General features: G+C 38.7%; 103 protein-coding genes (1 of these 103 cut by a window edge). 50 read left to right on the plus strand and 53 right to left on the minus strand.

What is annotated here, in order from left to right:
* The 4 genes from ASE74_RS23775 to ASE74_RS23790 form a co-directional block, all read right to left on the minus strand.
* On the minus strand, window positions 1–132 hold the beginning of the coding sequence (locus tag ASE74_RS23775; protein ID WP_055915134.1) for an Ig-like domain-containing protein. Its footprint begins 2,034 nt before the window's first position; the window shows 132 of its 2,166 coding nt (coding positions 1–132); it begins with the start codon at window positions 130–132; its stop codon lies beyond the left edge, outside the window.
* Between the two features lie 432 nt (window positions 133–564).
* Window positions 565–2,001, minus strand: coding sequence for an ATP-binding protein (locus tag ASE74_RS23780; RefSeq protein ID WP_055915404.1), 1,437 nt, complete (start codon window positions 1,999–2,001; stop codon window positions 565–567).
* 176 nt (window positions 2,002–2,177) lie between these two features.
* A complete protein-coding gene (gene glgB, locus ASE74_RS23785; protein WP_055915137.1) occupies window positions 2,178–4,142 on the minus strand; it encodes a 1,4-alpha-glucan branching protein GlgB in 1,965 nt (654 codons plus the stop codon).
* Between the two features lie 56 nt (window positions 4,143–4,198).
* Window positions 4,199–6,661: a glycoside hydrolase family 31 protein gene (locus ASE74_RS23790; RefSeq protein ID WP_055915140.1), complete on the minus strand. Its 2,463-nt coding sequence runs from the start codon at window positions 6,659–6,661 to the stop codon at window positions 4,199–4,201.
* 251 nt (window positions 6,662–6,912) lie between these two features.
* On the opposite strand from ASE74_RS23790, the gene ASE74_RS23795 reads away from it, so the two are divergent.
* Window positions 6,913–7,551, plus strand: a complete 639-nt coding sequence (locus ASE74_RS23795; RefSeq protein ID WP_055915143.1) for a hypothetical protein — start codon at window positions 6,913–6,915, stop codon at window positions 7,549–7,551.
* A gap of 258 nt (window positions 7,552–7,809) precedes the next feature.
* On the opposite strand, the gene ASE74_RS23800 is transcribed toward ASE74_RS23795, so the two are convergent.
* The gene (locus ASE74_RS23800; protein ID WP_055915146.1) at window positions 7,810–10,734 is read right to left on the minus strand and encodes a TonB-dependent receptor; all 2,925 of its coding nucleotides are present in this window, start codon (window positions 10,732–10,734) and stop codon (window positions 7,810–7,812) included.
* Window positions 10,735–10,954: 220 nt separating this feature from the next.
* Here ASE74_RS23800 and ASE74_RS23805 point away from each other — a divergent pair, with 220 nt between their 5' ends.
* From ASE74_RS23805 to ASE74_RS23815, 3 genes are read left to right on the plus strand one after another with little or no spacing between them, the layout of a single operon-like run.
* A complete protein-coding gene (locus tag ASE74_RS23805) occupies window positions 10,955–13,387 on the plus strand; it encodes a penicillin acylase family protein (RefSeq protein ID WP_235526210.1) in 2,433 nt (810 codons plus the stop codon).
* Between the two features lie 6 nt (window positions 13,388–13,393).
* A complete protein-coding gene (locus tag ASE74_RS23810; protein WP_055915149.1) occupies window positions 13,394–13,753 on the plus strand; it encodes a hypothetical protein in 360 nt (119 codons plus the stop codon).
* A 19-nt stretch (window positions 13,754–13,772) separates the two neighbouring features.
* Window positions 13,773–14,756: an acyl transferase gene (locus tag ASE74_RS23815; RefSeq protein WP_200912351.1), complete on the plus strand. Its 984-nt coding sequence runs from the start codon at window positions 13,773–13,775 to the stop codon at window positions 14,754–14,756.
* Between the two features lie 4 nt (window positions 14,757–14,760).
* On the opposite strand, the gene ASE74_RS23820 is transcribed toward ASE74_RS23815, so the two are convergent.
* The 10 genes from ASE74_RS23820 to ASE74_RS23860 form a co-directional block, all read right to left on the minus strand.
* Window positions 14,761–15,198 carry a Fur family transcriptional regulator gene (locus tag ASE74_RS23820; protein ID WP_055915153.1) on the minus strand — a complete coding sequence of 146 codons (438 nt, stop codon included), beginning with the start codon at window positions 15,196–15,198 and terminating at the stop codon, window positions 14,761–14,763.
* A 20-nt stretch (window positions 15,199–15,218) separates the two neighbouring features.
* The gene (locus tag ASE74_RS23825) at window positions 15,219–15,668 is read right to left on the minus strand and encodes a hypothetical protein (RefSeq protein ID WP_235526211.1); all 450 of its coding nucleotides are present in this window, start codon (window positions 15,666–15,668) and stop codon (window positions 15,219–15,221) included.
* On the minus strand, window positions 15,665–16,099 hold the full coding sequence (locus ASE74_RS23830) for a hypothetical protein (RefSeq protein ID WP_055915157.1): 435 nt from the start codon (window positions 16,097–16,099) through the stop codon (window positions 15,665–15,667). Before ASE74_RS23830 ends, ASE74_RS23825 begins: the two co-directional genes overlap by 4 nt.
* A complete protein-coding gene (locus tag ASE74_RS23835) occupies window positions 16,099–16,536 on the minus strand; it encodes a hypothetical protein (RefSeq protein WP_055915160.1) in 438 nt (145 codons plus the stop codon). Before ASE74_RS23835 ends, ASE74_RS23830 begins: the two co-directional genes overlap by 1 nt.
* 4 nt (window positions 16,537–16,540) lie before the next feature.
* The gene (locus ASE74_RS23840) at window positions 16,541–17,755 is read right to left on the minus strand and encodes an FtsX-like permease family protein (protein WP_055915163.1); all 1,215 of its coding nucleotides are present in this window, start codon (window positions 17,753–17,755) and stop codon (window positions 16,541–16,543) included.
* The gene (locus ASE74_RS23845; protein ID WP_055915166.1) at window positions 17,755–18,381 is read right to left on the minus strand and encodes an ABC transporter ATP-binding protein; all 627 of its coding nucleotides are present in this window, start codon (window positions 18,379–18,381) and stop codon (window positions 17,755–17,757) included. Before ASE74_RS23845 ends, ASE74_RS23840 begins: the two co-directional genes overlap by 1 nt.
* Entirely contained in the window at window positions 18,374–18,538 is a 165-nt protein-coding gene (locus ASE74_RS24875) for a hypothetical protein (RefSeq protein ID WP_157255520.1), read from the minus strand. The genes ASE74_RS23845 and ASE74_RS24875 overlap by 8 nt, the downstream gene beginning before the upstream one ends.
* 19 nt (window positions 18,539–18,557) lie before the next feature.
* Entirely contained in the window at window positions 18,558–18,953 is a 396-nt protein-coding gene (locus ASE74_RS23850) for a MerC domain-containing protein (protein ID WP_055915168.1), read from the minus strand.
* Between the two features lie 799 nt (window positions 18,954–19,752).
* Window positions 19,753–21,039, minus strand: coding sequence for a tyrosine--tRNA ligase (gene tyrS, locus ASE74_RS23855; protein WP_055915171.1), 1,287 nt, complete (start codon window positions 21,037–21,039; stop codon window positions 19,753–19,755).
* A gap of 50 nt (window positions 21,040–21,089) precedes the next feature.
* Window positions 21,090–22,391 carry a patatin-like phospholipase family protein gene (locus ASE74_RS23860; protein WP_055915174.1) on the minus strand — a complete coding sequence of 434 codons (1,302 nt, stop codon included), beginning with the start codon at window positions 22,389–22,391 and terminating at the stop codon, window positions 21,090–21,092.
* A 119-nt stretch (window positions 22,392–22,510) separates the two neighbouring features.
* Between ASE74_RS23860 and ASE74_RS23865 the strand changes: the two genes are divergently transcribed.
* The 4 genes from ASE74_RS23865 to ASE74_RS23880 all read left to right on the plus strand — a co-directional run bounded on the left by ASE74_RS23865 (window position 22,511) and on the right by ASE74_RS23880 (window position 26,811).
* Window positions 22,511–23,185, plus strand: a complete 675-nt coding sequence (locus ASE74_RS23865) for an ACP phosphodiesterase (RefSeq protein ID WP_055915177.1) — start codon at window positions 22,511–22,513, stop codon at window positions 23,183–23,185.
* Window positions 23,186–23,336: 151 nt separating this feature from the next.
* Entirely contained in the window at window positions 23,337–25,349 is a 2,013-nt protein-coding gene (gene ligA, locus ASE74_RS23870; RefSeq protein ID WP_055915180.1) for an NAD-dependent DNA ligase LigA, read from the plus strand.
* A gap of 79 nt (window positions 25,350–25,428) precedes the next feature.
* Entirely contained in the window at window positions 25,429–26,316 is an 888-nt protein-coding gene (gene dapA, locus ASE74_RS23875) for a 4-hydroxy-tetrahydrodipicolinate synthase (protein WP_055915183.1), read from the plus strand.
* Window positions 26,317–26,538: 222 nt separating this feature from the next.
* Window positions 26,539–26,811, plus strand: a complete 273-nt coding sequence (locus ASE74_RS23880) for a hypothetical protein (protein WP_055915186.1) — start codon at window positions 26,539–26,541, stop codon at window positions 26,809–26,811.
* A 41-nt stretch (window positions 26,812–26,852) separates the two neighbouring features.
* On the opposite strand, the gene ASE74_RS23885 is transcribed toward ASE74_RS23880, so the two are convergent.
* The 17 genes from ASE74_RS23885 to mraZ form a co-directional block, all read right to left on the minus strand.
* Window positions 26,853–27,353 carry a GNAT family N-acetyltransferase gene (locus ASE74_RS23885; RefSeq protein WP_055915189.1) on the minus strand — a complete coding sequence of 167 codons (501 nt, stop codon included), beginning with the start codon at window positions 27,351–27,353 and terminating at the stop codon, window positions 26,853–26,855.
* Between the two features lie 157 nt (window positions 27,354–27,510).
* Window positions 27,511–28,500, minus strand: a complete 990-nt coding sequence (locus ASE74_RS23890) for a helix-turn-helix domain-containing protein (RefSeq protein WP_157255521.1) — start codon at window positions 28,498–28,500, stop codon at window positions 27,511–27,513.
* Window positions 28,501–28,728: 228 nt separating this feature from the next.
* Entirely contained in the window at window positions 28,729–28,905 is a 177-nt protein-coding gene (locus tag ASE74_RS23895; RefSeq protein WP_055915195.1) for a hypothetical protein, read from the minus strand.
* Between the two features lie 262 nt (window positions 28,906–29,167).
* Window positions 29,168–30,409, minus strand: coding sequence for an aminotransferase class I/II-fold pyridoxal phosphate-dependent enzyme (locus ASE74_RS23900; RefSeq protein ID WP_055915198.1), 1,242 nt, complete (start codon window positions 30,407–30,409; stop codon window positions 29,168–29,170).
* A gap of 165 nt (window positions 30,410–30,574) precedes the next feature.
* Window positions 30,575–32,206: a cell division protein FtsZ gene (gene ftsZ / locus ASE74_RS23905; RefSeq protein WP_055915201.1), complete on the minus strand. Its 1,632-nt coding sequence runs from the start codon at window positions 32,204–32,206 to the stop codon at window positions 30,575–30,577.
* A 130-nt stretch (window positions 32,207–32,336) separates the two neighbouring features.
* A complete protein-coding gene (ftsA, locus tag ASE74_RS23910) occupies window positions 32,337–33,695 on the minus strand; it encodes a cell division protein FtsA (RefSeq protein WP_055915204.1) in 1,359 nt (452 codons plus the stop codon).
* 5 nt (window positions 33,696–33,700) lie between these two features.
* On the minus strand, window positions 33,701–34,936 hold the full coding sequence (locus ASE74_RS23915; protein WP_055915207.1) for a hypothetical protein: 1,236 nt from the start codon (window positions 34,934–34,936) through the stop codon (window positions 33,701–33,703).
* Complete coding sequence (gene murC / locus ASE74_RS23920) at window positions 34,929–36,284, minus strand: UDP-N-acetylmuramate--L-alanine ligase (RefSeq protein ID WP_055915210.1); 1,356 nt, start codon at window positions 36,282–36,284, stop codon at window positions 34,929–34,931. Before murC ends, ASE74_RS23915 begins: the two co-directional genes overlap by 8 nt.
* 165 nt (window positions 36,285–36,449) lie before the next feature.
* Window positions 36,450–37,562 (minus strand): undecaprenyldiphospho-muramoylpentapeptide beta-N-acetylglucosaminyltransferase, encoded by a 1,113-nt coding sequence (gene murG / locus ASE74_RS23925; RefSeq protein WP_055915213.1) that lies wholly within the window; start codon window positions 37,560–37,562, stop codon window positions 36,450–36,452.
* A gap of 50 nt (window positions 37,563–37,612) precedes the next feature.
* Window positions 37,613–38,806 carry an FtsW/RodA/SpoVE family cell cycle protein gene (locus ASE74_RS23930; RefSeq protein WP_055915216.1) on the minus strand — a complete coding sequence of 398 codons (1,194 nt, stop codon included), beginning with the start codon at window positions 38,804–38,806 and terminating at the stop codon, window positions 37,613–37,615.
* A 15-nt stretch (window positions 38,807–38,821) separates the two neighbouring features.
* Window positions 38,822–40,210, minus strand: a complete 1,389-nt coding sequence (gene murD / locus ASE74_RS23935) for a UDP-N-acetylmuramoyl-L-alanine--D-glutamate ligase (RefSeq protein ID WP_082458914.1) — start codon at window positions 40,208–40,210, stop codon at window positions 38,822–38,824.
* A 34-nt stretch (window positions 40,211–40,244) separates the two neighbouring features.
* A complete protein-coding gene (gene mraY, locus ASE74_RS23940; RefSeq protein WP_055915223.1) occupies window positions 40,245–41,492 on the minus strand; it encodes a phospho-N-acetylmuramoyl-pentapeptide-transferase in 1,248 nt (415 codons plus the stop codon).
* On the minus strand, window positions 41,492–42,949 hold the full coding sequence (locus ASE74_RS23945) for a UDP-N-acetylmuramoyl-L-alanyl-D-glutamate--2,6-diaminopimelate ligase (RefSeq protein ID WP_055915227.1): 1,458 nt from the start codon (window positions 42,947–42,949) through the stop codon (window positions 41,492–41,494). Before ASE74_RS23945 ends, mraY begins: the two co-directional genes overlap by 1 nt.
* Before the next feature lie 68 nt (window positions 42,950–43,017).
* The gene (locus ASE74_RS23950; RefSeq protein WP_055915230.1) at window positions 43,018–45,120 is read right to left on the minus strand and encodes a penicillin-binding protein; all 2,103 of its coding nucleotides are present in this window, start codon (window positions 45,118–45,120) and stop codon (window positions 43,018–43,020) included.
* Window positions 45,110–45,532 (minus strand): FtsL-like putative cell division protein, encoded by a 423-nt coding sequence (locus tag ASE74_RS23955; RefSeq protein WP_025144488.1) that lies wholly within the window; start codon window positions 45,530–45,532, stop codon window positions 45,110–45,112. Before ASE74_RS23955 ends, ASE74_RS23950 begins: the two co-directional genes overlap by 11 nt.
* Window positions 45,529–46,434 carry a 16S rRNA (cytosine(1402)-N(4))-methyltransferase RsmH gene (gene rsmH / locus ASE74_RS23960; RefSeq protein WP_055915233.1) on the minus strand — a complete coding sequence of 302 codons (906 nt, stop codon included), beginning with the start codon at window positions 46,432–46,434 and terminating at the stop codon, window positions 45,529–45,531. The genes ASE74_RS23955 and rsmH overlap by 4 nt, the downstream gene beginning before the upstream one ends.
* Window positions 46,424–46,891: a division/cell wall cluster transcriptional repressor MraZ gene (gene mraZ, locus ASE74_RS23965; RefSeq protein WP_055915237.1), complete on the minus strand. Its 468-nt coding sequence runs from the start codon at window positions 46,889–46,891 to the stop codon at window positions 46,424–46,426. Before mraZ ends, rsmH begins: the two co-directional genes overlap by 11 nt.
* Window positions 46,892–47,545: 654 nt before the next feature.
* On the opposite strand from mraZ, the gene ASE74_RS23970 reads away from it, so the two are divergent.
* Complete coding sequence (locus ASE74_RS23970; RefSeq protein WP_055915239.1) at window positions 47,546–49,426, plus strand: mechanosensitive ion channel family protein; 1,881 nt, start codon at window positions 47,546–47,548, stop codon at window positions 49,424–49,426.
* A gap of 156 nt (window positions 49,427–49,582) precedes the next feature.
* Here ASE74_RS23970 and ASE74_RS23975 read toward each other — a convergent pair whose 3' ends face one another.
* From ASE74_RS23975 to ASE74_RS24005, 7 genes are all read right to left on the minus strand, one after another.
* A complete protein-coding gene (locus ASE74_RS23975) occupies window positions 49,583–50,551 on the minus strand; it encodes a DUF1080 domain-containing protein (RefSeq protein WP_055915242.1) in 969 nt (322 codons plus the stop codon).
* 188 nt (window positions 50,552–50,739) lie between these two features.
* A complete protein-coding gene (gene pgk, locus ASE74_RS23980) occupies window positions 50,740–51,933 on the minus strand; it encodes a phosphoglycerate kinase (RefSeq protein ID WP_055915244.1) in 1,194 nt (397 codons plus the stop codon).
* Window positions 51,934–51,937: 4 nt separating this feature from the next.
* Window positions 51,938–52,375, minus strand: a complete 438-nt coding sequence (locus tag ASE74_RS23985) for a GNAT family N-acetyltransferase (RefSeq protein ID WP_162235841.1) — start codon at window positions 52,373–52,375, stop codon at window positions 51,938–51,940.
* A 320-nt stretch (window positions 52,376–52,695) separates the two neighbouring features.
* A complete protein-coding gene (locus ASE74_RS23990) occupies window positions 52,696–54,033 on the minus strand; it encodes a paraquat-inducible protein A (RefSeq protein ID WP_055915250.1) in 1,338 nt (445 codons plus the stop codon).
* A gap of 33 nt (window positions 54,034–54,066) precedes the next feature.
* Entirely contained in the window at window positions 54,067–55,392 is a 1,326-nt protein-coding gene (locus ASE74_RS23995; protein WP_055915254.1) for a paraquat-inducible protein A, read from the minus strand.
* 272 nt (window positions 55,393–55,664) lie between these two features.
* Window positions 55,665–57,065 carry a sulfatase gene (locus ASE74_RS24000; protein WP_055915257.1) on the minus strand — a complete coding sequence of 467 codons (1,401 nt, stop codon included), beginning with the start codon at window positions 57,063–57,065 and terminating at the stop codon, window positions 55,665–55,667.
* Between the two features lie 118 nt (window positions 57,066–57,183).
* Window positions 57,184–58,386 carry an ATP-binding protein gene (locus ASE74_RS24005; protein WP_055915260.1) on the minus strand — a complete coding sequence of 401 codons (1,203 nt, stop codon included), beginning with the start codon at window positions 58,384–58,386 and terminating at the stop codon, window positions 57,184–57,186.
* A gap of 194 nt (window positions 58,387–58,580) precedes the next feature.
* Here ASE74_RS24005 and ASE74_RS24010 point away from each other — a divergent pair, with 194 nt between their 5' ends.
* On the plus strand, window positions 58,581–58,967 hold the full coding sequence (locus ASE74_RS24010) for a hypothetical protein (RefSeq protein ID WP_055915263.1): 387 nt from the start codon (window positions 58,581–58,583) through the stop codon (window positions 58,965–58,967).
* A gap of 158 nt (window positions 58,968–59,125) precedes the next feature.
* Here the strand turns inward: ASE74_RS24010 and gap are convergent, their stop codons facing one another.
* The 6 genes from gap to ASE74_RS24040 form a co-directional block, all read right to left on the minus strand.
* Complete coding sequence (gene gap, locus ASE74_RS24015) at window positions 59,126–60,154, minus strand: type I glyceraldehyde-3-phosphate dehydrogenase (protein WP_055915266.1); 1,029 nt, start codon at window positions 60,152–60,154, stop codon at window positions 59,126–59,128.
* Between the two features lie 138 nt (window positions 60,155–60,292).
* Entirely contained in the window at window positions 60,293–61,372 is a 1,080-nt protein-coding gene (locus tag ASE74_RS24020) for an MraY family glycosyltransferase (RefSeq protein WP_235526212.1), read from the minus strand.
* A 141-nt stretch (window positions 61,373–61,513) separates the two neighbouring features.
* On the minus strand, window positions 61,514–62,254 hold the full coding sequence (locus tag ASE74_RS24025; RefSeq protein WP_055915269.1) for a glycosyltransferase family 2 protein: 741 nt from the start codon (window positions 62,252–62,254) through the stop codon (window positions 61,514–61,516).
* A 94-nt stretch (window positions 62,255–62,348) separates the two neighbouring features.
* Window positions 62,349–62,765, minus strand: a complete 417-nt coding sequence (locus ASE74_RS24030) for a hypothetical protein (protein WP_157255522.1) — start codon at window positions 62,763–62,765, stop codon at window positions 62,349–62,351.
* 172 nt (window positions 62,766–62,937) lie between these two features.
* On the minus strand, window positions 62,938–63,507 hold the full coding sequence (locus ASE74_RS24035) for a hypothetical protein (protein WP_055915274.1): 570 nt from the start codon (window positions 63,505–63,507) through the stop codon (window positions 62,938–62,940).
* Window positions 63,508–64,561: 1,054 nt separating this feature from the next.
* Window positions 64,562–64,900 (minus strand): hypothetical protein, encoded by a 339-nt coding sequence (locus tag ASE74_RS24040; RefSeq protein ID WP_055915277.1) that lies wholly within the window; start codon window positions 64,898–64,900, stop codon window positions 64,562–64,564.
* Between the two features lie 312 nt (window positions 64,901–65,212).
* On the opposite strand from ASE74_RS24040, the gene ASE74_RS24045 reads away from it, so the two are divergent.
* From ASE74_RS24045 to ASE74_RS24225, 37 genes are all read left to right on the plus strand, one after another.
* Window positions 65,213–66,043 carry a polysaccharide biosynthesis/export family protein gene (locus ASE74_RS24045; RefSeq protein WP_055915280.1) on the plus strand — a complete coding sequence of 277 codons (831 nt, stop codon included), beginning with the start codon at window positions 65,213–65,215 and terminating at the stop codon, window positions 66,041–66,043.
* Window positions 66,043–68,442, plus strand: a complete 2,400-nt coding sequence (locus tag ASE74_RS24050) for a GumC family protein (protein WP_055915283.1) — start codon at window positions 66,043–66,045, stop codon at window positions 68,440–68,442. Before ASE74_RS24045 ends, ASE74_RS24050 begins: the two co-directional genes overlap by 1 nt.
* A 140-nt stretch (window positions 68,443–68,582) precedes the next feature.
* Window positions 68,583–69,086: a UpxY family transcription antiterminator gene (locus tag ASE74_RS24055; RefSeq protein ID WP_055915286.1), complete on the plus strand. Its 504-nt coding sequence runs from the start codon at window positions 68,583–68,585 to the stop codon at window positions 69,084–69,086.
* Window positions 69,087–69,285: 199 nt separating this feature from the next.
* The gene (gene asnB / locus ASE74_RS24060; RefSeq protein WP_055915289.1) at window positions 69,286–71,094 is read left to right on the plus strand and encodes an asparagine synthase (glutamine-hydrolyzing); all 1,809 of its coding nucleotides are present in this window, start codon (window positions 69,286–69,288) and stop codon (window positions 71,092–71,094) included.
* An 11-nt stretch (window positions 71,095–71,105) separates the two neighbouring features.
* A complete protein-coding gene (locus tag ASE74_RS24065) occupies window positions 71,106–72,245 on the plus strand; it encodes a glycosyltransferase family 4 protein (protein WP_055915292.1) in 1,140 nt (379 codons plus the stop codon).
* Entirely contained in the window at window positions 72,238–73,092 is an 855-nt protein-coding gene (locus tag ASE74_RS24070; protein ID WP_055915296.1) for an ABC transporter permease, read from the plus strand. The genes ASE74_RS24065 and ASE74_RS24070 overlap by 8 nt, the downstream gene beginning before the upstream one ends.
* A 10-nt stretch (window positions 73,093–73,102) precedes the next feature.
* Window positions 73,103–74,236, plus strand: coding sequence for an acyltransferase (locus ASE74_RS24075; RefSeq protein ID WP_055915298.1), 1,134 nt, complete (start codon window positions 73,103–73,105; stop codon window positions 74,234–74,236).
* Window positions 74,236–75,507 carry a polysaccharide ABC transporter ATP-binding protein gene (locus ASE74_RS24080; RefSeq protein ID WP_055915301.1) on the plus strand — a complete coding sequence of 424 codons (1,272 nt, stop codon included), beginning with the start codon at window positions 74,236–74,238 and terminating at the stop codon, window positions 75,505–75,507. Before ASE74_RS24075 ends, ASE74_RS24080 begins: the two co-directional genes overlap by 1 nt.
* The gene (locus ASE74_RS24085) at window positions 75,498–76,220 is read left to right on the plus strand and encodes an FkbM family methyltransferase (protein ID WP_082458916.1); all 723 of its coding nucleotides are present in this window, start codon (window positions 75,498–75,500) and stop codon (window positions 76,218–76,220) included. Before ASE74_RS24080 ends, ASE74_RS24085 begins: the two co-directional genes overlap by 10 nt.
* On the plus strand, window positions 76,159–77,139 hold the full coding sequence (locus tag ASE74_RS24090) for a glycosyltransferase (RefSeq protein WP_082458917.1): 981 nt from the start codon (window positions 76,159–76,161) through the stop codon (window positions 77,137–77,139). Before ASE74_RS24085 ends, ASE74_RS24090 begins: the two co-directional genes overlap by 62 nt.
* Window positions 77,139–77,954, plus strand: coding sequence for a glycosyltransferase family 2 protein (locus ASE74_RS24095; protein WP_055915307.1), 816 nt, complete (start codon window positions 77,139–77,141; stop codon window positions 77,952–77,954). The genes ASE74_RS24090 and ASE74_RS24095 overlap by 1 nt, the downstream gene beginning before the upstream one ends.
* Before the next feature lie 14 nt (window positions 77,955–77,968).
* A complete protein-coding gene (locus ASE74_RS24100; RefSeq protein ID WP_055915309.1) occupies window positions 77,969–78,868 on the plus strand; it encodes a hypothetical protein in 900 nt (299 codons plus the stop codon).
* Window positions 78,853–79,977: a glycoside hydrolase family 99-like domain-containing protein gene (locus ASE74_RS24105; RefSeq protein ID WP_200912352.1), complete on the plus strand. Its 1,125-nt coding sequence runs from the start codon at window positions 78,853–78,855 to the stop codon at window positions 79,975–79,977. The genes ASE74_RS24100 and ASE74_RS24105 overlap by 16 nt, the downstream gene beginning before the upstream one ends.
* Complete coding sequence (locus ASE74_RS24110; RefSeq protein WP_055915311.1) at window positions 79,970–81,058, plus strand: hypothetical protein; 1,089 nt, start codon at window positions 79,970–79,972, stop codon at window positions 81,056–81,058. The genes ASE74_RS24105 and ASE74_RS24110 overlap by 8 nt, the downstream gene beginning before the upstream one ends.
* The gene (locus tag ASE74_RS24115) at window positions 81,051–81,767 is read left to right on the plus strand and encodes a class I SAM-dependent methyltransferase (protein WP_055915314.1); all 717 of its coding nucleotides are present in this window, start codon (window positions 81,051–81,053) and stop codon (window positions 81,765–81,767) included. Before ASE74_RS24110 ends, ASE74_RS24115 begins: the two co-directional genes overlap by 8 nt.
* Window positions 81,768–81,771: 4 nt before the next feature.
* Complete coding sequence (locus ASE74_RS24120; RefSeq protein WP_055915317.1) at window positions 81,772–82,698, plus strand: glycosyltransferase family 2 protein; 927 nt, start codon at window positions 81,772–81,774, stop codon at window positions 82,696–82,698.
* Window positions 82,695–83,522: an alpha-1,2-fucosyltransferase gene (locus ASE74_RS24125; protein ID WP_055915320.1), complete on the plus strand. Its 828-nt coding sequence runs from the start codon at window positions 82,695–82,697 to the stop codon at window positions 83,520–83,522. Before ASE74_RS24120 ends, ASE74_RS24125 begins: the two co-directional genes overlap by 4 nt.
* On the plus strand, window positions 83,519–84,229 hold the full coding sequence (locus ASE74_RS24130; protein ID WP_200912353.1) for an FkbM family methyltransferase: 711 nt from the start codon (window positions 83,519–83,521) through the stop codon (window positions 84,227–84,229). The genes ASE74_RS24125 and ASE74_RS24130 overlap by 4 nt, the downstream gene beginning before the upstream one ends.
* 42 nt (window positions 84,230–84,271) lie before the next feature.
* On the plus strand, window positions 84,272–85,183 hold the full coding sequence (locus ASE74_RS24135) for a glycosyltransferase (protein WP_055915323.1): 912 nt from the start codon (window positions 84,272–84,274) through the stop codon (window positions 85,181–85,183).
* A 7-nt stretch (window positions 85,184–85,190) separates the two neighbouring features.
* On the plus strand, window positions 85,191–86,336 hold the full coding sequence (locus ASE74_RS24140) for a DUF563 domain-containing protein (protein WP_055915324.1): 1,146 nt from the start codon (window positions 85,191–85,193) through the stop codon (window positions 86,334–86,336).
* Window positions 86,321–86,866 (plus strand): DapH/DapD/GlmU-related protein, encoded by a 546-nt coding sequence (locus tag ASE74_RS25420; protein ID WP_055915328.1) that lies wholly within the window; start codon window positions 86,321–86,323, stop codon window positions 86,864–86,866. The genes ASE74_RS24140 and ASE74_RS25420 overlap by 16 nt, the downstream gene beginning before the upstream one ends.
* Window positions 86,859–87,755 carry a glycosyltransferase gene (locus ASE74_RS24150; protein ID WP_055915336.1) on the plus strand — a complete coding sequence of 299 codons (897 nt, stop codon included), beginning with the start codon at window positions 86,859–86,861 and terminating at the stop codon, window positions 87,753–87,755. Before ASE74_RS25420 ends, ASE74_RS24150 begins: the two co-directional genes overlap by 8 nt.
* A complete protein-coding gene (locus ASE74_RS24155; RefSeq protein ID WP_055915337.1) occupies window positions 87,752–88,603 on the plus strand; it encodes a glycosyltransferase in 852 nt (283 codons plus the stop codon). The genes ASE74_RS24150 and ASE74_RS24155 overlap by 4 nt, the downstream gene beginning before the upstream one ends.
* Window positions 88,604–88,609: 6 nt before the next feature.
* The gene (locus tag ASE74_RS24160) at window positions 88,610–89,533 is read left to right on the plus strand and encodes a hypothetical protein (protein WP_055915340.1); all 924 of its coding nucleotides are present in this window, start codon (window positions 88,610–88,612) and stop codon (window positions 89,531–89,533) included.
* On the plus strand, window positions 89,518–90,321 hold the full coding sequence (locus ASE74_RS24165) for a glycosyltransferase (RefSeq protein WP_055915342.1): 804 nt from the start codon (window positions 89,518–89,520) through the stop codon (window positions 90,319–90,321). The genes ASE74_RS24160 and ASE74_RS24165 overlap by 16 nt, the downstream gene beginning before the upstream one ends.
* 3 nt (window positions 90,322–90,324) lie before the next feature.
* A complete protein-coding gene (locus tag ASE74_RS24170) occupies window positions 90,325–91,266 on the plus strand; it encodes a glycosyltransferase family 2 protein (RefSeq protein WP_082458919.1) in 942 nt (313 codons plus the stop codon).
* Complete coding sequence (locus tag ASE74_RS24175; protein ID WP_055915348.1) at window positions 91,224–92,246, plus strand: glycosyltransferase family A protein; 1,023 nt, start codon at window positions 91,224–91,226, stop codon at window positions 92,244–92,246. The genes ASE74_RS24170 and ASE74_RS24175 overlap by 43 nt, the downstream gene beginning before the upstream one ends.
* 76 nt (window positions 92,247–92,322) lie before the next feature.
* Window positions 92,323–93,513 carry a hypothetical protein gene (locus ASE74_RS24180; protein ID WP_055915350.1) on the plus strand — a complete coding sequence of 397 codons (1,191 nt, stop codon included), beginning with the start codon at window positions 92,323–92,325 and terminating at the stop codon, window positions 93,511–93,513.
* Window positions 93,503–94,486, plus strand: a complete 984-nt coding sequence (locus tag ASE74_RS24185; protein ID WP_055915354.1) for a hypothetical protein — start codon at window positions 93,503–93,505, stop codon at window positions 94,484–94,486. The genes ASE74_RS24180 and ASE74_RS24185 overlap by 11 nt, the downstream gene beginning before the upstream one ends.
* A gap of 157 nt (window positions 94,487–94,643) precedes the next feature.
* On the plus strand, window positions 94,644–95,960 hold the full coding sequence (locus tag ASE74_RS24190) for a glycosyltransferase (protein ID WP_055915355.1): 1,317 nt from the start codon (window positions 94,644–94,646) through the stop codon (window positions 95,958–95,960).
* A gap of 32 nt (window positions 95,961–95,992) precedes the next feature.
* Window positions 95,993–97,177 (plus strand): glycosyltransferase family 4 protein, encoded by a 1,185-nt coding sequence (locus ASE74_RS24195; protein ID WP_235526214.1) that lies wholly within the window; start codon window positions 95,993–95,995, stop codon window positions 97,175–97,177.
* A gap of 189 nt (window positions 97,178–97,366) precedes the next feature.
* Entirely contained in the window at window positions 97,367–98,761 is a 1,395-nt protein-coding gene (locus ASE74_RS24200; RefSeq protein ID WP_055915358.1) for a hypothetical protein, read from the plus strand.
* A 1-nt stretch (window position 98,762) separates the two neighbouring features.
* Entirely contained in the window at window positions 98,763–100,022 is a 1,260-nt protein-coding gene (locus ASE74_RS24205) for an XrtY-associated glycosyltransferase XYAG1 (protein ID WP_055915360.1), read from the plus strand.
* The gene (locus tag ASE74_RS24210) at window positions 100,022–100,867 is read left to right on the plus strand and encodes a glycosyltransferase family 2 protein (RefSeq protein ID WP_055915363.1); all 846 of its coding nucleotides are present in this window, start codon (window positions 100,022–100,024) and stop codon (window positions 100,865–100,867) included. Before ASE74_RS24205 ends, ASE74_RS24210 begins: the two co-directional genes overlap by 1 nt.
* Before the next feature lie 69 nt (window positions 100,868–100,936).
* Window positions 100,937–101,557 carry an exosortase Y gene (xrtY, locus tag ASE74_RS24215; protein ID WP_055915367.1) on the plus strand — a complete coding sequence of 207 codons (621 nt, stop codon included), beginning with the start codon at window positions 100,937–100,939 and terminating at the stop codon, window positions 101,555–101,557.
* 6 nt (window positions 101,558–101,563) lie between these two features.
* Window positions 101,564–102,115: a WcaF family extracellular polysaccharide biosynthesis acetyltransferase gene (locus tag ASE74_RS24220; protein ID WP_055915370.1), complete on the plus strand. Its 552-nt coding sequence runs from the start codon at window positions 101,564–101,566 to the stop codon at window positions 102,113–102,115.
* Window positions 102,116–102,118: 3 nt separating this feature from the next.
* A complete protein-coding gene (locus tag ASE74_RS24225; RefSeq protein WP_055915373.1) occupies window positions 102,119–102,862 on the plus strand; it encodes a polysaccharide deacetylase family protein in 744 nt (247 codons plus the stop codon).
* Here the strand turns inward: ASE74_RS24225 and ASE74_RS24230 are convergent.
* On the minus strand, window positions 102,852–103,475 hold the full coding sequence (locus ASE74_RS24230) for a trans-aconitate 2-methyltransferase (RefSeq protein ID WP_055915376.1): 624 nt from the start codon (window positions 103,473–103,475) through the stop codon (window positions 102,852–102,854). The two genes, ASE74_RS24225 and ASE74_RS24230, sit on opposite strands and share 11 nt — an antisense overlap.
* Before the next feature lie 202 nt (window positions 103,476–103,677).
* Here ASE74_RS24230 and ASE74_RS24235 point away from each other — a divergent pair, with 202 nt between their 5' ends.
* From ASE74_RS24235 to pepE, 3 genes are all read left to right on the plus strand, one after another.
* On the plus strand, window positions 103,678–104,913 hold the full coding sequence (locus tag ASE74_RS24235) for an AraC family transcriptional regulator (RefSeq protein ID WP_055915378.1): 1,236 nt from the start codon (window positions 103,678–103,680) through the stop codon (window positions 104,911–104,913).
* Between the two features lie 158 nt (window positions 104,914–105,071).
* Complete coding sequence (locus ASE74_RS24240; protein ID WP_055915382.1) at window positions 105,072–105,692, plus strand: Crp/Fnr family transcriptional regulator; 621 nt, start codon at window positions 105,072–105,074, stop codon at window positions 105,690–105,692.
* Window positions 105,693–105,786: 94 nt separating this feature from the next.
* Window positions 105,787–106,482 carry a dipeptidase PepE gene (gene pepE / locus ASE74_RS24245; RefSeq protein WP_055915384.1) on the plus strand — a complete coding sequence of 232 codons (696 nt, stop codon included), beginning with the start codon at window positions 105,787–105,789 and terminating at the stop codon, window positions 106,480–106,482.
* Between the two features lie 84 nt (window positions 106,483–106,566).
* Here pepE and ASE74_RS24250 read toward each other — a convergent pair whose 3' ends face one another.
* The 7 genes from ASE74_RS24250 to ASE74_RS24275 are packed head-to-tail and all read right to left on the minus strand — an operon-like array spanning window position 106,567 to window position 111,890.
* Complete coding sequence (locus tag ASE74_RS24250) at window positions 106,567–107,418, minus strand: hypothetical protein (protein WP_055915387.1); 852 nt, start codon at window positions 107,416–107,418, stop codon at window positions 106,567–106,569.
* Between the two features lie 45 nt (window positions 107,419–107,463).
* Window positions 107,464–108,252, minus strand: coding sequence for a DUF4099 domain-containing protein (locus ASE74_RS24255; RefSeq protein WP_055915390.1), 789 nt, complete (start codon window positions 108,250–108,252; stop codon window positions 107,464–107,466).
* Between the two features lie 10 nt (window positions 108,253–108,262).
* On the minus strand, window positions 108,263–109,477 hold the full coding sequence (locus ASE74_RS24260) for an ArdC family protein (protein WP_055915393.1): 1,215 nt from the start codon (window positions 109,475–109,477) through the stop codon (window positions 108,263–108,265).
* Complete coding sequence (locus ASE74_RS24880) at window positions 109,470–109,628, minus strand: hypothetical protein (protein ID WP_157255524.1); 159 nt, start codon at window positions 109,626–109,628, stop codon at window positions 109,470–109,472. Before ASE74_RS24880 ends, ASE74_RS24260 begins: the two co-directional genes overlap by 8 nt.
* On the minus strand, window positions 109,625–110,110 hold the full coding sequence (locus ASE74_RS24265; protein ID WP_055915396.1) for a M23 family metallopeptidase: 486 nt from the start codon (window positions 110,108–110,110) through the stop codon (window positions 109,625–109,627). Before ASE74_RS24265 ends, ASE74_RS24880 begins: the two co-directional genes overlap by 4 nt.
* Window positions 110,107–110,517: a hypothetical protein gene (locus ASE74_RS24270; RefSeq protein WP_055915398.1), complete on the minus strand. Its 411-nt coding sequence runs from the start codon at window positions 110,515–110,517 to the stop codon at window positions 110,107–110,109. The genes ASE74_RS24265 and ASE74_RS24270 overlap by 4 nt, the downstream gene beginning before the upstream one ends.
* 50 nt (window positions 110,518–110,567) lie before the next feature.
* A complete protein-coding gene (locus ASE74_RS24275; protein ID WP_082458922.1) occupies window positions 110,568–111,890 on the minus strand; it encodes a type IV secretory system conjugative DNA transfer family protein in 1,323 nt (440 codons plus the stop codon).
* Window positions 111,891–111,924 lie beyond the last annotated feature (34 nt).

The following is a 111,924-nucleotide window of genomic DNA, read 5'->3' on the forward strand; positions in this document are numbered from 1 at the left end:
ATTAGATGGATCAGTAACCTTGCCATATAAGGAGCCAAGGATACCCAAATCCAATCCATCAAGGTATGATCCTTGAAAGTTTGCATAAGTCCGTGCTGTATTTTCGCACTGCGCATATAAATAAGCAGGCATAAAAAAAAGCGCAAACACCAGGAAGGATAGACAAGAGCGTCTTTTCAATTGTGGGTTCGGGATAATAGAAGTAAAAAATAGTTTGTTTGCTCGTTGATACAAAAGTACAGCGGGCAAACATCAGATTATCCGTTCACTTTATTCATTAAGGCCATTTGCAGCCTGTAAACCTCTGTTTTATTGATATTTATCAACAAACCCTCAATTTATATTTAAACATGAAAATGCCAGCGGTATTTTACCGCTCAAGGAAAGGATTTAAAATGATCTTATTTGTAAAGTATTATAGGAAAGAAGGGAAAAATATTTAGCAGATAATACTTGCAGGAGAAAAGACTTATTGTATCTTTGCACCCTCTCTGGAAGCTTCCACTCCAGAGTTTAAGAAAGCTTTCCAGCAATGGGAGGCTTTTCTTATTTTAACTGGCCGGGTTAATCGGAAAACAGCACATCCATTGTAATTTCTTTTTGTACTAAACCTGGGTAACGATCGCTATTTGCAACACCATAGGTGGTTATCATGGTCAGAAATAATGCTTTTCTTGTTTTGGTCTGGTATTGAAACACCTTTAATTTATTATTTAATTCTTTTTCATAAGATTTGGTGATTTCGAAAGGTGCTAGAGCGAATTTAACTTCACATATATTTATACAAGAGTCATTTCGATCAATAAGCAGATCAATCTGTGCGCCTTGCTCTGTTTTGGTTTTAGGTAAATAACGCCAGACAGCTATTTCCGCATAGACATTATCTATTCCTATTGCTTTTTTGATCTGTGGAATATGTTTCATGCAAATACTTTCAAAAGCAAAGCCGCTCCAGCTTCTCCATGAGGTACCTGAATAAAATTTTAACCACGTTCCGGCACCCATCGCTTTACTACCATTAATAAATTTGAGGTAAAATATCGAATATTCATCAGTCAACTTGTACAATGCATCCTTACTGCTTTTACCAAACGGAACATAAGGTGTAATAAAGCCAGATTCAGCAAGTTCTGCAAGTAACTGTGTAGCATAGCCCCCACTGCTTAGCTTGCAGGCATCAATAATTTCGGTTCGTGTTAACCCTTTGCCTTTTTTTGCCAGTGCCTGGACAATATCAATATGGTTCTCTGCCTTATCGAATAGCGAATGGTAGAGGTTTTTAAATTCTTCAAGGAGTAGCCCATCTTTTGTAAAAAATAACCTGTCGATGATTTGGACGACACTCTCGCCGGGTTCAATTTCTTTTAGGTACTGCGGGATCCCTCCCATTGCCATATATACCTGTAGGAGCTGGTATTTATCGAGTTTTATTTTTCTATGTTTAAGGTATGCTGCTGTTTCGCCTACCGTAAACGGAAGGAGTCTGATTCTTTTGGTTACCCGGTTGTGCAATCCTCCACGGTTGTTAATCACTTTATTGATCATCCAGGAAGCGGCTGAACCACAAATTACTATAATAAGTTTTTTCTCTTTGGACGCCCAACTGTTCCAAAAATTTTCGAAGGCAGGCATAAATCCCGACCGGGGCGTATTAATCCAAGGAAATTCATCTATAAAAACGACTGTTCGTTCTTTTTTCACCAGGGGAGTGAGGTATTGGATCAGCATTTCAAAAGCTGCAATCCAACTCTGCGGTTTAGCTAATGGGAAACCACCGGTTACTTTGGTAAGTGCCACACTGAAATTTTCCAGCTGCTGATCTAATGTTGCATGATGAATGCCTGAAAATTCAAATGCAATTTCTTTTGTAAATCCATTCCTGATTAAGTAGGTCTTCCCTACCCGCCTACGGCCATATACAGCAATGAGTTCACTTTCGCCGGATTTCTCAATCTTTTTAAGCAGCAATTTTTCTGCAGTTCTTCCTACAACCTGTTGCATAAACATTTAATTTACAGCAGCAAAGGTAGTAAAAAATTGATTTTTGGCGTAATATAAAAAGCTATATCACGCCAAAAGTATGTATTAAAGTATAGTTTTGGCGCAATATAAAAAGTTATATCGCGCCAAAACTATACATCTGGATGATGTTTTGGTGCAATATAAAGTACTCTACTTTATTTACTCTTAAATATTGTTACAGCCAAAGGCGGCAAATCGACAGTTATTGAGTACTCTTGCCCGTTATATTCTTTTAAATCGGGAGTAAGCTCTCCCCTGTTGTTAATACCGCCTCCATAATACACGATATCATCTGTATTAAATATTTCTGTCCATCTGGTTTTGAAAGGTACACCAATCTTATAATTCTCGCGTACCACCGGTGTAAGGTTTACCGCAACAACCAAGGTATCTTTTGCTTTTGGACCTTTGCGCATATAGGTAAACACCGATTCATTTGCATTATCTGCATCCAGCCATTGAAAGCCTTCATAACTAAAGTTGAAATGATATAGCGCAGGCTCTTTCCTATACAAAAAGTTTAAGGCTTTAACGGTTTCCTGCATGCCTTTATGAGGCGGGTATTGCAGTAAATGCCAATCCAGCGATTGAGTAAAATTCCACTCATTAGTTTCGCCGAACTCGTTTCCCATAAACAGCAGCTTCGCCCCTGGATGGGTAAACATATAGCCGTAAAGCGCCCTAAGGTTTGCAAATTTCTGCCAATCATCACCAGGCATTTTATATAGCATAGGAGATTTTCCATGAACAACCTCATCATGGGAAAACGGCAACATAAAGTTTTCGGTAAAGGCGTAGGTCATGCTAAAGCTCAACTGATGGTGGTGGTGCTTTCTACCGAGCGTTTCTACCTTAAAATATTTCAGGGTATCATTCATCCAGCCCATCATCCATTTCATCCCAAAGCCCAAACCACCCGCATGTACAGGATGGGTTACTCCGGGATAGGTGCTGCTTTCTTCGGCAATGGTTTGCACGCCATCGTAATTTCCATAAACGGCAACATTAAGATCCTGCAGAAACTTTATTGCACCAAAGTTCTCACTTCCACCGTATTCATTAGTGGCTGCATCACCGTCTTCTCTCGAAAAGTTAAAGTATAACATAGATGCCACTGCATCCACCCTCAAGCCATCTGCATGGTATTGGTCGATCCAAAACAAGGCATTGCTAATTAAAAAGGAGCGTACTTCGTTTCTGTCGTAATTGAAAATGTACGATTTCCAATCCGGGTGAAATCCTTTGCGCATATCCGCATGCTCGTATAAATGTGTGCCATCAAATTCATACAAACCATGCCTGTCGCCAGGGAAATGAGAAGGCACCCAATCTAAAATTACGGCAATGTTGGCTTTGTGGAGTTCATCAATGAGGTACATCAGATCCTGTGGAGAGCCATAACGTGAGCTTGCGCCAAAATAGCCCGTAATCTGATATCCCCAGCTTGGAAAATACGGGAACTCCATTACAGGCATCAGTTCTACGTGTGTAAAACCCATTTCTTTTACGTAAGGCACAAGCCTGCCTGCTACCTCTCTGCAGTTCAACACCCGCTCAGGATTACCCGGATCGCGCTCCCAGGAACCTAAATGTATTTCATAAACAGAGATTGGTTGATCCAATGCATTAATTTTGGCTCTTTTGTTAAGCCATGACTTATCTTTCCAGGAATAATCAGTATCCCAAACAATTGATGCCGTTTGTGGCGGATGTTCCCATCTTCTGGCATAAGGATCGCCTTTTAAATGTTCTGATTCATCAAATCCTTTGATAAAATATTTATAAACCTCCCCTTTTGATATGTTAGGGATAAATCCTTCCCAAACACCCGACTTATCCCACCGTTTGTTTAAGGGGTGCGCAGTATTGCTCCAGTCGTTAAAATCACCCACTACGTTGACGTGAATTGCATTGGGTGCCCACACTGAAAAATAAGTACCCGCCACGCCATCAACAGAAATTAAGTGGGAACCCATTTTTTCGTAAAGCCTAAAATGTTTTCCTACCAGGAAAAGATCAATGTCGTAATCGGTAAATAAACTGTGTACCCAAACGGATTTCTTTTTATCAATTTTCGGTAACGCTGCTTTTTTTGCAGGAACTTTTTTTGCTGCTGACATAGATATTGGCTAGATAGATGAAGCCCCAAACACTAAACAGTATTTGGGGCTAAATGTTACAGACTTAGAAGCTGTATATCGGTAAAGTTTTTATTGCATTTAAAATGCAGAATGTTGTTATCGTCGGTATAGAAGTCGGTAACTTCTTTATTATCAACAACAATCTTTTTCACCTGGAATTTTACACCGATTACATTACAAACATAAAATTCGTAGTTTGGTGTATATAATCCTTCGTTACGCTGATTTACTTTAATGGATTGTGTATCGCCTTTTACAGTAAATTTCTTTTCCAGATAAATATCCTGTTCATAAGCGAAGGTATCTCCATGATCTTCGTACATGTAGGAGTTTACCTCATAATCACTATGATAGATGTTTAAGGTAACTTCGGTGATCGATTTTTCATCAACATACTGCATTACCGGATATTCCGGCAATACGGTTCCTGCACGTACAAACATCGGCATGCTGTCTATCTTTGCATCTACGGTATATTCATTACCGCCCTCAAGAATTTCGTTGGTCCAGAAGTTATACCAGGTTCCTTTTGGAAGATAAACTTTTCTTGATATGGCACCTTGCTCCAAAACCGGGCAAATTAACAGTTTATCACCATAACAGAATTCATCCTGACGGAAGCTATTGCTGATATTTTCCTGCTCAAGCATTACCAAGGGCCTTAAAATTGGAAAACCATAACGGTGATGTTCCCAGAAAACCGAATACAGATAAGGCATTAAACGATACCTTAATTCGATAAATTTACGGTTAATGTCTTCAAAAAATTCGCCAAAGCTCCATGGTTCGCGTTCGGCGGTATCACCAGCGGAGTGCGCGCGCATAAAGGGTGAGAATGTACCCAATTGAATCCAACGGGTAAATAATTCACCATCCGGCTCGCCACTAAAACCACCTATATCTGTTCCACAAAAAGGAACTCCTGAAACGGATAGGCGCTGGCATTGGATATTTCCGATTTTTAAATGTTCCCAGGTGGCAATGTTATCACCTGTCCATACACTGGCATAACGTTGCATACCTGCATATCCTGCGCGCGTGATGGTAAACGGACGTTTATTGCGCATCAGTTTTTTAAGGCCTTCATAGGTAGAACGTACCATCTGCATACCATAAACATTATGTGCTTTACGGTGCGAGCCACGGTAACCGTCATAATTATGGCGTACATCATTAGGGAAAGTGCCTGAACCAAAAACTGCTGGTTCGTTCATATCATTCCAGAAGCCCGCAACGCCCATATCTACCAGTTCTTTGTAGAGATTGCCCCACCAGGTGCGTACTTTCGGGTTGGTAAAATCAGGGAATTGGCAGCGGCCAGGCCAAACATGCCCTTCCATATAATAATCGTCGCTGCGGCGACAGAAAAATCTTTTCTCTTTACCTTCTTTAAAAACCCAGTAATCATCATCAACTTTAATTCCCGGATCAATCATCACCACGGTTTTAAAACCATCATCAGAAAGTTCTTTGATCATTCTGCGGGGATCGGGAAAGTATTTTTTGTTCCAGGTAAAACAGCGGTAACCATCCATATAATCGATATCAAGATAAATGGCATCGCATGGAATTTTACGTTCGCGGAACTGTTTGGCTATTTCTTTAACCTTTGTTTCAGGATAATAACTCCAGCGGCATTGCTGATACCCTAAAGTCCATTTTGGAGGCATTGGGTGCGTACCTGTAAGGGTTGCATAACGCTTAACCACATCCATAATGTGCGGGCCATGGATATAATAGTATTGCAATTCGCCACCATCGGCCCAGAAACTTGTTTTATTTACATCTTCTGCACCAAAATCGAAATAAGATTTAAAGGTGTTATCAAAGAAAATGCCATAAGCAGCCTGGTTATGCAAGCCGATATAGAAAGGTATTGTACGGTAAAGCGGATCCTGGTTCCAGCCGAATGAATAGGCATCGGTGTTCCAGTTTTCGAACCGACGGCCACGGAGGTTAAAATTGCCCGACTTATCTCCCAGACCGAAAAAGTTCTCTTCGGGGTGACATTTTTTGGTTGCATAAATGTAATAGCCTCCAAAATCCACATTTTCTTCCCAGTGCATGGAGTTGGCTTCATCTACCATTACCACATTTGTAATGTTATCAGAAAAGGAGACATGAAAGTTTGCTTTTTCTATTTTACAGGTTACTGCGTGGGTAGAAATGGTATAGTGATCTTCATGCTCCTGCATTTTAAAAACAGAAACTTTTTGATCTACTTCTGGCACTGCATATGAAAAATCATCGAGGAAAACACCATGCGGTGCAAGGCGGACACGTATTATATCGTCGCTTACGACCCTTACCTCTACCCTGGCATCGCCATCGGAAAAATAAAAGCGGTTACCTTCTTTTTTTACTTTTTTAACTGCCCCAAGGTATTGTTTAACTATAGGTTTTACCGATATATCAACCGGGTTGTTTAAATGCTGTATTTCTTGTTCCTTTTCGATCAGATCACTGGTTTCGATAGGTTTGTCGTTTTGCGCTTCCATCCTTATTTATTCAAAATTTAAAATTCGTTACTCTTAAACTGGGATGTGCTTAAGAAAGTACTATAATACAAATATTTTATAAAAGGGCTGTAGCTTTTTTTGAAAAGATGCATTTAATAGTGTAAGTTTTACACTAACTATCATTTTAATGCTTTTTTTGATGAATGAAATTAGGCTGAAATCTGATGAAGTTGTAATTTTAAAACAGGATAAACGGCAAATAACCGTTTATCTTATTAAATTTTTACAATATGAATCTTCAATCAGTTCTAGTATCCCAATCCAAGCAGCCATTAACTCATCAACTTTTGGTGGCTTTGCTAAAGGGTTATAAAAGGCCTAATGATAAAATATTGTCGTTAAAAAATGAAGGGCTAATTGAACCTATAAAGAAAGGGCTGTACATTGTAGGCAAATCTATCGGAGCGGAGAGACCTGAAAACCCGCTATTGGCCAATCATATCCTTGGGCCAAGCTATCTTTCAATGGAAAGTGCACTTTCTCACTATGGATTAATCCCGGAAAAAGTTTTTGCGATTACATCAATGACCACAAAAGCTTCAAGAAAATTTGAAACCAACATTGGATTATTTACTTATACCAATCTCCCTTTACCTTACTATTCATTTGGCATAACAATGCTGAATTTATCTGAAAATCAGATTGCAATGGTCGCCAGCCCGGAAAAAGCTTTATGCGATAAAATCGTCACAACTGCTGGTATAAATCTGCGTAGCGTAGCGGCAGCAAGGGATTATACATTAAATAATCTTCGGATGGAAGAAAGTGACCTTGCAGCATTAGATGTACAGGCTATCAAAAACTGGGTTGAAAATGCACCTAAAAGAAATAGTTTAAAAATGCTAATCAAAATGATCGAAACGATATGATAAAAAATTGGTTGGATACTTATCATCCTACTGATGCACGTTATTGGCCGCCAAGATCGATATCCTCAAGCCGGACTTTGTTAAGGCAGACATATCACGCTTCATCAGAGATACGAAAGCTCTTGAGATCTGGTCGCCACGCTATTTTCATGATTTAACAGCAAATCTAAAATTGTAAAACAAACTGGCTAAAAAAATAAAAAGCCCTCTCTATCTGTTATGAAAGTAGAGAGGGCCTGTAGCAGTGTATAAAAACTGTTATGGATTAAAGGCAATTCCCAAATAATAAATAGCCCCCGCCATAGGGTTGCCGTACGAGGTGAGGTAATATTTATTCAACACATTGGAACCACCCAGTTTAATTACCGATTGAACGGAAGGAATTCTTAAACTTACCTGAGCATCTAAAGAAGAGTAGGCTGGTACCTGACCGGAGGTGAAAGAAGAATTCCAGTAAAATTGATCCTGCCAACGGTAGGAAATGTTGAAACCAAAATTTTTGATAATTTCCTTGTTTCCCAATCCCAAATTATAACGGATTTTTGGGGTGTTGAAATCGTTGATGTAATTTACCGGAAGATCGCCGATTTCGTTATAAGAAACGTTACCGCTAATGGTATACTTGCCCATGATATAATCTAAACCCAACGCTGCACCATAAGAGGTTACTTTACCCGCAGCATTAACCGGCACACCAAATTTAACAAAGCTACCACCCACATTCTGATATACATCCACGGCGGTGATGAAATCTTTATAAATGTTGTAATAACCATAGGCATCTACCAATAAATTAGGAAGAAGCAGGCCTTTATAACCTAACTCGTAGGATTGTACGCTTTCGGGACGGACACCCTTTGCATCAAAATTATACTGTTGCAACAACGCTGGATTCGGGGTACCTGTTGCAGCTGCCGAAGCTAAAAATGCCCGGTAACTTACATCAGTATAGGGTTTGTTGGTATCAAAATGGTATTTATCGAATATAATTTCAGGCAAACCTCCGATCAGCCTTTGTGAACCGCCACCAACAGATAAATCTATATATTGGTTTTGTGTGGTTGGATTACGGTAACCTGTTTGGTAAGAAACCCTGATATTGTTATTTTTAGCTACCGTAAAAACTCCGGTTATCCTTGGCGTAAACCTGCCTTCAAAATTCTGGCTTTTATCATAGCGGCCTGCAAATGTTAATTTAACCTTACCGTTAAAGAATTTTTTCCCGATCTGGCCGAATGCACCATATTCTTTAATATCAATGGAATTTGTTAAATCGTTAAAAATTGTTCCTGCTGAATTCAAATCATATAAACGGTAAGATGCGCCAACTTGAAATTCGACCACTTTATCAAATAAATTGGTAAAGTTGTACATGCCTTCGTAATGATAAAGATTTGATTTGTCGTCAAATTTAGCTCCATAAACACTTTTCGAGGGATCGGTAGAATTGATACTGGTTGCACTGATGGTTGTGTGCATTACTTTATCTTTTGCCACCTCAAATTGCGGACTTCCAGGCACAAAACGTCCCTGATCGGCAACACTTCTGGCAAATGCCTGTGCAGCAGCATCATTTTGTCCGGCTGCTCTAGCGCCCACATAATTTCCAATATATTGCGGAAACCAGGTTGTTGATGGCTTAGATATCTCATTGACATAACTACCCAGGATAGAAGAAATGTAAGAATCACCCGATCTTTCCTGTGTGGTATAGGCTTTCACAAAAAAATCCTCCCCTTTTACCTCAAGTTTATACTGGCCAATATTAAAATTCCGCAAAGAATAACGGTCAGACCCGGTATAAACAGAGGTTCCGGTGCCCCAGTTAGCCTGTGCTACGGCCTGCACGGTATTACTTATGTTATAATAAAGAGCACCCGATGCTTTCAATGATTTGGTATTGTAATCAACTAGGTTTTCTTCATTATAACCTGTTCTCGAAATATTCTGATCGGGAATAAGTCCGGCTTTTAAACCCACATAAAAAGGGAGGTAATTCTGCACTGCCGGACGTAATCCGGCTGGCAAACCTGCCAAAAATCCGGCCTGTTGGGCCGCATTGGGGATGGCGGCCCCAAAAGTACCGTCGAGTGTTGATTTGATATTCGGTATTAAACCGCCAGAACCTGTATTGATGCCTGCAATGGTTGCGTTTTGAACGCTTAAGGCCACGTTGCGCATATTCTGACTTACTTCATCTCCATAAACGTTAACCCCATCGTAATTTGGATCGCTGCTTCTATCGCCACCTTTCACGCTTCTCGATATGCGATCGAAATTTGAATAATTATTTCCGAACCAATCTTTGGCCTGCAAAAATGAAAACGCAGCTTTTACGCCAAATTTATTGTTCCATGATTTTGCCATACGCACATCTAACTGATTAAATGGCTCTACCGCACTATTATCATCATTAACATGATTTACACCGGTTTTATACTGAAAACTTGCCCCGGGATATTTGAAGGGATCTTTTGAAGTCATTAACAATGTACCATTGATACCACCTGCACCATAAAGTGCTGATGAAGCTCCAGGTAAAAGTTCAACATTATCTACATCAAGTTCGGTAATCCCAACAATATTGCCTACAGAGAAGTTTAATCCAGGAGCCTGGTTATCCATCCCATCGATATATTGATTAAAACGGGTATTGCCATTTGAATTAAAACCGCGGGTATTGATTGATTTAAAAGTTAAACTCTGCATGCTGCTTTCCACACCTTTCATATTGTTTAAGGCATCGTAAAAAGATGGTGCTGCGATTTCTCTGATTGAAGCTGCGCTCATCCGTTCGATAGAAACCGGTGATTCTAAAATACGCTCAGGCGTACGCGAAGCCGATACAACCACATCTCCACCCAATACAACTGCTGTTTCCAGCTCCAGGCTGATACCAGACGTACTTCCATTCACCTGCTGTTCTACAGAACCATAACCTACGTAAGAGGCCACCAAAGTGAAGGGCACCTTGGCCGTAGTTGTAAATGTGAAACTCCCATTTGCTGTAGAGGCGGTTCCGCCAGATTGGCCTTTGATCGTCAAACTTACGCCTGCTAATCCCTCTTTCGATTGCTTATCTTTCACGGTTCCGCTCACCGTAATGCTTTGTGCCTGCGCAGCAATATTAATTGTGCACATCAGCAACAACACAAAGAAGATCTGTGTTAAAATTCTGCTCATAAACGAATGTTAATTTTGGTTAGGGATGATTGGTTAATTCGGTTGTTTGTATTATTAGTTATATAAACTTAAATTCTTTTTTTGAATAATACAAATTATGTCAGCATAATAATTTTCTGTTCAAATTATAATTTTGGATTGATATACAGTTTGTTGTATTTTGCATCAAACATAAACCGTCATTTTGCCCTATCTTAGTAAACTGACTTGTTAGCTAACCATGATGAATAAAATTAAAGCCCTGTTCTGCGTCATTATTCCGATAGCATTAGCTTTTTTATTTAATACCAAATTAGGTAGTACGCCTCCACTGTTAAAATTCCTAAATCCTTTTATGGGTTTTTGGCAAAATGCAGAGAATAATCATTTTATGTTTAACCATAAAGCGAAAATAACCGGGGCCATAGATAAAATTGAAATCGTTTTCGATGACAGAATGATTCCGCATATTTTTGCACAGAATGATCACGATCTATACCTGGCGCAAGGTTATGTTACGGCCATGCACCGGCTTTGGCAGATGGATTTCCAGACCCGTTTTGCAGCAGGAAGAATTAGCGAGGTGGTTGGCGATAAGGCTATTGAGGTTGACCGTTACCAGCGCAGGATGGGCATGGTTTACGGCGCAGAAAACTCGTTGAAGGGTATGATGGCCGATCCAAAGGCAAAAGAAATGATACTGGCCTATACCGAAGGGATTAACGCCTATATTAAAACCCTATCGAAAGCCAACTATCCACTGGAATATAAAATACTCGATTTTAAGCCTGAAGATTGGACGCCGGTGAAATGCGCTTTGTTGCTTAAACAGATGTCGGCTGTATTGGCAATGGGCTCAGATGAATTTTACATGACCAATATCCTGAAGAAATTCGGCCCGGAAGTGACCAAAGATCTTTTTCCAGATTACCCCTTCCGTGAAGACCCTATTATCCCGGTAGGCACAAAATGGAATTTCTCGCCTTTGCCAATACCTAAAACACCGCAAAGTTTTACAGCGGCACAAACCGGCGAGGTAAAAACCAAAGAAAAAGTTGAAGGTATCGGGAGTAACAACTGGGCTTTATCAGGATCAAAAACTGCGTCTGGTTATCCGATTTTAGCAAACGACCCGCATTTGGATTTAACACTTCCTTCCATCTGGTACCAGATCCAGCTACATGCACCTGGCGTAAATACGTATGGCGTTTCCTTGCCCGGCGCACCTGGCGTAATTATTGGCTTTAACCAAAAAATAGCCTGGGGCGTAACCAACGTTGCTGCCGATGTATTAGATTTTTACCAAATTAAGTTCAAAGATTCTTCGCATAACCAATACTGGTACAATAACCAATGGAAAGCAACTACAAAACGGTTGGAAACCATTAAAATCCGCGGTGGAAAGGATGAGATAGATACGGTTTATTATACCCATCATGGTCCGGTGGTTTATTTCCAGAAACCAAAATATGGCAGGGCAGATAATGTTCCTGTTGGTGATGCCTTAAGGTGGATCGCTCATGAAGAATCAAACGAATTGATGACTTTCTACTACCTTAACCGTGGGAAAAATTACAACGATTACCGCAAGGCTTTAACTTTTTACACTGCACCTGCGCAGAACTTTGTTTTTGCAAGTGTAGACAATGATATCGCCATTACGCCAAATGGCAAGTTTCCGCTGAAATGGAAAGATCAGGGTAAATTTATTCTAGATGGCACAGATCCGGCATATGATTGGCATGGATGGATTCCGAATGCGCAGAACCCAACGGTCAAAAATCCACCTCGTGGTTTTGTCAGCTCAGCCAACCAATCGTCCACTGATACCACCTATCCTTATTACATTAATTGGGAGTTTTCTCCTTATGAACGTGGTAAGCGGATCAACGACCGCCTATCGGCCATGAACAAGGCTACCTTAGACAGTATCCGCCTGATGCAGACCGATAACTATAGCATCATGGCACAAAATCTTGTGCCTGCTTTAATACCGCTATTAAACAACGAGCAATTAAATGCCACCCAAAAGGAAGCTCTGGCTTACCTGAACAAGTGGAACAAACGTTACAATGCAAATGAAATTGCAGCCAGCGTGTTCGAGATATGGACCAAAAGGCTGACATATGACATTTGGGCTGATGAATTTGTGGTTAAGGGAATCCCGATGCGTTATCCATCCCGCGACCGTACCGTTGAAATGATTTTAAAAGAACCCAATGCATCCTGGTACGATAACATCAATACTCCTAAAAAAGAAACATTGACTGACCTGGTAAATGAAGCTTTTAAATATAGCTGCGACAGTTTGGAAAAGCGTTTTGGACCGATAAACAAAGATTGGGACTGGGCAAACGTAAAACAGAGCAATGTACCACACCTGGCTAAAATTCCCGGTTTTGGATCAAAAGTATTGCAAATTGGCGGTGCTAAATCCACTATAAATGCCTTAAGCGAAACCAATGGCCCATCATGGCGAATGGTAATCGAACTTGGTAAAACACCAAAGGGGCATGGCGTTTATCCTGGAGGCCAATCTGGTAATCCGGGAAGTAAATTTTATGACAATATGATCGATACCTGGGCCAATGGCAAACTTTACGACCTGTTTTACATGCAGAGTGCTGATGATAAATCGGGCACAATTATTTCTCGTTTAAAAATATCTAAATAAGCAAAAATGGTTTTCATTGTTATAGCAGTAATCTGTTTTCTCCTGCAAATGATCGCCCCCTGGTGGATCATCATTGTAATTTCCTTTGCTACCTGTGGCATCATTGGTAAAACAGGCAAAATAGCTTTCTGGCAATCATTTCTTGCAATTTTTTTGCTGTGGATCGGTTATGCCTTATTTAAAAGTTTACCTAACGATAATGTTTTAGCAGGCCGCGTAGCGGTAATGACGGGCATAAAAATATGGTGGTTGCTTTTACTGGTTACCGGGTTTTTAAGTGGTTTGGTTGCCGGAATAAGTGGCTATTGTGGTTACCATTTCCGTATGGCTATGCTGGCAAAAAAAACTGACGAAAAAATAGCATAATGCTTTGTACTTTTGCAGCGTGAATATAACAGCTGAAGAAATATTTTCGATAAATGACCAGGATGAGTTTAATACACTGGCTTTAAAAATTTTTAACTTACAGGCGCAAAACTGTAATGTATACCGCGAATATATTTTTCATCTGGGAATTGATGCTGAAGAAATAACCAAAGTTGAGCAAATTCCGTTTTTGCCAATAAGCTTTTTTAAAAGTCACCAGGTTTTAAGCAATACCAATCCAATTGAAGTCACTTTCAGCAGTTCGGGTACAACCGGCATGGTACAAAGCAGTCACCACGTTACCGATGTACGCTTGTATGAGCAAAGTTATTTGCAGGCATTTACTACGTTTTATGGGCCTGTAACCGAATATTGCTTTCTGGCACTGCTGCCATCCTACCAGCAACGTTCGGGCTCATCGTTGATTTACATGGTGAATGATCTCATCGAAAAGAGTAACCATCCACAAAGCGGTTATTTTTTGTATAACCATGATGATCTGCTGCAAACCCTGCTCAAACTCAAATCCCAAAACCAAAAAACAGTATTGATAGGAGTTACTTATGCTTTACTTGATTTTATAGCGCAATACGATATCGATTTCCCCGGGCTGATTGTAATGGAAACCGGAGGAATGAAGGGAAAACGTAAAGAAATGGTACGCGAAGAGTTGCATCAGCAATTGACTAATGGATTCGGCGTGAACGCCATTCACAGCGAATATGGGATGACTGAACTGCTTTCTCAAGCTTATTCTTTGGGTGAAGGAGTTTTCAACTGCCCATCGTGGATGAAAATTCTGATACGTGATACCAATGATCCTTTAAGCTTAATCAATCTAGGGAGAACCGGAGGAATCAACGTGATAGACCTTGCCAACGTTAATTCATGCTCTTTTATTGCTGCGCAGGATTTGGGGCGGATAAACCCTGATCAAAGCTTTGAAGTATTGGGCAGATTTGATAATGCCGATATCAGGGGATGCAACCTGTTGGTACAGTAAGTATTTAGTTTACCTTATCAGCGCAACTGGCGCAAATACCGGTAGCAATAAGGTTTAAATGTTCTACTTTAAAGCCCGAAGGAACTTTTAAAGCAGGGATTTTTACGGTATCGAGGCAATAAATTTTATGGCAGTTATCACAGTTAAAGTGAACATGTTCATCATGGTGCTCATGCGCACTGCAACCATCAGAGCAGATGGCATAATTGGCAGTTCCCTGCTGATCCAAAACTTTATGGATTATGCCCTTTTCTTCAAAAGCCTGTAAAACACGGTACAAAGTAACACGGTCTGCATCTTTGCCCATCACCTGCTCCAAATAAGGTTGAGAGGTTGCAGAGTCTCTTCCGCTCAAGATCTCCAGTACCTGTAAACGGGGAGTGGTTCTTTTGAGTCCGTTTTTAACCAAAAGTTTTTCGAAACGCTCTGTATTATTTTCCATAGCCATACAAAAATAAACAATTAATTAATGATTTTGGCATTTTTGATGCTTATCGGCGGGGCATAACCCGCATCTTTTTGTTCCAATTTCAAAATTCCTTTTACATGGATCGGTTTTTCGTTATAGGGTATAGCATTTTCCATCTCGATCATGATCATTACCGGAATGCCGTTCTGTCCACAAAAATAACATTGATTAACCGGCAAAGTGGCCAGCAGGAATTTCTGTTGTTTCTGTCCGCTCTTAATTGGAATGAGATAACCTGTGAGCTCAAATTCTCTGTTTTCAAAACGTTTAATGGATTCAGAAAATAAAGGCAAAAGTTCATTCCTGGCAGTAAGTTCAAACTTAACCGAACCGATTACATCCCAGTTCAAAGATCGCAACTGATCGCTGGGATTATGTTTTTGCATTTGTGACAGCACTACATTGCTCCATAGCATAAAGAAAATAACAAGCAAATTTTTCATTTTTTAGCAGCATCTAATAAAAAAAAGACCGATCGGCTATCTCCAGAATCGTTTATGATAAATTTCCCCTTTAGGATAACCGGATCTTCCGTCCAGGCAAGCGGCTTTAATGTTTTAACCTCTATCATGGAGGGAATATCGCCTGAACCACAGTATGGGCAGGAGGCAACGGGAACAATAGAAAACAGAAATTCGTTAAAACTACTGCCAACTTTAGTGGGAATGATGTATCCTGGAAGCTCAATGATTTTATTGTTGATCGCTTTTAGTGCAGGTGGGAAAACCGGTTGCCAAACCAGGGGTTTTACCTGTTTATCGTATTTTAATCCGATCAGGTTCCAGGTTGGTGTACGCATGTCGGTATGAACGTTTACCTGCGCAACTGCTTTATAAGAGGCTAAACAAAATAAAAATAAAATAATTTTTCTCATTATAACTGCTTCGCATCTAGCAAAAAAAATTCACTTCTGTCATCACCAGAATCATTAATCACAAACTTTCCTTTGAGCTTAACCGGTTTTTCGGTAATCGGAATTGCAGACAACATTTTTACCTGTACCATTGATGGTATGTCGCCTGCGCCGCAGTACGGGCAAGATGCAACAGGCACAATAGAAAACATAAACTCCTTAAACTTTGCGCCCACCTTTACAGGAATGATGTAGCCTGGCAGTTCAATCACTTTGTTGTTTAGCGCTTTTAATGCCGGCGGAAAAACACTTCCCCATTTCCCGGGTGAAATCTCTGCATCATACCGTAACCCGATTATATTCCAGGTAGGCGTGCGCATATCGGTATGCACCTTAACCTGCGCTGCCACTACGTTTACACTTAGATATAAAGCAGTTGATAAAGCTAATGTCTTCATTGTATTAACGGTCTTTTGTTAAAGTTTCGGCAATATCAACCTTATAAATTTGCATGGCGGGTATAAGCGATGCCACTGCACCGATAAGCAAACCGATCCAAATTAAATACCCTTCCTGCCGAATTATGGTAAGCCCGGTTAATTTTGCCTGTGATGATTCCTGGAATGTTCCGATTACCTCCAACGCCAAGTGTCCTGCCAGTAAGCCAAAACAAGCTCCAATAAAGGTTATTAAAATACCTTCGAACAGCACCAGGAAAAACAGCTTTACCTTTGATGCTCCCAAACAGCGCATGATTGCCAAATCGTATTTTCTTTCTTTCATTGCATTATATAAACTGATGAAAATACTCAATGCTGCAATGCCCATTATCAATATGGCGAACCATTTTAGGGTGTCAATTCCAACTCCGATAAGTGAAAATAACCTTGCACTTTCCATCGCCGGTGATGCTGCCTGCATATTGGTGCTTTGATTAACCATGCGGGGAAAGAGGACAACAGACATCGGGGATTTATACTGGATCAAAAGTGCCGTAATCTGTTTATCATTTATCTCTTTTTTATCCGGCAGGTTTGGATGAAGATCGATTTCACCATGTTTTTCTTCATGCATTTTATACACGCTGCCAATATTGGTCAGTATCAGGTTATCGGTTAAGTTTCCCTGCGGTTTCAATATGCCTTTTACCAGGTAAGCATGTTGTTTGTGGATATCGCCGTTGCCCGTTAAACCATGTGCGCCGAAAAAAGTATCTCCAATTTTTAAATTCGAAGTTGAAGCGACTGTACTTCCTATGGTTACCTCCAGATCTTTTTGCCAAAAAACTCCTTTTTGCACTGACAAACCGTAAAGATTGACAAAAGCGCTATCTGTGCCTACAATCCTAAACCCGTTAAAGTTATCACCCAAAGCCAACGGAACGGCCCGTTTAACCATCGGGTGATGTGCTAATCTGTAAGCATCTTTTGCCGGAATATTTCCTGTAGGATAATCGATATGGTAAATACTGCTCAGGATTAATTGTAAAGGACTGCCCTTTGCGCCTACAACAAGATCAATATCTTTGGCATTTTTTTCCAGTTTATTGCTGATCTGATCAGAAGCTAAAAAAAGAATGGAGAGAATGGCCACACCAAAGGCCACCAGAACAATGTTAAGTATGGTAGTCAGTTTATTCCTTGCGAGATTTTTGTAGCTGATTTTAAAAATATTCATTAGAGCAGATAGGTTTTAGTAAAGTGTTCACTAACCCTTTGATCGTGCGTGGCAATAATTAATGCAGCTCCGTTTTCTTTTGCCTGTGAGGTGAGCATCTGAATTACCTGAGCAGCATTTTCATCGTCCAAACTTGATGTTGGTTCGTCGGCAACCAACAGATCCGGTCTGTTTACCAATGCCCGGGCTACTGAAACCCTCTGTAATTGCCCCTGACTTAGTTGATCGGGATATTTTCTGGCCAGATCGGCGATACCAAGATCATTTAAAACTGCAAGATTACGTTCATGATCGATTTTTAAACCGGCCATCACTGCGGCAAGCTCAAGGTTATCGAGCACATCAAGAGATCGGATGAGGTGCGGCCGCTGAAAGACAATTCCAATATGCTTTCCCCTAAAACGGTCCATCCTTTTTGCAGATAACTCATATAATTCGGTATTGTTAATCAAAATTTGGCCTTCCGTAGGTTTCAACAGGCCAGAAATTATGTTCAATAAAGTACTTTTCCCACTGCCCGATGCACCAAGTAAAAGCCATTGCTCCATATCTGCAACCTCCCAATCAGGAAAATTTATCTTCCTCCCCTTTTCATATACATGCGTTAATGATTGGATATTAATCATGGTGTGCTGCTTTTTTAATTTTCTTACTAATGATGTTTTTAATCGCATAACGCCGATAAAGTTCAATCCCATCGTTGGTGCCGTGTTTACAAGCGGGATTTAACATTGTGATGAACAGCAGTGCAGGAATAAAAAAGATTTTATAATTCTTGATCATGTTGATGGTTAAGGATGATTTAAAATTGATGGTTTATCGGGCAGGATTTAAGCATCCGCAGATTGATGAAATGAGCGATTGCAATTGTAAAACCTCCAAGTGGGATCATTATTGGCTCGAGCAGTTCAACCCCTGATAAATGGCCGAAAGCAATACAGGCAAAACCTAAAACAAGTACTACAAGCGGCGCAATGCGGTGGTGCTGCTTTCGATATGCACCGCTCAAGCTCCATATGCCCAGGATTAACGAAACCGCAATCATAGTAACTTCTACAGCCTCGTTGGCCAAAAATCCTATGCCCCACATGGGCAAAACGGTGATTAAAAATGGTAATGCAGCGCAATGTATGGCGCAAAGTGTTGAGGCAGTGATGCCAATCCGATCCAGGTTGATCTTGTAACTCCGTAATTTCATTGAATAATTTTAGCAATCAAATATAAAAGCAATATAGTTGCATTTAAAATATTTAACGCTTTATTTGCAACATAATTGCATTAATATGATGAAGAATTTAATAGCAATCGTTTTGAGCGGATTTTCAGGCTTTGTAAAACCACCTTAATAACGCTATGCTAAATGAGATAATCAGCCTGGAGTTTCCACAAAATATATGCTCACTCTCAAGAAACAAGATGGAAATTACTTGTTGGCAGGGATCAGGATTTTAGTGCCTGCAAAAAGAGCTTGTTTTTGCAATAAGGGGAATGCTTAGAAAAAGTGCTCAAATTGCGTCTGTTAATTCTTACAGAATGAATAAATTATAAAAACGGCACGTTGCTTAAAACCCTTTTAAGAATATTTATAGTTAAAATCAGCAATTTTGGGGAAATTAGTAGATTAAATAAACAAAAAGGTAGTTTTTTGATAATAAACTTAGCTGTTATTTTATGTAAATTTGATTTCCCTACAAACTAAGGCTTAATATGACATCTCCTAAGGACTTAACAATGGCTAAAACCTGTCCACCCTGTCCAAAATGCAAAAATTTTGAGACTTATCGGGTGCCGAGAGGTTTTATCTTTAAAACACTTATGCCCTGGGTATCAATTAAACGATACAAATGCTACAAGTGTTTTAACAAGTTTTACCTATTCAAGTAGTGCCGTATTTATTAACTCCCTCATCTTAGCCACCTTAAAGTGGCTTTTTTATTTAAAGTAATTTTCAAGCCCGATAAACAGATATTAATCCTTAATTATCGGGTTTGAGAATTTTATTCAGCGATGAGAAGAAAATAGTTTTTCTTGCCTTTTTGTACCACTATGAATTTATCGTTAATGAGGTGATCTGCAGTAAAAACCTGTGCCATTTCAGCAACCTTTTCTTTATTTACAGAAACACCGCCACCCTGAATGGTTTTTTTCGCCTCTCCTTTTGATGGGAAAATAGCAGATTTTTCGGCAAGCAAGGTTGCGGCATCAATACCGGCACCAAGTTCTTCAATTAAAATTCTGTACTGTGGTATGCCATCAAAAATATCGAGTACTTCTTTATCAGGTAAGCCTGTTAAAAACTCCAGTGATCCGTTTCCGAACAAAAATTCAGAAGTTTTAATGGCAGTTACCAAAGCTTCTGCTGAGTGTGTTTTAACGGTAATATCTTCAGCCAAAGCTTTTTGAAGAATGCGCAGGTGCGGGGCCGCATCATGTTCTTTTTCCAAGGCCTCTATTTCTTGCTTATTTTTCAACGTAAAAATACGGATCCATTTTTTCACGTCGTCATCTGATGCGTTTAACCAAAACTGGTAAAATTTATAGGGAGATGTTTTCTCCGGATCTAACCAAACTGCGCCGCTTTCGGTTTTACCGAATTTGGTTCCATCGGCTTTTTTAATTAACTGTGTAGTAATGGCATAAGCGGTTCCTGCATCTTTTCTTCTGATCAATTCTGTTCCGGTAACAATGTTCCCCCATTGATCGGATCCACCCATTTGTACCAAACAGTTTTCATTTTTCCATAAATGATAAAAATCATACCCTTGAATTAACTGGTAGCAGAATTCGGTAAAGGAAAGTCCGGAATCGCCTTCCAAACGTCTTTTAACACTATCTTTCGCCATCATGTAATTAACGGTAATGTGTTTACCTACATCCCTGATAAAGGTAAAAAGATTCATATCCTTAAACCAATCGGCATTGTTCACCATTACCGCGCCATTACCACCTTCTTCAAATTTTAAGAATTTGGCCAGTTGCTTTTTCATCCCTTTCAGGTTATGCTCAATCATTTCCGGTGTTTGCAGATTACGCTCATCAGATTTTCCAGATGGATCGCCTACCATACCTGTAGCACCACCAACCAAAGCAAACGGTTTGTGCCCGGCATTTTGAAAATGAATCAGGGTCATGATCTGAGTTAAGTGCCCAACGTGCAACGAATCTGCTGTAGGGTCGAAACCGATATAACCAGAAGTCATACCTTCGTTTAACTTTTCTTCAGTATTCGGCATAATATCATGCAGCATGCCACGCCATCTTAACTCTTCAACAAAATTCGTCATTGTACAAACACTTTAATAATGTGCGTGCAAAGATAAAATTTTAGCTTAGTTTAAAGCAAATTTGTTGGTTTTGTAAACCAGTTCTTAAAATCCGTATTGGCTGTTTCAAAATCGGCATGCCCAATGAGGCAATTTAAGCTGGCATTACTCCTGATAGATTGATTCGGAACCCCGCCACCGTTTAACCAGTTATCACATAGTTTTTTGATCAGTGAAACTTCACCGTCTTCCACCGCATCCATATCCATCGAATTTAGTGTTACATAATCATCTTTGTCTATCCCTGCAGGAAGATCCCAGTATTTACCGCCGGCATCATCTTTTAAAATCGGTCGTAGCGCCGGGTTCATGCGGATAAAATCAACAGGTTTTGCCGGCATATCGGGATTAAGAATCATGTAAGCTACAAAAGCCGCGGTATCGGGTGGGTCGTTTAATATACTTGTTCCCATTTTCTGAATATCTTTAATCAAACCTGGCGCTTCGTGTTTGGCCTTAAGTTCTTCATATTTTACGGGGATTTCTTCGTCATATTGCAACTGTGAAACAGTTCCTGTACCGATGGAAAGCACCTGTACATTTTCGATTCCATATTGCACCCTGTTGCAGATTGCTTCGGTAACGGCAACAAGAACAGGATTATTATTACCGGTAACTCCCCCATCCCAATAATATTTGGGCTTATTGTTTACTAAAAAGGTAGCCGGCTCGTTAAAATAATTCACCGGGGCAGTGCTGGAAGCATGTATTGCATCAACCAGACTTACCAAACAATCTGACGGTGTTGAAGCCTTTGGCTCCAGGTTCTGAAGTTTTCTTTCAATCACGGATGTGGAAGCCATACTACTGCAATCAGACCTGAACAGCTCGGCCCTGTTGCGGTAATAATCATATCCGATGATCAGAAACTGGGTTTTCACCGCACCGTTTATAGCCACATGTGCCGGAATATCCATCATGTCTATTTGGGCAATTCCCGGCAAAATCTCCTTTAGGGCAGCATGTTTCCTTTTGGTGGCGTATTTTGCACCAATTTTAAAAATCCGCGCGACGCTCGCCAGTAAACTTTTTTCAAAAAAACTTAATCTTGAGAATACTTTGCTCCTTAGTTTTTCATCATCAAATATCTTTTCTATTTCAGAAAGCTTAAGGTTTTCGGCCATGGCGGCTGCAACCAGACTGCCACCACTGTTTGCCGATACCAGATCGAACTGCGCCAGCACTTCATGACCGGTTGGATCGGGATTGTTAAAAGTTTCGGCGAAGAGTTTACGCAGGCATTTTACCTGGATAAGTGCCCAGGAGCCTCCTCCATCGAGCGATAATATCCTGTAAGTTTTAGCATTAGGCATGATGCATCAGATTAGGTACAATTAAAGCTATACATTATTCGCCTGCAAAACAATATTGATTTATGTACAATATTTCCACTTCGGGTTTTACAACCTGACAGAAAACATTAACTTGCAGCATGAACTTTTTATCCCATTATTACTTCGACCGGGCAAACAGTAATGCCAATGTGGTAATGGGAACGGTTTTGCCTGATCTGATTAAAAATGCCGCGAAAGAGGCCAATCTGTATCCTCAAAAAAATGAATTTTTATTTAAGGGCAATCCAGATGAAGAGCATTTACTTCTTGGCTGGAAAAGGCACCTTGCAGTTGATCTTTTTTTCCATTCTTCTGATTTCTTCCTCGAAAAAACCTCAGTGCTTAAACAGCTCATTAAACCTATAGTGGAAAATACACCGGTACGTCCATCTTTTCTTGCACATATCGGTTTGGAACTTTTACTGGATCATTTACTTGTAGAACGCAACCTGATCCAGGTAAACGATTTTTATGAGAAGTTAAATGCGGTTAAAAAGGAATCGTTAAGTGATTTCCTCGAGCATTGCAATTTAAAAAACCCTGAGATTTTTTTCAATTTCCTCGAAAAGTTTATTGGCAGCAAATATCTTTTAAGCTATCAAAAGCTCGAAAACATCAGCTACGCTTTAAACCGGATCTGTATGCGTTTGTGGCCTGAAACGCTCAACGAAAAACAGCTCGAGGTACTCACTTTTGAACTTGCGATATTTAAAACAGCATTGGAAAAAGATTTTATGGACATTTTTAAAGATATTGAAGAAAAACTAAGATAATATTCTTGATCATTATCAGTTAAGTGTATTCAACCATTCTTTTATTAAATACAGCCTTTAACAGCTATAATGTTTAGTTAAATCAATTTATCCTCAGGATTTATTTCTCACCGTCATAAAAACCGATTCTTCATTTTTCTATATTTGTCTTATGTCGCTTACTGCAATAAAACAAGAAATGGATGCCCTGGTGGCCGAATTAAACCAGCACAATTATAACTATTATGTGCTGGCCATGCCTACCATCGGTGATTATGAATTTGATAAAAAATTAAAACACCTGGCCGAACTGGAGAAAGCAAACCCGGATTTTGCCGACCCGAATTCGCCTACCCAGCGCGTAGGGGGCGATATTACCAAAAACTTCATTACAGTAAACCATAAATACCCGATGTTATCGTTGGGGAATACCTACAACGAGCAAGATCTGCGCGATTTTGACGAACGCATCCGCAAAGCAATCGGTGATAATTTCCAGTATGTATGCGAACTTAAGTTTGATGGTCTATCCATCAGCCTTACTTACGAAAACGGCAAACTGTTAAGGGCAGTAACCCGTGGGGATGGCACAAAAGGGGATGATGTAACCAATAACGTTAAAACCATCCATACTATTCCCCATCAAATTAAATCTGATGTGGCACCCGATCATTTCGAAATCCGCGGCGAGATATTTATGCATAAAGCGGCCTTTTTACGTTTAAACGCTGCCCGCGAAGAACTGGGCGAAATTCAATACGCAAACCCGCGGAATTTTGCCTCCGGAACAATAAAAATGCAAGACAGTAAGGAAGTAGCCAAACGCCCGTTGGATGGATTTATTTATTTCCTGTATACCGATAAAAATGAATTTAAAACCCATTGGGAAAGCTTAAATGCCGTAAAAGAATGGGGTTTTCATGTATGTGAGCACAACAAACTGGTTTCAGACATTGATGCAGTTTTGGAGTTCATTCACCACTGGGAAGATGAGCGTTTTAAATTGAGTTACGACATTGATGGCATTGTAATTAAAGTTAACAGTTATGCCCAGCAACAGGAATTAGGCTTTACTTCCAAATCGCCACGCTGGGCAATCTCATATAAATACAAGGCTGCCGAGGTGGAAACGGTATTGGAAAAAGTAACATACCAGGTTGGCCGGACGGGTGCGGTAACACCGGTTGCCAATTTAAAACCGGTATTACTGGCTGGCACAACGGTTAAACGGGCCACCTTGCACAATGCCAATGAAATTGAACGTTTGGATCTGCACGAAGGGGATACAGTATATGTGGAGAAAGGTGGAGAAATTATTCCTAAAATTATCAAAGTAAATCTTGATAAACGTTTGCCCGGTGCAGCAAAAGTGCATTATTTACACAATTGCCCTGAATGTGGTACCGAACTGGTTAGAAAAGAAGGCGAAGCGGTACATTATTGCCTGAATGATGAAGGTTGTCCGCCGCAGATTGTGGGAAAAATACAACATTTTATTTCGCGCAAAGCTATGAATATTGATGGACTTGGCGACGAAACCATCGAAACTTTTTACAAGCATGGTTTAGTTAACCACATCAGCGATTTATATACTTTATATCAAAAATCGGATCAGTTAAAAACTCTCGATCGTTTCGGTGAACGTTCAATAGAAAACATGCTTGCAGGGATTGAAAAATCAAAGCAAATGCCTTTTGAAAAAGTCCTCTTCGGACTTGGAATACGTTATGTTGGCGAAACAGTTGCTAAAAAAACAGCTGCCGGAGTTAAAAATATTGATAATCTTGCTAAAGCAACTGTAGAGGAATTGATAGCTATTGATGAAATCGGGCAACGGATTGCAGAGAGCATTGTTGAATATTTTGGAAAACCGGAGCACTTACAGCAGGTAGAATTATTAAAATCAGCAGGATTACAGTTTGAAATTGAAGAAAAAGTAATTACGCTTGATAGTGATAGACTTATTGGAAAAACATTCGTAATTTCGGGCGTTTTTGAAAACTTTAGCCGCGATGAGCTGAAAGATATGATTGAAGCAAACGGTGGCAAGATGCTGAGCGGTATTTCGGGCAAGCTTGATTACCTGGTTGCGGGTGATAACATGGGGCCATCGAAATTGGAAAAAGCAAACAAATTGAATGTTCCGATTATTAGTGATGCTGAGCTTTTAGAAATGATAAAATAAAGTGAGAGAATGACTGAGTTGTTGAATGTTCCAGAATCCTATCATTCAATAATTCAGATTCAATAATTATAAATTAAAAATGAACAAATTTCAGGGTACTGGTGTAGCATTGGTTACGCCTTTCAACAAAGATGGATCAGTTGATTACAATGGCTTAAAAAACCTGATCAATCACATGGTAGACGGAGGGATAGATTACCTCGTTTCTTTAGGTACAACCGGCGAAACCGCCACAATGACCAAAGACGAGAAGAAGAAGGTGTGGGCCTATACTGCTGAAATTAACAATAACAGATTACCTTTGGTTGCCGGAATCGGTGGCAATAATACTTTGGCGGTTGCCGAAGATATCAAATCATTCGATGGAGCTGGTTACAGTGCCATTTTATCGGTTAGCCCTTATTATAATAAACCTACGCAGGAAGGAATTTATCAGCACTACAAATATCTGGCTGAAATTTCTCCTTTAGATTTGATTTTATATAACGTACCTGGCCGTACAGGCAGTAACATGAGTCCGGAGACCACGTGCAGGCTGGCACATGATTTCAAAAACATCATTGCTACAAAAGAAGCTTCGGGTAGTTTTGATCAGTTTAACCAGATTATGAGAGATAAGCCTCAGGATTTTCTTTTAATCTCTGGCGACGATCCGATTACTTTACCAATGGTTGCTTTAGGTGCATCAGGGCTGATATCGGTGATCGGTAACGCATTACCGAAACAACTGTCCGATATGGTTAAACAGTGTTTAGCCGGCGATTTCAAAAGTGCAGTTCCGGCGCATTTAAGTTTAATCGAGTTTACGCGTTTGGCCTTTGCAGAAGGTAACCCGGCCGGTATTAAAGCAGCATTAAAACATTTGGGAATTTGTGGAGACACAGTAAGATTGCCATTGGTTAAAGCTTCGTCATCATTGGAGAAATCGATTATCGCAGAAATGGAAAAACTGAGTGTAGTGGCTTAAATCACTTCATATATTTAAATTCTTCGAACAGATTGTTTGATTTTGCTGAAAAGCGAATGATGGCAATCTGTTTTTTTTGTGTAAATAAAAAATTACGGAAATAAAAATACTGATAATCAGTAGATTATAGATCACCTCTAAAATCCCTAATCTTTACAATTTTTAGGAATATTAAAGGCATCATTATTGAATTGGCATTCATACACACAAATAAACACACATATGAAAAAATTATTGTTAATCGGCCTGGCATTGGTTATGCTGAGCTGTAGGGCCTTTGTTGGCTTCGAACCTACTTTTACGATGGGGATGTCGGAATCTGATTTTAAAAAGAAAAACAAGCCCGAATTGGTGGCTGCTAATGAAGATGGAACCAGAATTTACAGCACTTATCATGCCTCTACTGATTTCAAATTTTTCTTCTTCCGCAATGAAAAACTTGTACGGTTCGAAAAAGGGAAAAATGCAGATGATTATCAGCTATTGAGATACTAGCAAAAAGGGGCTTCCAATACATTTCGAAGCCCTTTTTTTTATCATGCAATCAATTTATTTCTTCTTTCAACCAACAGGTTATCCTGCCATACGCCATTGGCCTTACCTATTTTCTCTCTATAGCCTACGACCCTAAAGCCAGCTTTCTCATAAATTTTCAATAGCGCAGAATTCTGCAGGAATATTCCTGCCTGGAGCATCCACATTCCGTTTTTTTCACTTTCATTCACTAATGCACCCAATAATAATGAACCGATCCCCCGGCCTTTGTAACCTTGCTTAACATATACCTCGATTTCTCCCACTCCATCCATATCATAATTGGCAGACACAGGCAAAAGTGCGCTCCAACCTACAATTTGCTCATCCTGATAAGCTACAAACCTGCATTTTTTAAGGTGCGATGAATCCCAGTCCTTCCACGAAATTTCCGGTATTCTAAAGCTTGCTGTTCCTGTATCGATTCCTTCCTGATAGATTGCCCTTACCGCTTCCCAATCTGCTGAACGCATCATTTTTATATCTTCAATCAATTCAACCATTTGAGCGCGTTTTAAATCACAGTTATGTTTAACATCTTAAATTAACTAAACATACCTTATATAAGATGGAATCAGAAAATAAATTTGTCCTGTATTATAAATCAATACAATTATACGATCTAAAACATCTTTCTGATGTTGTTTCGTAACAAAAACGTTAAGGTAACGTTTTAACAGACCGAAGCTTTTTCGCATATTCCAGCGGACTCATTCCGACAATTTTTTTAAAAGAATTATAAAAGGCACTACGGGAAGAAAAGCCTGCACTGTAGGCAAGAGCCTCAAGTGTAAAACTCTGTATAATGTCTTGATTCCGGAGACTATCTTTGATCCAATTCACACGCTGCTGATTGATGTAATCAATAAAACTTTGGTTAAAATAACAGTTTAAAACTGTGGAGAGTTTATGGCTGCTTAACCCCAGGTCTTCAGCGAGCGTATTCAGCCTGATCCCCTTATTTCTGAAAGATTGATTGTTGACCACATAGTTTTCGAACTGCTTACCGTATTTTTCAAGCTCAAGGCTCTGCTTTTTCGGGACAGCATAGTTCTTTTTTATGGCTGATAATGTCGAGGGTTTAATGTTAAGCAATGACGCTACTATTTCGGCAGGAAGCCGGTCTAGATAGTTTGGATTGGTTTGCGCGAAATATAAATACCTTTCTTTAGCATTCCCCACCCTGATAATGTGCGCCCGCTGCTGAGCATCTTTATAGTATTTCTCCAATACTACCCTGAAAATGTAATTAAGTTCGAAGTGATGTTTAAAAAGACGGTTGAGTTCGCCGTTGTGCATGGCCAATAGTTCGGAATCTTCCACAGCTACAGCATATTCCTGAGAGTGCGCCGATCCGTGCAGGCCGGATATGGAACTTACAAAATCATTTTCTACAGAGATATAAGTGGTAATTTTTTGCTTGTTATGGGTAGTGCAGCCCATCAATGCACCTTTTACAATGTAGTACATGTATTGGCATACCTCATTCTCTTTAAAAAGAATCTGATCTTTTTTGATTTTCAGCTTTAAAAGATGTTTTTTAAATTCTCCGGCCAATTCATTGTCAATCGGATGCACCGTATTCATAACATTGAGCACGTGCTCAATATCCTGGCTGTCTGCATTAATGTATTCCAGATTTTCCAACACGTTGCACCTTTTAATCTTGTAAACCTTAACTAATCTTTGATCAGTCGAAAAATGTCAACAGCAGATTTATCGTATAAATGCTGTAACAGTAGAAGCTAGCAAATTTACGTAATGAATGGTAATTTGTGCTATATATTTTACGTATTACAATTTGTGAAACAGTAATTATAACCGCAAAAAAAGCCCCAGAAATATCCTGAGGCTCCGTATTGTTAATATCTTTATTGTTTAAGCTTTGTTTTTAGTTTCCTGAACTTCTAAACGGATGGCCTGAGCTAAATTTTTCAAATCCTGCATACCTTTACGTATACGGGTTCCAGCTGCGCTGTTACCTTTGTTATAAAATTTGTCTGCATCAGCTTCCAAAGCTGTCACTAAACTTTTTACTTCTTCGAATTTTTTCATTTTTAATTACTCCTATGGTTCTTTAAGGTTTTAGTTTTTTAATTATCTACTCTAATTTAAAGTGTTTGAGGAAATAAAAAAATTTTTAAGGGAATAAAAAGCTACCTGCTAAATCGTTTTTTTCCACAATTGATGTACTTATAAACATACTTTAACTGAAAAAACATACATAACAGACTGAAATAAAGCATTATACCAAAAAAACGTAAATAAAAAAGCCCTTTAAACTGATTTAAAGGGCTTTGTAAAATTTTAATTGATCTTAAACGGTTGCGAAAAGATTCTCTTTATAATAGCCGTTTCCCAATTTTTCTGCTACTTCACTAAAAGCATCCAACGTACGTTGAACATCTTCCAAAGTATGGACAGCTGTAGGAATTAAACGCAATTCGATCATTCCTTTGGGAATTACAGGATAAACCACGATTGAACAGAAAATACTATAATTTTCACGCAGATCGTAAGTAATTGCTGTGGCATCAGAAAGTTCTCCTTTTAAGAAAACCGGTGTTACTACAGAATCTGTTACCCCTAAATCGAAACCACGTTCGCGAAGGCCTTTTTGCAAGGTCATCGCAATTTCCCAAAGTTTATCTTTTAACTCAGGTTGGCTTTTCAGCAGTTCCAAACGTTTTAATAAACCGATTACCATTGGCATAGGTAATGCTTTGGCGAAGGTTTGAGAACGCATGTTATACCTTAAGAAATTGGTAATTTGTTCGGTTGATGCTACAAATGCACCAATACCTGCCATAGATTTTGCAAAGGTTCCGAAATAAACATCAATTCCTTCAATGCAATCCTGAGCTTCGTGTGTACCTGCACCAGTTTTACCCATTGTACCGAAACCGTGGGCATCATCAACCAAAATACGGAAATTGAAATCTTTTTTAAGCTCAACAATCTCTTTTAGTTTACCTTGTGCACCGCTCATGCCGAAAACACCTTCGGTAATTAATAAAATGCCTCCGCCGGTTTCTTCTACCAGTTTGGTTGCACGCTCTAACTGTTTGCGGGCACTTTCTATATCGTTATGTTTGTAAACAAAGCGTTTACCCATATGCAAACGTAATCCATCCACAATACAGGCATGAGATTCTGCATCATAGACCACTACATCGTTTCTATCAACCAAAGTATCGATAATTGATACCATGCCCTGATAGCCATAGTTTAATAAAAATGCATCAGGTTTACCTACAAATTCTGCAAGTTCCTGTTCCAACTGCTCGTGATAATTGGAGTTACCGCTCATCATACGGGCACCCATTGGGTAGGCCATACCGAAACGTGCAGCAGCTTCTTCGTCTGCTTTTCTAACTTCCGGGTGATTGGCTAAACCTAAATAGTTGTTTAAACTCCAAACCAAATGCTCTTTTCCACGAAACTGCATGTGAGGTGCAATTTCTCCCTCTAATTTTGGAAATGAGAAATACCCATGAGACCATTTCTGGTGTTGCCCAAGTGGCCCCATGTGCTTTGCTATCTTATCAAATATATCCAATGTAATATGTGTTTTTTATAATAAAAATTTTGCGAATTTAAGCTTTATTCGTCTTAAAATCAACCTATTCGTCTACAGGTGTTAATTATGGCTTTTAACGTGCTAATTTTATGCCAAAAAAGCCCCGATTTGGTATCGGGGCTTTAAAATTATATTTGGTTTACTTTAGTCAACATTATCGTGCAGGAAAGAATTGTTCGGTCTGATTTCTGTACCGCCGTCCTGATCGTTGCTTAAAGTAAAGCGGCTAACCTGGGATTCAGAAGAATGCTGAACTTGTTGCAACTGCATTTGTTTACGTTTGTAAGCCGGCTCGTTCTCCAGTTCCTGTAAACCATTGGTAGTACGCAATTTCATGCTTAAATCCTTTAGACGCAAAATACGTTCTTTGGATTTTTTCAATTGCTCTTCCATTGATTCATCGCTTTTGTCATCATCCAAACCAGCAACCGGCATTTCGATTTCTGGCTCAGGCTCTGGCATTGGCGGCATTTGAGCGGCAGGTGTTTCGAAAACAAAATTCGTTTCAGCTAATTTCACTTCAAATTCAAATCCTGTTTCCGGTGCCTGTTCTACCTGAGGCTCTTCCTCCATCAAGGTATGGCGAACCACGTTGTTATCTGGCTCCTGAACTTTTTGCGGTTCAGATTTATTGAACATACCACCAAAAAGATCTGCCTGAGAAACTTCTTCTTTTGTTTTTAAAACAGGCTCGTAAGACGGTACTGCTTTAGGTTGAATAAAAGAGTTTACTGGTTCAACGGGACGAACTAGCGGCGCTTCCTCTGGTGTTAAAAGTGATATTTTCTTTTTATTTTTTTCTTCGTGTACGCGCTCTTCTGATGTTTGGAAACCTGTAGCGATAATGGTTACTGATAATTTATCGCTTAACGATTCATCTGTACAGTTACCCCAGATCAGATCAGCAGATAAACCTGCCTTTTCCTGAATGTAATCTGTAATGATTGATACTTCATCCATGGTTACTTCACGTAAACCCGAACTGATATTCAATAAAATATAACGTGCGCCTTCAATTTCGTTATCTTTCAATAACGGTGAAGCCAAAGCACCTTCTACGGCCTGCAATGCACGATCTTCGCCCTCAGCGGCAAAGCTACCCATTATTGCAACGCCGCTATCTTTCATTACGGTACGCACATCTTTAAAATCCACGTTGATATAACCTGGTACTGTTATGATCTCTGCAATACCTTTTGCAGCAGTAGTTAAAATATCATCTGCCTGACCGAATGCTGAACCAAGGGTTAGGTTTCCGAATATTTCACGCAGGCGATCATTGGAGATTACCAGGTAAGAATCTACATATTTTTTTAACTCCTCCATACCTTCGTCGGCCTGCAGCTTACGCCTCTTCCCTTCGAAAGAAAATGGGGTTGTAATAATGGCAACAGTTAAAATATCAAGCTCTTTAGCGGCTTTCGCAATGATGGGAGAAGCACCTGTTCCGGTTCCACCACCCATACCTGCTGTAATAAAGAGCATTTTGGTTGTGCTGCCTAACATTGCTTTAATATCATCTATATTTTCTATAGCTGAGTTTTTACCAACCTCAGGAATAGAACCTGCACCCATTCCTTCGGTTAAACTCGCACCCAATTGTACCTTGTTGGGTATCGGGCTAGATTCCAAAGCTTGGGCATCTGTATTACAAATAATAAAATCCACACCAGTAATACCAGAAAGGTACATATGGTTCACTGCGTTGCCGCCACCGCCTCCAACACCAATTACCTTGATGATTGAAGACTTATCTTTTAACATTTCGAACTGCATATCTTTATGAATCAGTTGTTTAATAATTCTTAAATTCTGTTCATTACTCAATGTAATATTAACACTTTTTCAACAGACGTTTTCCACAACTGTTGATAATGTGGAAAACTCTTCTTTTGTGGAAAAATAGTTAGCTTTTCAAGTAATCCTCATCACTTACATTCATATCATCCTGAATGAAAGTTCTTGTCTTTGCAAGTAATTTATCGAACAAACCTGGTCCGCGTTTTTCTTTTTCTTTAGCTGTTTTTGGTTTTTCTACAAAAACGCCTGGTTGTTTCATTTCTTCAATCAGCTCTTCAGCTTTTTGAATTCCTTTAATCAATAAGCCAACACTGGTTGCGTACATCGGACTTTTAAGATCATCGTAAATGGTTTTAGGCATATCTTCGTATTTAGATAAATGCTCATTGGGATAACCGATACGGCAATCTAAACCGGTTACATATTCTACCGCCTGAGATAAGTGTTTCAATAAAGCACCACCACCGGTAATTACAATACCACCGATCAGTTTTTTCTCATAGCCCGATGATTTGATTTCGTAATACACATGCTCAATAATTTCTTCCATACGGGCCTGGATTACATAGGCAAGGTTTTTAACTGAAATCTCTTTCGGTTCGCGGCCACGAAGACCTGGAACGCAAATGATTTCGTTTTCTTTATTCTCCTCAGCAAGTGCAGAACCGAAACGCGTTTTCAATAACTCTGCCTGGTTGCGCATCACTGAACAACCTTCTCTGATATCTTCGGTAACACTGTTGCCACCAAAAGGAATTACTGCTGTATGTCGGATAATGCCTTCGTGGAAAATGGCAATATCTGTAGTACCACCACCAATATCAACCAATGCAATACCAGCTTCTTTTTCTTCCTCGCTCAACACCGATTCGGAAGAAGCCAATGGCTCAAGTATTAAATCCTGAGTTTGTAAACCTGCATTGTTTACACATTTGATGATATTTTTTACTGCGGTAACCTGACCGGAGATGATATGAAAGTTGGCTTCAAGGCGTACTCCTGCCATACCAATCGGATCTTTGATTCCCGGCTCGTTATCGATGGTAAATTCCTGTGGCAATACATGGATGATTTCCTCACCCGGTGGCATTACCAGTTTAAACATATCATCAATCAACTTATCGATATCTTTTTTGCCGATTTCGTTGTTTAATTCTCTTCTTGTTAAAATTCCTCTGTGCTGTAAGCTTTTGATGTGCTGACCAGCAATACCCACATTTACCACCTGTATTTCTACATTGGATTGTCCGCTTGCTACTTCAACTGCTTGAGCAATACCCTGCACGGTTTTTTGAATGTTAGAAACCACTCCACGTGTTACCCCCGCTGATTCTGCCTTGCCTATTCCTAAGATTTCTATCTTACCGTGTTGTGTTCTACGACCAACGATAACACAAATTTTTGTAGTACCGATATCCAATCCTACTACAATGGGCGACTGACTGGTAAATTTTGCCTTGTCCATATTCGTTAATTTTGCTGAGTTTTATACTGTTTTTCCAGGGCTTTGATCTCTTTCTCTCTTGCTTCCTTCTCTTTTTTCAATTGAGCCTGGGATTTTGCCGTCTTTGGCTGTGTTGCTACCGTTTGCTTCGGTTTTTCTTTTTTATCCGCAGGCTTTGTTTCCTTTGGTTTGGTTGCTGGTGTTGTTGCAGGTTTTTTTATTTCTGTTTTAACTGCTACAGTTTTTTTAGGCTCTACCTTTTTAGGTTCGGCTTTTTTTGGTTCTACTTTTTTGACTTCTACTTTTTTTGGCGCAGCCTTTGGTGCCTCAACCTTTTTTGGTTCTTCTTTTACTGCCGGATCTGCTTCGGGCCTGTCGTCCATAGCAGCAACTATTGTGCTATTGATTAATGAATCGGCAACACTTCGCTGTATCCTCAAACTATCAGCGGCAGAAAATGTTTTTGCTTTTTTTGCTAAAGCTGAAGAATCTCTTTTTTCGCAGACAATCTGGTTGGTGTATTTAATATTTATGGTTTTATAAGTATCCCAACCTACCTGCGGCATTGCTTTTTTATAAAACAGCAACAGGTTTTTCATTTTCTTTTCGAGCGAATCGGCATTACCCAAAACAATACGTTGGTTACCCACTCTTGGAATGAGTTCTATATCGCTTTTCTGATCTACCACAATCTGTTCTATCTGTGCATCCCAAAGGGTATCTTTTTTAATGTATTGTGCCGTTTTATATAAATCCCTTGCAAGCTGAGTGTGTAGAGTATCTACTCTACTGCCAAAAACTTCGGCAATGTTTCCTGTTGCTACGAGCACATTCGCAGTGAAATTTGATGAAATGGGCATTTTTAATCCATCATTATCAATGTAAAAATCCTGTCCGTTATCATTTAGGATACGCAGAATGGGCTGCCTTTGCTTTACTTCAATATGCAGTACGCCATCCATATCGACATAAACTTTTGCGAAACCGATGTAAGGGTTTGACTGAAGTTTCTTCTCAATTTTATGAATATTGATATTTTCGAGATTCCGGCCTAAAAGTATCCCTTGATCTTCTTTTAAAATGGCATCTATTTCTTCGCGCTCTATAAAGTTATCGGCACCGGGAATTAAGATTTTAACATCAGTGCATTTAACGGTCTGCTTCTTAACGTTGATGAAACTTAAAAGCACCACCACTCCTGCCAGGCTGATCAGCCAGGCAAAGCCGGTAAAAATTGCGCTCCAGTTTATCCGTTTAAGCATTATTCAATATATTTTTAAGTGGCTCAATAATCGTATCGATATCTCCGGCACCAACAGTTAAAATTAATTCAGGTTTTGTCTCCTTAACATGCTGAACCACAAAATCTTTTCCACATATTTTTTTTTCCGAAAGGGTAATCTTATCCAACAAAAACTGCGAATTAATACCTTCCAGCGGCAATTCCCTGGCAGGATAAATCTCCAAAAGCATCAGTTCATCAGCTGTGCTTAAAACTTTTGCGAATTCATCGGCAAAATCCCTAGTCCGCGTAAAGAGGTGCGGCTGAAAAATGACAGTCAGTTTCTTACCAGGATATAAAGTTCTAACCGCGTTGAAACAGGCCTTTAATTCTTCAGGGTGATGTGCATAATCATCAATATAAATCTGATTACCATTGTTAACAACGTACTCAAATCGGCGTTTAACACCCTTAAAATTTGCTATAGCCTGCTTTATTTTATCAGCATCTATCCCCAGCTGCAAAGCAATGGCAATGGCAACTGTTGTGTTTTCTACATTGTGCTTACCTGGAAGCATTAAACTGATATCGTTTATCTGATGTGAGCCATCAGCATAATCAAAAACAAATTTAGATCCTTCCACTCTCAGGTTCTCAGACCTTGCTGTGGCCGTTGAACTTGCCGCGTAACTTATACTGTTTTCAAGTGGCAAGCCTTCGTGGGCATATAGCGTACCTTCTGCCTTAAGTTGACCTGCAAATAACCTGAACGATTCTTCGAGATGGCTTTTATCACCATAAATATCCAAATGATCGGCATCCATTGAGGTTACCACAGCTACATCAGGGTGAAGCGTCAGGAAGGATCGGTCGTACTCATCGGCTTCCACTACCACCAAATTATTATCTCCAAAAAGCACATTGCTGTTGTAGTTACTGGTGATGCCCCCAAGAAAAGCTGTGCAATCGTAGCCGGTATCCTTTAAAATATGGGCAACGATTGATGAGGTTGTTGTTTTGCCATGTGTACCCGCAATAGCAATACATAACATCCCTTTACTGATGATGCCCAGCACTTCTGAGCGTTTTTTAAGTGTGAAGGATTTATCTATAAAATGATTTAAAATTTTTGAATCTTTCGGAATGGCAGGAGTGTAAACAATCAGTGTTTCTTCATGATTATCCAGAAATGCAGCTGGCAGTGAATCGGTTTCATCAAGATAGGTAATCACAATACCCTCACCTTCCAAATTCTCAGTTAGCTTAGTCCTGGTTTTATCGTAACCACACACCACCTGACCTCGTTTAGCAAAATAACGGGCAATAGCACTCATGCCGATACCACCGATACCTACAAAGAAAACCCTATTTATTTTACTTAATTCCATTTTTTTTAAGCTAAAAGTAAAAAGACCAAAGCTTAAAGCTGCCTTTCTACCGTTTTAAGCTGAAAGTTGAAAGACTAAAGCTTAAAGCTTCCTTTCTATACTCCAGTTATGTTATTTATTTTTATTCTTTATCTATTTTTGCCTTCAGACTTTGGTCTTTTTACTTTAGTCTTTCCGCTTTATTAATTTCAACACTTCGCCGGCAATAATCTCGTCTGCTTTTGGAAGTGCCATTTTTCCTATATTTTCAACAAGCTTTGCGCTTTGTTCTTTATTATTTAACAATGATAATGCTTCTTTAACAAGCGTATCTTCTGCAGAACGGTCGTTAATTAAGATCGCAGCTCCATTTTTGACTAAGGCCATCGCGTTTTTGGTTTGATGATCTTCTGCCACATTTGGAGAAGGAACCAGAATTACCGGCTTTTTAATCAAGCAAAGTTCTGCTATCGTTCCTGCCCCTGCCCTGCTGATAATTACATCTGCAGCGGCATAAGCCAGGTCCATTTTATTTAAAAATTCAAGTATCCTCACATTGGGATGGTATTCCAGGCCCAATCTTTCAATTATTCCCTTATAGTAATATTTACCCGTCTGCCAGATGACCTGTACATCCTGCGCTAAAATTTCGGGCAGGTGTTTTTCTATTGCCTTGTTCAGTGTGCCAGCGCCCAAACTTCCTCCTGTAACCATAATGGTCTTTTTTAACGGATCGAGCTTTAAAAGTTCTGCGCCCTGGTAGTGTTTACCTTTAATATCAATTACTTCCTGACGGACTGGATTTCCTGTTTTTAAAATCCGGTCAGCTGGAAAAAACTGATCCATATGATCAAAAGCCACACATATTTTAGAAGCTTTTCTACCCAGCCATTTATTGGTAACCCCTGCGTAAGAATTCTGTTCCTGAATGAGGTATGGAATTCCTTTTAGAGAGGCAGCATACAATAATGGCCCTGACGCATAACCACCTACTCCCACAACTGCATCTGGTTTAAAGTCACTGATGATCTGCATGGCCCTGCGCACACTTCCGATCACCTTGAACGGTAGCGCTAGGTTTTTAACAATTGAACCACGCTGCATTCCACTGATATTCAAACCTATTATTTTATATCCGGCCGCCGGAACTTTTTCCATCTCCATACGGCCTGTAGCACCCACAAACAAAATTTCACAGGCCGGCACCAAGCGCTTAAGCGCATTGGCTATGGCTACGGCGGGAAAAATGTGCCCGCCGGTGCCACCACCTGATATGATAATTTTTGGGGAATTATTCATTTTAATCCTTTTATATCTTCCACCCGCTTTTAAGAAGGCTGAGTTTTTGTTTACGCTATTGCCGGGATTTCTCCGACGATAACTTTATTTTTTACTTTTTCTTTTTCTTCTTTTATTGATGCGCTTGCATTCTCTTCAACATCGCGGCTTACGCTTAAAATAATACCGAAGGCAACGCTGGTAAAAATCATTGATGTACCACCCATGCTTACCAATGGAAGCGGAACCCCTGTTACAGGCCCCAAACCAACTGCTACGGCCATATTGGCAAAAGCCTGTATCGTTAAACTAAAACTTAGTCCGGCAGCCAATAGCGCGCCGAAGGCCTTGGGCGCCCGGGTTACGATCTTGATACATCGGTATAAAAGCACCAGGTAAAGCACCATAATTACAATTCCTCCCAGGGTTCCCCATTCTTCAATAATAATGGCGAAAATAAAATCGGAATAAGGGTGTGGCAGGAAGTTGCGCTGCGTACTATTACCTGGTCCTTTACCAAAAACACCACCAGTGGCCAGGGCAATTTTTGCCTGGTCGGCCTGGAAAGTTTTATCTGAATGCTGCATCTCCGGATGCATAAAGGTATTGATACGTGACATGTAAGTTTTTCTCCGCGGTCCCAAAAAGAACACGAACAGCAACAGGACGAATCCACCTGCACAAACAATGGCAATCTGTTTAATACTGATCCTACCTATGATCAACAGCAATATACTCACACCAAAAAGCATTAAAGCTGTAGATAGGTTGGCGAGTGCAATTAAAACAAACACCACGCAAACCGAACCCATAATCGGTATAAATGACTCTTTAACATTTTTAATGTTTTCCTGCTTTTTAGTGAGCATACGTGCTAAAAAGGTAATCAATGCCAGTTTTGCCAAATCGGAAGTCTGGAAAGTAAGTCCGATCACCGGTATTTTTACCCACCTGGAAGCATCGTTCAAATTGGTACCGAATATTAGCGTGTAAAACAGCAGCGGAATAGTCACAATCATCAGCACTTTGGAAATTCCGGCATAATATCGGTAATCAAGTAAGTGTGCGATATAAATCATCCCGATACCCATCAGCACAAAAATCAAATGCTTGGTGAGCAAAAGTTTTTCTACCGCCTCACCTTTTTTATATGCCAAGGTACCTGTCGCACTGTACACTGCCATTACCGATATAAGCGAAAGCAGGATGATGATCAACCAGATCCATCTATCGCCTTTTGTTTTATTAAGTAGTGCTTGGAACATATATTCAGCCTCCTTTTATAATTCTCTAACTGCCGCCTTAAACTGATTGCCGCGGTCCTCGTAATTTTTAAACAGATCGAAACTTGCACATGCAGGAGAAAGCAGTACCGCATCTCCACGCTTGGCCAGATGGAAAGCAATCTGCGCGGCCTCATCTGCTGAAAAAGTGTTTACAATTACCTCAACATCATCTTCGAATGCATCATGGATGCGCTTATTGTCTTTACCTAGACAAACAATGGCTTTCACCTTACTTTTTACAAGGTCTTTAAGCATATTATAATCGTTCCCTTTATCTACACCGCCCATGATGAGTACCACATCGCTTGTCATGCTCTCCAAAGCATACCATGTGGAGTTTACGTTTGTGGCCTTGCTGTCGTTTATGAAATCAATGCCTGAAATTTTGGCCACATGCTCTAACCTATGCTCAATATTTTTGAAATTGCCCATGCTTTCGCGAATGGTCTCATTTCTCAACTCTAAAACTTTAGCTACAATGCCTGACGCCATAGAATTGTAAATGTTGTGCTTGCCTTGTAGGGCTAAATCTGAAATCGTCATGGTTAGTGGGTTATTAGGTTCTGTAAGGATATGGATAGTAGTTTCTTCTAAATACGCGCCCAGTTCAACTTTTTTTACAATTGAAAAAGGATAGGTTTTGGCCGATGGCCTGGCAATTGCCATGGCCTTCAGGCTCTCTTGGTCATCTGCGCAGTAAATAAAAATATCATCTGCGGTCTGGTTTTGAACAATGCGCATTTTTGATGCCGCATAATTCTCCAGCTTGTATTCGTACCGGTCTAAATGATCGGGTGTAATGTTTAATAAAACAGCGATATCTGCCTTAAATTCGAACATGTCATCAAGCATAAAGCTCGAAATCTCAAGTACATAATATTCATAATCTTCTGTAGCTACCTGAGCAGCAAAACTCTGGCCGATGTTACCGGCCAGGCCTACGTTTAAACCTGCATTTTTAAGAATGTGATAGGTTAATAAGCTGGTGGTCGATTTACCGTTTGAACCCGTAATGCAGATGGTTTTAGCAGCAGTATATCTTTTGGCAAATTCTATTTCGGATACAACAGGAATTCCTTTTGCAACCAGTTTTTTAATAATTGGCGCTGTAGGTGGAATGCCAGGACTTTTGATCACTTCATCAGCATTTAAAATCAGTGCTTCGGTATGCTGCTCAGATTCGAATGTGATAACAAGTTTTTCTAAAGCCGCTTTATATTTATCGGCAATGATTCCGAAATCGGACACAAAAACATCAAAACCTTTGGCCTGAGCCAGTTTTGCTGCACCAACCCCACTTTCGCCGGCCCCCAAAATTACCACACGGCGCTGCCCGGTCATCGCTGACTTAGTATTGCTTGATGTGATATTATTTGTGCTCATTATTTTTAATTTATTTTTTACGCTATATTTTCGGCTATCTTAGTTTCAATGTTACAATGGTCATAATTGCAAGCATAATCCCGATAATCCAGAACCGTGTTACAATTTTGGCCTCATGGTATCCTTTTTTCTGGTAATGGTGGTGTAATGGTGACATTAGAAAAATCCTTCGCCCTTCGCCAAACTTCTTTTTGGTATACTTAAAATACGATACCTGCATAATTACCGAAACGAGTTCTACCAGAAATATTCCGCATAAAATCGGGATTATCAATTCTTTGCGGATCATAATAGCAAATGAAGCGATGATCCCGCCAATGGCCAAACTTCCGGTATCGCCCATAAAAATCTGTGCAGGATATGAATTGTACCAGAGGAAACCAACACAAGACCCTACAAATGCACCTGCAAAAATCATCAGCTCTGCGGAGTTGGGTATGTACATGATGTTGAGGTAATCGGCCATAATGGTATTACCAGATACATAAGCCAAAATACCAAGCGTAATCCCGATCACCGCAGATGTACCTGTAGCCAAACCATCGATACCATCGGTGATATTTGCACCGTTTGATACGGCGGTAATAATAAATACCGTTACGATAAGAAAGATGAAAAAGGCATATTTTTGATAATCGCCACCCAAAAACTTAAGCACCTTTGCATAATCGAACTCATTGTTCTTATAAAAAGGCATGTTGGTTTTGGTTGATTTTACATCCTGCGTATAATAAAAAGTTTCACCCTTCTGCCGTAACACCATCGGTGCGGAGGAAGTATTTTTTACATCATCCTGCACGGTTTCTCTTACCACAATATTTGGGTGAAAATACATCGTACAGCCTACAATCAGGCCCAAACCTACCTGGCCAACCACTTTAAAACGGCCTGCTAAACCTTCTTTGTTCTTTTTGAAAACTTTAATGTAATCATCCAGGAAACCAACAGCACCCATCCATACTGTGGTGATGATCATTAAAATCACATATATATTGGAAATATTGGCAAATAGTAATGTTGGAATAAGGATGCCCAGCAGAATAATAATACCACCCATTGTAGGTGTGCCTTGCTTTTGCATTTGCCCCTCTAAACCTAAATTTCTTACAATTTCACCAACTTGTTTTTTATGCAGATAATCAATCAATCTACGGCCGTAAACAGTGGTAATTACCAATGATAAAATAATGGAAATAGATGCGCGGAAGGTGATGTACTGAAACAACCTTAAACCAGGTATATCGTAATGCTTATGCAGGTATTCGAATAATAAATATAACATTAGCTGATTGGTTTTAATTGTTCAAGTAAAATTTCCTTATCATCGAAATGGTTCCTTACCCCATTAATTTCCTGGTATTTCTCGTGTCCTTTGCCGGCAATTAAAATAATGTCACCTGGTTTTGCCAAATGGCAGGCCGTTTTTATTGCTTCTTTTCTATCTAAAATGGAGAGGGTTTTGCGTTTGTTCGTTGGTGAAACGCCTTCTTCCATTTCATTAATAATCGTTTGCGGATCTTCGGTACGTGGATTATCAGAGGTAAGAATTACTTTATCGCTCCAATCGCAAGCCACCTGAGCCATTATCGGGCGTTTGGTTTTATCCCTGTCTCCGCCACACCCAATTACCGTAATTACCTGTTCAGTGCCTTTTCGGATGTTGGCAATAGTGCTCAAAACATTCTGAACAGCATCAGGAGTATGCGCATAATCTACAATACCTATAATTTTATCTGCTGAGGTGATATAATCAAATCTTCCTTCGGCACCTGATAAACGGCTTAACAATGTCAATACCTTTAGCTTGTCCTGTTCCAGTAAAACTGCTGTTCCATAAACTGCCAAAAGGTTATAGGCGTTAAAAGAACCCACCAGTTTGAAGTATACGTCTTCGTTATCAATATCCAAATGCAATCCGCTGAACTGGTTTTCGATAATTTTCGCTTTAAAATCTGCCAGTTGTTTAAGTGCATAGGTTTTTTTATACGCTTTTGTGTTCTGCAACATCACCATACCATTTTTATCATCGATATTGGTGAGTGCGAAGGCAGATTTAGGCAAACCATCAAAAAATGCCTTTTTAGCTTTTAAATAGGCATCAAAGGTTTTATGGAAATCCAAATGATCATGCGTCAGATTCGAAAATACGCCGCCTGCAAAAGTCAGCCCTTCAATTCTGTGTTGAGAAACCGCATGCGAACTTACTTCCATAAAACAATAATCGCAGCCTGCATCAACCATTTCTCTTAAAAGCTGGTTTAAGGCAATTGGATTTGGTGTAGTATGTGTAGCGGCAACAACAGTATCATTGATGTAATTTTCTACCGTTGATAAAAGGCCTGTTTTATAACCTAAATCCTTAAACAGTTTGAAAAGAATTGTTGCAATAGTTGTTTTGCCATTTGTTCCGGTTATACCGATCAGCTTTAAATCAGCAGATGGATTTCCAAAATAATTTCCGGCCATGATACCCAAAGCCACCGCAGTATTTTCTACTTTAATATAGGTAATTGTAAAATCATGACCCTCTGGTAAATTTTCGCAAACAATCACTGCCGCGCCCTGTGCAATGGTCTGTTCGATGAACAGGTGCCCATCGACTGCAGTGCCTACTATCGCAAAAAAAACATCATCCTTACCTACTTTACGCGAATCGAAATTAAGCGCATTGATTTCCCTATCGGTTTTTCCAACCAATTCTTTAATCGTTATGCCGTAAAGTAAATCCTGTAATTGCATTTTTTATTCCTTTATTAGCTTGTAGTAATTATCGGGTACTAAACCTTTAAACTTTACTACCTTCTGCCTTAATTCAACTCTATTTGTACGCCCAAACCTTTACCCACCTTTGTTCCGGCAATTATGGATTGACTGATTACTTTTCCAGAACCCAGAACTTTGGTTTTTAATCCTGCATTGCCCAGAAGGTATAACGCATCTTTAAGTCCCATGCCGGCTACGTTTGGCATTACTCCTTTACGCTCGTTGTTCTCCTGAAAAATTGTACCTGCACTGGTATCTATAATATTGTAATACTCAGATTTCGAAGCAAAAAGCGGTTTAAAACCAAATGCCTTATACACTTTCTGAGTGGCTTTACTTTGCCCTGCTTTTGTAGGCGGATTACCTGTATTGCCTACCAAACGGGTTGGCATATCGTTATACATCTGCATATCGCTTGCGTAAATGCGGTCGGCAATTTCTCTAAAAACCGGACCGGACACCGTAGCACCATAATAAGCCCCTTTTGGATCGTTGATTACCACGATCAAAGAATATTTAGGCTTATTTGCAGGAAAATAGCCCACAAAAGATGCCTGATATTGTTTATTGGCTTTATATCCTTTGTTTGCATCAGCTACCTGCGCAGTTCCGGTTTTACCAGCAATTGGATATAAGGGATTGTAAACCACCTGCTTTCCACTTCCTTCAGTTACCACTCCTTCAAGCATTTTTTTGATTTTGCTTAAAGTAACATCTGAACAGATTTTATCATTGATCACCCTGGCTTTAAACTGTTCAATTGGGTTACCCAGTCTTCTGATCTCTTTTACAAAAATTGGCGCTACCATTTTTCCGTTATTTGCAACCGCGTTGTACATGGTAAGCATCTTTAATGGTGTTAACTGCATTTCATAACCATAAGCCATTTGCGGCAGGGTCATGTTTTTATTCCAGCTTCTGTTGGTTTTAGGATTTTTTACCACCGGCATTGCCTCTCCAGGAATCTGTAAATCCATTTTCTGGTTCAAATGCCAATCATACAGGTGATCGGTAAATTTTATCGGATCGTTGCCATAATGCATATTGATCAGCTTTGCAATTGCAGCATTTGAAGAAGTTTCAAAGGCTTTTTTCGCCGTAACGGTTTCAATTTTCGGGTGAGAATCTGTAATCAGCTTTCCAGGGATCTGGTAGTAACCCGTTCCGATCATCGTATTGGTATCGATAAGCTTATCTTCTAAAAGTGCCATGTAAGAGGCAAGTTTAAAAGTTGATCCAGGATCCTGGTTACCGGCAATAGCATAATTAAACTTCTCTTTATATACGCCTTCTTCCACTTTAGAGAAATTGGCTACCGCGCGGATCTCTCCGGTTGCCACTTCCATCAATATTACCGTGCCATGATCGGCCTGTGATTTGATCAGCTGTTTTTCCAATGCACTCTGTGCCAGATCCTGCATGTTCACATCAATGGTCGAAATAATATCTGCCCCATCTTTTGGTGCCACCTCGGCCTCTTCGTTCACCGGAATATAAACACCCCCGGCAATACGCTGCATTAATCTCTTTCCGGTTTCACCGTTAATGTATTCTTTATACGCACCTTCTAAACCTACACCGTTTTTAACATTTTCGTTTTTGTAACCGATGGTACGGGCGGCCAAAGCCTGAAAAGGAAGAATCCGTTTGTTCTGTTGAACCGCGATTAAACCACCACTGAACTTACCGATGTTATATAAAGGAAAACTCCTGATGGTTTTAAGATCAGCATAGCCCACTTTACGGTGGATCAATAAATAACGGGCACTATCCTGACGGCCTTTACGCAGATAACGGGCATATTCTTTAGCTGTTTTATCCTGGAATAGCTGCGAAAGTTTAAAACCCAGCGAGTCTACTTTTTCGTTGAATACTTTATCCTCAGCAATACCACCAGCAAACATATCCATACGAAGTTCATATTCCGGTATAGAGGTAGCCAATAAACTCCCGTCGTTAGAATAAATATTCCCACGGGTGGCCTCTACGTTCACATAGCGTGTAGAAAGGCTATCGGCCATTGCCTTCCATTTTTTTCCTTGCACAAACTGCACCTGACCGAGGCGTAAAAACACCGCGAAAGCAAAAAGCACAATTAAGCCAAATGCCAGATATACACGAAGCAAGATGTTTGCTCTAATATTCATCGCTTTTAACAATTATTTTTTTTGGTGGTTCAATCAGTTCTTTTATTCCAAGGGTATCTACCTTTTTGGCAACCTCTGTCAATTTGCTTTTAAACATCAGGTCGGCCTTTAGCGATTTATACTCCCATCTTAATTCTTTTACTTCTTTATTTAATTTATCAATACGGCGAACATTGTTTACCGCAAAGTGGCTGTTGGCAATGTAAACCATGCCTAATAGGGCCAAAAAACACAAATAAGGCAAAGCATCAGTTGCCGCCTCCTTACTTACCAATCCATCATTAAAAAGCTTGCTGATAAAGGAATTACTATCCATTTTTTCTTCAGCAGTTTTTGGCCTTTTGGGCGCCGCCTTTAGCTCCGGTTCAGGCCCTATCTCCTCTTCTTCTATCTCTTCCCTGAACCTGTTCATATCTTTTCGGCAATTCTTAGTTTCGCACTACGTGCCCTGTTGTTTTGGGCAATTTCCTCATCAGTGGCAATAATCGCTTTGCGTGTAATTACATTAAAGGGCTTTTGTTGATTTCCGAAGAAGTCTTTTTCTACCTCGCCCTGAAATTTGCCTTTTGCCATAAAGTTTTTTACCGGTCTATCTTCCAACGAGTGGTAAGACATCACCACCAAATGACCTCCGGGCTTTAAAACATCGGCAGCCTGCAGTAAAAAATCTTCAAGCACCTGAATTTCAGCATTCACTTCTATACGCAAGGCCTGAAAAACCTGCGCTAAATATTTATTTTCTTTTCCTTTTGGGATGTAACCGGCAATAGCAGTTTTTAAACTATTGATATCGGTAAATGGCTGCTCCAAACGTGCGGTAACAATGGCACGCGCTAAAGACTTTGCATTTTTCACCTCTCCATAAATTCCGAAAATTTTATGCAGCTTATCTTCAGTATAGGTATTTAGAATTTCGGCAGCGGTTAAATTGCGGTGCTGATCCATACGCATATCCAGATCGGCATTATGGCGGATGGAAAAACCACGCTGTGGCACATCAAACTGATGAGAGGAAACGCCAAGATCGGCAAGAATTCCATCAACTTGTTTGAAACCTTTTAAACGGAGGTTATTTTTAAGAAAACCAAAGTTCTGATCGATAAAAATGAAACGTTCATCAGCAGGGATATTCGCCTGTGCATCAGGATCCTGATCAAAAGCAATTAACCGGCCTTTCGGGCCTAAATGTTTCAAAATCTCTCTGGAGTGCCCGCCACCACCAAAGGTAACATCAACATACACGCCTTCAGGGTCAATATTTAAACCATCGATACAAGGCTGCAACATTACCGGCACGTGGTAATTATTCTCCATCTGCGCCTCCCTTCTTATCGCCCATTACTTTTTGGGCCAGGTTTGCAAAATTTGCAGGTACATCATCAAAAATATCTTCGTAAGATTTTTTGTCCCACACTTCTATACGGTCCAGCTGACAAGCCAAAACAAGATCACTTCCGATGCCTGCGTATTCTACCAATGATTTCGGCAAAAGCACACGACCGGCAGCATCAAGGGAAAGTTCGGTTGCGCCGCGGGTAAATGCCCTTACAAATGCACGGTTTTCCTGATCGTAGATATTAAGTTTGGCAAGATCGGCCACAACCGCATCCCAAACATTTTTAGGATAGATAACCAGGTTTTTCTCAAAACCACGGTTAATAATGAGCCCATCATTCTCAGCATTAGGCAATTGTTTCTTAAGCGCAGCAGGTACCATAAGGCGGCCCTTTGCGTCAAGTTTACAATCGAATTCTCCTAAAAGTTGGGTCATAGTGGTATCTACACTTTTTATCTAGTGTAAAAGTAAATAGTTCTACCACTTTTTACCACTTTTTACCACAAAAAAGTTTTCCACATCCTTTTTGTTACATTTTGGGTGAGGTAAGATAGATAGAATATCCCATTCAGCATACATAGAAACACATTAATCACTGATAATTAACGGATTAAAAATATTTCGGATTAAAGTGTCAGGCTGTCCCATTTTTCTTCGAAATTCTATATTTTAACTAAAAATTGCTGATTTACAGTGATTAATCGGTGAGAAATCTGCCCAGTTTTTATTCAGAAAACTGGTTGAAAATTAAAAATGAAGCAAGGGAAGAATTGTCCTTTCCGAAATCGAATTCAATTGGAATCCTTCATTTATATTGTCTTTTTTGTTAGCCACTATTGCTGCTTTTAGTTTTTAATACACAGAATTGCCTTATGCTGAATAACTTCAACAATACAAACGAAGCATATAGTGTGATGAATTAAAAACGGAGGAAGAAACTTTCATTAATCTTTATACCGGGATCGCGGGTGGTATAAGAATCCGCACCATTTCTTTTGTTCATGTGGTTACCGATCATAGGGATAAAAGTGTAAGCATTGGATTTTAATTATTGGTAAATTTTATTACTTTAGGTTAATCCCATAAATTATGTCCAGAATTTTCATCTTCCTTGTTTCGCTATTTTGCATCCAATCTTTTACTTCTTCCGCACAACAGGACAGCGCTCGAACAAAGCCTGACAGTTCAGCCATAAAAAGACTGGATAATGATTTGGATAGGGTGAGTCAATTATCTGCCGAACGCCTTTCTGATTCGTTAAAACGGTCTGAACTTGAAAGACGCGTGAATACTTTGGGTGCTTCTGAAAAATCTGAGCGGGCCGCATTGCTTTCGGAACTTTCTTTATTGAAGAAAAAGGATTCGGTACACCGTTCACGCCAGCAACATCAAATAGATTCGCTCCGGGCTATTATTAAAGGTGTTCCGGTTATTTTTCATTCAGATACGCTTTATTACGTTTATGCCAAACTTGGAAGTTTCAGTGCTCTCGACCGCGCGCGGGCTGTTGTGGAAAGGCTGGAACGTATTGGAGATGCCCCGGAGTTTTCGATGGATTCGCTCAGATTAAGTTCTGCCGAACAATCTACCGATTTACTTTATGGCCGCAACCTCTTATTATCCATTACCGAGCAGGATGCGTTATGGGCAAGAACCGATCTTACCATTTACGCGAACGGGATTAGAAAAAAAGTATCATCAGCAGTACAACAATATAGAAAAGACAATAGCTGGCGGGTTATTCTTGAAGAAATTTTACTCACCATATTGGTTATTGTTGTGGTGATTACACTCATTTACCTGATTAACAAACTCTTTAAAAAGCTGTCAAAAAAAATTCTTTCCATAGAAAGATTTTCAGGGAAAGGGATCAGGATTAAAAATTACGAGCTATTGGATGCTGCGCATCAGCAACATGTTATTACATTGATTTTAAAGATTGTCCGGTTTGCTGTCATCCTGATTGTCATTTATTTAGCTTTTCCTGTTTTGTTCGGTATTTTTCCCTTCACCCGCGATCTTTCCGTGAATCTACTGGGTTACATTCTCAGTCCGCTAAAGAAAATCGGAATTTCCGTATGGAATTATATCCCCGATCTGATGACGATACTGGTGCTGTTGGTGGTTTTTCGCTATGTGATCCGTTTTGTACACTTTATCAAAGTAGAAATTGAGCGTGGAAAACTCACTATTCCAGGCTTTTATAAGGATTGGGCAAATCCGACCTACCAGATCATCAGGGTGTTGATTTTAGCTTTTATGCTTATTGTTATTTTCCCGTATTTGCCAGGCTCTGATTCAGGTGTTTTCAAAGGAGTATCAGTATTTATGGGCGTACTTTTTACTTTTGGATCGGCAGGTGCACTGGGGAATGTGGTTGCGGGGCTTGTGCTCACTTATATGCGGGCATTCAAAATCGGCGATCGTGTAAAAATTGGTGATGTTACGGGTGATATTACTGAAAAAACATTATTGGTGACCCGTGTACGTACCATTCAGAACGAAATCGTATCAATACCGAACTCCACCGTAATGAGTAACCATACCGTAAATTTTAGCATAGAAGCTGCCGACAAGGGACTTATTGTAAATACTACAGTTACCATTGGTTATGATGTTCCCTGGAGACAGGTACATCAACTGCTAATAGATGCGGCGCTTGCCACTCCGCTTATTGAAGCTGAACCGTTGCCTTATGTACTCCAAACCAGCCTTGACGATTATTATGTTAGCTACCGTTTAAATGCCTATACAAAATCACCAAATAAACAGGCGGTAATTTATTCAGGGCTTCATGCCAATATTCAGGATAAATTTAATGAGGCCAGGGTGGAAATCATGTCGCCACATTATAAAGCACTCAGAGACGGAAATGCAACGACGATACCGCAGGATTATTTGCCTAACAATTATCAGGCTCCGCCCTTTCGCACTGAAACCAAAAAAGGTAAAGACGTTGATATTGAATGAGTTGATGGATAGTTTTTAATGTATGAAAGGGATATTCATCACATCAAAATCTCGCTTTATAGTCGAGCCTGTAGATGTGTTGTTTAATATCTGCAACACTTCCCCACAAGCTCGAAATAACAAATTAAGTTCTTCTTCGCTAATCAATACAACTAATTATTTTGCAGGCGTAATTACGATTTTACGGTATTCGATCGGGGTATGATCCCCCTGAAGATAAATAGGCCCGGCTTCTGCTTCATTGCTATCCAAGGCACCTCCAGTAATACCTGGGATTTCCTGATTACTGATGATTGTTTTGCCATTGGCAACTACGGTTACCAGGCGGCCAACAAGGGTAATATCGTAACTTTGCCATTGATCGGGACCGAGCGTGGCCATTTCGTTAGGGGCTAGAAATCCATAAACACCGCCGAACAATACGTTATTGGGATGGGCATCCTTCTTACTGTCTTCAATTTGTACCTCATACCGCCCCCTTAAATAGATGCCACTGTTTCCCCCCTCAGCGTACTTAAATTCGACATGAAGTTTAAAATCATTGTATTTCTGCTCTGTGATGAGATTTGATCCTGCTTTTGGACTGGTTAAAATACCATTTTTTATTACCCATTGGTTTGGTCCATTGGTTTTCCAACCAGATAGGTCTTTACCATTAAATAAGGTGATTGCTTTGCCCCATGCAGGCGGAGTCGTTCTTTTCAGGTACGGTGCTTTTACGCCTTTCCAGTTGTATTGTTTACCATTGCAATCGAGCATAATGCCTTCTATACCGTTATTGGTCAATGATCCATTGATGACAAGATTTGAGTTACCTCCCTCCCATTGTGGTGGGATTTCGAATTTAAACTTTCCATCCATAAATTTCACTTCAGCTACCGGGCGCGCACTTCCTGCTGTTGATACGAAATAACCTACCAATGTTTTCACACCGGAAAGTTTAACTTCTAACCAGGCCGGAGCCGGTTTTCCGTTGATGTCAACAGTAATATCCCAACGGCCGATCAGTTCTTTGGGTGCTGCAGGCAGATGAACGCGATCTGCTTTTATTGCAGCAAAGGTTTTTGTGGGGATGACTGCAACGAGCAGACAACCTAAACCAGCTAAAAATATTTTTTTTCTCATAGGTGAATCAGGATTGTAATGATTTAATTTTCATATTAGAAATAACTCAGCTTAAAATTAACGCCTTAAGTTAGAACTAATTTCCCTTAGCAACAAATCTGTAATCAAGAGATTAATTTGTAGATGGTATATAAAAATGGCCTTGCAGAGTTAATCTGCAAAGCCATTTAAATTTGAAATTTTATTTACTATCCATTAATGGCTTTTACGCCTGGCAACTCTTTACCTTCCATATATTCGAGTAAAGCACCACCGCCTGTTGATACATAACTTACCTCATCTTCCATGCCGAATTTTGCGATGGCCGCGGCAGAATCACCACCGCCAATTAATGAGAATGCACCATTGTTTTTAGTAGCGGCTACCACTGCTTCTGCAACTGCTTTGGTACCTACCTGAAAACTTTCCATTTCAAACACACCCATTGGGCCGTTCCATAATAATGTTTTTGAGTTTTTGATCACATCCTGGAACAGTTCAACTGATTTTGGACCGATATCCAATCCCATCCAATCTGCAGGGATCTGGCCTGAGGTTACATCTTTTTTATCAGCATCGTTTGCAAATTTATCTGCAATTACGGTATCAACTGGCAAAATAAGGTTAACGCCTTTTGCTCTTGCTTTTTCAATCAGTTCTAAAGAAAGTTCCTGCTTATCAGCTTCTAATAATGAGGTACCTATTTCGCCGCCCTGTGCTTTGGCAAAGGTATATGCCATACCGCCACCGATAATCAGGTTGTCTACCTTGTCCAATAATTTCTCAATCAAAAGAATTTTATCCGATACTTTGGCACCACCCATAATCGCTGTGAAAGGCCTTTCTGCGTGGTTCAGTATCTTTTCTGCATTTTCCACTTCTGAAGCCATTAGGTAACCGAAGTATTTGGCATCAGGGAAGAACCGAGCGATAATTGAAGTAGAAGCATGTGCACGGTGCGCAGTACCAAAGGCATCGTTTACATAAACATCGCCCAATTTTGATAATTTCTCTGCAAATGCAACATCGCCTTTTTCTTCTTCTTTATAAAAACGAAGATTTTCCAATAATAAAACTTCACCTGCTTTTAAATCTGCGGCTTGTTTTACTGCACTTTCACCTATACAATCGTCAGCAAATTTAACTTCAACACCAACAAGTGAGGATAAATCAGCCAAAATGTGTTTTAAAGAATATTTATCAGTTGGTCCATCTTTTGGGCGACCTAAGTGCGACATTAAAATCACTGCACCACCATCTTTTAAAATTTTAGAAATGGTAGGTAATGCCGCTCTGATCCTTTTATCATCTGTAATTTTAAATTCATTATCCAAAGGCACGTTGAAATCTACCCTGATTAATGCTTTTTTATCTTTAAAGTCAAACTGGTCAATAGTATTCATGTTATTATTTTTGATTTAAGTTTAATTTCATTTCATAGTGGAACCCGATTCCGGGGATATCGAATTCCGGGGATTCGGTGGTAAAACCGATTTTTTTATAAAAAGCTGCAGCTGTTGAGCGGGCATTGCACCATAAATAGTCGGTATTGTACTCTTTCAGGTATTCGATGGCAAAGGTTACCAATGCTGCTCCGTAGCCTTTTCCTCCCGCATCGGGATGTGTGGCCATTCCCCTAAGCTGATAGCCTTCTCCTTCTTCAGGAAAAAAATCGTTGCGCATAAAGGTGGCTATCGATTTTATTTCTCCATCTTTTAAAAAGCCAAGATGAAAGGTGTCATAGGCAGTATCTCCTTCAAAAACACATTCCTTAAAGGGTTTGCCATTGCGCAAAACCAGGCTTCTTAAAGGGAGTACTTCTTCCGGAAGAATAAATTTGACCATATTTTTAGTATCAATTGGCAAATGTATCAATGTAAGATACTGCAATAGCATGCACTGCAAACGTTTGCAAAGTTAATAAAGCAATTGAAACCCGATAATAATATCGCTCAAAAAGTGCTAACATTTTGGAGATAAATTGCCGATGATGAAAATTTAGAATGATATATGCGCTAGTGGGTTAAAACTGATTTTCACAGGTTTTGGTATGAAAAAGTGTGACCATAGTCAGAAAGATTCTACGCAATAAGTAAAATGCACTTTGCAAATAGCTTTGAGCCCCATTTATGCAAAAAATTTAATAACCGATGACCTCTTAAGTTTTACTCGCAAGGGCCATTCTGTTCATCAATCCGCTTTAATATAAAAGAAAGTATGGTTGCATACACTACATAAGCCACGAACACAAAAAAACCAAGCTGCAGTGCCGAATTATTTGCGGTTACCGTTTTTAGGGTATCATTTTCCATATTCAATCCGGATAACTGGCTCTTCAATATTCCGTTCAAACCTATATATGTCATGGCGATACCGACTACCATTACATCGGCCATGTCCCATTTACCAAGATCGAAAGCAAGAAACCGCAATACTTTTCTACTACCGAAGAGATGCCCGCATGATACATGCACGCCCCTGGCTATAATGCGGAGCAATGGCAGGATCACTACAAAAAGAAGCAGCAAGGCACCAACCAACACGGCATCGGGTTTGGGTTGTTCGATCAGCGTTCCGATAATGCCCAATATGCTTTTGCTCTGGAAAAACAGCACCTGGTTGGTAAAGGCTATTTTATCACCGAGCAGCGCAAACTCCAGTGTTTTGATCCGTGCATCTACCTCTATAATTGGTGAAGTAACACCCACAGTAAGCAAAATAATGGCAAATAGCAACGACATCACGAACAAGGGAACATGCAACTGCACGCGTTTTCTTAAAAACAACCACAGTACCAGCGCAATGGCAACACAGCCTAGCATACCTTCTGCGCACTCAAGGGTTTCTTTTTTGATTTCTGATAGTCTTGAATTAATCAATTTATCATATGCACTGGCACTGTTTACATGGTATTTACGATAAATATTACGCTCCACAGTAGTAATGGTGGTATCGGTGCTATCGTAAGTCTGCCCTTCCAATTCGTCTATTTTACTTGCGGCTACGCCTTTGAGCCTTTTTAAACTGGTAGGGCTGGTAATTTTAGCAACGATGGTTTTGGCAAAGGAAGGTACCTGGGCATGAAGCTCATCCACATCAACAAAACTGTTGAAAGCAAGTTTTTTCAATTTACCACCAAGGGTTTTCTGCGGTTTGGTAACTTCTGATACTGCTTTGTTTACCAAGCCGTGCAATTCTTTTTCTACCTCCTTGCGCATGTCTTTTTTCTGCCCGGCGGTTAAATTAAAGCCTTTAACCCTTCTGTCTACCACTGCAGAAATCTTATCACCCCATTTGTCAACCGAAAAAATTCCGAATGTGATATTATTGGATAAGCTGTAATCTTCTTTTATCCGTTTCTGCTCGTAAGATAATTGGTGAAATCGGTAACCAAAATAGCCTTCTCCTATCAAAAGGATACTTAAACCCACAATTAATGCAAGCGGGGCTAACCAGTTTTTTTTGGTATGGATATTTTGAGTGTTATTATTTGTAGTTTCCATAAATAATTTAATCAATCAGCTGTAATAAATGGGTTAATGGGCATCATGTGGGGTAATAAACTTCAATATCGTAGAGAGAATGAGGCCATATAGCACAAAACTGATGAAGATAATGTAACCGGGTTGCAGTGCGGTATTGTTGGTGGTGAGGATGGTTAACGAGTCGTTTTTGATATTGAGTGCCTGCAATTGCCCTTCCAACAGGCCATTTAAACCAATATAGGCCATTAAAATTGCAATAACAATTACATCGGCCATGCTCCACTTACCAGATTGAAACGCGAAATATTTAACGATTTTGTTTTCTGCAAGACGTTTGCTGCCCAAAAGATGCACTCCTGTAGAACTTAACTTTACAACGGGAAATAGAATGCTGAAAACCAATATCAATACGCCTACCAGAATCGAATCAATCCCGGGCTGACCGATGAGTACCCTCACTACATCCATAATACTTTTGCTTTGAAAAAACAGCACCTGATCTTTAAACCTAACATGCTCGCCCAGGAGCACAAAATCCAGCGAACGGATTCTGGCATCAACCTCGATCATTGATGCAGTTAGGCCTACCCCCAAAAGGATAAATGCAAACAGCAGCGACATTACAAAAAGCGTGGTATGGAGGTCTCTTCTTTTGCGCAAGCCCCACCAAAAACCTAGCACCAGCACCACACAAGCCAGCATGCCAAAAGAATAGCGGTATGTTTTGGTACGGATATCGGAAAGGATCTGAACCAGTTTTTCATTTAGTTCATCGGTTGTTGATACCTTATATTTACCATACATGGCCTTTACTGAAACTTCGTTTGCAACAAATGCGCTGTCGAGTTTTTCTTCCTTGGCCAGCTGATTAAATTCGCCCATCGCCATTTTGCTCAACTGCTTTTTGTTTTTGGGGTTATCTACTTCTGCAATGATTTTTTTGGCAAAACCTGGCACCTGTGCACGGATACTATCGGAGTTTACAAAATTACGGATTGCAAATTTCTGGATCTTTCCACTGATTGTTTTCTTGGGTTTATTTACCAGCGCCTCTGCCTTATCGATCAGGGCAAGCAATACCTGTTGCACCTCTGATTGCAATACCTTTTTTTGCTTTTTGGTCATTTTCAGATTCCCGACCTGATGGTGCACAATCCGGGAAACATTATCTTTCCACCGCTGTACAGAAAACAGTCCGTAAGTGATGTTATTGATATCGGAATAGTCTTCTTTGATGCGTTCCTGCTGGTCTGAAAGTTCATGCAACCTCCACCCGAAGTATCCTTCTGTACAAAGAAGCACAGCCAAGGAGAGAATTAATAGCAGTTTTGGAAGAAAAGACTTCCTTTGTTTGATTTGTGTTTCTTGTGTTTCCAAGCCAGTTCTGTTTACACGTTGAGTTCTTTTCTACTCCTGCCAGCAACTGAGAAAAACCTACAAAGAAAGGTTCAGCAATAGCAAAATCTGGTCAGGTATTGGCTGATAAAACCAACAAAACAGGAAAAGGTTTGGATCAGCAATCAAAATCTCCGGCTTGCCGGTTGATTTGCAATTTATTATTTGCTCGCCTACACCAAAAAAAGCATGCTTAGTAGAAACTTATTTTGCAATCATAGTGGTTTTGACGAGAAATTCATATCATTTTTTCTCTAGGGACCAGCGGGAGCTAGTTTTGGCAGGGATTCCCACCAGTTGAGCAACTTCTCTTTTAACTCCCTGGTAATCTTTGCCTGGCCCAAGGCAAGGTTAGTGGTTTCTTTTTTATCTTTAAGGATATTGTACAGTTGGATATCAGTTCCGTTGCTATTCATTAATAATTTCCATTCCTCAGACCGTATGGCAAGGTTCGGACTTTTATCTACCGGCTTTGGATATTTAAAGGCGATATCGTTGCGTCCATATTCCCAGAACATTTCTTTTCCTCTTGCTGAGGGTTTCCCTAAAAACACCCCGCTTCTGTCCACTCCATCTCCATTGTAACTTGCAGGTATGGAAACACTGGCCATTTTAGCGAGTGAAGGCAAAAGATCGAGTGAATTTACAGCCGAACTTTCATCTGTTTTACCTTTAGCGATATGACCGGGCCAACTGATGATGAATGGCATTCTGGTACCACCTTCATAAAGTGAGAGCTTTGATCCCCGCAGGCCTTCTGCCCTGCTGCCTTTAAAACTGGGTAACGGACCGTTATCACTGGTAAAAATCACGATGGTATTCTGATCTTCTCCCATCTGCTTTAGGCCATCTAACAGCCTGCCGATCTGCTTATCGTATTCTTTGAGCACCAACTTAAAGGCAGCCTCTTCCTGAGGGTTCATCGGATACTGACCTGTGTATTCGGTTTCTTTTCTCGGTACCCAGGGGGTATGCACATCATCGGGCCAAAGGTTGATGAAACAGGGCTGATCTTTATGCTTCAAAAGGAAATCGAGGGTTTTATCTACAAAATACCTGGTGCGGTCCCAGCGTTTGATACTGTCTTTTTCAGACCAGATCCAATCTGTTGCGGTAAGCACGGGATCAGGATCGGGGCTTTCGTAGGTACTGGCATGGGCATCAAAACCATATTGCTCAAAACCTGGTGCATTTTTAACATCTCTGCCGCCGCCCATGTGCCATTTGCCAAAGTGCCCTGTTGCGTAACCTGCATTTTTAAAAAATTTAGCTATTGTTGGGGCTTTAGGGTCGAGAAAATCGGCCTGTTCAGCCTCTCTGTTGTGTTTTTGGTTATCCAGATAGGTTGTAAAATTCCACCTCCCTGGATACATGCCTGTAATCATTCCAACTCTCGATGGCGAACAGATAGGTGCTGCGCTATAATATTGGGCTAGTTTGAGTCCGTTTTTTGCAATGCGGTCTATATTTGGTGTCGGAACAAATTTACCTCCGAATGCTCCCACATCACTAAAGCCCATGTCATCTGTAAGGATTACGATAACATTAGGCTTGCTCGATTTCTGTCCGTTCTTTTTTTGCTGACAAAAGCAAGAGAAGGCCGTTGTTAAAAGCATGATGGTTAATGCCGTTATAGGTATAATGAATTTCTTCATGGTCGATAATTGTTTTTCGGCAAATGTTATGGTGGCTAAATTTAATGAACAGGATATAGACCACAAAATCTATAGTATTTATGTTACTATAACTATGGCATTGAGAATAAAATCGGGATTATTTTTTAAGCGTTAGCAAAAATGCTGTGCCTTCGCCCGGGGTTGAAGTTAGCGAAATGTTTCCCTGTAATGCAGTGATGAGATCTTTTACAGTAGAAAGCCCTATACCTGTTCCTTTTTTCTCATACCGGTCGGCAAGCTCGAGGGTAAAATTGTTATCAAATATTTTGTGGTGGTACTCCCGGGCAATACCGATTCCATTGTCTTCTACGATAAGCTGATAACAATCCTGATGTTCACTGAGGATCACCTTTACCCAGCCATTTGCCTTATCGTTATAACGGACGGCATTACTGATCAGGTTTAAGAGTATTTGCTCCAGAGCAATGCTGGAATAGTGAATCTCCTCGAGTTGGGAATGAAACTCTATAGCAAAATTTTCCGGTGCGCTAAGTAATATATGTATTCTTTCGAAAAGTGCTTTAAGCCTGATTTTCTGTTTCTTTGCAATGAGCTGCGAGGGTGATCTGGAATAATCGAGCATTTCATCTACCAATGATAGCAGGGCATTTGCTGATGATATATTTACTTCGATTAATTTAAGTGAACGCTGATCTTCATTTTTTTCCATCCCTCTTTTTAACAGCTGCGAGGTGAGCAGCATATTGGTTAAAGGATTTTTAATGTCGTGCGCTGCCATCGATGCAAATTTTTGAATAAGCAAGTTGGAATTTGTTAATTCCTGGTTAGCTGCCTGAAGTTTGGTAATTGTCCGCTTAAGTTCGATTTTATCTACCACCTGCCGGCCGAGTGATTTTAAGGCTGCAATCTGTTCAGCTGTTAATTTATGCTGTTTTTGGTCGAGTACGCAAATTGTACCCAGGGCATAACCTTCTTCATTTATAAGTGGTACGCCTGCATAATATACCAGCTTTGTTGGCCCTGTAACCATTGGGTTTTCAGCAAAACGTTCATCAAGCCGGGCGTCTTCAACAATCATAATCTCCTCTCCCGAGCCTATGGCATGGGTGCAGAAAGAAAGTTCGCGGAGGTTTTCAGTAAAATCTGTTCCAATGTGGGATTTAAACCATTGCCGCTTTTCATCAATAAAAGTGATCAGCGAAATCGGGATGCCGCATATGGCTGAGGCAATTGTTGCAATTTCATCAAATTCTTTTTCCTCACCGCTATCCATAAGGTGGTATCCTGCAAGGGATGCCAGTCTTTCTTTCTCATTTTTGGGATAGGGATATTGGAGCATTATCAACAAAGGTAATATTTTATTGCAAAAAAAAATCAGTATCCCCCTACAGGTTTTAAGAAATTTGTATTAGGAGTGATACAAGGGAAGGTTCTATGTTATAGTAAAAAAAAATGAGCGCGAATAAGGGGATGTTCAAAACAGATCAACACTGTGATATGTTGAAGAGAGAAGATTATTATTAATTTTTAAGTATGAGAGAAGAAAATATAAAAACAGTTGCCAGACTTTTATTGGGTGCAGGTTTAATAACCGCCGGAATTGGGCATTTAACTTTTGCGCGTAAAGCTTTTCAGGCACAGGTACCGGATTGGGTTCCGTTAAAAAAAGATGATACCGTTGTTTATTCTGGTTTGGTAGAAATTGCATTGGGTACCGCACTTGTACTGGCACCGAAAAAACATGAACAAACCATCGGAAAAATTGCTGCAGGATTATTTGTTGGGGTATTTCCTGGTAATGTTTCACAATTTACCCATAAAAGAAGTGCTTTCGGGCTCAATACTAATAAAAAAAGGCTTATGCGCTTATTTTTTCAACCCGTTTTGGTGTATTGGGCATTAAAGTCGACAAACAATTAAATCTTTCTTTAATTGCTTAACTATACTATAACTACGCTTTATCTACGCTTGGGCTATGCTTCAAGTATACTAAATCAATACTTTTGATTAGGGTTAATATGGACAATGATAAAGCAAATGATAACCAGTTAGTATGATGGTATACGTTGGCTGATAGATTATAATCCAGAAAAATTTAACAATTTATCATTTTTTACTGCTGTAAGCTGCTCTATTTTTTTTACTACATCGATCAAGCGGCTACTGTACCCAAACTCATTGTCGTACCAGCCAACTACTTTAACCAGATCGCCAACAATTGAAGTTAACAAAGAATCGAAGATACATGAATGTGGATTATCAATGATATCTACAGAAACGATAGGATCTTCTGTGTACTCGATGAGATTTTTCAATTCGTTTTCTGCCGCATATTTAAAGGCGGCGTTAATTTCTTCGATGGTGGTTTTTTTCTTTAGCAAACAGGTAAAATCTGTTAATGATCCGTTCAATACCGGAACTCTGATACCTGCTCCACCTAAGCGCCCATCTAATTCGGGGAAAATATGTGTAATGGCCTTTGCTGCTCCTGTTGTGGTTGGAATAATGGATGAAGAGGCTGCCCTTGCCCTACGCAGGTCTTTATGGTTGGCATCGTGCAGGCTCTGATCGCCCGTCATCGAGTGGATTGTTGTGATATATCCTTCTTCCACTCCCCAATTATCGTTCAGGATTTTGATCATTGGTGCAATGTTGTTGGTGGTGCAACTGGCATTTGATAGTATCTGGCTTTTCAGATCAATCTGATCATCGTTAACGCCCAGTACCACCATAGGTATATCATCAGCTGCAGGGGCAGATATGAGGACTTGTTTTGCACCGGCGGTAATGTGTTTTTGTGCTGCTTCGCTGGTGAGGTTTTTGCCCGTACAATCAATTACCACATCAACCCTTAAGGCCGACCACGGCAATTCATCAGCTGCTTTGATTGAAAATACGGGGATGGAGAGTTCATCAATAACAAGCGAATCGGGTTTGGCAGAAACTTTTCCGGCAAAAACGCCATGCACCGTATCGTATTTAAATAAATGAGCCATCGTTTTTGCATCTGCCAGATCGTTAACCGCTACAACTTCGAATCCCTCAGCCAATGCCAAGCGTAAAAATGTTCTTCCTATTCTACCAAAACCATTTATTGCCAGCCTCATTACATATAAAATTTGAGCGCAAAATTAGTATTTATTTATGAAAGGGAAGAGATGAATCTATAAGATGGAAATGGGATGATTAAAATGAAAAAACCAGCATGATTTGCCAAACCAAAGGCTTATTTTGAAATGGGAAGTTTATCCTTTTTTCTTTTTTAGCAAAGATAGGGTTACTAAACTGTTAAAGAGGATGCAAATGCCGATAATCATCAGGATGAGCACAAAATTACCAAGTTTTTGCAATGTAAGTGTTGCCGCAACAATAAGGATGTTGAAACCGAACGTGGCGAGCACAATCCAGTTGGGTTTTATACCCAGATTTTCCAAACGGTGATGGATGTGGTTACGGTCGCCTTTAAACGGAGATCTGCCTCTGAGGATTCTGATGGTAAATACCCTTAATGAATCGAAGATGGGTACAATGAGTAGGGCTACTGCTATTGCGGGGGCTGAGTAGAAAGCTGGATCATTATTGCCTGTAAATTTATTAAGCTCGATAAACTTAATGGCCAATGCGGCAGAAATGAGGCCGATAATTAACGCTCCGGTATCGCCCATAAATATTTTAGCGGGAAACCAGTTGTATTTTAAAAATCCGCCAATTGCGCCTGCAAGTGCGAAACCGATAAATGCATAGGGTATCTGTCCCATCAGCAGGAATAAAATACCGAAAGCAAAGCTGGAAAAAATCCCTATTCCAGCCGCCAGACCATCTATGCCATCGATCAGGTTAAATGCATTATTAATGAAAATGATGAGCGCGATTGAAAACAGTCCGCCCCAAAGCGGCATCATATCCCAAATACCCAATACACCATATAGGCTGGTTAGCCTGAAAGCCCCAAAAACGACCAGTATAAAAGCGACTACAATCTGTAAAATAAATTTGGTGCTGGTATTGGTGCCATATACATCGTCTTTTAAGCCAAGCGCTGAAAGTATAATGCATGATGCAATAAGAAAATTGGCTTCTTTAAAATTAATAACAGCTGAAAAAAGTAAAATGCTTACGGTAAAGCTTCCTACAATGGCCAGTCCGCCCAAACGGGAAATGTTGCGTTTGTGGGTTTTACGGTAAAGATCGTTTTTATCAAAAAGGCGGTATTTAAGCGAGGTATAGATAATGCTTGGAACACTTATAACCACAATGGAAAAAGCCAATATAAAAATGGCAATACAGAAATAGCCGGAATAAGTATTCAGTATCGGTTCAAACAAAATATCGGGGACTTGCCAGCAAATATAACTATTGTAATGATAACAAAATAGGCCTAAAAATTCTTTACCATGATATAAATCAAATGGGGTACTTTTCTAAAATATTGAAATCAGGCGACAGGTGCAAAAGATGATTTTGTACTAAAGCTGACTCAGCTTACTGAACTTTTTTTTAAGCACAACTAATAATGGATTGGGTACTTTATTTCTTTTTAAGGCTTTATAATCATCGATAAATGCAGCTATCCTGTTTTGTATTGATCGATTGCTGAGTCCGCCGGTACGCATGGAAACCATTAAAAGCGGCAAATGTAGTGCTTTGATTTTATGTTGGTAAAAGTAGCGCAAAATGAGGTCGTAATCTGCTGTTGTACGAAGATCTAAGGCGTAATTACCATAATTTTTAAACAACTCTTTTTTTAAGTACAAGGTGGGGTGTGCGGGCATCCAGCCTTCTTTTATATGCTGTTGACTGGCTTGTTTCGATCTCCACTTTCTAATGATCTGATTGGTATGCGGATGAACATAGTTAAGGTCTCCATATATTCCATCAATCCCCGGATTTTCGATAAAAGCTTTGGCAACTGCGCTCAAGATTTCAGAGCTGGCCAATTTATCATCTGCATTTAAGATTCCAACGACATCTCCTGTTGCTTGTTCAATACCTTTATTAATGGCATCGTATAATCCTTTATCTTTCTCTGAAACAAAATAATTTATGTGTTTGCTGTTTTCTTGAATAATGTTTATCGTACTATCTGTAGATGCTCCATCTATCACCAAATATTCCAGATCGGGATAAGTTTGTGCTTTTACTGAATCAAAACAATCCTGCAAGAATGTTTCGCCATTATATACAACCGTGATGAGTGAAATTTTCATATTTACCAAAGGGACAATCTGACTTTATTGTGTAAAGCAAACCTGGGTAAATATAGCAATACAATTAGTAGGTGTAAAGTAAATTGGAAGGGTGCTAAAATTTATTTCTTCTCCTTATGATGAATATGCCAAAAATACCTGCGGCAGTGGCGAGTGGCCATGAGTAATCGTCGAGGTTGCAATTTACAAAGGTATAATCGACAAGGGTACCAGTTGGACAAGCTACACAAATCGCGATCTGGAGCCCCCCAAGGTTTGCACCCAAAGTTGGATTCCCATAAATACAAGAACCACCGCTACTATTAATATTTACCCAACCTGGGCAAGTGCCATACGCAGTTGAATATGGAGAAGTAATATAAAAAGTTTTTGTACCTAAAGAAAGGGGAATTAAATTAACAGTACTATAACCTGCAAAATTTGGGTAAACAGTATTTCCTACCAGACAGCCCTCTGCAGCAAAAGATGGCTTTGCGAAACAAATAAAGATGATAAGAAAGATTATCTGCAAGCATTTCATGGTCGAATCCGGGGTGGTTCAACACAAACTTACGCATACTGGATACCCTATTTATTGTTCGTTTTGTTCAAAAAAAGAAGTAAATGTATAATGCGATACCCAGTAACTATCTATAAAATCGTACACTTGCCAAAACTATAAGGAATATTTTTTAATTATGATGTTAATAAAGACTGCTTGCTCTTTTTCGAATAAACAAAAAACTACAGGCTCCTATTGGAAATAATAACAATGAAAGATAATCATCAATAGGTAGATTATTAAGCTGCGCTGAACATGGATAATTTGGATCCGCATCAGCATAATATGCGGGATCGTTGTACCTATAATCAATCTCAGTTCCTTCATTACCATTGCCGCTCGTAAAGTTTGCGGTATAAGAAGATGAAGTTGCGCACCTTGTATTGGAGGTTCCTGTAATTTCATTTGCTGCGTTATAGGAGACGTTGGAGTTTGTAGCAGATACATACCTGGTGCCTGCCGGATACACATTTATATAGCCGCATCTATAGCCGCTGTATCCGTTACCTGTAATTATGGGTACTAATGGACTAGATCTGTAAAGCCGAACACTTTGGGTAATGTCTCCATTGTAAGTGGCCGTGCCTAAAAATTGTGTTGCTACATTACTACCTAAATTACAGCCACGTCCGGTAACTTGACTAAATGATGGTGATATAAACGAGAAAAATAAAACTGCTGACGAGACAGTTAAAGAGAGATATTTCGACATTATTGTTTGGTACTAATGGGTGCACATACGTAACTCCCATGAATGGAGATGTTATGCGGCAATCTTTTTGTTTATGATAATAGACAACTAAATCCTGAAGCAGCGACAGTATAAAACCGAACACACACCCCAAATAATCGTAAGATTAATATTACAAAACTAAGCAAAAAAGAAAAAAATAATAAATGAACGAAATGAATATGAGGCAGATATGACATATCTACCAAATCATAAAAATTATAAAAAAATACGCTGAAATGCAATAAAACCCAGAAAAGCGGGTAAAGGCAATGAACATTGGCGAGCAAAACGCTTGACAATTGTCATCGAGAAAATCGAATTGATAATTTTAATATTTAAGTATTGGCGCTATTATTGGAAACAATATTTAGTTACTGCTTAATTTTTCTTTATAGATAATAGATAAAGCAACAGCCCCACTAGTAAGTAAAAGCAATAAAATATTTTCGTCTAGGGAACAGTATATCATTGTGAAAGTTCCTCTAATGCCCACCTGTGCACCATTGCAACTTGTAAAAACACAGTTATTACCAGAGGCATCACAAGTTTGCGTAATGCTAACAGTGCAAACTGTGCAAGTAGCAGGGCCAGAAGTTGGAGTCCAATAACAGTAACTCGGACTAAGGGAGACAGCGCCTGATACTGGCAGAAAATACGGCGGATATGGTTCTCTTGTATAAACCTTATTGGTGGAAGGTAAGTAGCAACCAGTATATGTGCCTTGAGCTTTAGTGATACTACTTAAAAACACGCAAAATAATATACATAATAAGCAATTAACTGTTTTCATAAGCGGGACCAAGGGATAAACTATTGTCGCACAAAGTTAGCACACACTTGTAAGAATACCAATAAATATGGTAAATCATACAAAAAATTTGATTTATGTACTTAACTATGAGTATAGTACAAACCTGATTAAATGTTTATTAAACAAATAATATTCAGAAAGTAAAGACATCGTTATTAACAGGAGTTGCCGACAAAGATATTTTTAAGCTAAAATTCAATGTATCTCATATAGTCTATCTATTTAGAGATGCTTGCGATTTCGCAGATTTAAAAATACTATAGTTCCCAAAATAATGTATAAGGGATTAACCAAGTCATCTAAAGGACATTCTGTAATAAACAGTTTTTCAGTGTACTCAAAGCCAAAGCAGCCGAATGGCGTTGGCACGCCAAAGCAGTTTTTTCTGCTGGTGCCAGTGTCTTTATATTTGCATTTAATATCTGTTTGACAACTGTTGGGCACCAGGTTTCCAAAAACATCATACAAGCAGTTTCCATCCGAACTTGCTGCCCATTGAGCAGAAGCAAACGATGAAAAAATAAGGAGAAAGAAAACAATGGCACAGAGCTGCTTTTTCATTAGATAGTAATAAAAACTAATACTCTGCGAATACCGTATTATAAATACGACAAAACAATTAATCTTGATAATTCGCAAGCGCATTATTTTTTTTAACAATACAAATCATACACCTGTTATCGATTTGATTATCAGATACATCTTAAGAAAAATACAGCAGCATTAATATTCTATTCATAATCAATGTATTATAGCGGGACAGGTCTCTTATGGTAATAAGATAACAGATTATGCTTTTTTTTTAGCCAATAGAAAACGTATTTTTGTAGCAGATATGTGGAAGTTTAATCGCATAAACGTATCTTTAAAATTATGTCCCAAAAGAAATACTTACCTCTGCTACTACTATGCGTTGTTATTTTAAGTTCAATCTTATCGAGTTGTTCTGTACGCAAGCAACATAGCTTATTCAATGCGCCAACAGATATTGTTACAGATACGATTAAGCAGGTTTATGTGGTAAATGATCAAGGGCTTAGTGATATTTATTATAAAATTAAAGTTAATGATCAACTGGCCATCCGGAATGTGCAGAATCCGGAATTTGGAGCAACAAATGGTAATAGCGCAGGAGTTTCAGGCTCAGCAAACTCCAACAGTAACCAAAGTGGCTCCGCTCAGAATGTATTGGCTTATGCGGTAGAGCCTGATGGTATGGTTAATTTACCAGCGGTAGGCAGAGTAGAAGTCATCGGCTTAACAAGAAGAGAAGCAGCCATCAAAATACAGAATATTTATAAAAGTAAATTGCTCAAAGATCCGATAATTGAATTAACTGTAGTGAATTTGAAGGTTACCTTACTGGGTGAATTTGGAAGACAAGGAAATTTTTACCTCGAAAAAGACAATACAGATCTCATTGAAATAATAGGAGAAGCTGGTGGGATTACCAAAACGGCAGACCCCAAAAGTTTAAAAATTATTAGGGGTGATCGCAGCCATCCCGAAATTATCTATGTTAATTTAAACGATATCAATAGCCTGGCTAGTAAGAAACTGGTACTTCAAAATAACGATATTATTGTTATCCAGCAAACCAAAGGGCAAGCCTTAAGCGAACGTTTACAAAGCTATAATAATATTGTACAGCCTCTATTGGTGGTGATTAACCTTGCAACATTAATTTTCGCGCTAACACGTTAATGGAAAAAGAACAGAATTTAGAAGCAAAGGCCGTTAGCCAGCAAATTGATTTTTATAAAATATTCCGTGTTTTTTGGAGTAGATGGTATTGGATTGCCGGCTGTATAGCTATTGCTTTGGTTATTGCTAAAATTAAGGTATTGTATACTATACCGGTATATCAAACCTATGCTTCATTGAAATTACAAGACAGCAACCCGAGCGTAAGCACCAATAACCAGATGCCTACGCAGGTTTATAACTATACGGATAAAATTCAGGCAGAAAGTTTTGTCATCAGGAGTAACGAAGTAATGTTAAATGCCATTGCTAATCTTGATTATAAAATCTCTTATTACCTTAAAGGAAGAATCAGGACAACAGAACTTTACCCAAATATTCCATTTCAGATCGAGATCATTAAACAGGATTCAGTCAATTTTAGTAAAGGATTATATGTTGTTGAGGCTTTAGATAAAAACACCTTCAAAATCGGTGACCCAAATAATCAAAAGGCTCAATTAGTTCCGCATAAATACGGAGAAGTAATAAACTTAGGGAATATGCAGTTCCGGATCCGATCGGAAATTCCAAACGGAAATTACAGCTTTAAATTTAATACCAAGGAGGATTTTGTTGGCAGGGCCATGAGTGTAAATGTGGCGGAAGCAGCTCGTTTTACCAATGTAATGAGCTTAAGTTTAACGGATGGCAACCCAGTATTTGCTGCAGATATGCTTAATGCTATTATGAAGGAATATGTTCGTTACGACTTGATTCAACGGCAGCGATCTGCAAAGCAAACGGTTGAATTTATCGACAGTCAGTTGGGTTTTATTAATACCGAAGCAGGAAAATCAGGAAGTACCCTTGCAAATTACAAAACGCAGAACAAGATTGTGGATTTGGGTACTTCAACTTCAATGACTGTAAGTAAACTTGCCGATTTCGAAAAACAAAAAACCGAACTTAACATTAAACTCCTTGGTATAAAACAACTGGAGGACCAGGTTAACAACAACCGAACTAAGGTTGAAATTGGCCTTGACTTAGAGGGAGAACTGAATTCGGGCCTGGGTTCATTGGTGATGCAGTTAAATACCCTTTTGACTAACCGTGAAATTAAGCTTAGCCAATTTACATCAGATTCGCAACCAGTTAAACAAATTGAACAACAGATTTCGAATATCAAATCAGGAATTAGAAATAATATCCGGCTGATGCGGGAAGGCAATGAGCAAACGCTTCGTTACATTGACAACCAAATTTCAGGAGTAAACCAAAGCATTAGTACTATACCTTTAAAAGAACAAAACTTTGTTAAATTGAGTACTAATTTTGAAGTGAATAACAAAGTCCGTTCCTATTTATCGGAGAAGAAATTAGAGGCAGAGATGAATGCGGCAGCCATTGTTGCAGGAGCTGCTATTGTTAATTTTGCCTACCCTTCTTATTTTTCTATTGCATCCGATTCAAATAAGGTATATACATTCGCTATATTACTAGGTACGGGGGTAGGAATGGGCTTAATTTTATTAGTGCGCTTCTTAAATCCCTACATCTATGATAAAGAGGCCGTTGAGGGCTTGACAAAAACGCCAATCATTGGTGTTATACGTAAATTTCCTGATTTTATAGATCAGGACAATCGGCAAGCATTGTCGATTGCCAAGCCCAAATCAGTTTTTGCCGAATCTGTCCGTTCTGTAAGAACTAACCTAAGCTTTTTGGCCAGTCATAAACAAAGTAAAATAATTTGCGTTACCTCAGAAATCTCAGGAGAAGGAAAATCATTTGTTACTCTGAACCTTGCCGGCACTTTAGCGCTAATCGATAAGAAAGTAATATTAATTGCTGCGGATTTACGTAAATCCAGACTACACAAGGCTTTCGATGTTGATAATAAAAAAGGCTTAAGTTCGGTACTCTCCGGGCAGCATCAACTTGAAGATGTGTTGATCCACGATGAAATTCACCGTATAGACTTTATTCCCTCAGGACCTGTTCCACCTAATCCGTCTGAACTATTGCACACAGTTTTTATGCAAAATTTACTTCGAAATTTAGAAAAAGAATATGATTACGTACTGGTTGATACTGCACCCGTTGGTTTGGTATCAGATGCTATTCCCCTCATCCGACAATCTGATGTGAATTTATTTGTGATCCGTTCAGGTGTGTCACAACAAAGGGCTGCAAGCATCCCTGAGAGGCTATCCAGGGAGTATGGCCTTAACAATCTAGCTATTGTACTTAATGCTTTTGGCGACGATGCGCTTTATTCGAATTATTATACTACTGATTACAGTCGTGGAGGTGGAAACAGCACTTACTATTATTCTGATTACTCTGGTTATTCTGGCTCTGGCTATTATGATGAGGAGAAACGAAAATGGTGGATGTTTTGGAAAAGGAAATAAGATCAATTGGTTAAACAATGCCATTCATTGATCAATAGTTCATGGTTAATTGGTGTGGAAAAGGTTAATTGATATCTACCAATAGGGTGGTATGATTGAAATGTTGAAGTGAGCAAGGATTTTTATAAAGATTAAGCTTAATGATTGATCAAAATTACAGGTGGTATCCGGTTTACACGCGTTCGAGAGCAGAAAAAAAGGCATTTGATGAATTGACCAGAAAAGGCATTCCAGCTTATTTACCGCTTAAAAAAACGGTTAAACAATGGAGCGACCGTAAAAAAATAGTTGAGGAGGCCTTAATTAAATCCTACCTGTTTGTGTATATTTCTGCAAAAGAATATGCTGAAGTTTTGATGACCAACGGCATTGCAAGGTTCATTTATTTCTCCAGCCAAATCGCGTATATACCCGAACAACAAATTAACGACCTTAAACTTCTGCTTGCGACTGATGCAGATCTTGAGGTTTTTGAATATGACATTAAACCTGGTGAACGGGTGCTAATTAAAGCAGGTCCGTTTAAAGGAATTATGGCCGAATTGGTATCAATACAAAATAAACAACGTATCATTTTACGTTTACAAAATATGGGCTACGCTATTGAGATTAATACATCTGTTGCGTTTGTGGAACCAGTTTGAAGCTAAAGAGAAGTAAGATGTGAGCAAGTGCGCCGTTTAGTGAACTGCATGCGAACAGAAAAAAGCTAAACAAGTATAAATCTGTTTAGCTGGATTGGTGAGTGGGAAAATACATTATTAAAATGTCAGTCAATTTTAAAATAAAAATGTGACTGAGAGGGCGAAGCTGTGTCCGGGCAAAGATGGAAGGTTAAAATAAATGTGTAGAATAGCAGGCATAATCGACCGGAATAAACCGATCAATATACTTGAGCAGGAAGTAAAAGGCATGTGTACGATAATGGCTCATGGCGGTCCCGATGGTGAAGGATTTTATGCCAATAGAAGTGATGGGATTGTAATGGGGCATAGACGTTTGGCCCTCCTGGATTTATCTCCAAACGGGCATCAGCCTATGCATTACCAACAGGGTAAATTAGTCGTTTCTTTTAATGGCGAGATATACAATTATCTAGAACTTAAGAAAGAACTTCAAAAATCAGGCTTTCAGTTTAAAACCGAATGTGATACCGAAGTAATTTTAGCTGGCTATGCGGCCTGGGGAGTTGAAAGCTTCAGTAAATTTAAAGGAATGTTCGCTTTTTGTTTGTATGATGCTGTTAAACAGCTCAGTTTTCTTGTTAGAGATCATTCAGGCATTAAACCTCTTTATTTTTATGCAAACGCGAAACATCTGGTTTTCTCATCGGAAGTTAAAGCTTTCTCGCGTACTGATTATGCGTATACCGAAGATCCAAATTGGAAAATATATTTCCTGGCTTTCGGGCATTTACCAGAGCCATATACCACTTTTAACGAAGTGCAAATGCTGCCTAAAGGAAATTATCTGATCTGGCAACATCAAACAGATACTTTTCAAATCATAAGCTATGTTAAACAACAAGCGATCGCGAATATTTTTGATCGCAATGAGGCTAAAATTGCTGTACAAAAAAGTTTAAATACCGCTGTTAAAAGGCATCTGCTAGCAGACGCCAAAATCGGTGTATTTTTGAGTGGAGGTATAGACAGTAGTATTTTGAGTTTGCTTGCCGATCAAATTCAAATGCAGAATACACTAAATGTCAATCCAATCAACACGGTATCAATCAATTTCGAAGAAGCTGAATTTTCTGAGAAAGTTTACCAGGATGCCATTGTGCAGAAAATGCATGGAAATCATTCGGAGTATACCATTACTCCTACCCTCTTCAATAAACATTTCCCTACTGCGCTTAAAGCCATGGATCAACCCACTGCTGATGGGATTAATTCGTGGTTTGTCAATTACTTCGCAAAGGAGAGTGGTTTAAAGGCTGTTCTTTCTGGCATTGGTACTGATGAATTATTTGGAGGTTACCCTTCTTTTAAGCGCATGGGATTGGTAAAGTTGCTGAAAAAGGTACCCAGATCGGTTCTTCGGAAAAGCATTCATTTAAAAACGGCAGCCCTGAAAAGGATTTATTATTTAAGTTATCAAAATACGGTTGGTGAGTATCTTTTCTTAAGGGGCATATTTACGCCTGATGAAATTGCAAAATTGTTATCGTGTTCCATCGAAATGGTAAATGGCGTACTGCAACAGGCTAACATTGGCACTGTAAAACCGGAGTTAAAGGATGGTGACAGGGCCAGCTGGTTGGAATGTAACTTATACATGCAAAATCAGTTACTTAAGGATACCGACGCAATGAGTATGCAACATGGTGTGGAGGTTCGCGTACCTTTTTTAGATCGGGATTTGCTTGAAACGCTAAATACTATCAATTCGAAAATAAAGTTTGAAGGCAAACGGCCAAAATCATTTTTGATCAATACTTTTTCTTCCATACTCCCCCGGTTAATCTGGGATCGAAATAAAATGGGGTTTACTTTCCCATTTCAACATTGGTTAAGGAAAGACGAACAATTTTTAGGTTTAATTAAAACCAGTGAAAATCAGTTTGCAGCGAAAATGGTAAATGATTTTAGACAGGGTAATTTACACTGGAGCAAGGCAATGTCACTATACCATGTATTTAGGCGTTAGTAAAAACGAATTTGAAAAGCGTAAAAGTTTTATTTTTAACCTTACATACCTTCAGTTTAACTGGAGGGATAGAAAAAGTAAGTAAAACTTTTGCAAAAACACTTGATGATTTGATGGCAAGAGCTGAGATAAAATCTTATAATGTATTGTCGATGTACGATGACCAGGCTGATTTTGCTTATGTATCATCAAGCTCATTTAAAGGCTACTCTGGCAGAAAAGCAGCTTTTGGCTTGGCTACCCTTAAACAGGGATTAAAAGCAGATGTGGTGGTTTTAAGTCATGTGCATTTATTAATCTTTGCTAAAGTCATTAAAAAGTTGAAGCCAGCAGTCAGGGTTATTCTTTTTGCCCACGGTATAGAGCTATGGCATTCATTGGCCGATTGGAAAAAAAAAATGCTTAAAAGCATAGAGATCTGGTCGGTAAGCCGGTATACAGCTACGCAGATTATTAGGCAGCACGGCATTTCGGGTACTCAGATTAAAGTACTGAACAATTGTTTGGATCCCTATTTTAAAATAATTGAGCCAGCATTAAAACCAGATACACTCCTTAAAAAACATGGGATTAAAAGCACTCAAAAAGTATTGTTGAGCATCTGCCGTTTATCTTCATCCGAACAATATAAAGGTTACGATTCGGTAATTGGCTGCATGAAACAGGTTCTTCAGCATTATCCGGATTTGGTTTATTTACTTGTTGGAAAAGCTGATCAAATCGAATTGGCACGGATCAATTCGCTCATTATTGAAGCTAAACTTGAAAAAAACGTCATACTTACGGGTTTTGTGTCTGATGAGGAACTAAACTTATACTATCAATTGGCAGATGTATTTGCAATGCCGAGCAAAGCAGAGGGTTTCGGGCTTGTATTTATAGAAGCTGCGGCGCATGGCTGTGCCGTTATCGGAGGGAATGCTGATGGTAGCACAGATGCGTTAATGGATGGAAAACTGGGTATCCTTGTGGATGCATGTAATACATCCGAAATTGGTAAAGAGGTGATTAGCGCATTGCAAAAAGAAAAACATGATGCAAAAGCAATCCAAAAGCTTTGTTTTGAAACATTTGGATACACACAATATAGAAAAAAGGTTGCTGATTTGTTATTTCAGCATAGGCCAATGAACGAAAAAAAGTATGCATAACGAAGAGCACGGCTGGACTATTGAGGCTAAAGCTTCTTTATTCGATTTAAAACTTAACGAGATATGGGCCTATCGCGATCTGCTTTGGCTTTTGGTTAGGCGCGATTTTGTTTCCTTCTATAAACAGACTATTTTAGGTCCGTTATGGTTTTTCATTCAACCTTTATTTACGACTGTCATCTTCACTTTTATCTTTGGAAATCTTGCGGGTATCTCTACTGATGGACTTCCAAAACCACTTTTTTACATGGCCGGTATCACTGCATGGAATTACTTTTCGGACTGTTTAACCAAAACCTCTACAGTTTTCAGAGATAATGCAGGTATTTTCGGGAAAGTATATTTCCCCAGATTAATTATGCCTTTGAGTATTGTGGTAAGTAATCTGGTGCGTTTTGGTGTACAGATGGTTCTCTTTCTGATCATGTCCGGCTATTACTATTTATCCGGTGCAAATTTTCATCCTTCATGGGCTATATCACTAATTCCTGTTGTGGTAATTTTAATGGCCTTATTGGGTTTGGGCACAGGGATGATCATCTCAGCCATGACTACTAAATACCGCGATCTGGCATTTCTCGTCGGATTTGGCGTGCAATTGTTAATGTATGCTACCACCGTAATCTACCCATTATCTGTTGCGCTTACTAAATACCCCAAATATGCCTGGATTATTAAATATAACCCAATGACGCCTATTTTAGAAACCTTTAGGTTTGGTTTTTTGGGCGAAGGCAGTTTTAGCTGGGCAAGTTTAGGGTATGCGACAGTGGTTACATTGGGGCTACTCGCTTTTGGAATTGTGATTTTTAATAAAGTTGAACGGAATTTTGTTGATACGGTTTAGAAATTAAATAATGCCCTTTCTTACTTCAAATAATTTAAAATTAATTATAGTAAAGTTAAATTCAAATTTAACTACTCCAGAATTTTTAGACAAGACTTATCTTCCATCGCTCGATGGCTGGAGAGCAGTAGCAATATTGATGGTAATTTTAGGACATGCTAAACTAAGCATTCAAGAAAATTCAATCGGCTATAAATTTTTAGAAACCTTTATATATCCGGATCTTGGAGTGAGGATTTTTTTTATATTAAGTGGGTTTTTGATAACCAGTTTGCTATTGAAAGAGCTTATTTCAACAGGAAAAATAATTTTAATACACTTTTTAGCTAAACGGGCCCTTAGAATTTTCCCAGTGTTGTATTTGTATACCATTACAGTTTTCATGGTATCTTCTCACTATCAACTGAATATAACAAACGTCCAGTTTCTAGGAATGCTATTTTATTACACTAATTTTATCATGTTTAATCTTCCATGGCTTTGTGGGCACACTTGGTCACTATCAGTGGAAGAACAATTTTATGTTTTATGGCCAATCATGATTTATTTTTTAAAGAATAGAATTTGGTGGTGTACTTTACTGATAATTGTTTTGACACAATTTTTGCGGATATTATGGTATAAAGCCGGTTTTTACATAGAAACATTGGGGCCTTTCTTTAATGGTGCAGATGCAATATTTTTAGGGTCACTGCTTTCTATCTTATGTTTCAGAGGAGTCTTTAATTCCTTTGAGAAGTATTGGTTAAAAGGATATCTATATTTAGCAGCGATAATTTTAATTTTCTTTATCTATTATTGCACTCATAGAGGAATGTTTGGTAAATTATTATTACCGCTAGGACATATAGTTTCAGACACAGCTATAGCTTATCTGCTTCTGGCTACAATTATTAATACAAAGGGATTAACATTCAAAATTTTAAATAATCCTTTAATGGTTAAGTTAGGCATTATTTCATACAGCTTATACATCTGGCAACAGCTTTTTATAATTCCAATTAACTTTTATCCAAACGTGTTACCGCGAGCTGCATTTCCATTTAATATTTTAATTTCTATTATCGCTGCTTTATTATCCTACTATGGTTTCGAAAGATATTTTCTTAACTTGAAAAAACGTCTAAAACCTAATATTTTATAATGAAAGATATCGCAATCAGCGTCGAAGGTTTAAGTAAGGCTTATCAACTTGGGCAAATTGGTAGCGGTACACTCAGTCGTGATCTAGAGCGTTGGTATGCACGCATTAGAGGAAAAGAAGATCCTTTATTAATTATCGGCGAAAATAATGATCAAAATACAAAAAGCCATAGCAATGTGGTATGGAGCTTAAAAGATATAAGTTTTGAGGTAAAGAAGGGTGATGCGGTTGGTATTATCGGTAAAAACGGTGCAGGAAAAAGTACACTGTTAAAAATATTAAGTAAGGTTACTACCCCTACAACTGGTAGAATATCAGGAAATGGCAGAATAGCAAGTCTCTTGGAGGTTGGAACTGGTTTTCATCCAGAACTTTCAGGCAGAGAAAACATTTTTTTAAATGGAGCCATTTTAGGGATGCGCAAAAGAGAAATCCAACGTAAACTTGAAGAAATTGTTGATTTTGCCGGTATTGAACGTTATTTGGACACACCAGTTAAAAGGTATAGTTCAGGAATGTATGTACGGCTGGCCTTTGCTGTGGCTGCGCATTTAGAAAGCGAAATTTTAATTGTGGATGAAGTATTGGCAGTTGGAGATGCTGATTTCCAAAAAAAATGCTTGGGTAAAATGAGCGAAGTGAGTAAGGGTGAAGGAAGAACGGTGCTATTTGTAAGTCATAACATGACCGCCATAAAAAAATTGTGCAGTTCCAGTATACTTTTAAATAAAGGAAATATAGAAATGTCAGATCTTACTCATCGTGTGATTGAGCATTATTACCATTCAAACAAAGAACGCTTGGCAAAAGTCAGCCTTAGTTCCAAAAGAGAAGGTTCAGGGGTGGTACAATTTTATGATTTTGATATTCTTAATAATTATTGTGAGCCCAAATCTGTAATGCTGAGTGGTGAAACAATAGTTCTTAAATTTATTTTAAATGCTAAATCTGACATTCAAAATATTGACATTGGATTTTCAATCCACGATGAAGATGAAAATATGCTATCTGTTATTTACAGTAGCTATCAAGATAAAATTTTTAACCTGAAAAAAGGATTAAATGAGGTTTTCTTCGAATTAGCAGATAACTATCTAAGCAATAGAACATACTTTATCAGAGGACTTTTAAAAGCCGATAATATTATTGCAGATATGCCACTAGAGCCTTTGGGGGAATTAGTTATTGAATCCGGCAATTTTTATCAAACAGGAAGCATTGGACATCAAACTTCAAAAGTAGCATTCTTAATTAAAGGAAAATGGAGCTGAAAGAATTGATGCTAAATTATTTAGTTCGAATTATTCCAAGATTTATAAAACGTAGAATTATTACACAATCTGAAAATTCGGGTATATTAACATTTTCACAAGAAGGCGAAGATCGTTTAATAGAGAGGATAATAGGCAAAAAACATTATGGTATTTATGTCGATGTTGGTGCTCATCATCCCTCATCACTGAGTAATACTTATTATTTTTACCGAATGGGATGGCGTGGAATCAATATCGATGCTATGCCAGGCTCTATGGCACAATTTAACAAGACAAGACCTTATGATATTAATATAGAACAACCTATTTCTGATGAGGTAGCGAATCTTGATTATTATATGTTTAGCAGCCCTGAACTGAATACTTTTGACACTAAAAATGTTGCTGTTTTTTTAACCTATCCAACGGTTAAACTATTGGATAAAATTTCACTTAAAACCACCAGACTTGCAACAGTCCTCGAACAAAACTTATCAAAATTAGGAGCAAACGAGATTGATTTTTTATCTATTGATGTTGAGGGACTGGATTTAAAAGTTCTCCGATCGAATGACTGGTTAAAATTCCGTCCTAATCTCATTCTAGTAGAAGATTTATTTGCCGATGTTATGAAATCTTATAACAGCGAATTATCTACCTATCTGAATAATGTCGGCTATAATATGGTTGCGAAAACACAGAATACCATTTTTTTTAAAAAAATTGCCTGAAGTTTCTATCATTATGCCCGTTTATAACGGTGAAAAATTCCTTGGCGAATCAATTTATTCCGTGATTAAGCAATCCTACTCAGATTGGGAATTGATAATTATAGATGATGGTTCAATAGATAATACCTCAGAAATCATCTCTGATTTTATCGCACTAGATAAAAGAATTAAAACATTTTATCAAACCAATATGAAGCAAGGAATTGCCAGAAATTTGGGAATTAAACATTCCACAGGCAATATTATAGCATTTCTCGATGCTGATGATCTTTGGAAAGTGGACAAACTGGCAATTATGGTTGACTTTCTTCATCAATCCAAGTGTGAACTTGTTTTCTCAGATGCTTACATTCAATATGATGATTTATCAGATGGCAAACCGGTGATTAAAAATCAAACATTTGGTGTAGTAAATGCAAGATACCAAGGAATTAACGGTGTAGAGTCATTCCTATTATATAACCGGATTCCTTTATTAACAGTTTTGGTTAAACGAGAAACCCTTTTTGAAGTTGGGCTTTTTAGTGATAGGGGAATAAGCGAAGATTTTGAACTTTGGTTAAAATTACTATTAAAGGGAGTTGAGTTTAAATCCTTAAATCAGGTATTAGCCTTTTATAGAGTACACTCAAAATCAACAACTCATCAGGATAAACTTGCAATTGACGCTAGCATAGATGTTATTTACGACTTATACAGAAATGTTGGTAAATCATATAAACAGCTTTTCAATGACTATTTAAAGGTTTGGTATAGAAGGAAGTTAGAAACGATAGCAGACTATTATGCATACAAGGAATTTTTAGCGGTTATTGTAACACAAAATCAAAATAACTTTAAATATCAACTTCTTAAGATATTTAACCTTGGTTCACTTGGTTATAAATTACATAAAAAATTAATATTCCATTTAATCTGATGAAACTTATTTCGATAATTATCCCTTGTTATAACCAAGGTAAATATTTAAAAATGAGTTTAGATAGTGTACTTAGGCAAAGTTACCAAAATTGGGAATGCATTATTATAAATGATGGTTCGGGTGATGATACTGAAGATGTAGCTTTGGACTACGTAAATAAAGACAAAAGATTTAATTACAAATTTCAAATTAACAAAGGATTATCTGCTGCAAGGAATCTAGGAATATCAATTGCAAAAGGTGAATTCATTCAATTGTTGGACGCCGATGATTTAATTGAAAAAAATAAGTTATCAAAAGGGCTTGAGTTATATAAAAACTTCAAAAATAATGAGCGGATAATTATTTATTCAGGGATGCGTTATTTCGAAAACTCGTCACCTAAAATATTAAAAATACTAGGCAGAAACCATTTTATTGGTCATGTAGAATTAAAATTCGAAGATGGATTAGCCAGTCAAAAAGAGTTAATAAAATTTAGAAACCCATTTGTTATATCTGCTTCTTTGTATCCTGCAGCTTTATTTGAAAACATAGGTTTATTCGACAATGATTTAACTGCTTTAGAAGATTGGGATTTGCACCTAAGGTGTATACAAGGCGACTATTTATTTCATTACCACTACGAGGCTGATACCAGAACATTAATCAGGCTGCATGATAACAGCATGATGAGGAGTCAACACCTCTTGGATGCTAATTTCGGACTGGTAATGGCTAAACATCACTTACATAGAGAAAACGCCATAGAAATTAGTGTTCCTTTTGCAATTCGGTTTTTAAAAAAAATAAAGAATAGGTTAAAACTTTAATCACCAGATAATTCATGAAGAAAATCATTTCATCATTTATAAGCAGGATTTTAAAAAGATTTAGTGGAGAGCTTAACCAATCTTTAACAAATACCGAACGAATGCTTGCCGGGGAACAAACCGCTCAAATGATCTTGAAAAACCAATACAAAGCACTAAGCAAAAATGAAATAGCTAAATATGATTTCACAGAAGTTGGTTTTAGAAAATATTCACAGAACTCGGAAGATGGAATTCTGCTTTTTATTTTTTCTGTTATTGGAACTACAAATAAAAGAGTAGTTGAACTTTGTGCATCCGATGGTATTGAGTGTAATGCTGCCAATCTTATTATTAATCATGGGTGGGAAGGTCTTCTATTTGATGGAAATGCCGAAACTGTGGAGAAAGGAAAAGAATTTTATCGCGTTCATCCAGATACGTTTACATTACCACCAACATTCGTTAATGCATGGATCACGAGAGCTAATGTTAATGGGCTTATTGCACAGCACAATTATACAGGTGAAATAGATTTACTGTCTATTGATATGGATGGGATGGATTATTGGATTTGGAAAAACATTACAGATATAAAACCCCGAGTTGTTGTGGTAGAAATTCAATGCATATTTGGAACAACTGATGCCTTAACCGTACCATATGAAGATGATTTTAAAACAGAATTTATTGATGGCTTCGGCATTTATTGCGGTGGATCATTAAATGCCTTTATAAAGTTAGCATCTACAAAAGGTTACAAGCTTATAGGAGTTGAAAAATATGGCTTCAATGCTTTTTTTATTAGGAATGATATTGCACCAGATTTATTTCCGGAATATAATACCAACCAATACGAAAACATTCCATTTGTAAAATGGGCTATGGCAACCTTTTTAGAAAAAATAAAGGAAAAAAAATGGGAAAAGGTATAGATAAAGTTAGGGCTATCGCGTTTTACCTACCTCAATATCACCCTATTCCAGAAAATGATTTATGGTGGGGAAAAGGGTTTACAGAATGGACTAACGTTGCAAAAGCAAAGCCTCTATTTAAGGGACATTATCAGCCTCATATCCCCGCTGATTTAGGATTTTACGACCTAAGATTAAACGAATCGAGGATAGCACAGGCATCACTCGCAAAAAAATATGGTATTGAGGGTTTTTGTTATTGGCACTATTGGTTCGGAAACGGTAAAAGACTGTTGCAACGCCCTTTCGAAGAAGTTTTGGCCGCTGACACTCCCGATTTTCCATTTTGCTTGGGTTGGGCAAATGAGAGTTGGTCGGGCATTTGGCATGGTAATCCATCAGAAATATTAATTGAACAAACTTATCCCGGAAGACAAGATTACATCAATCATTTCAATTATTTATTAAAAGCTTTCCAAGATAAACGGTATATCAGAGTTGATGATAAACCATTATTCTATATCTATTCACCTGATAAAATCCCCGATATCATCGATTTCACCAATATTTTCAGGAGCTTGGCTATTGCTAACAATCTTAAAGGATTGTACATCGTTGCCAATACATCAGATGAAAGTTGGAATCCTGAATTAAACGGTTGTGATGCTGTAAATTTAAATTTACTCGGGAGTTTACAGCATCAAATTGGCAACAATAAAAACTATTTCTATAAAAAGATTAGAAATCAGTTGTATAAAATGGGCATAATCTATCGATTTCACAAATTGCTTAAAAAACCAATGCATCTGTATAACTATGCAGATGCAGTAGATTTTTTGAGTAGAAGTGAAAACAAATCCTTTGAGTCTTATCCTTGTGTTATTCCAAACTGGGACAATTCGCCAAGAAGTGGCTTAAATGGTTTTATCTTGAGAGGATCTACTCCTCAATTATTTAGAAAACATTTAAAAGAAAATATAAAGCAGATCGAAAATAATGATCCCCAAAAAAGAATAATATTTATAAAATCGTGGAATGAATGGGCTGAGGGAAATCATTTAGAGCCTGATATTAAATTTGGACTTCAATATTTAGAGGTGTTAAAAGAGGAACTTCATTACAATGATTAAGGTTTATAAGCACTCACATTTTAAAGCTGATATTTTCGGCCATGGAGGAAACAAACGTACAGCACAAATTAATGAGCTCTTAAATGCTGCTGGAATAGTATTTGAAGAAGTGGATTTCGACAAATACGAACCTGCTGCAAATCATATCAAATCTTTTATCAAAGGAGGATTGATTTTCAAAAACTTAGGCAAAGGTTTTAAAACAAACTACGCTATAGGACGCTACCTCCTAAAATTTGAATATTTTATTAAGGATTGTAAACCCGAGCTATTTATCTGGGAATCTACATCTGGTTATTACTTGTTACTGGCAGAAATTCTATATAAATATAAGATTCCTTTTATAGCAATACCACACAATATCGAATCGCTTGTTAATGGTAATGTGAGCGAATTTTCAAAAAAAAAATCCCCAATCTGGTTTAACGAAGAAATAAATTTTTTAAGATTGGCAAATAAGGTATTTACTATTTCGAGAGAGGAAAATTGGCTGCTTTCCCTTTATGGGTTAGCGCCTCATTACCTCCCCTATTTTCCTCCGAAAGATTTAACTGATCATTTTCTTAATATAAATAAGAAGAGATCAAAAAAGAAGAATAACTCCACAGGCAAAAAAAAACTCTTGTTATTAGGTACATTTCATAATCCACCAACCCTTAAAGGTTATTTGGAAATAATAGATGTCCTAGCCGATTTAAGTTTTGTTGATGTGAAAGTTGCGGGATTCGGTTCAGAATTATTGGAAGTAACTACATTCGGAACAAACATCTCAGTTTTAGGGACTTTAAGCTTTGAAGAATTGGCTTCAACAATAGAGGAAGCAGATTATGCGCTTATTCATCAGGAGCCAAGTTCTGGTGCTCTTACCCGCATTACAGAATTATTACTTTGCGGACTACCCATACTTGCAAATAATTCAGCATCAAGGAGTTATTACAACGCTCCTGGAGTGACTACATACAGCGATACGGATGAGCTTATTGCTTTGCTACGCGGAACAACGGATACTCAATTTTTCTGTATTGAGCGCCCTATTGAAGAGAATAAATTCATCAAAATTTTAAACATCACCAATGATTGATAGACAGATAGGAAGGTTAAATGATTTAAATATAAATCGTAATCATTCGCTTTATCTTCATTATAATTTTTATCATAAAGAATTATTTAAAGCACTTCAATCTTACGCAAAAGGCAATCTGCTTGACATTGGTTGTGGCAATAAGCCTTATAAACAGTTTATTGAAGGTCGTGTAAAAAGTTATCTGGGATGCGATATCATACAATCAGATAATAATGCTGTTGATTTAATTTGTTCTGCCAATAAGATACCACTAAATGATGATCTTTTCGAAACGATAATCAGTACCCAAACAATCGAACATGTAGAAGATCCTCATGGTTTGATAAGCGAGGCTTACCGATTATTAAAAAATAATGGATATTTAATAATTAGTGGGCCAATGTACTGGCCGTTACATGAGGAGCCTTATGACTTTTTTAGATTTACAAAATATGGTTTTCAACATATGCTCGAGCAAGCCGGATTTAAAGTAACATCAGTTTGTGCAAGTGGCGGTAAGTGGGCTCTTGCAGGGCAAGCTTTACTACATGCCATCTACCCTACTATATACAACATTAGAGGCATCAAAGGTAAAATCATTAAATTTATTGCCCGGATTTTCAGAGTTATAAAATTAATCAATATTCTTTTTGAATACATGGATAATCGAGTTACGGATCACAGCAATACCATGAACTATGTCGTTATTGCTCAAAAAATAAATTAAAGGATTGAAGATAAAACTACCTAGCCTTGAGGATTATAGGAATGCATATTTAAATGATGGTGTTAAATACCCGTTATCCACAATTTTTAACCCTGATGGTGACTTGTTGCAAAATCTACCAAAACCCAATTCTTTGCAAGTGGGTTGGCCGTGGTATGTTCAGGTAAAACCAGAAATTTATGATAAAAATTCATCCTGGCCAAAATTAACTATTGTAACGCCATCATATAATCAAGAAAAATTTATTGAGCAAACCATAAGGTCCGTATTACTACAAAACTATCCAAACCTTGAATATATAATTATTGATGGAGGAAGTACAGACAATACAAAAAGCATAATTGAAAAATATGCTGACTGGATCAGCTTTTTTGAGATCAAAAAAGATAACGGGCAGGGACATGCTATAAACAAAGGTTTTAGCCTGGCTTCCGGAACTTATTACGCTTGGATAAATAGTGATGATTATTATTTAGAAAATACTTTCTATAAAGTGATAAGTAAATTTATGTTTACAAATGCTGAATGTGTATATGGCTATTCACAAAGTTTTGATCGGGAAAAAAATGAAATCAGTCTGAATAAGACTCTTCCTTTAATCGATACGTTTATCAGAATGCCAACTTTACAGCAACCTTCTACTTTTTGGTTATCTAAAATACACCAGCCTATATGGGAAGAATTAGTGTGCTCTTTAGATTATGAATTGTGGCTTAGGATGTTGAAAGGTAAAAAGAAAAAAATAATAAAAGAGCCGTTAGCTGTTGCTCATGTTCACCAGGAAGCAAAAACACATAATCCTGGAATGGGAGAAAATTGGGCTAGAGATCATGAATTAATATGTAGTCCTGATGCTCACGGATCAGTAGCACATTGGAAGATCAGGTATTTCTTTCACAGAATTTGGATCAAGATAAATAAGTATTTATGATTGGTATTTCAATACAGTGTAGATTGGGTAATCAGTTATTTCAATACGCCTTCATAATTTCACTTTCAAAAACATTAAATTCAAAATACTTCATCAGTGAAAAAATAGAACGTTTTACATTACCAGATTATTTCGAGCTACCACATTACAATCCAAACCTCAACCTACTCTACAAAATCATTTTGAAGATCAAGAAAGGATACTTGAGAAAGCCACTTCAAAATTATAGTTTAACACGCAATAATATAGCCCGAGACAATGAAATATATGTAGGATATTTTCAATCAGAAACCTTCTTTAATCAATTAAAAAATGATATAGACTCATTTATAAAAGTTAGAAAAGAGTACAAGCAAGTTTTTAGTAACCAATATGGAAATTTTTTTTCTGAGCATAAAACGATAGCAATTCATTTAAGGAGAGGAGATTACTTAAACTTGGATAACTGGTGGCTTGAAAATCTTGGTAGTAACAATTTAACCCTACCACTCGATTATTATAAAAACTGTTTTGCAGCAATTGAGAATTTGCATCATTATAAACTTATGTTTATTAGTGATGACATTGAATTTGTTAAATCCGAATTTGGCTATCTGGAAAATGCTGAATTTCACAACAACGAACTCATTATTGATTTTCAGATCATGATGAATGCTGATATCTGCATAGTTTCTAACAGTTCCTTTGCCTGGTGGGCAGCCTATTTAAACCCTAAAGCAACAAAAAAAATACTTTGCCCTAAATATTGGTTAGGTTTTAACATTAAAAAAGAATATCCAAAAAATATCATTCCAAAAGATTGGAAACAAATTATAGCTAAATGATGAAAAATTTTCTGAGGAAATTAATCAATATCTTTGAACCAAATCATAAATTTAAAAGAATATCTTATTCTCAATATGGTGAGGATTTAATAATAAAATCAATTTTTAGGGAGTACTTGGGGATTGATAAACCTAGTTATATTGACATTGGTGCCCACCACCCCTTCCATCTAAGTAATACTGCATTGTTTTATAAATTTGGATGTCGTGGAATAAATATAGAAGCTAATCCAGATTTGATAAACGCTTTTAAACAATTCAGGCCTGAAGATCAAAATCTCAATATTGGGATAACAGCATCAAATTCCGAAAATTTGGATTTTTATATCATGGAGCAGCCTGAACTTAATACCTTCTTAAAAAAACAAGCAGAGGAATTAGCATCTAAAGGTTACCCCATAAAAAAAACCATAAACATCACTTGCTTAAAACTTTCTAATATCATTCAGAATTATTGTAACGGTAAATTTCCCGACCTTCTCTCTTTAGATGTTGAAGGATTAGATGAAGATGTGCTTGGAAGTTATGATTTTCAGGCTACAAAGCCTAAAATAATCTGTGTCGAGAACCTTTATGCAGATAAAGACGGTTTCTTAAGGAAAAATGAAATGATAAGAAGTATACTCCATGAAAATAGTTATTTTCTTATTGCAGATACATTTCTCAACGACATTTACGTAGATTCTGCTTTGATAAAGCATAAATAATTACACATTAGACCATTGCCACAATGGTAATTCAAATTTGAAATGCATAGCTCGCCAACAATTTCTCTACTAATTCCTGTATTTAATGGCGAAAAATACATTATTGAGTTTTGCGAGCATCTTAAAAATCAAGAATTAAAATTCGATGAAGTTATTTTTTACAATGACGGGAGCACAGATAATTCATTAAGTTTACTAAAAAAATCTGGATATAAATATTTCTCATCGGCGTTTAATAAAGGCGTAGGCTTTGCTAGAAATGTACTTGCAAGGGCTTCAAACAGTAACTATATCCATTTTCATGATGTAGATGATAAATTTGACAAATCGTTCATCTATGAAATTAATAAAGCAATTACAGGTACCAAAGCAGACGTTATATTCGGCAATTCGGATTGGGTAGATGAAAACAGTAAGAAAGTTGTAATCGAGTGGAGGTACAACCAAGCAAAACTTGCAGAAGATCCTACCAATTACTTTCTTTCAAATCCTTTAGGTATCATAAATACAGTATACAATAAAAACGCTTTCCTCAATATTAATGGATTTAATGAAAGACTACATTGTTGGGAAGATGCAGACATTCACATCAGGTTAGCAATTGCAGGCAATACATTTGCACATATTAATTGCACAATAGCTATCTCTATCAGACACAATAAAGGTCTGAGCAATGATCAGATCTGGTGTTGGGATTGCAGACTTAACTTTCTTGAAACCTACATTAGAGATTACAATAAGTATTTAAACATGTCTGTAGTCGAATCGGAAATTAAAAAAGTACAAAATGTGTTTATCAAATCAGGAAATTTTTACAAACTTCAAAAAATTTTAAGTCTAAAAAAGGTTTATCAACTCCATATTAGAACAGAAAAAATTTATGCATTATATCTTTTAAACAAGTTGATTCCATCTAAATTGTTGTTGATCTTAATTAAAAGGATAAAAATTTAATTGGTTAGTGAAAATTTTAAAAAAAATAATAATATTTCTATTCACTAATCATCCTTATAGGATAAAATCTTTCTTAAATCTATATCCTGATAAAAAAGGCGAAGAGATCGATGTGCCGGAGAGAAAATCCATGGTATTAAAGATTGAAACCGGAAAAATGATAGTGTATCCAAATTGCCCATCGTTTGTGAATGCCCCCCCCATTTTAAGAACTGTGAGCAATATAAACCGATATGAGCTAAAAGGAGTTTATAAAGAGCCAGATAGAATACTTTATAAACTACTATCTGGTACAATTTTAAGTAATAATGGCCTGGTTTATGATAGAAAGAAAAGAGCTTTTATTGAAGAATCAGCTAAAGAGTGGACCATTAGGCTTTATCATTCGCCATTTACAAATGTTATTAATTATCCACCCAAAAAAAAATTAGAGGGCATTGTACTTTCATGTTTAACCAATGGAGCCGATGGTGGTTTTTATCATTTCTTTCTTGAATCACTTCCAAAACTTCATTATTGCCATGAAATCATTGAGCTTTCAAGCTTTATCTTACTTAACGGCCCAAAAACGGATTGGAAGTTAGGTTGGCTAAAAAAAGCAAACATTGATATTGATAAGGTGATTTGGGTAATGAATACTGATCATATAGAATGCGACCAATTAATTTTTACAAACCGATTGATTCATGATCAACAAATATCCAAATGGTGCATTAATTCATTATTAGCTTTATTTAACATCAAACAAGTAACTCCGGCTGAAAAATTTACTAATAATGTTATTATTTGGATAACAAGAGAGGGATTAAAAGAACGACATATCAAATGGGAAGAAGATATTTTAATGGACTTTCCAAAAATAGAAAGGATCGATCTTAACAAGCTCACACCAGATGAAACGATAGATTTATTACAAAAATCCACTCATGTAATTTCTCCCCACGGTGCAGGTTTAAGTAATATTATTTTTTGTAATAGTGGAACAAAAATACTTGAAATATTACCTAATGATAAAAGCTTTCAACCGTGTTACAGTAGGATTTCTTCAATGTTAGGTTTTGAACACTCCATTATTAATGTTGATTTCATGAATCCAGAAAATCAAAAAACAGGAGTTAATTATTTAAGAGAAACGTTATGCAAGTTTATCTGATAAAGTTAATATCACTCCTAAACAGGATCTATTTTGGTATATGCGGAGTTAGTATACCGGATTCAGTTTCAATTGGCCGATATGTTTCTATTTCAAGAGGATTTTCTATTAAAAAAGGAGATGTTAATATTGGAGAAAGCTGCGAACTGTCAAAAGGGACGGTATTAAAAGCGTATGGCGGAGAAATTAATATCGGAAGAAATTCTTATGTAGGTGAGTACACCGTAATATATGGCCATGGTAAGGTTGAAATTGGGGAAAATGTGTTAATTGCCATGCACACTACTATTGTAAGTTCCAATCATAATATCCCACCAAAAAATACATTAATCCGCTCATTAGGTGATGTTTTATTGCCGGTAAAAATTGGCAATGATGTATGGATTGGTGCCGGTGTTAAAATTTTAGGAAATGTAAATATCGGAGACGGATGTATTATTGGTGCAGGGGCAGTTGTTACTAAAGATTTGCCTCCTTATGCAATTGCAGTAGGTGTACCAGCAAAAACTATTGGTTTTAGAAATGATTAACTTCATTAGTATAATTATTCCTACATATAATCCTAATCAAGAAAAGCTCGATTTAACGATTAAACATATTGAACAACAAACTTTGCCAAATAACCAATGGGAATTAATAATTGTTGATAATAATTCGGATCATGAAATAACTATTGCTTGTGCTTCATGTGTGAATTATAAAATTATAAGAGAGCCTATTCAAGGACTTACTCACGCGCGTTTAGCAGGATTTAACGCTTCAAGCGGTGAACTTATTGTAATGGTTGACGATGATAATCTCCTTAGAAGCAACTATCTGGAAAACGCTCTTGCCATTTTCAACTCAAATTTAAATTTAGGTGCTGCAGGCGGTAAAATCCTTCCGGCATTTGATACCGCTCCTGAGCCGTGGCTAAAAGATTTTTATGATTTGTTGGCAGTAAGAGATCTTGGCATGGAAACAATAATTGCCCAATGGAATAATACTTATCCAAAAGCATCACCGGTTGGAGCCGGAATGATTTTACGCAAAGACGCATTAAAATCATATCGCGAAAAACAACATGCTATTCTCGACAGGACTGGTAATAATTTGAGCTCGGGAGGAGATAATGATATTGTGATAGAAGTATTAAAATTGGGCTGGCATGTTGGGTATTTCCCAAATCTTGAATTAAAACACATGATTCCTCCATCTCGAACAACCTCTAACTATATAGCTAAATTAACGAATGAAAGTAGCAAGTCGTGGGTTATTCTTCTGGCATCACATCAAATTTGTCCTTGGAACAAAATTCCAAGATATACACTTTTGCCAAGAAAAATTAAGGCATGGTTTGTTTATAGCGCATGGAAAAGTAAAACAAATTATATTAAATGGCGGGGAGCCTGTGGAATTTTTGATGGTTTAGCAGAATGATAAACAACATAAAAAATTCTCTAGCCTACAGAATACCAATAATATATCAGTTTTTATTAAAGTTTAGGCCTTATAAAACTCGATATTCTGAGCCATCTGAAAACGTTATTGTTATGATGACAGGTAAAGCACATATCAACATGGTTTGTATCTGCTTGCTAACAATCAGCAAAAAATGGTCTAGGCTCCCTGCCCTTATTATTATCTCTGATGGAACAATTTCGGAAGATAAAATAGCCAAGCGATTAAAATTTTGGAAGGGTAAAATTAGTATTGATAATTGGGAGAAAAGTTGCAACTATCACTTAGAAAGAGGAAGAGAAGCAATTGGCCAATATGCCAAACTAAACGCATTCGGAAAAAAACTAGCTATAATTTTGCACCATGCTGAAAGCAAACCTGTAGTTTGGATTGATAGTGATATCCTGTTTTTTAATGATTTTCTACCTTTTTGGCCAAAAGATATAGAAGAAACATCATGTGGAGGATCCGCAGATTGGAAAGCGGCCTATGACGAAAGGTTGTTAAGCTTTTTTGGAAGTAACCTCGTAAAATATGGCAGCTTTAATGCCGGAATGGTTTATGCGCATGGTTTAAACCTCTATGAGAAGTATAACATTGAATTTGCCTTAAATGCGATCCACCCCAATTATGACTTTTTATCTGAACAAACGATTTTTGCAGAAATGGCAAGCAATTCACTCGGGATTTTATGGGATCAAAATATAATAGGAAATTTTCATGAAGACAATCAATCTTTAACTCCTACTAAAAAGAAGTTAATCGGAAGACATTATACCAGCAACGTACGACATCTGTTTTGGCGTGACGCATTCTTTCTCACTTAGATATTTATGTTCACACAAAAAATAATAGATATTCTTTATCGGTATCCGAAAGCGAAATTGAAAATGTATAATCATTATGGAGGATTGCTGAACTACTGGAAAATGGAATATAACCGTTACAGGATGATGAATGCTGTTAAAGTTATACCGGTAATAATTGCGAACCCTAAAGGCTTTCCGATTTATTTTCTAACCGGTAAAAAATACCTCTACCAAACGCTATTTTGTATGGCATCTGTAGCTAAACATCATCCTGGTGCATTTAGTTTTACATTAGTAGATGATGGAACTTTTAATAAAAAACTTATTAAAACTATTAATAATCGGTCAAAAAACGTCGTCATAATAGATTCTTATCAAATCAAAAAAAATTTAGATAGTGTGTTACCAGAAAGAGAATTCCCTGTGCTTCATCATAAAAGGCATGTATACCCTCACATAAAAAAAATAACTGATATACATTCTATTTCGAACCATGATGAGTGGAAGCTTGTAATTGATTCAGATATGTTATTCTGGGGAAAGGCTAATGACATATTAGACTGGTTTAAACATCCCCAATCCCCCATTTATATGCAGGATTGTACACAGTCTTATGGATATTCAATCAATTTGATGGAGACATTAAGTGGCTCAAAAATACCTCCAATGGTAAATGTTGGTGTAATAGGGCTTAAAAGTTCGACCATCAATTGGGTCAGGTTAGAAAATTGGATAATTGAACTTGAAAAGGCAGAGAAAACCTCCTATTACCTCGAACAAGCATTAACATCGATGATCATAGGAGAAACAAAGTCAGTTGTATTAAACAAAGAAGAATATATTGTAAATCCAATTCCTGATAAAGTAAACCAAAAAGAAGGAATACTACATCATTATGTTGATTTATCCAAAATTGCATACTTCACAATAGCATGGAAAAAATTATAATACCAAAACATGTTCAATCTTTATGGATTGGGGAACAACTTTCGAATGTTGAAAAATTGTGCATCCAATCTTTTTTAGATCACGGGCATGAATTTCATTTATACACCTATCACGATATCAAGAATATTCCGTCGGGCACTCATATTTATGATGCAAATACTATAATCAAAGAGGAATCTATTTTTAGGTATAAAGATGGATGGGCGAAAGGGTCAGTATCTGGCTTTGCTGATGTATTCCGGTTATTATTAATACAGAAACATGGAGGATGGTGGGTTGATATGGACATTGTTTGCCTTAAGTATCTGGATTTGCAGAATGACCTGATTTTTTGCACAAGCAATGAAGGGGAATATGGTTCGATAGTCAATAATTGCATCTTCAAAGCCCCGGTTAATCACTTTTTTTTCGACTATTGCCTTGATAAAATTAATAAGATAGACCTCCAGAACATGGACTTTGGTTTAGCAGGTCCATTTTTATTTCAAGAAGCGGTAAAGGAGTTAAAAATAGCAGAAAATGCCTTGGAATACGATTTCTTCAATCCAATAAATTGGAAAAATGTTGGAGAGTTAGTTTTGGATGATCGAACTGCAATAAGCAGAGCAAAAGAGTTGATCAGGCCGATATTTAAACCGCAAACTATGCCAGGTAGAAGGACTACAAAAAACTCTTATACCCTTCATTTATGGAATGAGGTATGGAAAAATTATCAATATGATAAAAACAAGCAGTATTCCAGCACTTCTATTTTCGAGAAATTGAAAAAAAAGCATGGCATAAAATAATAGATGGTACCATTAATTTCTATATGTATTCCCGCTCATAATTGTGGCCCATATATAGGGGAAACATTACAATCTTTATGCAACCAATCTTATCAGCATTTGGAAATAATCATTGTAAATGATGGGTCTGAAGATAATACATTGAAGGAGATAAGTAAAATCAACGATCATAGGATTAATGTTTTTTCAATTGGTAAATCTGGGGCTGCTGCTGCCAGAAACATTGCTTATCAAAAATCCAATGGAGAATATATCGTGTTTTTTGATGGTGATGATATAATACCAAATGATTTTATCGAACTTCAATTTAATTGCATTAATTATAGAACCAATGTTATAGCTGTTTCGGGATGGGGCAGGTTTTATCATAATACCATCGAAAACTTTAAAGAAGAATTTACCCCTGATATTAAATTAGACTTTAAACAATGGATTCTATCATACTGGAAGAACTGCAATCCAATGACAACCCCTGGTCGTATAATGCTGCACAAATCTGTGCTTATAAAAGCTGGGCTGTGGAACGAAGAATTAAGCCTCAATGATGATCTGGAATTCTTCACCAGAATTTTTCTTAACGTAGATCACATAATAATGAACCCTGCAGCGATTCTTTTTTATCGATCAGGTATAAATGGATTATCAGAAAAAAAGGGAGACGCCGCTTATCAATCGCTTTATAGGTCTGTATATCTTTCCACACAACATGCCATAAAAGCTTATGGTATACAAAGCGGCATTCGAGATAGCTGTGCCAATATGCTGCAAAGCTGCATATTTGAAATTTATCCCCATAATCCTTTATTGGTTAAAAAAATTGAGAATCTTGTTGCAAACATTGGAGGATCGTCTCTAAAACCTGACTCTGGTGGAATTACCCTTGTTTTAAATAAAGTTTTTGGTTGGAAAATAACCAAAAGAATAAAAGCACTATTAAATCTTTGAATAATAGAGTAAAGATTTTTGTAATTACGCATAGACGCCCAGTACTCTTAAAGCGTGCGTTAGATTCGCTGATTAATCAATCCTATACAAATTGGATAGCGGAAGTAATTAATGATGATCCATCAGATCATGAGGTAGAATCCATTATTAGCGGTTATAAAGACAACAGGATTTTTCTTTCGCTTCCATGTATTAAAAGAGGAGCTACAATAAACTTTAATTATGCGTTTTCAACAAAGATCGATGAAAGTTATGCCAGTATTTTAGAAGATGATAATTGGTGGGAAAATGATTTCTTACTAAAAATGATTACTTCGATTTCAAATTCTCCAAACATCCAGCTTGCTGTATCAAATGAAAATATATGGATTGAAAATAATAACGGTGAATGGATAAATACGGGTGATACCGTTTGGAACAATACTCAGGATTGGGATGTATTTGATTATATATTGGCCGATAAATGCGGTAGTGCTAAAATATGTAATAGTTCTATGCTTTGGAAAACCGGTTCCTTCACAAACTGGCTTACTCCAGAAGATTTACCAGTTGATGTTACCGAACATTTTAGGGAACGCCTAATACCACACCCTATTCTTTTAATAAATGAACCGTTGGTAAATTTTTCTGAAACGATAAAAACAGTCAGGTCAAAAAATCCACTTATTTGGGGCTCGTATCAGGTTCTACTAATATCCTCAATATTTGAATGTATTGAATCACAGACACGTATAAATTTAGCCGATGAATTATGGTTAAAAGCAAGATATGGCAATAAACCATATATCACCACACTTATGCATACAGGATTATCGCTAAAGAGTGCAAGACTTTTAATTACTAGAGCAAACATCTTTGAAATAATGCGCTACATGTTGACCTGGATAAAATCACCACTATCATGCTATAAAATTGTTAGGTCTCCCAAACTGTTGTCTAAACATTTCGATTTTCTATTGGAATCTTATAAAACGCACTGATTATGATAAGACACCTATATACCGAAAACGAAGTGTTCAGTACCTTTTTTGCTTATGAAATAACGCAAAGGTTATAATGTTTAAAATTTGCATCATTACCCATACTCACCTTAGTCGAAATCCTCGTGTGGTAAAAGAGGCCGTTGCACTCGCACAGGCGGGTTATAAAGTTCAAATCTTAAATTCAATCTATTCAAAATTAATAGCTGCAGAGGATGAAACGTTATTGAAGGGCCAACCGATCATAATTACTCCTGTTTCTGATTTATCAAAGAAAAATCTGACATCATTTTGTGATCGCCTGTTAAAGAGAATTGGAACACTTGGTGTAAAATATTTTGGTATTGAAACTTGTTTTGCTTTAGGATATGCCCCATTAAGGTATATTAGAATCAGCAAACTGATAAACGCTGATTTGTATATCTGCCATCAAGAACTACCGCTATATGTTGGTAAAAGATTGATCAAAAAAGGATTAAATGTAGGTTTTGATCTTGAAGACTGGCATTCGGAAGATTTATCTGACAAAGCGAGAACGTTCCGGCCTATAAAGCTTTTAAAAAGTTTGGAAAAAACTGCCTTAACAAAAGGCAAATATTGTACTACCACATCCAAATCTCTAGCAAAGCATTTGGCTGATTATTACCATAGCCCTTTACCTGAGGTCTTGTACAATTCTTTTGATTTGGATAGAGATTTAATAAATAATGAGGGTAAAAATGACAGAACTCTAAAGCTGGTTTGGTTCTCTCTAAATATTGGGCCGGGCAGAGGGTTGGAAGAAATTATTTCTATACTAAAAAAAATAAATCTACCGCTTGAGATACACTTGATTGGTGACATTGATGAAGGGTTTAAATATTTACTCAATAGTATCGCCGAAAAAAGAATAAGGTTAATTTTTCATGCAACTGTACCTGCAAACCAAATGTGTCACATGCTCTCAAAGTTTGATGTTGGATTAGCTATAGAGTTACATCAACCAAAAAATCGTGAGTACACCATTACCAATAAATTTTTTCAATATATACAGTGCGGTTTACCGGTTATAGCATCCAATACCTTAGGACAACAAGAAGTTTTTCGTGAATTTAAGCCAGGAATTATTATCGACTTTAGCAATATAAATTATTCTGAACTGGAAGAATGGCTGGTAAATTTAAGGAACAACGAGGCGCTTAATACACGAATAAATACTATGGCAAATTATTATGACTGGAAAAACCAGGCTGATCACCTCTTAACAATTATCGAAAATGCCTTATAGTAAACAAAAAGTTAGTTTACAGATCAATCTTTCACCTGGCGATTACCAACTAGCTAAATTTGTTTTACCGCACCAACTTAAAATTTTGGCCGGCCAGGTAGACGAAATTTTACTTACTATCGAATCGAAACCAAGTAAGGGTAGATTTTCTTTAGGGTGGGAGGAAAATGAAGCAAAACTTAAATCACTTTTAGAAATAGTTGCAAAGCAATACACTGTCCGTATTATTTATGTGGATTACACAGAAGAAATGAAGAAGAAAGTAGCCAAATATTTCTTTTTACATGGATATATCCCAGAAAAAGACTTTAGAGGTGGACCATTTTACTGTTACTTCTTTGGCATGTATAATTGCAGCAATGATCTTATTTTCCATCTTGATGCTGATATATTTTTAGGAGGGAAGGATACATTGTGGATTAGCAAAGCAGCCACACTATTGGCTGAACAGAATGATATTTTATCAGTATCACCACTGCCTGGTCCACCTGCAAAAAATGAAATTTTGATTGGACAACATATTATCGAAAAATTTCAGGATGAGCCCTATAAATTTCAGTTATCCGGATTTAGCACCCGTATTTTCATGATTAAAAAATCATCTCTCCATCAATATAAACTTCGGATTAGAAGGCCCTGTTTAAAAGACCAGCTTAAAGCAATTTTAGCAGGAAACCCAACAGCTGATTTGCCGGAGCATTTAATTTCCAATCTTATGCAAAAGAAAAATCTAAAACGGGTAGATTTTTTAGGTTCAGCAGAAGGAATTTGGTCTTTACATCCACCTTACAGAAGCAGCGGATTTTATGCTAGACTCCCCTTACTTATCCAAAAAATAGAAAATAATGATCTTCCGGTATCACAGCATGGATTTTATGATATCGTGGATGATGTTGTTGACTGGTCGGAGGCAAGAGAAAAATTGCGTAATAGAAATTTGTTTAAATTTACATCCTTTTTCAGAGCTACATGAGAGATGCGCTTACCCTATTTTAATGTTAGTATGTTACGCTATTCCAGGCTTTATTTACATGAAAATTTTTGTAGCACTAACTGCAACTTTAATATTATGCTTTGTTATAGAGAAACACATCCATAAAGCGATAAATAAAAATTTATTATAATCAGCCTTGAAAAAAGTCTTAATCATCTCCCCATATTTTGTCCCTTCAAATGCTGCAGATATGCAACGGGTAAGGATGAGCTTACCATTTTACCAGGATTTTGATTGGAGTGCAGAAATTGTATGCGTTGGAGAACAATATACGGATGCTGTTTTCGATTACCTTTTAAATGATTCCGTTCCTGCACACATCAAAATTCACAGGGTTAGTGCCCTACCTAAAAAGCTGACTTATAAATTTGGTTTAGGCAGTATTGCTTTAAGGTCGCTTTGGTTTTATAAAAGTTATGTTAACCGTTTACTAAGAAAAGAAAAGTTTGATCTTATCTTTTTTTCTACGACTCAGTTTCCTGTATGTGCTTTAGGACCTTATTGGAAAAAGAAATTTGGCATACCGTACATTATTGATATGCAAGACCCCTGGTTTACCAACTACTACGAAGATAAACCTAAATACAAAAGGCCAAAAAAATATTGGTTCTCCTACCGTTTGGATAAATATTTAGAACCTGTGGCAATGAAAGATGTTGATGGTATAATGTCAGTATCGGATGCATATATTGATGATCTTATTAAAAGATATCCTCATCTTGCAAAACTGCCCACTGCCACTATCACTTTTGGAGGATTTAGGCAAGATCTTGAAATTGCGGCAAATCATAAAAATGAACTTAAACTTGCTTATGATAACAGCCCTGCATTTAAGCATATTGTATATGTTGGCAGAGGGGGCTTTGATATGCAAAAAGCAGTAATGCAATTGCTTAAAGGGTTTAAAATTGGATTAAAAAAAGATTTCGAGAACTTTCAGAAACTGAGATTTCATTTTATTGGCACCAGTTATGCCCCTTTAGGGAGTGGCGAAAAAACACTTTATAGCGTAGCAGAGAAATTAGGTGTAGGAGATTATGTAACAGAACAAACCGACAGAATATCTTTTTATGAAAGTATTTTTAACCTGCAAAGTGCTGATGCACTTTTTATACCCGGCCATGAAAAACCAGCATATACAGCCTCAAAAATATATCCCTATATTATGACGGAGAAGCCAATCTTAGCCATTTTTAATTTGGAAAGCAGTGCGGCACAATCCCTTATAGATTGCAGGGCGGGCTACGTTGCGGATATATTAAATTATAAAACGGCAATGGAAACCATTTATATTTTTTTAAAAGGTGTTGCGGATCATACTTTAGCCAAGCCAGAAACTGATTGGACGGAATTTGAGCAATACCGGGCAAGAGCGACTACCAAAAGACAATGTGATTTATTTGATCTAAGCATTGAAAATCATCAGACGAAGCATCTGTTATCACAGATTTAGCCGACGGATAATTTAGATTATAAAAAAACCATTTGAAAAAGCTGGCCATCGTTATTTCGCATCCTATTCAATACTATAGTAAGGTATTTGAGTTGTTAGGTAAACAATGTTCATTAATGGTGTTTTATACGGCCGGTAAAATAGATGGGCTGAATTACGATGCTGGTTTTGGCAAGACTATAGAATGGGACATCCCTTTATTGGAGGGCTATAATTATACTTTTGTAAAAAACCTGGCAAAAAAGCCAGGTTATAATCACTTTGCCGGAATTAAAAATCCAGATTTAATAACGTTAATTGGCCAATTTGAACCTGCAGCCATACTGGTTTATGGCTGGGCTTATCAGAGCCATTTAACTGTAATGAGGCATTTTAAAGGAAAAATACCTGTATGGTTTAGGGGGGATTCTACTTTGTTGGATGATCGACCAGGGTTAAAGAATTTGAGCAGAAGATTTTTTTTAACCTGGGTTTATAGCCATATTGATACCGCGTTTTATGTAGGAACAGCCAATAAGGCATATTTTAAAGCTATGGGGGTGGCAAATTATAAACTGATCCATGCTCCACATGCCGTAGATAATGACCGATTTGGACAAAGCAGACAAGAGGAGGTAGTGAAATTGCGCGAACATCTGGGTATTACTCAAAATGAAATATTAATTTTATATGCCGGAAAGTTCGAGGAGAAAAAAAATCCTCTAATTTTACTGGAAGGCTTTCTTAATTTAAATCATTCCAATACCCACCTTCTTTTTGTAGGAAATGGTGAGTTGGAAGAAAAACTTAAAAATACAGCCCTTCGGCAAACTCAGGGTGACAACCGTAATGAAAGAATTCATTTTATGGATTTTCAAAACCAGCTTACAATGCCGGTGATTTACCAAGCTTGCGATTTATTTTGCCTACCTTCAAAAGGGCCTGCAGAAACCTGGGGATTAACTGTGAATGAAGCGATGGCAGCGGGGAAGGCAGTATTGGTTTCGGACAAAGTTGGATGTGCAAAAGATTTAATTATTGATAAGGAGAATGGGTTTGTATTCAAATCAGAAAATCTGCCCGATTTGACAAACAAGCTCCTTAAATTTGAAAGAAATATAACTTTGGAACAATTTGGCAGGAAATCAATAGAAATAATTTCTTCATGGAACTTCGATCGTCAATGTGGAATTATAATAAATCAGTTGGATAAAGAAGGTGCCAACCAAAACAAATAAACTGCTCTACAAGATGAAAAAATTGCATAAAGCATTAGAAATCTTTAAAAAAGCAGTTAAAAAACCTTACACTCTACTTAAATTAAAGAAAGCAATATATTTGCTATCCACCAGATGAATCTTTAATGGATTTCCACGATTGATTAAAATGGACATGTTTATATATAATAACATACTGTACAGCTAAGCATGGATAAGTTTAAGAAAATAGGTCAATCTGGTAAAATATTATTATTTCTTTTCCTTATTTATGCAGCAACTTCTAAAAATCCATTAGAGACAACTACAGCAGTTATTATCCCTTTTATTTTAATGCCGCTGCTTTGGAAAGAGGATGAATCTCCCTTTTTGTTTTTAGGTACTATGCTTCAATGGGCCTCTATCAATATTAAGGTGTTTTATGCAAATTTTGAAGGTCTTTCATTTACAGAGGTTTTTGACAATTATCAGCATATTCAGGAAGCATTCTTTTATAGTAATATCGGGCTTATTTTTGTTGGAATAGGCATCTTTTTCATTATTAGGAAATACGAACTTAAAGGACTAGATTATGCGAATTTAGCCTTATCGTATGATTCCAGAAAAATTGTACCCATATATATCATAATAAGTCTTGTATACCCATTCATCTCAGACAGTTCATTTAGATTTGGTGGTTTACAACAACCGATCTCGAAGTTGGCCGATTTTAAATGGATGGTTTTTTTTATTTTCATGTTGAGCTGTCTCTATACCAAGCAATTCAAGTTATTTACCATTATTGCGGTTGCCGAAGTAGTAATGAGTTTAACTGGATTCTTTTCTAGTTTTAAAGATTATTTCTTGGTTGTATTCGGTGGGATTGTTGTGATTTATAGCAAAGATTTGAAATTTAAACAAGTATTGCCCTTAGCTGCAATTACAGTTGCACTAATTTATATGATGATTATCTGGCAATACGTGAAACCAGAATACCGGAACTATTTATCAGGTGGACAGCTCAATCAAAATGTTGTGAGGTCGACAGGAGAATCACTATCCAAACTTGGTGAACTGGTTAAAAAAGTCGATAATAATGCCATCAACTCAGGTTTCAAACAAACCGTTGACCGTTTATCCTATATTGATTTCTTCTCTGCAACAATCGACTATGTACCCAGGGTCATTCCGCACACACATGGCAGGTTGTGGGGCGACGCAGTAGGGAGGGTACTTCAGCCCCGTATTTTCTTCCCAAATAAAGCCGCTATTGACGATTCTGAAACGACGCGGAAATATTCAGGTATGATGGTAGCCGGAACTGAACAGGGAACATCCATTAGTTTAGGTTACATGACAGAAAACTATATCGATTTTGGTGTACCAGGAATGTTTATCAGCTTATTTGGCTATGGGCTGTTAATAGGCTTGGTTTATAAATATGTAATGACCAGCAGCCCTGATAAATTAATTGGTACTGCGATGATTATACCCTTGTTTATTTTAATTTATCTATTTGAATCGGCATTGAATAAACTCATCGGTGGGTTATTGATGTACTTACTCATTTACGAATTGATCCGCCGTTTCGCGTTAAAAAGATTTTTACAACAGATTAAAATTTAATTTGAAAATCATCCAGATCACTGCCTCCTATAAACCCGCCTTTATTTATGGCGGACCAATACAAAGTGTGGGTAAATTGTGTGAAACGTTAAGCGAAGTTGTTCAACAAAAAAACTTCGATTACGCTCAGTATGATAAATGCCCAGCGTTAGAAGTACTTACGACAAACGCCAATGGTAATGAAGAACTCGTAGTAAGCATAGGCAAACCTGTTTTGGTTGAAGGGGTAAAAGTAACCTATTTTAAACGGTGGACTAAAGATCATAGTCATTTTTCGCCTGGATTATTGTGGGGTTTAAGGCGAGCCCTTCGACAACATATCAAGCTGAATGCAAGCTTAGTTAAGAGCGACAGCAGTATTAAAATAAACAAAGATCAAACTCCTAACGCCAGTCTCATTATCCACATCCACGCCTGGTGGAATCTGGTTTCGGTTTTGAGTTGTTGGCTAGCAAAATGGTATAAAATACCTGTTGTACTCTCTCCAAGGGGAATGTTAACCTCCTATACCCAAACCAACCGCAATTCATCTTTTAAAAAATTCCTGCATCAATTGCTAGGGAAAAAACTCTTGCAATACTGCCATATCCACGCCACGAGCGAGCAGGAAAAAAAGGATATACTCGAGATTGTTAGCCCAAAAAGCATTACTGTGATTCCTAATTTAGTAAATATACAAAAGCCGGTTTTCGGTTCACAGTTAGCCATAGCAAACGATAATCCGCCGGTTTTCCGTTTAATTTTTCTTTCACGTATTGAAGAAAAAAAGGGACTTGAATTGCTTTTCGAAGCACTTTCCTTACTGGAGATAAACTGGCAGTTAACCATTGCAGGTTCGGGGAAAGCAGCATACCTGGAAAGCTTGAAATTAAAAGCCCAAAATTTAAATCTCCATCAGCGTATTAATTGGATTGGGCAGGTGGATAACCATAACAAATACGAATTAATGGCCAAACATGACTTACTGGTTTTAACTTCTTTTAATGAAAATTTCGCCAATGTGGTAATCGAAAGTTTGAGTGTTGGAACGCCTGTTTTAATTTCAAACCAGGTTGGCTTATCAGATTATGTTATCGATCGGCAACTGGGATGGGTATCAGCTTTGGAAGCTATTGACATTAAAGCAACGTTATTAAGATCGTATGAAGATCACCAAACCCGGCACAAGATCCGCCAAATGGCAACAGAAATGATCAACAAAGATTTTGACGACCAGGTTTTGGCCAAACGGTATTTGAAACTTTACGATCAGGTGGTTTGATGAACAGCGAATTCAGTATTATTATTTTAACCTTTAACGAGGAAGTTCATCTGCCCCGCTTGCTGGAATCGATTAAAGATTTACAGGCGAAAATATTTATTCTGGATAGCGGAAGCAGGGATGAAACTTTAAACATTGCCAAAACCTACGGTGCGGAAATTAAAGAGCATGCTTTTATCAACCATCCCAAACAATGGGATTTTGCTTTGAAAAACTTCAATATTACCACTCCCTGGACCATCGGACTGGATGCTGACCAGGTTGTAACCCCGGCACTTTTTGCGCAACTTATACAGTTTAGGGATGCAGATTATGAAAACATTAACGGGATTTATTTTAACCGCAAAAACTATTTTCAGGGAAGCTGGATCCGCTATGGTGGCTACTACCCGCTTTATCTGTTGAAAATGTTCAGAACGGGGATCGGTTATTCGGACCTGAATGAGAATATGGACCATCGTTTTATTGCCCCTGGTAAAACTGTTACCTGGAAGAACGGGCATTTGCTAGAGGAAAACCTCAAAGAAAACGACATCAATTTCTGGCTGCAAAAACATGAAAAATATAGCGACCTTATTGCCCAGGAAGAGGTTGAAAGGATGCGGAACTTACGGATTCAAACCTTGAAACCAAATTTATGGGGCAATCCGGATGAAAAAAAAGCCTGGTTAAAAAGGCTTTGGTGGAAGTTACCGCTCGGTTTACGCCCTTATTTATATTACAGTTACCGGATGGTGTTCCAATTGGGCATGCTGGATAATAAAACCGCCAGAAAGTTTCATTACCTGCAAGGACTCTGGTTCAGGAAACTGGTGGATAAAAAAATTAACAGATTACTAGACTGATGATCAGCAAGGTTAATAATTAATCAAAAAAAGAAAAACCATACCTTTATACCGAATTGCAATAAGCATATGAACGAAATCCAGATTAAACAGGCCAAGAAACAAGCAGATAAAAAAGCAATTAAGTTTGTAATTGCACTGTTCGTATTGTATATTTTATTTAGTCAGGGCAACCTCTTTATGAATAGCGTAATGAACGAGGGTGCAAGATTTTACAATGCTTATTTTGCGCAGCATTTAAACTATATCCAGGGCTTAAAAACGGCCTTGATTGTACCTGCGGTTTGGATTATTAAGGCTTTTGGATTTTATGCCATTTACAATGATTCTGATGTAATGGTTGTAGCAGGCCCATACCTCCGGATTAATTACTCGTGCCTCGGCCTTGGTGTGATGAGTTTTTTAGCTGCTTTTGTACTGGCTTTCCCTGCGCCCTGGAAATCGACCCTTAAAATGCTCGCAATTGGATTGGTAACCATTTATATTTTGAACATTTGCCGCATTGCCGGCTTGGGTGTGCTGCTTGGCTTCTTCGAATCCCAGCGCCAAAATTTCACCTACCACCACGAAATTTTTAATGTGATTGTATACATCTGCATTTTTGTAATGTTATACCTCTGGATCAAAAAAAACACTAAAGGCAAGGGAAATATAGAAGCCGTAGCCGTAGAAGAGCCAACACAAGATTAATTCAATTTGAACAAGACTCAGCTCCATAAAAACTTTAATACAGGCAACTTCAAAATTGGCGCTTCGACCATAAAACAGTTTTTATGGTATTTTACGGATGTTTTCTTTTTTAAAAGCAGAATGGTACCATTTAGTGCATTACTTGTTTTTATCTTAAGGCTTTTTGGCGCAAAAATTGGGAAAGAGGTAAGGATTAAGCCCGGAATCCACATTAAATACCCATGGAAGCTTACCATTGGTAATTACAGCTGGCTGGCCGACTGTTACATCGAAAATTTAGATTTCGTCCATATTGCCGAAAACTGTTGTATCTCGCAGCAGGCCATGTTAATAACGGGAAACCATGATTTCAGTAAAACAAGCTTCGATTTAATTACAAAGCCCATTACCATAGAGGAAGGCGCGTGGATTGGAGCGGGTGCTATAGTTGGACCTGGATTGAGGGTCAAAAGCCATTCGGTATTGACCATGGGCAGCATGGCCACAAAAGATCTTGAAGCTTACACCATCAACCAGGGTAACCCGGCAGTTAATATTAAGGAGCGGAAAATTCTTTAATACATGGCTATTCCGATTATTATGCTTCACCATATTGTTGATTTGCCTGGAAAAGGAATCAGTAATTGGAGCATCAGCACCCGACAGTTTAACCTCCTTCTTGATCTCATTGAGCAAAAAAATCTGATTACCACCACTTTCGATGCGATTAGTACAGGAAACGCTGCTTCTCATCAAAAATTAGTTGTCATTAGCTTTGATGATTGCCCGGCTACACTTTTTGATTATGCTGTCCCTGAGTTAATTAAACGGAAAATGAAAGCTGTTTTTTCTATTCCTACCGCGCAAATTGGTGGGTTTAACATGTGGGATGTAACAGAACAAGGTTTTGCCAAGGTCGCTTTGATGGATGCTGAACAATTACAGTATTTAAGCAGCCAGGGCATGGAAATAGCAAGCCATGGCCAACACCATTTAAGGGCGAGCGAAATTAATGAAACAGAATTTACAGAAGAAATCTCGGCATCTAAACAATACCTTGAGGCACTGCTCAATAAACAAATTTACACCTTTACCTATCCCTACGGGGAGGTTCCGAAGCGGTACCGATTATTGTTGAAACAATGTGCTTATCAATATGGCCTCTCCATTTATCAACCCAGGCAAAATAATTTAGCCCTGCGCAGAATAGGCATACACCAAGCGGATACTGCCAAATCTATCGCTTACAAACTGAGCCAAAGCTATCAACTGATGCGCAATCTACTCGATCCGCTGCTTTCGCTTTACAAGTTGATTAAGCCTTAAAAAGCCCCACTTTCCATTTTTGATTATTATCGTTTTTAATTTCTTCAAAAGAAATAAAATTGAAACGCTGATTCAGTTTCTGCCATATTACCTCATGACCTGTGTAATCGCACATGGAAATGATAAAATATCCTCCCCTGTTTAAATTCTGATCAATACATTTTTGAATGGTGTTTAACGGCCTGTTGAAATAATACAGCGTTTCGTTAAAAATGATTACATCAAATTTTCCGTCCAGTTTCCCATACTCAAAGTCTAATTGTTTAAAGCCAGCTTCAGGGAACGAATGTTTTGCTTTGCTTACTGCACTGGCCGAAATATCTATTCCAAAGTAATTTAGGGTGCCTAATTTCAATTTAAGGTAGTGGTAAAGTACCCCCTGACCACAGCCAACATCCAAAATGCTGCCCAAACCGTGCTCTTTAATAAGACCTGCTATCGTCAGGTAATGGTCTTTCTCTGCATCGCTGTACAGATAATCCCAATCTTCCCCTTTAAACTGTTTTTCCCATACACTTTTTGATACCCGGTTTCCAAATCCGAATCTGTAAAGTATAAATGTGTAAAGCAAGTGCCTTAATTTATTTTTAACCATATCTAAAAGCAGTGGCATCTAATAATTTTAACGGCTAGGTAAACGATAAATTCTTACGCATGAGGTAGTTTTTCTTAATTTCTCTCATACCAAAAAGTAAAATTAACTTTTTTTTAAAGCAGCTGAGAAAGGATTGATAAATTTCATTTGATATTTATCTTAAAAATCAGACATTATCCCAATTAGTTGACATTAAAGCCATACCTTGCTTTAATTATATATGCAGTTTGTTAACTTCCTCTCCGCAACCACCTGTTTTTTCCTGCTTTTAATTTCCATCCATTTATTTTTTGCTAAAAATGGGAATAGAAGGCAGAATATATTATTGTCTGTTTTATTATTTTCACGTTTTGGCCAAGTCCTTAACTCACTGTTTATTACAACCGGAAATTCAGCACCGCTTTCTATTTTTTTCCAGTTTTTCACGCCGCTGTATTTTGCCGCGCCTGCCTGCTTTTACCTTTACATCACCAGTTTTCTTTCCAAAAAACCAATCTTAACCAAAAGAGATCTTTTTCATTTTATCCCTGCTGTACTGGCTATCATCCATATTCTTCCCTGGCCTGGTTTGGCCCCCATTGACTGGAACCGCATCACCAGTGAACTTCACGCTGAAGGCTATCTGTCGCTGACCGCCAAGAGTGGCCTGTTTCCTTCTTATATACACTATTTTTTCAGGCCTGTATTAACCATAGCCTATCTTGGATTAACCTGGTTGGCTGTGATCAGATCCAGGATCATCAGCTCAGGTGAAGTGAGCAATACCGCGCAGTATTGGGCTATATTTTTACTTAAAGTAGCCACATTTTTTCAGCTCCTTGGCCTATTGCCGATTTTATTGAGAAACATTGGAGTTCCGATGGAGAATGCTGCCTTTATGGTAATCAACTGCACAGCGCTGCTGCTCATTCTTTTATATGCACTGCACAAACCCAGCATTTTTTATGGTTTTCTGCTCGTGGCCATAGACTGGAATAAGCAGGAATGGAGGGAAAAGGTCGTCTCAGACGAAATGAGTGCACCGGAAGATTTTGCGATATCGGACCTGAAAGCAAAAGCCCTCAGGCTATCCACTAAAAAGTTTAACCTTTCGGAAACGCAAATTTCTTTGTACGCTGAGCTGATCAAAAAAGAAATGGAAGAAAACAGTCTTTATCTAAACCATGATTTACAGATCATAGACCTGGCTGCCCGCATCAATATTCCTGTTCACCAATGCTCTTTCGTAATCAATAACCACATTGGCAAAAATTTCCGCGACTGGATAAACGGCTACCGGGTAGCAAATTTTTTAACACAATACCCTGTACTTGCCGATAAAATTACCATCGAAGCAATTGCACAGGAATCGGGCTTTAAAAACCAGGCTACATTTTACAATGCTTTTAAAAAGGAAAAAGGTGTTATGCCTACAAGTTATTTTTCTCAGGAATTGAGTGCTCAGAAACCCATTTAGCTGCTTTTTGCTCTAACGGTTCAATCATTAGAGACCAATCTTCCTCCTGCTTTATCTTTTATAAAAGATAGCCGATACATTTGAAAAGTGCTTTCAGGGTGATCCATCAATCATTTAAAAAAGCACTGATTAACTGGTCTCCATCCTAAATAAAAGTAATGCTAACAGGTACTGACAGCCGTATTCTTATGAAACCATTTTTCAGTTATCTGGAAAAACTTCATCCGCTATCCCAAGATTTTATTGCACATTATGAAGCTTCCTGCCAGGTTGTTTCGGTAAAAAAGCATAAACACATCCTCTCGCCGATAGATGCCAACAATGCAATGTATTTTTTGCTTCACGGTGTGGTCAGGGGATTTATTAAAGACCGCAAAAAGGACATCAGTACCTGGTTCGGTTTCGAAAACCAGATTATAGAGGCCATCCGCCATCCCAATCAAAAAACTAACCATTCGGTAGAATATCTTCAGGCCCTTGAGCACTCCTACCTGGTGCGGATTCCTTATTCGGTTACGGATTTCTCTTCTTCCAGTTATCCTGAATGGAATGTTATTGCCAGAAAGTTATTGGAAACCCAACGCTACCAGGCAGCTGAGCGGTCTAATCTGGCCCGGATACCAAATGCATTGGGCCGGTACCTGAAGCTGGAAAGCACAGCTTTTGATTTGGACAGAGTGCCCCAACGTTATCTGGCCAGTTATTTGGGTATGCGCCTGGAAACTTTAAGCCGGATAAGAAACAGAGCGGCTGACGGGGGTCTGAAAATGCTGGCTTAGTTACCATTTAAATTTACCGGTGAATCTTAGTTAAATACCTCTGTGTTGTTAACTTTGCAGCGACACAATAATTTTGCACCTGAAGTTTACTGAAATGAATGTGATACTGGCCTCCACTTCCACCCTTTATGGCGGAAATTACCTGGAATACCTGAAACAGGAAATCATTACCTTATTTGAAGGGATAGATGAAATTGTGTTTATACCTTATGCCAGGCCGGGTGGTATTTCGCACGAGGGCTATACCGCTAAAGCCCGTGATTTTTTTGCTAGCTTAAACATCAGCGTTAAAGGTTTACATGAATCTGCCGATCCTGTTGAGGCTGTTCATAAAGCAAAGGGCTTTTTTACCGGTGGCGGAAACACATTTCTATTGGTAAAAACATTGCACGAACTCGGATTAATGACTTCTTTGAGTGAAAATATCCAAAATGGAAAACCCTATTTGGGTTGCAGCGCAGGGAGCAATATTGGTGGGGTCAACATGAAAACCACAAACGATATGCCCATTGTTTACCCACCTTCTTTTGACTGTATGGGACTTGTTCCCTTCAACATCAACCCGCATTACCTCGATCCCCATCCGGATTTAAAGCATAATGGTGAAACCAGAGAAACCAGGATCAATGAATTTTTAACCCAGAACAGCGTAAAAGTTGTGGGCTTGCGTGAAGGAAACTGGATCAGGATTCTAGGAGATAAAATGAGTACCCAAGGCAGTGAATTTACCAGGATCTTTGAACCGGGAAGGCCAGCCTATGAAATTCCCGCAGGCACTTCACTTCTATAATCCTCAGAGCGTTAATTTGCCATTATCATGCAAACCCCTTGCGGTATTGATAAGGGTGGTACTGCAGGATCAGACCGGAAGGATTCACCTTCCGATCTTTGGCCCGTTTTCATCCCCTTGCTGTTTCCATGGAAACTGGCGGGCCACCTGAGGGGGAGGCAGGACACCTTCAAATGCCCGTCCGGCCTTTTGCTCTTGGTTCTGCCCGGTAGAAAAGATCTGGTTGTCCCAAAGTTGCTGCATATCTTTTGTATAGATGTCAAGGGTTTTAAGCCTGGGATTTGCAGCAACGTATACGGCCTGCTGCTTACCGTTGAGCTCAAGAGAGAGCTCCACCAGATTACCATAGCGCAAGGCCCTGGTAACGGCGTCCTTTTTTTCCAGCTCATCAAGGCCGTTGAACGGATATCTGTCGATGGTCTTTTCCAGATCAAAACCATAGCCCGGAAAAAATTTATTAAGCGGATGGTTACCGTTATTACCGCTGACCGATAAATCCAGCCTGAACCATACCGCTACCTTCTCGCGGTCGGCAGTAGTTGTGCCAGAGGTATTTTTCACATAAATGTCTTTTTGCAGGGAGAGACCGCAGAGTAGCTTGTAGCTCTGGAGCGCGGTCATTCTGTTGTCCCTTTCGAGATCAAAGCGCTGTGAGACCGGCGGGGTATCATTGTAGCGTGTGAGTGTAGCATCATAGCTGTTGAGAAAATAAACATCCGAATCCCTGGCCTTTGAAAAATTGAGGTCAAAGTGCAGCTGGTCGACCCCTTTTCCGGGATCAGACCTGAATTCCCCTGGAATATAGCGTTGGTTGATCCCCAGGGAGAATTTTTCCAGCTGCCGGTAAATGGCAGATTCCAGTACGTCGTTTAATTTTGTTCCAAAACCCAGATAGTCCAGGCTTTTTTGAAGGTATTCCAGATTGTTCTGATTCATAACTTATTTTTTTATCACTGGTTTGCATTAAAAAGAAAGGAAAGATTATCTTGAGATGCCCTTTGAGCGCTCCGGGGCAGGATTGAAAAGATTTTGCGGAAGAACATATTTTTCCTGTTTTACCGATCCCTGTCCTTCCATATCCCGGTATGCGCTGTTAAATGCCGGGGTGGCATAATCTATTTGGGCCTCCCTTTGATTCAAAGACCTGATCCCACGGAGCAGCAGATAAGAAATTCCACCGTCCAGCAGTACCGACAGGATCAGTGCTTTCCGGTCGGAAAGCAGTCCCAGAGGCTCCGAGGCGCGGTGCCGGAGCTGGGTACCGTCGCTCAGGGTCAAAAGTTCACCCCTGCTGAATGCGGATTTTTCTTCGGGAGAGAGCAGCATCCCGTTGATTAGATCCGGGGACTGGACCTTCGAGACATCGTAGGTGATGAATTCTTTGGTCTGCGGATCATATTCAATGTTCAGCATTGAATAATGCCCTTCTTCTTTTTGTATGCTCTTGCCGATATAGTCGCATTCACCAGCGGCAAGCCTGGTCATTTCCTCTTCGCTAAGCAAGGGGTGTTTCCTTACCTCTTTGTAGATCGGGTGGATCAGAACCTCCGCTTCCCCCAGGTCATTTCTGAAAAGGGAAAGCTTGGCATCTAAGCGCTCGATGTTGAAATTTTCCCAATGGATGCCCCGCAGGGAAAGCAGTTCGGTCCTTCGGCCTGAAAGCAGGGCCCGGATATTATGGGGGTCTAGAAGAAGCTGACCCTGGTGATATATGCCCAGCTTTTCCAGTTGGGAAGTAGGCAGCTCACCGGCGTTGAATAATGTTTTCATGATTTGTGATTTAGCGTTTGTTTATTTTTCCTGTTCCTGCATCCCAGTCCGGCGCACTGCTGGAGGCAGTTATCGCTGCAGGATTTTTAAGCAGGCCGCTGAGCTTGACATCAAGCAGTGAGCGGTAGAGCTGATCGGATTTTGAAAGGGTGAACTGCAGACCTGAAGGCTGCTGTTGCACATGTAGCCTGCCCTGCTTCAAGTGTCCTTGAATGCGGTAAAGATTATGCTTATAGCTGATCTCATCTCCGGTAGAGAGGTAGTTTAAACCCGCAACCGGCCCCGGAGCAATTGCAGCTTCATCCGCCATGGTGATGTCTTTTTGCGCCTTTAGCTCAATATCCCGCAGAAAAGAAAATATTTTTTCCGCATCCATTGCCGCAGCATGGATTTCCACGGGCGTATTTTCGAGTATCGATACCCAGCTTTCTATATAGGCGGCATGCTGGGAGGGATCGTGGGCAATCTGCAGCTCATCGCCCAGCAGCATAGATGCAATCTCCGCCCGGAGTTCCTCCTTGGCATAGGCTTCTATTCCACTGGTCATCAGGGTTTCCCGTTCAAGCCGTGTGGGATGCCCGGTCCAGTGTGCAAGTTCATGCAGCAGGGTGGCGTAATATCCTTGCGATGAGGAAAACTGGCTCCTATCGGGCATCGTGATCACATCATAGCGGATGTGGTAGAATGCGCGGTCGATGAACTTATGCTCGATCTGCGCACCGCTGTGTCGGATAAGCTCTTCGGCGCGTTCGGTGGGGTCCCAGTCTATTTTCCGATTATTTACAGCAAGCGGCGGAAGGCCGCTGATCTGTTCGGCATTGAAAACCCAGGCATTGCTCACAATGGGCCTGTTTAGGGCTACTTTTTCCCTCAACAGGTTTCCCAGATCATCATAAAGGGGTTTTCCACGGTCATCACGCAGACTGATGAGTTCATGGGTTTTCACGAACTGTATCAAGCTTCCCTTTTCTTTGTGCATGACCCTGAAACCTGCCGCCTCGGCCTGCTTAAAGGTGAGCCACCTGGGATCACTCCGTCCAGTGAGCAAAAGGTTCATCGCGTTGATGCCCTTGTAGCGTTGGCCGCTCTGCTGATTATAGGGCATTGAGAATCCGGGAGGCGCTCCGCCGTTCCATGGCTTTTGCCATGGAGAGGTTCCTGCCTTGAGCTGTTCGATCAGCCGCTGGGCGACCTGAACATATAAGGGGACTTGTGGCTTATCCATCTTCCCCTCCTTCCCATGTCGGCAATTCATCACAAACGCTGGTGCCGTAGATTTCGGCCTGTTCCGGGCTGAGGGTTGTCCATCCCTCAAGCGGTATCGCCTGCAATATTCCCTCAAGGGAGATCAGGTGTTTCTCGTAGTCTGTTATCATGGCGTGATCAGTTTGGTGTCCTTGGAGGACTGTAGAAAAAAAAGAAACTTCAGTGGATTGATCTGACGGGAACGGTAGCTTAAGGAGAAGTGCAGGTGTTCGGCTGTAGTCCTTCCGGTACTGCCGGACATCCCGATCACTTCTCCGGCCAGCACCTTGGATCCGGGGACAACCAAAGAAGCAGAAAGATGACCATAGGTAGCTTTAAGTTCCCCTCTGGAAACCGATACAAAATTGCCCAGGTAACGGTGATAACCGCTGGCGCTGACCAGCCCGTTGAACACCGACCTTACCTCGCAGCCCTTTGCCCTAAGGTCTACCCCATCGTGAAATCCACCTTCCCCGGTAATTGGATGTCGCCGAAACCCAAAATGGCTTGTTGTGATGAGGGGAAAGACCGGAAAAGCATACGCTTGGCCAAAGGCGGCGTAATGCTGTGCAAACGCGCTGATCAGGACCAAAAACAAAATCCGCTTTTTCATCTCGACTTCCCCCTTTCTGCTCCGTTGTGAAGCTCAAGGGAGCTGTTTATCTTTTCCTGCAGACTCACAGTTGCCAGCTGCAGGGCACCCGGTCTGTCTTTGAGCAGCTCCAAAGCTTCCATCAGCGCAGCACTGCCAGGCCGGTCCTGCAGCATACTGACTTTGAAAACTGCTTTAAAATCGGCTGTTTCCATCACAGATGCCGAGGTGAGCAGATCCCTGTAGAGCTGGTTTTTATCTTTCAAGACCAGGATATCGGGCGCGGGAAGGTTGGCGCTCGAAAAATCACCAAAAGCGATCTTTGCCCGCCCCTGGGCGGCATCGATGCTGCTGATCATCCCAATTCTTAATTTATCTTCCGCCGTCCGGCCATGGGCCAGGACAAGCATTCCTGAATAATGTTGCATAAGCTTGGCTTTTTAAAGTTTAAAGATTTGATGTATGATGGCAAGGCCTTTCAGCCTACGGGGAATCTTGAGATGATCCTGGATACCTCAGCATTGATGCGTTTAAAGTTTTCGAAAAGGATTTCATCCTTTTTGCCCTTGAAGTCATAATAGATCGGCATGGCAGGATATGCGGACGTTTCTGCAGAGATCGCATCCAGGTCCAGATTGACCCTGCAGTTGATGGCCGAAGGCTGAAATTCACCGTTAAAGGTTTCTGGTATATCCCCTGCCAGCATGCCCACCAGTTCCCCGGCCTTTAGCGATGCGATCTTGCCTGATGGGATAAGGTATTCCAGCCGCTCGCTCAAAGAAACAGAAGCCTTTCCGCGGTCAAGGGACAGGCTTTCGCTGACCTGCTTTACCTTGCCAAAGAGTTTTTCCAGCCAGTCCAGTGTTTCCTTGTTCCTGACCGATCCGGAAAGGACATTGCCCACTACCGCGCAGATGGTTGTAGCGGTTTCTTTTCCATATTGCTGCTGGAACTGGGGAAGCTCCTGAAGCCCCATGAGCACTGCCACACGGTTCGACCGGGCTGTGGCGATCAGGTTCTCGATCCGGTGGACATAAAGCGTCGGCAGTTCATCAAGCACCAGTGCGCTGGGCAGGTTGTCCTTTGAGTTGATCAACCTGGTCAGCCGGTTGAGTACCACTGAGTAACAGGCCGAATTGATGTTCTGGGTGTTGGGGTCATTGGCCAGTATCAGCATCGAGGGAGAAGACCTGCTGCTGATCTTGAGCGGAAAATCATCGCCCGAGAAAACCCAGAACGTTTCCTTTGTGGCCAGTCTGGAAATAAAGATCTTGAGCGTGCCGACCTGACCTTCGAGCTGATCGAAAGCCTTTGCCCGGTAGGCGGTCATAAATGGGGAGAGCAGGGAATCCAGTTCTGGATTCGAGGTCAAAGTAGCAAATATCTGCTCATACGGGGCATTCAGAAAGGCGAGCACATGCGGCAGGGTCGAGTAGCGTCCGGATTCATACCGCGAGAAAAAATAAATACAGGCCGCCAGAAAATTCACCGCACTCTGGGTAAAGAACTGGTCGCTACCTGAAGACTTGTCCCCTTTTTTAAGTGCCTCCAGCAAAGCTTCCGCGGTTTCCGAGGCATCGGCCAGGGTAAGGATATAGTCTGCCCGAAGCACGTTGAGCCTGCGGCTCATTTCCACGCAGTTGAGGTTGATGACATGGAAGGCATAGCCCTCGAGCCGCCCCTGCTGCTTTCCCAACAGGAAATGGTAATAGGCAATCTGCCCGAGATCACAGTCGAGTAAGTCAGCGGAATTGCTCCCGCCTTCTCCTCTAAGAACCGTACGTGAGAGTTTCCAGCTCATACGGCTCAAGTAATTGCCATCTATTTACATAGAC

Source organism: Pedobacter sp. Leaf216 (assembly GCF_001421515.1).
GTDB lineage: Bacteria > Bacteroidota > Bacteroidia > Sphingobacteriales > Sphingobacteriaceae > Pedobacter.

Excerpts from the sequence above, each read along its gene's own strand:
- ASE74_RS23790 (WP_055915140.1), bottom strand. The coding sequence starts at position 6,661 with ATGGAAGCGCAAAACGACAAACCTATCGAAACCAGTGATCTGATCGAA.
- ASE74_RS24080 (WP_055915301.1), top strand. The coding sequence starts at position 74,236 with ATGAAAGATATCGCAATCAGCGTCGAAGGTTTAAGTAAGGCTTATCAA.
- ASE74_RS24110 (WP_055915311.1), top strand. The coding sequence starts at position 79,970 with ATGATTAAGGTTTATAAGCACTCACATTTTAAAGCTGATATTTTCGGC.
- ASE74_RS24000 (WP_055915257.1), bottom strand. The coding sequence starts at position 57,065 with ATGAAGAAATTCATTATACCTATAACGGCATTAACCATCATGCTTTTA.
- ASE74_RS24100 (WP_055915309.1), top strand. The coding sequence starts at position 77,969 with ATGAAGAAAATCATTTCATCATTTATAAGCAGGATTTTAAAAAGATTT.
- ASE74_RS23835 (WP_055915160.1), bottom strand. The coding sequence starts at position 16,536 with ATGAAGACATTAGCTTTATCAACTGCTTTATATCTAAGTGTAAACGTA.
- ASE74_RS24265 (WP_055915396.1), bottom strand. The coding sequence starts at position 110,110 with ATGAAAAAGCGGATTTTGTTTTTGGTCCTGATCAGCGCGTTTGCACAG.
- ASE74_RS23830 (WP_055915157.1), bottom strand. The coding sequence starts at position 16,099 with ATGAGAAAAATTATTTTATTTTTATTTTGTTTAGCCTCTTATAAAGCA.
- pepE (WP_055915384.1), top strand. The coding sequence starts at position 105,787 with ATGAATGTGATACTGGCCTCCACTTCCACCCTTTATGGCGGAAATTAC.
- tyrS (WP_055915171.1), bottom strand. The coding sequence starts at position 21,039 with ATGACGAATTTTGTTGAAGAGTTAAGATGGCGTGGCATGCTGCATGAT.
- ASE74_RS23880 (WP_055915186.1), top strand. The coding sequence starts at position 26,539 with ATGAAAAAATTATTGTTAATCGGCCTGGCATTGGTTATGCTGAGCTGT.
- ASE74_RS24185 (WP_055915354.1), top strand. The coding sequence starts at position 93,503 with ATGCCTTATAGTAAACAAAAAGTTAGTTTACAGATCAATCTTTCACCT.
- ASE74_RS23850 (WP_055915168.1), bottom strand. The coding sequence starts at position 18,953 with ATGAAATTACGGAGTTACAAGATCAACCTGGATCGGATTGGCATCACT.
- ASE74_RS24095 (WP_055915307.1), top strand. The coding sequence starts at position 77,139 with ATGAAACTTATTTCGATAATTATCCCTTGTTATAACCAAGGTAAATAT.
- murG (WP_055915213.1), bottom strand. The coding sequence starts at position 37,562 with ATGAATAATTCCCCAAAAATTATCATATCAGGTGGTGGCACCGGCGGG.
- glgB (WP_055915137.1), bottom strand. The coding sequence starts at position 4,142 with ATGTCAGCAGCAAAAAAAGTTCCTGCAAAAAAAGCAGCGTTACCGAAA.
- ASE74_RS23930 (WP_055915216.1), bottom strand. The coding sequence starts at position 38,806 with ATGTTCCAAGCACTACTTAATAAAACAAAAGGCGATAGATGGATCTGG.
- ASE74_RS23885 (WP_055915189.1), bottom strand. The coding sequence starts at position 27,353 with ATGGTTGAATTGATTGAAGATATAAAAATGATGCGTTCAGCAGATTGG.
- ASE74_RS23810 (WP_055915149.1), top strand. The coding sequence starts at position 13,394 with ATGGTTTTCATTGTTATAGCAGTAATCTGTTTTCTCCTGCAAATGATC.
- ASE74_RS23895 (WP_055915195.1), bottom strand. The coding sequence starts at position 28,905 with ATGAAAAAATTCGAAGAAGTAAAAAGTTTAGTGACAGCTTTGGAAGCT.
- ASE74_RS24210 (WP_055915363.1), top strand. The coding sequence starts at position 100,022 with ATGAACAGCGAATTCAGTATTATTATTTTAACCTTTAACGAGGAAGTT.
- ASE74_RS24010 (WP_055915263.1), top strand. The coding sequence starts at position 58,581 with ATGAGAGAAGAAAATATAAAAACAGTTGCCAGACTTTTATTGGGTGCA.
- ASE74_RS23840 (WP_055915163.1), bottom strand. The coding sequence starts at position 17,755 with ATGAATATTTTTAAAATCAGCTACAAAAATCTCGCAAGGAATAAACTG.
- ASE74_RS24180 (WP_055915350.1), top strand. The coding sequence starts at position 92,323 with ATGTTTAAAATTTGCATCATTACCCATACTCACCTTAGTCGAAATCCT.
- ASE74_RS24050 (WP_055915283.1), top strand. The coding sequence starts at position 66,043 with ATGGAAAAAGAACAGAATTTAGAAGCAAAGGCCGTTAGCCAGCAAATT.
- ASE74_RS24250 (WP_055915387.1), bottom strand. The coding sequence starts at position 107,418 with ATGAATCAGAACAATCTGGAATACCTTCAAAAAAGCCTGGACTATCTG.
- ASE74_RS24105 (WP_200912352.1), top strand. The coding sequence starts at position 78,853 with ATGGGAAAAGGTATAGATAAAGTTAGGGCTATCGCGTTTTACCTACCT.
- ASE74_RS24240 (WP_055915382.1), top strand. The coding sequence starts at position 105,072 with ATGCTAACAGGTACTGACAGCCGTATTCTTATGAAACCATTTTTCAGT.
- ASE74_RS24875 (WP_157255520.1), bottom strand. The coding sequence starts at position 18,538 with ATGATCAAGAATTATAAAATCTTTTTTATTCCTGCACTGCTGTTCATC.
- ASE74_RS24255 (WP_055915390.1), bottom strand. The coding sequence starts at position 108,252 with ATGAAAACATTATTCAACGCCGGTGAGCTGCCTACTTCCCAACTGGAA.
- ASE74_RS24130 (WP_200912353.1), top strand. The coding sequence starts at position 83,519 with ATGATGAAAAATTTTCTGAGGAAATTAATCAATATCTTTGAACCAAAT.
- ASE74_RS23780 (WP_055915404.1), bottom strand. The coding sequence starts at position 2,001 with ATGCAACAGGTTGTAGGAAGAACTGCAGAAAAATTGCTGCTTAAAAAG.
- ASE74_RS23865 (WP_055915177.1), top strand. The coding sequence starts at position 22,511 with ATGAACTTTTTATCCCATTATTACTTCGACCGGGCAAACAGTAATGCC.
- ASE74_RS24160 (WP_055915340.1), top strand. The coding sequence starts at position 88,610 with ATGTTCACACAAAAAATAATAGATATTCTTTATCGGTATCCGAAAGCG.
- ASE74_RS23845 (WP_055915166.1), bottom strand. The coding sequence starts at position 18,381 with ATGATTAATATCCAATCATTAACGCATGTATATGAAAAGGGGAGGAAG.
- ASE74_RS23800 (WP_055915146.1), bottom strand. The coding sequence starts at position 10,734 with ATGAGCAGAATTTTAACACAGATCTTCTTTGTGTTGTTGCTGATGTGC.
- ASE74_RS24235 (WP_055915378.1), top strand. The coding sequence starts at position 103,678 with ATGCAGTTTGTTAACTTCCTCTCCGCAACCACCTGTTTTTTCCTGCTT.
- ASE74_RS24070 (WP_055915296.1), top strand. The coding sequence starts at position 72,238 with ATGCATAACGAAGAGCACGGCTGGACTATTGAGGCTAAAGCTTCTTTA.
- ASE74_RS24035 (WP_055915274.1), bottom strand. The coding sequence starts at position 63,507 with ATGTCGAAATATCTCTCTTTAACTGTCTCGTCAGCAGTTTTATTTTTC.
- ligA (WP_055915180.1), top strand. The coding sequence starts at position 23,337 with ATGTCGCTTACTGCAATAAAACAAGAAATGGATGCCCTGGTGGCCGAA.
- ASE74_RS24055 (WP_055915286.1), top strand. The coding sequence starts at position 68,583 with ATGATTGATCAAAATTACAGGTGGTATCCGGTTTACACGCGTTCGAGA.
- ASE74_RS23975 (WP_055915242.1), bottom strand. The coding sequence starts at position 50,551 with ATGAGAAAAAAAATATTTTTAGCTGGTTTAGGTTGTCTGCTCGTTGCA.
- ASE74_RS24075 (WP_055915298.1), top strand. The coding sequence starts at position 73,103 with ATGCCCTTTCTTACTTCAAATAATTTAAAATTAATTATAGTAAAGTTA.
- ftsZ (WP_055915201.1), bottom strand. The coding sequence starts at position 32,206 with ATGCAGTTCGAAATGTTAAAAGATAAGTCTTCAATCATCAAGGTAATT.
- ASE74_RS23955 (WP_025144488.1), bottom strand. The coding sequence starts at position 45,532 with ATGAACAGGTTCAGGGAAGAGATAGAAGAAGAGGAGATAGGGCCTGAA.
- ASE74_RS24125 (WP_055915320.1), top strand. The coding sequence starts at position 82,695 with ATGATTGGTATTTCAATACAGTGTAGATTGGGTAATCAGTTATTTCAA.
- ASE74_RS24170 (WP_082458919.1), top strand. The coding sequence starts at position 90,325 with ATGGTACCATTAATTTCTATATGTATTCCCGCTCATAATTGTGGCCCA.
- pgk (WP_055915244.1), bottom strand. The coding sequence starts at position 51,933 with ATGAATACTATTGACCAGTTTGACTTTAAAGATAAAAAAGCATTAATC.
- ASE74_RS23950 (WP_055915230.1), bottom strand. The coding sequence starts at position 45,120 with ATGAATATTAGAGCAAACATCTTGCTTCGTGTATATCTGGCATTTGGC.
- ASE74_RS24225 (WP_055915373.1), top strand. The coding sequence starts at position 102,119 with ATGGCTATTCCGATTATTATGCTTCACCATATTGTTGATTTGCCTGGA.
- ASE74_RS24200 (WP_055915358.1), top strand. The coding sequence starts at position 97,367 with ATGGATAAGTTTAAGAAAATAGGTCAATCTGGTAAAATATTATTATTT.
- ASE74_RS24085 (WP_082458916.1), top strand. The coding sequence starts at position 75,498 with ATGGAGCTGAAAGAATTGATGCTAAATTATTTAGTTCGAATTATTCCA.
- ASE74_RS23805 (WP_235526210.1), top strand. The coding sequence starts at position 10,955 with ATGATGAATAAAATTAAAGCCCTGTTCTGCGTCATTATTCCGATAGCA.
- gap (WP_055915266.1), bottom strand. The coding sequence starts at position 60,154 with ATGAGGCTGGCAATAAATGGTTTTGGTAGAATAGGAAGAACATTTTTA.
- ASE74_RS24040 (WP_055915277.1), bottom strand. The coding sequence starts at position 64,900 with ATGAAAAAGCAGCTCTGTGCCATTGTTTTCTTTCTCCTTATTTTTTCA.
- ASE74_RS24275 (WP_082458922.1), bottom strand. The coding sequence starts at position 111,890 with ATGAGCTGGAAACTCTCACGTACGGTTCTTAGAGGAGAAGGCGGGAGC.
- murC (WP_055915210.1), bottom strand. The coding sequence starts at position 36,284 with ATGGAATTAAGTAAAATAAATAGGGTTTTCTTTGTAGGTATCGGTGGT.
- ASE74_RS25420 (WP_055915328.1), top strand. The coding sequence starts at position 86,321 with ATGCAAGTTTATCTGATAAAGTTAATATCACTCCTAAACAGGATCTAT.
- xrtY (WP_055915367.1), top strand. The coding sequence starts at position 100,937 with ATGAACGAAATCCAGATTAAACAGGCCAAGAAACAAGCAGATAAAAAA.
- dapA (WP_055915183.1), top strand. The coding sequence starts at position 25,429 with ATGAACAAATTTCAGGGTACTGGTGTAGCATTGGTTACGCCTTTCAAC.
- ASE74_RS23825 (WP_235526211.1), bottom strand. The coding sequence starts at position 15,668 with ATGAAAAATTTGCTTGTTATTTTCTTTATGCTATGGAGCAATGTAGTG.
- ASE74_RS24165 (WP_055915342.1), top strand. The coding sequence starts at position 89,518 with ATGGAAAAAATTATAATACCAAAACATGTTCAATCTTTATGGATTGGG.
- ASE74_RS23860 (WP_055915174.1), bottom strand. The coding sequence starts at position 22,391 with ATGCCTAATGCTAAAACTTACAGGATATTATCGCTCGATGGAGGAGGC.
- ASE74_RS24135 (WP_055915323.1), top strand. The coding sequence starts at position 84,272 with ATGCATAGCTCGCCAACAATTTCTCTACTAATTCCTGTATTTAATGGC.
- ASE74_RS23945 (WP_055915227.1), bottom strand. The coding sequence starts at position 42,949 with ATGCAATTACAGGATTTACTTTACGGCATAACGATTAAAGAATTGGTT.
- mraZ (WP_055915237.1), bottom strand. The coding sequence starts at position 46,891 with ATGACCCAACTTTTAGGAGAATTCGATTGTAAACTTGACGCAAAGGGC.
- ASE74_RS24260 (WP_055915393.1), bottom strand. The coding sequence starts at position 109,477 with ATGGATAAGCCACAAGTCCCCTTATATGTTCAGGTCGCCCAGCGGCTG.
- ASE74_RS24005 (WP_055915260.1), bottom strand. The coding sequence starts at position 58,386 with ATGCTCCAATATCCCTATCCCAAAAATGAGAAAGAAAGACTGGCATCC.
- ASE74_RS23970 (WP_055915239.1), top strand. The coding sequence starts at position 47,546 with ATGTCCAGAATTTTCATCTTCCTTGTTTCGCTATTTTGCATCCAATCT.
- ASE74_RS24155 (WP_055915337.1), top strand. The coding sequence starts at position 87,752 with ATGATAAACAACATAAAAAATTCTCTAGCCTACAGAATACCAATAATA.
- ASE74_RS24270 (WP_055915398.1), bottom strand. The coding sequence starts at position 110,517 with ATGCAACATTATTCAGGAATGCTTGTCCTGGCCCATGGCCGGACGGCG.
- ASE74_RS24045 (WP_055915280.1), top strand. The coding sequence starts at position 65,213 with ATGTCCCAAAAGAAATACTTACCTCTGCTACTACTATGCGTTGTTATT.
- ASE74_RS23915 (WP_055915207.1), bottom strand. The coding sequence starts at position 34,936 with ATGCTTAAACGGATAAACTGGAGCGCAATTTTTACCGGCTTTGCCTGG.
- ASE74_RS23990 (WP_055915250.1), bottom strand. The coding sequence starts at position 54,033 with ATGGAAACTACAAATAATAACACTCAAAATATCCATACCAAAAAAAAC.
- murD (WP_082458914.1), bottom strand. The coding sequence starts at position 40,210 with ATGAGCACAAATAATATCACATCAAGCAATACTAAGTCAGCGATGACC.
- ASE74_RS23985 (WP_162235841.1), bottom strand. The coding sequence starts at position 52,375 with ATGGTCAAATTTATTCTTCCGGAAGAAGTACTCCCTTTAAGAAGCCTG.
- ASE74_RS24090 (WP_082458917.1), top strand. The coding sequence starts at position 76,159 with ATGTCGGCTATAATATGGTTGCGAAAACACAGAATACCATTTTTTTTA.
- ASE74_RS24025 (WP_055915269.1), bottom strand. The coding sequence starts at position 62,254 with ATGAAAATTTCACTCATCACGGTTGTATATAATGGCGAAACATTCTTG.
- ASE74_RS24115 (WP_055915314.1), top strand. The coding sequence starts at position 81,051 with ATGATTGATAGACAGATAGGAAGGTTAAATGATTTAAATATAAATCGT.
- ASE74_RS23795 (WP_055915143.1), top strand. The coding sequence starts at position 6,913 with ATGAATCTTCAATCAGTTCTAGTATCCCAATCCAAGCAGCCATTAACT.
- mraY (WP_055915223.1), bottom strand. The coding sequence starts at position 41,492 with ATGTTATATTTATTATTCGAATACCTGCATAAGCATTACGATATACCT.
- ASE74_RS23820 (WP_055915153.1), bottom strand. The coding sequence starts at position 15,198 with ATGGAAAATAATACAGAGCGTTTCGAAAAACTTTTGGTTAAAAACGGA.
- ftsA (WP_055915204.1), bottom strand. The coding sequence starts at position 33,695 with ATGGACAAGGCAAAATTTACCAGTCAGTCGCCCATTGTAGTAGGATTG.
- ASE74_RS24150 (WP_055915336.1), top strand. The coding sequence starts at position 86,859 with ATGATTAACTTCATTAGTATAATTATTCCTACATATAATCCTAATCAA.
- asnB (WP_055915289.1), top strand. The coding sequence starts at position 69,286 with ATGTGTAGAATAGCAGGCATAATCGACCGGAATAAACCGATCAATATA.
- ASE74_RS24230 (WP_055915376.1), bottom strand. The coding sequence starts at position 103,475 with ATGCCACTGCTTTTAGATATGGTTAAAAATAAATTAAGGCACTTGCTT.
- rsmH (WP_055915233.1), bottom strand. The coding sequence starts at position 46,434 with ATGGAGAATAATTACCACGTGCCGGTAATGTTGCAGCCTTGTATCGAT.
- ASE74_RS24880 (WP_157255524.1), bottom strand. The coding sequence starts at position 109,628 with ATGATAACAGACTACGAGAAACACCTGATCTCCCTTGAGGGAATATTG.